At 44.4% G+C, this 112,365-nt stretch carries 114 protein-coding genes and 1 pseudogene (1 of these 115 cut by a window edge); 83 read left to right on the top strand and 32 right to left on the bottom strand.

All coding sequences use genetic code 11. The annotated features are described in order from the left end of the window. Both ACE3K2_RS29195 and ACE3K2_RS29190 read left to right on the top strand, forming a co-directional pair. A partial coding sequence (locus tag ACE3K2_RS29195) for an adenosylcobinamide-GDP ribazoletransferase (RefSeq protein WP_421898472.1) occupies nt 1-557 on the top strand: 557 nt, incomplete at its 5' end. 127 nt (nt 558-684) lie between these two features. Further along, on the top strand, nt 685-2,229 hold the full coding sequence (locus ACE3K2_RS29190; RefSeq protein ID WP_421898525.1) for a cobyric acid synthase: 1,545 nt from the start codon (nt 685-687) through the stop codon (nt 2,227-2,229). Between the two features lie 139 nt (nt 2,230-2,368). Here the strand turns inward: ACE3K2_RS29190 and ACE3K2_RS29185 are convergent, their stop codons facing one another. Then, nucleotides 2,369-4,069 (bottom strand): methyl-accepting chemotaxis protein, encoded by a 1,701-nt coding sequence (locus ACE3K2_RS29185; RefSeq protein ID WP_421898469.1) that lies wholly within the window; start codon nt 4,067-4,069, stop codon nt 2,369-2,371. A gap of 353 nt (nt 4,070-4,422) precedes the next feature. Between ACE3K2_RS29185 and ACE3K2_RS29180 the strand changes: the two genes are divergently transcribed. The 3 genes from ACE3K2_RS29180 (at nt 4,423) to ACE3K2_RS29170 (ending at nt 7,360) form a co-directional block, all read left to right on the top strand. Further along, entirely contained in the window at nt 4,423-5,820 is a 1,398-nt protein-coding gene (locus tag ACE3K2_RS29180) for an L-cystine transporter (RefSeq protein WP_421898466.1), read from the top strand. Between the two features lie 286 nt (nt 5,821-6,106). Continuing rightward, on the top strand, nt 6,107-6,790 hold the full coding sequence (locus tag ACE3K2_RS29175) for a queuosine precursor transporter (protein WP_421898463.1): 684 nt from the start codon (nt 6,107-6,109) through the stop codon (nt 6,788-6,790). A gap of 216 nt (nt 6,791-7,006) precedes the next feature. Next, nucleotides 7,007-7,360, top strand: a complete 354-nt coding sequence (locus ACE3K2_RS29170) for a hypothetical protein (protein ID WP_421898460.1) — start codon at nt 7,007-7,009, stop codon at nt 7,358-7,360. A 247-nt stretch (nt 7,361-7,607) separates the two neighbouring features. On the opposite strand, the gene ACE3K2_RS29165 is transcribed toward ACE3K2_RS29170, so the two are convergent. Further along, nucleotides 7,608-8,696, bottom strand: a complete 1,089-nt coding sequence (locus ACE3K2_RS29165; protein ID WP_421898457.1) for a M24 family metallopeptidase — start codon at nt 8,694-8,696, stop codon at nt 7,608-7,610. A gap of 271 nt (nt 8,697-8,967) precedes the next feature. Here ACE3K2_RS29165 and ACE3K2_RS29160 point away from each other — a divergent pair, with 271 nt between their 5' ends. After that, nucleotides 8,968-10,179, top strand: a complete 1,212-nt coding sequence (locus ACE3K2_RS29160; RefSeq protein WP_421898454.1) for a PQQ-dependent sugar dehydrogenase — start codon at nt 8,968-8,970, stop codon at nt 10,177-10,179. A 324-nt stretch (nt 10,180-10,503) separates the two neighbouring features. Here the strand turns inward: ACE3K2_RS29160 and ACE3K2_RS29155 are convergent, their stop codons facing one another. Both ACE3K2_RS29155 and ACE3K2_RS29150 read right to left on the bottom strand, forming a co-directional pair. Beyond that, a complete protein-coding gene (locus ACE3K2_RS29155; protein ID WP_421898451.1) occupies nt 10,504-11,262 on the bottom strand; it encodes an MBL fold metallo-hydrolase in 759 nt (252 codons plus the stop codon). A 29-nt stretch (nt 11,263-11,291) separates the two neighbouring features. Next, nucleotides 11,292-11,834, bottom strand: a complete 543-nt coding sequence (locus ACE3K2_RS29150) for a hypothetical protein (RefSeq protein ID WP_421898448.1) — start codon at nt 11,832-11,834, stop codon at nt 11,292-11,294. Between the two features lie 104 nt (nt 11,835-11,938). On the opposite strand from ACE3K2_RS29150, the gene ACE3K2_RS29145 reads away from it, so the two are divergent. Continuing rightward, on the top strand, nt 11,939-12,802 hold the full coding sequence (locus ACE3K2_RS29145) for an SDR family oxidoreductase (RefSeq protein ID WP_421898444.1): 864 nt from the start codon (nt 11,939-11,941) through the stop codon (nt 12,800-12,802). A 47-nt stretch (nt 12,803-12,849) separates the two neighbouring features. Here the strand turns inward: ACE3K2_RS29145 and thrS are convergent, their stop codons facing one another. The 3 genes from thrS to ACE3K2_RS29130 all read right to left on the bottom strand — a co-directional run bounded on the left by thrS (nt 12,850) and on the right by ACE3K2_RS29130 (nt 17,841). Continuing rightward, on the bottom strand, nt 12,850-14,850 hold the full coding sequence (gene thrS / locus ACE3K2_RS29140; RefSeq protein WP_421898441.1) for a threonine--tRNA ligase: 2,001 nt from the start codon (nt 14,848-14,850) through the stop codon (nt 12,850-12,852). Between the two features lie 472 nt (nt 14,851-15,322). Next, nucleotides 15,323-17,083 (bottom strand): sensor histidine kinase, encoded by a 1,761-nt coding sequence (locus ACE3K2_RS29135; RefSeq protein WP_421898439.1) that lies wholly within the window; start codon nt 17,081-17,083, stop codon nt 15,323-15,325. Further along, complete coding sequence (locus ACE3K2_RS29130) at nt 17,080-17,841, bottom strand: response regulator transcription factor (RefSeq protein WP_421898436.1); 762 nt, start codon at nt 17,839-17,841, stop codon at nt 17,080-17,082. The genes ACE3K2_RS29135 and ACE3K2_RS29130 overlap by 4 nt, the downstream gene beginning before the upstream one ends. 220 nt (nt 17,842-18,061) lie before the next feature. On the opposite strand from ACE3K2_RS29130, the gene ACE3K2_RS29125 reads away from it, so the two are divergent. Together ACE3K2_RS29125 and ACE3K2_RS29120 are read left to right on the top strand one after the other, a co-directional pair. Beyond that, the gene (locus ACE3K2_RS29125) at nt 18,062-19,162 is read left to right on the top strand and encodes a M23 family metallopeptidase (protein ID WP_421898433.1); all 1,101 of its coding nucleotides are present in this window, start codon (nt 18,062-18,064) and stop codon (nt 19,160-19,162) included. 113 nt (nt 19,163-19,275) lie between these two features. Next, nucleotides 19,276-19,779: a GNAT family N-acetyltransferase gene (locus ACE3K2_RS29120; protein WP_421898430.1), complete on the top strand. Its 504-nt coding sequence runs from the start codon at nt 19,276-19,278 to the stop codon at nt 19,777-19,779. 110 nt (nt 19,780-19,889) lie between these two features. On the opposite strand, the gene ACE3K2_RS29115 is transcribed toward ACE3K2_RS29120, so the two are convergent. Further along, nucleotides 19,890-20,381: a DinB family protein gene (locus ACE3K2_RS29115; protein WP_421898427.1), complete on the bottom strand. Its 492-nt coding sequence runs from the start codon at nt 20,379-20,381 to the stop codon at nt 19,890-19,892. A 287-nt stretch (nt 20,382-20,668) separates the two neighbouring features. Between ACE3K2_RS29115 and ACE3K2_RS29110 the strand changes: the two genes are divergently transcribed. The 6 genes from ACE3K2_RS29110 to ACE3K2_RS29085 all read left to right on the top strand — a co-directional run bounded on the left by ACE3K2_RS29110 (nt 20,669) and on the right by ACE3K2_RS29085 (nt 26,232). Continuing rightward, the gene (locus ACE3K2_RS29110) at nt 20,669-21,088 is read left to right on the top strand and encodes a hypothetical protein (RefSeq protein ID WP_421898424.1); all 420 of its coding nucleotides are present in this window, start codon (nt 20,669-20,671) and stop codon (nt 21,086-21,088) included. After that, nucleotides 21,085-22,374, top strand: coding sequence for an ammonium transporter (locus ACE3K2_RS29105; RefSeq protein WP_421898421.1), 1,290 nt, complete (start codon nt 21,085-21,087; stop codon nt 22,372-22,374). The genes ACE3K2_RS29110 and ACE3K2_RS29105 overlap by 4 nt, the downstream gene beginning before the upstream one ends. A gap of 379 nt (nt 22,375-22,753) precedes the next feature. Next, the gene (locus ACE3K2_RS29100; RefSeq protein ID WP_421898418.1) at nt 22,754-23,695 is read left to right on the top strand and encodes a DUF1963 domain-containing protein; all 942 of its coding nucleotides are present in this window, start codon (nt 22,754-22,756) and stop codon (nt 23,693-23,695) included. Between the two features lie 400 nt (nt 23,696-24,095). Further along, on the top strand, nt 24,096-24,554 hold the full coding sequence (locus ACE3K2_RS29095; protein WP_421898415.1) for a DinB family protein: 459 nt from the start codon (nt 24,096-24,098) through the stop codon (nt 24,552-24,554). Between the two features lie 105 nt (nt 24,555-24,659). Then, the gene (locus tag ACE3K2_RS29090) at nt 24,660-25,616 is read left to right on the top strand and encodes an aminoglycoside phosphotransferase family protein (protein ID WP_421898411.1); all 957 of its coding nucleotides are present in this window, start codon (nt 24,660-24,662) and stop codon (nt 25,614-25,616) included. Between the two features lie 64 nt (nt 25,617-25,680). After that, nucleotides 25,681-26,232 (top strand): DUF2569 domain-containing protein, encoded by a 552-nt coding sequence (locus ACE3K2_RS29085; protein WP_421898408.1) that lies wholly within the window; start codon nt 25,681-25,683, stop codon nt 26,230-26,232. Nucleotides 26,233-26,362: 130 nt separating this feature from the next. Here the strand turns inward: ACE3K2_RS29085 and ACE3K2_RS29080 are convergent, their stop codons facing one another. The 12 genes from ACE3K2_RS29080 to ACE3K2_RS29025 form a co-directional block, all read right to left on the bottom strand. Continuing rightward, the gene (locus tag ACE3K2_RS29080; RefSeq protein WP_074094046.1) at nt 26,363-26,821 is read right to left on the bottom strand and encodes a threonine/serine exporter family protein; all 459 of its coding nucleotides are present in this window, start codon (nt 26,819-26,821) and stop codon (nt 26,363-26,365) included. 18 nt (nt 26,822-26,839) lie between these two features. Continuing rightward, entirely contained in the window at nt 26,840-27,601 is a 762-nt protein-coding gene (locus ACE3K2_RS29075) for a threonine/serine exporter family protein (RefSeq protein ID WP_036611092.1), read from the bottom strand. 235 nt (nt 27,602-27,836) lie between these two features. Then, on the bottom strand, nt 27,837-28,142 hold the full coding sequence (locus tag ACE3K2_RS29070) for a hypothetical protein (RefSeq protein WP_036610673.1): 306 nt from the start codon (nt 28,140-28,142) through the stop codon (nt 27,837-27,839). A 64-nt stretch (nt 28,143-28,206) separates the two neighbouring features. Continuing rightward, nucleotides 28,207-29,250 carry a S66 family peptidase gene (locus ACE3K2_RS29065; protein ID WP_421898404.1) on the bottom strand — a complete coding sequence of 348 codons (1,044 nt, stop codon included), beginning with the start codon at nt 29,248-29,250 and terminating at the stop codon, nt 28,207-28,209. 111 nt (nt 29,251-29,361) lie between these two features. Next, a complete protein-coding gene (locus ACE3K2_RS29060) occupies nt 29,362-30,678 on the bottom strand; it encodes a DUF4179 domain-containing protein (protein WP_421898401.1) in 1,317 nt (438 codons plus the stop codon). Further along, entirely contained in the window at nt 30,675-31,190 is a 516-nt protein-coding gene (locus ACE3K2_RS29055; protein ID WP_421898398.1) for a sigma-70 family RNA polymerase sigma factor, read from the bottom strand. Before ACE3K2_RS29055 ends, ACE3K2_RS29060 begins: the two co-directional genes overlap by 4 nt. A gap of 215 nt (nt 31,191-31,405) precedes the next feature. Continuing rightward, the gene (locus ACE3K2_RS29050; protein WP_421898395.1) at nt 31,406-31,939 is read right to left on the bottom strand and encodes an ankyrin repeat domain-containing protein; all 534 of its coding nucleotides are present in this window, start codon (nt 31,937-31,939) and stop codon (nt 31,406-31,408) included. Nucleotides 31,940-31,972: 33 nt separating this feature from the next. Next, nucleotides 31,973-33,076 carry a GNAT family N-acetyltransferase gene (locus ACE3K2_RS29045; RefSeq protein WP_421898392.1) on the bottom strand — a complete coding sequence of 368 codons (1,104 nt, stop codon included), beginning with the start codon at nt 33,074-33,076 and terminating at the stop codon, nt 31,973-31,975. Between the two features lie 147 nt (nt 33,077-33,223). After that, nucleotides 33,224-33,634: a flagellar basal body rod protein FlgB gene (gene flgB / locus ACE3K2_RS29040; protein WP_036610664.1), complete on the bottom strand. Its 411-nt coding sequence runs from the start codon at nt 33,632-33,634 to the stop codon at nt 33,224-33,226. Nucleotides 33,635-33,821: 187 nt separating this feature from the next. Then, on the bottom strand, nt 33,822-34,637 hold the full coding sequence (gene speD, locus ACE3K2_RS29035) for an adenosylmethionine decarboxylase (RefSeq protein ID WP_124113481.1): 816 nt from the start codon (nt 34,635-34,637) through the stop codon (nt 33,822-33,824). Nucleotides 34,638-34,767: 130 nt separating this feature from the next. Then, the gene (locus tag ACE3K2_RS29030; protein ID WP_421898523.1) at nt 34,768-35,346 is read right to left on the bottom strand and encodes a DUF1273 domain-containing protein; all 579 of its coding nucleotides are present in this window, start codon (nt 35,344-35,346) and stop codon (nt 34,768-34,770) included. Nucleotides 35,347-35,405: 59 nt separating this feature from the next. Then, nucleotides 35,406-36,554 carry an RluA family pseudouridine synthase gene (locus tag ACE3K2_RS29025; protein WP_421898388.1) on the bottom strand — a complete coding sequence of 383 codons (1,149 nt, stop codon included), beginning with the start codon at nt 36,552-36,554 and terminating at the stop codon, nt 35,406-35,408. A gap of 189 nt (nt 36,555-36,743) precedes the next feature. Between ACE3K2_RS29025 and ACE3K2_RS29020 the strand changes: the two genes are divergently transcribed. Continuing rightward, nucleotides 36,744-37,151 (top strand): hypothetical protein, encoded by a 408-nt coding sequence (locus ACE3K2_RS29020; RefSeq protein ID WP_421898385.1) that lies wholly within the window; start codon nt 36,744-36,746, stop codon nt 37,149-37,151. 219 nt (nt 37,152-37,370) lie between these two features. On the opposite strand, the gene ACE3K2_RS29015 is transcribed toward ACE3K2_RS29020, so the two are convergent. Next, nucleotides 37,371-38,081 carry a GT-D fold domain-containing glycosyltransferase gene (locus ACE3K2_RS29015; protein ID WP_421898382.1) on the bottom strand — a complete coding sequence of 237 codons (711 nt, stop codon included), beginning with the start codon at nt 38,079-38,081 and terminating at the stop codon, nt 37,371-37,373. A gap of 311 nt (nt 38,082-38,392) precedes the next feature. Here ACE3K2_RS29015 and ACE3K2_RS29010 point away from each other — a divergent pair, with 311 nt between their 5' ends. The 5 genes from ACE3K2_RS29010 to ACE3K2_RS28990 all read left to right on the top strand — a co-directional run bounded on the left by ACE3K2_RS29010 (nt 38,393) and on the right by ACE3K2_RS28990 (nt 43,644). Beyond that, nucleotides 38,393-39,082: a glycosyltransferase gene (locus ACE3K2_RS29010; RefSeq protein ID WP_421898379.1), complete on the top strand. Its 690-nt coding sequence runs from the start codon at nt 38,393-38,395 to the stop codon at nt 39,080-39,082. Nucleotides 39,083-39,100: 18 nt separating this feature from the next. Next, nucleotides 39,101-40,090 (top strand): SDR family NAD(P)-dependent oxidoreductase, encoded by a 990-nt coding sequence (locus ACE3K2_RS29005; protein WP_421898376.1) that lies wholly within the window; start codon nt 39,101-39,103, stop codon nt 40,088-40,090. Nucleotides 40,091-40,165: 75 nt separating this feature from the next. After that, nucleotides 40,166-41,569, top strand: coding sequence for a nucleotide sugar dehydrogenase (locus tag ACE3K2_RS29000; RefSeq protein ID WP_421898373.1), 1,404 nt, complete (start codon nt 40,166-40,168; stop codon nt 41,567-41,569). Then, nucleotides 41,556-42,302: a class I SAM-dependent methyltransferase gene (locus tag ACE3K2_RS28995; protein ID WP_421898370.1), complete on the top strand. Its 747-nt coding sequence runs from the start codon at nt 41,556-41,558 to the stop codon at nt 42,300-42,302. The genes ACE3K2_RS29000 and ACE3K2_RS28995 overlap by 14 nt, the downstream gene beginning before the upstream one ends. A gap of 103 nt (nt 42,303-42,405) precedes the next feature. Further along, on the top strand, nt 42,406-43,644 hold the full coding sequence (locus ACE3K2_RS28990; protein ID WP_421898367.1) for a glycosyltransferase: 1,239 nt from the start codon (nt 42,406-42,408) through the stop codon (nt 43,642-43,644). Nucleotides 43,645-43,889: 245 nt separating this feature from the next. On the opposite strand, the gene ACE3K2_RS28985 is transcribed toward ACE3K2_RS28990, so the two are convergent. Both ACE3K2_RS28985 and ACE3K2_RS28980 read right to left on the bottom strand, forming a co-directional pair. Beyond that, nucleotides 43,890-44,414, bottom strand: coding sequence for a DUF5412 family protein (locus ACE3K2_RS28985; RefSeq protein WP_421898364.1), 525 nt, complete (start codon nt 44,412-44,414; stop codon nt 43,890-43,892). 17 nt (nt 44,415-44,431) lie between these two features. Next, a complete protein-coding gene (locus ACE3K2_RS28980) occupies nt 44,432-45,325 on the bottom strand; it encodes an AraC family transcriptional regulator (protein ID WP_421898361.1) in 894 nt (297 codons plus the stop codon). Between the two features lie 114 nt (nt 45,326-45,439). On the opposite strand from ACE3K2_RS28980, the gene ACE3K2_RS28975 reads away from it, so the two are divergent. The 13 genes and pseudogenes from ACE3K2_RS28975 to ACE3K2_RS28915 all read left to right on the top strand — a co-directional run bounded on the left by ACE3K2_RS28975 (nt 45,440) and on the right by ACE3K2_RS28915 (nt 61,586). Then, complete coding sequence (locus ACE3K2_RS28975; RefSeq protein WP_421898359.1) at nt 45,440-47,260, top strand: ABC transporter ATP-binding protein; 1,821 nt, start codon at nt 45,440-45,442, stop codon at nt 47,258-47,260. After that, a complete protein-coding gene (locus tag ACE3K2_RS28970) occupies nt 47,253-49,214 on the top strand; it encodes an ABC transporter ATP-binding protein (protein WP_421898356.1) in 1,962 nt (653 codons plus the stop codon). The genes ACE3K2_RS28975 and ACE3K2_RS28970 overlap by 8 nt, the downstream gene beginning before the upstream one ends. Further along, nucleotides 49,211-49,468: pseudogene (locus ACE3K2_RS28965) on the top strand (hypothetical protein); the annotation flags it as partial. The gene ACE3K2_RS28970 and the pseudogene ACE3K2_RS28965, both read left to right, overlap by 4 nt. 345 nt (nt 49,469-49,813) lie before the next feature. Beyond that, complete coding sequence (gene recQ, locus ACE3K2_RS28960) at nt 49,814-51,694, top strand: DNA helicase RecQ (RefSeq protein WP_339303479.1); 1,881 nt, start codon at nt 49,814-49,816, stop codon at nt 51,692-51,694. 646 nt (nt 51,695-52,340) lie between these two features. Next, complete coding sequence (locus ACE3K2_RS28955) at nt 52,341-54,383, top strand: B12-binding domain-containing radical SAM protein (protein WP_421898353.1); 2,043 nt, start codon at nt 52,341-52,343, stop codon at nt 54,381-54,383. Nucleotides 54,384-54,720: 337 nt separating this feature from the next. Further along, a complete protein-coding gene (locus ACE3K2_RS28950) occupies nt 54,721-55,050 on the top strand; it encodes a hypothetical protein (protein ID WP_421898350.1) in 330 nt (109 codons plus the stop codon). Nucleotides 55,051-55,181: 131 nt separating this feature from the next. Continuing rightward, complete coding sequence (locus ACE3K2_RS28945; protein ID WP_421898347.1) at nt 55,182-55,478, top strand: tyrosine-type recombinase/integrase; 297 nt, start codon at nt 55,182-55,184, stop codon at nt 55,476-55,478. 325 nt (nt 55,479-55,803) lie between these two features. Next, nucleotides 55,804-55,944 (top strand): putative holin-like toxin, encoded by a 141-nt coding sequence (locus ACE3K2_RS28940; protein ID WP_421898343.1) that lies wholly within the window; start codon nt 55,804-55,806, stop codon nt 55,942-55,944. A 256-nt stretch (nt 55,945-56,200) separates the two neighbouring features. Continuing rightward, nucleotides 56,201-56,641 carry a hypothetical protein gene (locus ACE3K2_RS28935; protein WP_421898340.1) on the top strand — a complete coding sequence of 147 codons (441 nt, stop codon included), beginning with the start codon at nt 56,201-56,203 and terminating at the stop codon, nt 56,639-56,641. Nucleotides 56,642-56,897: 256 nt separating this feature from the next. Further along, nucleotides 56,898-58,022 (top strand): GntR family transcriptional regulator, encoded by a 1,125-nt coding sequence (locus ACE3K2_RS28930; RefSeq protein ID WP_421898337.1) that lies wholly within the window; start codon nt 56,898-56,900, stop codon nt 58,020-58,022. A gap of 400 nt (nt 58,023-58,422) precedes the next feature. Further along, nucleotides 58,423-59,724, top strand: a complete 1,302-nt coding sequence (locus ACE3K2_RS28925) for an ABC transporter substrate-binding protein (protein WP_421898334.1) — start codon at nt 58,423-58,425, stop codon at nt 59,722-59,724. A 72-nt stretch (nt 59,725-59,796) separates the two neighbouring features. Further along, a complete protein-coding gene (locus ACE3K2_RS28920) occupies nt 59,797-60,732 on the top strand; it encodes a carbohydrate ABC transporter permease (RefSeq protein ID WP_421898331.1) in 936 nt (311 codons plus the stop codon). Between the two features lie 17 nt (nt 60,733-60,749). Then, nucleotides 60,750-61,586: a carbohydrate ABC transporter permease gene (locus tag ACE3K2_RS28915; protein ID WP_421898328.1), complete on the top strand. Its 837-nt coding sequence runs from the start codon at nt 60,750-60,752 to the stop codon at nt 61,584-61,586. 276 nt (nt 61,587-61,862) lie between these two features. On the opposite strand, the gene ACE3K2_RS28910 is transcribed toward ACE3K2_RS28915, so the two are convergent. Then, entirely contained in the window at nt 61,863-62,474 is a 612-nt protein-coding gene (locus ACE3K2_RS28910; RefSeq protein ID WP_421898325.1) for a hypothetical protein, read from the bottom strand. Nucleotides 62,475-62,588: 114 nt separating this feature from the next. On the opposite strand from ACE3K2_RS28910, the gene ACE3K2_RS28905 reads away from it, so the two are divergent. Both ACE3K2_RS28905 and ACE3K2_RS28900 read left to right on the top strand, forming a co-directional pair. Beyond that, nucleotides 62,589-62,726 (top strand): hypothetical protein, encoded by a 138-nt coding sequence (locus ACE3K2_RS28905; RefSeq protein WP_421898528.1) that lies wholly within the window; start codon nt 62,589-62,591, stop codon nt 62,724-62,726. 45 nt (nt 62,727-62,771) lie between these two features. Continuing rightward, a complete protein-coding gene (locus ACE3K2_RS28900) occupies nt 62,772-63,356 on the top strand; it encodes a chloramphenicol phosphotransferase CPT family protein (protein WP_421898322.1) in 585 nt (194 codons plus the stop codon). A 42-nt stretch (nt 63,357-63,398) separates the two neighbouring features. Here the strand turns inward: ACE3K2_RS28900 and ACE3K2_RS28895 are convergent, their stop codons facing one another. Then, complete coding sequence (locus ACE3K2_RS28895) at nt 63,399-63,770, bottom strand: hypothetical protein (protein ID WP_421898319.1); 372 nt, start codon at nt 63,768-63,770, stop codon at nt 63,399-63,401. Nucleotides 63,771-63,931: 161 nt separating this feature from the next. Here ACE3K2_RS28895 and ACE3K2_RS28890 point away from each other — a divergent pair, with 161 nt between their 5' ends. The 22 genes from ACE3K2_RS28890 to ACE3K2_RS28785 all read left to right on the top strand — a co-directional run bounded on the left by ACE3K2_RS28890 (nt 63,932) and on the right by ACE3K2_RS28785 (nt 83,855). Beyond that, complete coding sequence (locus ACE3K2_RS28890; RefSeq protein WP_421898316.1) at nt 63,932-64,225, top strand: hypothetical protein; 294 nt, start codon at nt 63,932-63,934, stop codon at nt 64,223-64,225. 137 nt (nt 64,226-64,362) lie between these two features. Continuing rightward, complete coding sequence (locus ACE3K2_RS28885; RefSeq protein WP_421898313.1) at nt 64,363-65,403, top strand: ABC transporter substrate-binding protein; 1,041 nt, start codon at nt 64,363-64,365, stop codon at nt 65,401-65,403. Between the two features lies 1 nt (nt 65,404). Beyond that, nucleotides 65,405-66,181: a (2Fe-2S)-binding protein gene (locus tag ACE3K2_RS28880; protein ID WP_421898310.1), complete on the top strand. Its 777-nt coding sequence runs from the start codon at nt 65,405-65,407 to the stop codon at nt 66,179-66,181. A 44-nt stretch (nt 66,182-66,225) separates the two neighbouring features. Beyond that, entirely contained in the window at nt 66,226-67,947 is a 1,722-nt protein-coding gene (locus tag ACE3K2_RS28875) for a helix-turn-helix domain-containing protein (RefSeq protein ID WP_421898307.1), read from the top strand. Between the two features lie 433 nt (nt 67,948-68,380). Further along, the gene (locus ACE3K2_RS28870; RefSeq protein ID WP_421898304.1) at nt 68,381-68,986 is read left to right on the top strand and encodes an oxidoreductase; all 606 of its coding nucleotides are present in this window, start codon (nt 68,381-68,383) and stop codon (nt 68,984-68,986) included. Nucleotides 68,987-69,207: 221 nt separating this feature from the next. Further along, on the top strand, nt 69,208-69,624 hold the full coding sequence (locus ACE3K2_RS28865; RefSeq protein WP_253506615.1) for a hypothetical protein: 417 nt from the start codon (nt 69,208-69,210) through the stop codon (nt 69,622-69,624). Between the two features lie 37 nt (nt 69,625-69,661). Next, nucleotides 69,662-70,348 (top strand): hypothetical protein, encoded by a 687-nt coding sequence (locus ACE3K2_RS28860; RefSeq protein WP_338592480.1) that lies wholly within the window; start codon nt 69,662-69,664, stop codon nt 70,346-70,348. Nucleotides 70,349-70,460: 112 nt separating this feature from the next. Further along, complete coding sequence (locus ACE3K2_RS28855) at nt 70,461-70,769, top strand: hypothetical protein (RefSeq protein ID WP_289391619.1); 309 nt, start codon at nt 70,461-70,463, stop codon at nt 70,767-70,769. 26 nt (nt 70,770-70,795) lie between these two features. Further along, nucleotides 70,796-71,185, top strand: coding sequence for a hypothetical protein (locus ACE3K2_RS28850; protein ID WP_289391620.1), 390 nt, complete (start codon nt 70,796-70,798; stop codon nt 71,183-71,185). 533 nt (nt 71,186-71,718) lie between these two features. Beyond that, nucleotides 71,719-72,123, top strand: a complete 405-nt coding sequence (locus ACE3K2_RS28845) for a DUF4279 domain-containing protein (RefSeq protein WP_421898298.1) — start codon at nt 71,719-71,721, stop codon at nt 72,121-72,123. Between the two features lie 216 nt (nt 72,124-72,339). Next, complete coding sequence (locus ACE3K2_RS28840; protein ID WP_421898295.1) at nt 72,340-72,789, top strand: hypothetical protein; 450 nt, start codon at nt 72,340-72,342, stop codon at nt 72,787-72,789. A 97-nt stretch (nt 72,790-72,886) separates the two neighbouring features. Next, complete coding sequence (locus ACE3K2_RS28835) at nt 72,887-73,117, top strand: hypothetical protein (protein WP_421898292.1); 231 nt, start codon at nt 72,887-72,889, stop codon at nt 73,115-73,117. An 86-nt stretch (nt 73,118-73,203) separates the two neighbouring features. Next, the gene (locus ACE3K2_RS28830; RefSeq protein WP_421898289.1) at nt 73,204-73,839 is read left to right on the top strand and encodes an AAA family ATPase; all 636 of its coding nucleotides are present in this window, start codon (nt 73,204-73,206) and stop codon (nt 73,837-73,839) included. 110 nt (nt 73,840-73,949) lie between these two features. Next, the gene (locus tag ACE3K2_RS28825; RefSeq protein WP_421898286.1) at nt 73,950-74,324 is read left to right on the top strand and encodes a hypothetical protein; all 375 of its coding nucleotides are present in this window, start codon (nt 73,950-73,952) and stop codon (nt 74,322-74,324) included. A gap of 110 nt (nt 74,325-74,434) precedes the next feature. After that, the gene (locus ACE3K2_RS28820) at nt 74,435-76,240 is read left to right on the top strand and encodes a serine hydrolase (protein ID WP_421898283.1); all 1,806 of its coding nucleotides are present in this window, start codon (nt 74,435-74,437) and stop codon (nt 76,238-76,240) included. A gap of 566 nt (nt 76,241-76,806) precedes the next feature. Beyond that, the gene (locus ACE3K2_RS28815; RefSeq protein WP_421898280.1) at nt 76,807-77,541 is read left to right on the top strand and encodes a hypothetical protein; all 735 of its coding nucleotides are present in this window, start codon (nt 76,807-76,809) and stop codon (nt 77,539-77,541) included. A 151-nt stretch (nt 77,542-77,692) separates the two neighbouring features. Beyond that, nucleotides 77,693-77,950 carry an ECs_2282 family putative zinc-binding protein gene (locus ACE3K2_RS28810; protein ID WP_421898277.1) on the top strand — a complete coding sequence of 86 codons (258 nt, stop codon included), beginning with the start codon at nt 77,693-77,695 and terminating at the stop codon, nt 77,948-77,950. 8 nt (nt 77,951-77,958) lie between these two features. Next, entirely contained in the window at nt 77,959-78,456 is a 498-nt protein-coding gene (locus tag ACE3K2_RS28805) for a hypothetical protein (RefSeq protein ID WP_421898274.1), read from the top strand. Between the two features lie 175 nt (nt 78,457-78,631). Then, complete coding sequence (locus ACE3K2_RS28800) at nt 78,632-79,261, top strand: hypothetical protein (protein ID WP_421898271.1); 630 nt, start codon at nt 78,632-78,634, stop codon at nt 79,259-79,261. Between the two features lie 74 nt (nt 79,262-79,335). Continuing rightward, the gene (locus ACE3K2_RS28795; protein ID WP_421898268.1) at nt 79,336-79,527 is read left to right on the top strand and encodes a hypothetical protein; all 192 of its coding nucleotides are present in this window, start codon (nt 79,336-79,338) and stop codon (nt 79,525-79,527) included. Continuing rightward, nucleotides 79,505-81,415: a hypothetical protein gene (locus ACE3K2_RS28790; protein WP_421898265.1), complete on the top strand. Its 1,911-nt coding sequence runs from the start codon at nt 79,505-79,507 to the stop codon at nt 81,413-81,415. Before ACE3K2_RS28795 ends, ACE3K2_RS28790 begins: the two co-directional genes overlap by 23 nt. A gap of 664 nt (nt 81,416-82,079) precedes the next feature. Then, nucleotides 82,080-83,855: an ATP-dependent nuclease gene (locus tag ACE3K2_RS28785; protein ID WP_421898262.1), complete on the top strand. Its 1,776-nt coding sequence runs from the start codon at nt 82,080-82,082 to the stop codon at nt 83,853-83,855. 625 nt (nt 83,856-84,480) lie between these two features. Here the strand turns inward: ACE3K2_RS28785 and ACE3K2_RS28780 are convergent. Next, the gene (locus ACE3K2_RS28780) at nt 84,481-84,732 is read right to left on the bottom strand and encodes a helix-turn-helix domain-containing protein (protein WP_421898259.1); all 252 of its coding nucleotides are present in this window, start codon (nt 84,730-84,732) and stop codon (nt 84,481-84,483) included. A gap of 163 nt (nt 84,733-84,895) precedes the next feature. Here ACE3K2_RS28780 and ACE3K2_RS28775 point away from each other — a divergent pair, with 163 nt between their 5' ends. From ACE3K2_RS28775 to ACE3K2_RS28765, 3 genes are all read left to right on the top strand, one after another. Further along, on the top strand, nt 84,896-85,081 hold the full coding sequence (locus ACE3K2_RS28775) for an aspartyl-phosphate phosphatase Spo0E family protein (protein ID WP_421898256.1): 186 nt from the start codon (nt 84,896-84,898) through the stop codon (nt 85,079-85,081). Nucleotides 85,082-85,117: 36 nt separating this feature from the next. Beyond that, nucleotides 85,118-85,420, top strand: a complete 303-nt coding sequence (locus ACE3K2_RS28770; protein ID WP_421898253.1) for a hypothetical protein — start codon at nt 85,118-85,120, stop codon at nt 85,418-85,420. A gap of 191 nt (nt 85,421-85,611) precedes the next feature. Continuing rightward, nucleotides 85,612-86,211, top strand: coding sequence for a hypothetical protein (locus ACE3K2_RS28765; RefSeq protein ID WP_421898250.1), 600 nt, complete (start codon nt 85,612-85,614; stop codon nt 86,209-86,211). Nucleotides 86,212-86,313: 102 nt separating this feature from the next. On the opposite strand, the gene ACE3K2_RS28760 is transcribed toward ACE3K2_RS28765, so the two are convergent. The 3 genes from ACE3K2_RS28760 to ACE3K2_RS28750 form a co-directional block, all read right to left on the bottom strand. Next, nucleotides 86,314-87,993, bottom strand: coding sequence for an ABC transporter substrate-binding protein (locus ACE3K2_RS28760; RefSeq protein WP_379377821.1), 1,680 nt, complete (start codon nt 87,991-87,993; stop codon nt 86,314-86,316). Nucleotides 87,994-88,303: 310 nt separating this feature from the next. After that, nucleotides 88,304-89,914, bottom strand: a complete 1,611-nt coding sequence (locus tag ACE3K2_RS28755) for a response regulator transcription factor (RefSeq protein ID WP_421898247.1) — start codon at nt 89,912-89,914, stop codon at nt 88,304-88,306. Nucleotides 89,915-90,145: 231 nt separating this feature from the next. Continuing rightward, nucleotides 90,146-91,957, bottom strand: coding sequence for a sensor histidine kinase (locus tag ACE3K2_RS28750; RefSeq protein ID WP_421898244.1), 1,812 nt, complete (start codon nt 91,955-91,957; stop codon nt 90,146-90,148). Nucleotides 91,958-92,443: 486 nt separating this feature from the next. On the opposite strand from ACE3K2_RS28750, the gene ACE3K2_RS28745 reads away from it, so the two are divergent. The 4 genes from ACE3K2_RS28745 (at nt 92,444) to ACE3K2_RS28730 (ending at nt 95,944) form a co-directional block, all read left to right on the top strand. Beyond that, nucleotides 92,444-93,301, top strand: a complete 858-nt coding sequence (locus tag ACE3K2_RS28745; RefSeq protein ID WP_179086446.1) for an ABC transporter permease — start codon at nt 92,444-92,446, stop codon at nt 93,299-93,301. A gap of 16 nt (nt 93,302-93,317) precedes the next feature. Beyond that, complete coding sequence (locus ACE3K2_RS28740) at nt 93,318-94,190, top strand: carbohydrate ABC transporter permease (RefSeq protein WP_047842119.1); 873 nt, start codon at nt 93,318-93,320, stop codon at nt 94,188-94,190. A gap of 192 nt (nt 94,191-94,382) precedes the next feature. After that, complete coding sequence (locus ACE3K2_RS28735; RefSeq protein ID WP_421898240.1) at nt 94,383-95,039, top strand: hypothetical protein; 657 nt, start codon at nt 94,383-94,385, stop codon at nt 95,037-95,039. Nucleotides 95,040-95,146: 107 nt separating this feature from the next. Beyond that, a complete protein-coding gene (locus ACE3K2_RS28730; RefSeq protein ID WP_421898237.1) occupies nt 95,147-95,944 on the top strand; it encodes a GNAT family N-acetyltransferase in 798 nt (265 codons plus the stop codon). 143 nt (nt 95,945-96,087) lie between these two features. On the opposite strand, the gene rmuC is transcribed toward ACE3K2_RS28730, so the two are convergent. Further along, entirely contained in the window at nt 96,088-97,389 is a 1,302-nt protein-coding gene (rmuC, locus tag ACE3K2_RS28725) for a DNA recombination protein RmuC (protein ID WP_421898234.1), read from the bottom strand. A 418-nt stretch (nt 97,390-97,807) separates the two neighbouring features. On the opposite strand from rmuC, the gene ACE3K2_RS28720 reads away from it, so the two are divergent. Further along, on the top strand, nt 97,808-98,449 hold the full coding sequence (locus ACE3K2_RS28720) for a FusB/FusC family EF-G-binding protein (protein WP_421898231.1): 642 nt from the start codon (nt 97,808-97,810) through the stop codon (nt 98,447-98,449). A gap of 102 nt (nt 98,450-98,551) precedes the next feature. Here ACE3K2_RS28720 and ACE3K2_RS28715 read toward each other — a convergent pair whose 3' ends face one another. Beyond that, nucleotides 98,552-99,139 carry an NAD(P)H oxidoreductase gene (locus tag ACE3K2_RS28715; protein ID WP_421898228.1) on the bottom strand — a complete coding sequence of 196 codons (588 nt, stop codon included), beginning with the start codon at nt 99,137-99,139 and terminating at the stop codon, nt 98,552-98,554. A gap of 246 nt (nt 99,140-99,385) precedes the next feature. Here ACE3K2_RS28715 and ACE3K2_RS28710 point away from each other — a divergent pair, with 246 nt between their 5' ends. The 14 genes from ACE3K2_RS28710 to ACE3K2_RS28645 all read left to right on the top strand — a co-directional run bounded on the left by ACE3K2_RS28710 (nt 99,386) and on the right by ACE3K2_RS28645 (nt 108,614). Next, entirely contained in the window at nt 99,386-99,784 is a 399-nt protein-coding gene (locus ACE3K2_RS28710) for a winged helix-turn-helix transcriptional regulator (RefSeq protein ID WP_421898225.1), read from the top strand. Beyond that, the gene (locus ACE3K2_RS28705; RefSeq protein WP_421898222.1) at nt 99,781-100,275 is read left to right on the top strand and encodes an NUDIX hydrolase; all 495 of its coding nucleotides are present in this window, start codon (nt 99,781-99,783) and stop codon (nt 100,273-100,275) included. Before ACE3K2_RS28710 ends, ACE3K2_RS28705 begins: the two co-directional genes overlap by 4 nt. A gap of 3 nt (nt 100,276-100,278) precedes the next feature. Continuing rightward, nucleotides 100,279-100,725: a hypothetical protein gene (locus tag ACE3K2_RS28700; protein WP_421898219.1), complete on the top strand. Its 447-nt coding sequence runs from the start codon at nt 100,279-100,281 to the stop codon at nt 100,723-100,725. 59 nt (nt 100,726-100,784) lie between these two features. Then, the gene (locus tag ACE3K2_RS28695; RefSeq protein WP_421898216.1) at nt 100,785-101,300 is read left to right on the top strand and encodes a hypothetical protein; all 516 of its coding nucleotides are present in this window, start codon (nt 100,785-100,787) and stop codon (nt 101,298-101,300) included. 28 nt (nt 101,301-101,328) lie between these two features. Further along, nucleotides 101,329-102,129, top strand: a complete 801-nt coding sequence (locus ACE3K2_RS28690; protein WP_421898213.1) for a DUF4085 family protein — start codon at nt 101,329-101,331, stop codon at nt 102,127-102,129. Nucleotides 102,130-102,148: 19 nt separating this feature from the next. Beyond that, a complete protein-coding gene (locus ACE3K2_RS28685; RefSeq protein ID WP_421898210.1) occupies nt 102,149-102,436 on the top strand; it encodes a hypothetical protein in 288 nt (95 codons plus the stop codon). A 300-nt stretch (nt 102,437-102,736) separates the two neighbouring features. Then, the gene (locus tag ACE3K2_RS28680) at nt 102,737-103,282 is read left to right on the top strand and encodes an HAD-IIIA family hydrolase (RefSeq protein ID WP_421898207.1); all 546 of its coding nucleotides are present in this window, start codon (nt 102,737-102,739) and stop codon (nt 103,280-103,282) included. A gap of 60 nt (nt 103,283-103,342) precedes the next feature. Then, complete coding sequence (locus tag ACE3K2_RS28675) at nt 103,343-104,206, top strand: phosphotransferase (RefSeq protein ID WP_421898204.1); 864 nt, start codon at nt 103,343-103,345, stop codon at nt 104,204-104,206. A gap of 339 nt (nt 104,207-104,545) precedes the next feature. Next, nucleotides 104,546-104,968 (top strand): MerR family transcriptional regulator, encoded by a 423-nt coding sequence (locus tag ACE3K2_RS28670; RefSeq protein WP_421898201.1) that lies wholly within the window; start codon nt 104,546-104,548, stop codon nt 104,966-104,968. A gap of 19 nt (nt 104,969-104,987) precedes the next feature. Next, nucleotides 104,988-105,959 (top strand): aldo/keto reductase, encoded by a 972-nt coding sequence (locus ACE3K2_RS28665; protein WP_421898198.1) that lies wholly within the window; start codon nt 104,988-104,990, stop codon nt 105,957-105,959. A gap of 269 nt (nt 105,960-106,228) precedes the next feature. After that, nucleotides 106,229-106,612 (top strand): hypothetical protein, encoded by a 384-nt coding sequence (locus tag ACE3K2_RS28660; protein WP_421898195.1) that lies wholly within the window; start codon nt 106,229-106,231, stop codon nt 106,610-106,612. A gap of 132 nt (nt 106,613-106,744) precedes the next feature. Next, nucleotides 106,745-107,782, top strand: a complete 1,038-nt coding sequence (locus ACE3K2_RS28655; RefSeq protein ID WP_421898192.1) for a hypothetical protein — start codon at nt 106,745-106,747, stop codon at nt 107,780-107,782. A gap of 37 nt (nt 107,783-107,819) precedes the next feature. Continuing rightward, nucleotides 107,820-108,254 carry a hypothetical protein gene (locus ACE3K2_RS28650; protein ID WP_421898189.1) on the top strand — a complete coding sequence of 145 codons (435 nt, stop codon included), beginning with the start codon at nt 107,820-107,822 and terminating at the stop codon, nt 108,252-108,254. 63 nt (nt 108,255-108,317) lie between these two features. After that, complete coding sequence (locus tag ACE3K2_RS28645) at nt 108,318-108,614, top strand: SHOCT domain-containing protein (RefSeq protein ID WP_421898186.1); 297 nt, start codon at nt 108,318-108,320, stop codon at nt 108,612-108,614. 146 nt (nt 108,615-108,760) lie between these two features. On the opposite strand, the gene ACE3K2_RS28640 is transcribed toward ACE3K2_RS28645, so the two are convergent. Next, nucleotides 108,761-109,744, bottom strand: a complete 984-nt coding sequence (locus ACE3K2_RS28640) for a cation diffusion facilitator family transporter (RefSeq protein WP_421898183.1) — start codon at nt 109,742-109,744, stop codon at nt 108,761-108,763. Between the two features lie 290 nt (nt 109,745-110,034). On the opposite strand from ACE3K2_RS28640, the gene ACE3K2_RS28635 reads away from it, so the two are divergent. The 3 genes from ACE3K2_RS28635 to ACE3K2_RS28625 form a co-directional block, all read left to right on the top strand. Then, entirely contained in the window at nt 110,035-110,712 is a 678-nt protein-coding gene (locus tag ACE3K2_RS28635; RefSeq protein WP_421898180.1) for a response regulator transcription factor, read from the top strand. Beyond that, a complete protein-coding gene (locus ACE3K2_RS28630) occupies nt 110,709-112,085 on the top strand; it encodes a sensor histidine kinase (RefSeq protein WP_421898177.1) in 1,377 nt (458 codons plus the stop codon). The genes ACE3K2_RS28635 and ACE3K2_RS28630 overlap by 4 nt, the downstream gene beginning before the upstream one ends. Nucleotides 112,086-112,152: 67 nt before the next feature. After that, nucleotides 112,153-112,365: the 5' end (the start) of an ABC transporter permease gene (locus tag ACE3K2_RS28625; RefSeq protein WP_421898174.1), read on the top strand. It continues 918 nt past the right edge of the window; 213 of the gene's 1,131 nt are visible here — the first part of the coding sequence; the start codon lies at nt 112,153-112,155; its stop codon lies off the right edge, out of view.

The following is a 112,365-nucleotide window of genomic DNA, read 5'->3' as shown; positions in this document are numbered from 1 at the left end:
AAGACAGCCGTGTGGGCGCCATGGGCGTGATCGCCTGCGTCTTGCTGCTGATGATGAAAGCGGCGCTGATCGCCGATTTTATTGCCCGGGGCCACTGGGTGTACGGTGCGCTGCTGATCCTGCCCATGATCTGGAGTCGCTGGTTCATGGTGTATGCGATGTCGGCCTGGCCGAATGCACGTGGAGACGATGGACTTGCTGTCTTGTTCAAAGGTCTCGGTGAGCGGAAGGAAGTCCAGCGTGCACGCAGCTCAGCCGTGGGCCTGACCTTGATCGCAGGTGCAGTTACGTATGCCGCAGTGTGGCTTTTCAAGCCGGATATGGGGATAGCAGATGCGATGGTGAGTGGTCTGGGAACACTGCCATGGTGGTTATACCCGGTAACGGCAGTCATTATACTGCCTGTGGCGTGTTATTATATCGGCCGATTCGTGGCTGCCCGGATCAGTGAACGGCTGGGCGGTCTAACCGGGGATACGTATGGTGCCATGAATGAGCTGCTGGAGGCGGCTTTGTTGACCGTGCTGAGCGTGCTTCAAGGACTGTTCTGGCTTTAACTTTTGAAATATGAAGCAGTATGGTAAGCGTTGCACATGAGGTAGGGAGCAAGATGATCCGGATAATAACACGGAGACAGGGGGAGAGCGCGTGGAAGATAGGCCATCACAACCAGCGGCGGTACTGATGCTGCAAGGAACGGCTTCCGATGTAGGCAAAAGTGTCATCACAACGGCATTGTGCCGGATTTTTAAACAGGATGGCTTCAAGCCTGCTCCGTTCAAGTCACAGAATATGGCACTGAATTCCTATGTGACGGAAGATGGCAAGGAGATCGGTCGGGCTCAGGGGGCGCAAGCCGAAGCCTGCAGTATTGAGGCGACTACCGACATGAACCCGATCCTGATCAAGCCCGTACGGGACATGCATTCGCAGATCGTGGTACACGGTGTACCTTTTGCCCAGATGAGTGCTTCGGACTACCGTCAGCATTTCCTGCCAGAAGCAAAGCAGACGGTTATGGATGCGTTGAACCGGTTGCGGGATACCTATGATATTGTGCTGATGGAAGGGGCGGGCAGTCCAGCCGAGATCAATCTGAAGGATCGGGATATCGTCAACATGAATCTGGCAGGCTGGGCCGATGCGCCGGTGATTCTGATCTCCGATATTGATCGGGGCGGGGTGTTTGCTTCCATCGTAGGTACGCTGGAACTGCTGGAACCGCATGAAGTGGCTCGTGTCAAAGGCTTCATTATCAACAAGTTCCGCGGTGATCTGTCCCTGTTGCAGCCAGGACTGGATTGGCTCGAAGAACGGACAGGCATTCCAGTATTAGGTGTATTGCCTTACATAAGAGATATTCAGATTGAAGCGGAGGATTCAGTGGTGCTGGACTCCATGCGTCATGGGAAATCCGGCAAAACCGAGCTGGATCTGGCGGTGATCCGATATCCGCGAATTTCCAACTTTACAGACTTTGATGCACTCTCCCGTGAACCGGATGTGAATGTGCGTTACGTGACCTCGCCAGAGGAATTGGGCAGTCCGGATGCCATTCTTCTACCGGGTACGAAGGATACCATAGGTGACCTGGCATTTCTGCGTGAGTCCGGGCTCGAGCAGGCAATTTCCAGCCAGACCGAGCGTGAGCATGTTCAACTCGTAGGCATATGTGGGGGATACCAGATGTTGGGACTTCATTTGAAGGACCCGTTTGCTGTGGAGGCGAATCAGATCCAGGAAGCGAAGGGACTTGGCTGGCTCCCGCTATCAACAACGTTTCTTCAGAACAAACAGACGGTGAGGGCTTCTGGACGGATGCAGCCTAATCATCCCATTCGTCTGTGTGGTGAGCGAGATGTAACAGATGCTTCATTACCTGTTAACGGATATGAGATTCATATGGGCGTTACGGAGTGCCACGATCCTGAACGTGTAACCGCGTTGTTTGAAATCTCACATCCAGGTAGTCAACCTTTCCTGGAGGGCTGGGGCACAACGGATGGCAGGGTATGGGGAACTTATCTGCATGGTTTGTTTGAAAGTGATCAATTCCGACGTTCATGGCTGAATGGTTTGCGTGCAGGAAAAGGACTGGCCCCGCTTCAGGAGACATACAGTGCGCTTGAACGTAAAGAGATGGAGTTCGATCGGGTAGCTGAATCATTGCGCTCGGCATTGGATATGAAGCGCGTATACGAGATTATGGGTGTTCAGGCACCGGAGTGAGCAAGAGAACAGAGTAACAAATACCCCCATGTCCAACAACCCGTTTTCTAGAAACGGAATGTTAGCGGCATGGGGGTATTGTATATCCTATGATTAAATGTGGTTTAAATCTGGTGATGATGGGGTAATGGTTTACCCGTTAGTTTATTTTGAATCTCTTCATAGCAGATTGCAGCTCTACAGCTTGTTCATGCAGATGACGAACCGTATTGGAATGGGAATCCATCTCACTGAGTTGAAGATCTGCTGTCGAAGCGATCTGCAACATGCTCTCACGGGATTTGGACGTAATCTGTGCCGTTTCTTCCACGGACGCACTCACTTCTTCTGCACCAGCGGATACTTGCTCTGTCGAAGCAGAGACGGTCTGAATGGTCAGGTTGACGTTCTGGATCAATTCATTCAGTTGCTGGAAGGCTGAACCTGCTTGTTGAACAACAGTTGTACCTGAACCAATCTCTTGGGTTACACGGTTCATGGCATCAACGGAGCGTTCGGCATCTTCACGAATGGTGCCCAGGTAATCCGAGATTTCCTCTGTGGCTGTCTTGGATTGTTCAGCAAGTTTGCGAACTTCTCCGGCAACAACAGCGAATCCACGGCCATGCTCTCCGGCACGTGCTGCTTCAATGGAGGCGTTAAGGGACAGCATGTTAATCTGTTTGGTAATTTCAAAAATGGAAGCAACAATGGTGCCGATGGCTACCGAACGTTCATTCATGGTTTCCACATAGCGCAGCGATTCACTTGCTGTCTGGCCTACACGTTCCATCTGTTCAACGGCATTCTGAGCCAGTCGGTTACCGTTAACTGCTTCGCTCGCTGCATCACTAATCTGCTCGGATACTTCGGCAGAAGATGAAGCAATATGCATGATGCCCTGTGTGATTTCTTCCATAGCTCTGGCGTTCTCGGATGCGCTGGACGCAATGCTGATGCTTCCTTTTTCTGCATCTTCTGCTGAGCGGCTGGAGTTCCGAACCATACCGGACATCGATTCAACCCGTTGAAGTAAGTCATTAGAGCCTGATACAACTTCATTGGACGTAGACAAGGCACGGCTGATCATTTCTTTCAGGTTATGCGTCATCGTCTGGAAGCTTGCGGCAAGCTGGGCAATTTCATCTTTGCCTTTGATCTGGAGTTCAGCGGTCAGGTCACCTTGAGATATTTGTTTACTATGTTGGACAAGCTTGATGATCGGTTTGGTTACTCTTTTGATCATACTAGTGGAGATAAGCCAGCCGAGCACGAAGACTAGGGCTGTAATCCCAAGACATAGCCAGAAAATCTGGGTAATCTTATCCTGAATGAATTGGGCATCCATGCTTACAGCCATAATCATGTTACTTCCTGCAATTGGAATGAATGCTGCCTTATGTACACCGAAGGAATCGGAATAGACTTCACTGATGACCATTTCTTTGCTCTCGATAGCTGCATTCATTGCTGGGTCTATCTTAATCTCATCCTGGGCCTTCATGCCTGAGGAAGAGTTGGCCACAACAACTTGGGCTGAACCGTCCTGTATAGCAACAACGTATGCGGCATCAAGGTTGTGTTCTTTTGCTTTATCGGCCAGATATGATTCTACGGTCATGGCAGCACCTTCAGAACCGGCTCCGCCACTCTGTACCTGCAGGATTTTGGATGCCGAAGTGTTCTTGTATATATCCTGAATGGACGTGTTTAGGACTTTGTCAAACTGCGGTAACACGTAGCTTTGAATAATATTCATCGATACCGCATAAAAACTAATACTGAACAACAGGGAAGCAACCAGCAGAACGAGGAACAATGTACCTCTGATTTTACCGGCAACGGTTCCATTACGAAACATATGATCATCCTTTCACGTCAAGTTCATTAACATTGTCGCTTTTCCGTATTCACAAGACCTTTCTACCGATGAAGAAAGACCTAAATTATTCATTGAGAGAACTTGGGAATAAGCGGATATACCTATATTACAAAATTAACCGGGGGTTGAATAGAACAATTTTCACGATTGGTGTATTTTTTTCAGAAATAGATGAATTTGTTACATGCATATTACATAATATCAATTAATACCTACCAGAATAGTTTGTTATATGGTATATTGTAAAATGTCTTTGTCGGAAGTACAAAAGATAATAGAAAAAAAATCGGATATGATCCGGTTACACACATACCTGAGGAGGATTTAAAGAAATGGATACGTTTCTAGTCATATTAAATGTAGTGGTTATGCTTGCCTTGCTTGGCATCCTCTACTGGATGCAGAAAAAGCATATCTCCTTTACGAAACGCGTATTTGCGGGTCTGGGACTGGGGGTTGTGTACGGGGTTATTCTTCAATTGGTGTACACATCAGGTTCTGATGTCGTTACGAAATCAGTCGATTGGTTCAATCTGGTCGGTTCAGGATATGTTCGTTTGTTGCAAATGGTCGTGATCCCATTGATCATGGTGTCGATCATCTCTGCGATTATGAATCTGAAGGGCAAGCAAAATCTCGGCAAGATGAGTGTTTCCATTATTGCCATCCTTTTGATCACCACAGCGATTGCCGCAGGGGTCAGCATTGTCACCAGTCTGGGCTTCAATCTGACTTCCATTGAGATTCAAGGAGGAGAACGGGAGAATGCGCAGATTCAGAAAGTGGAGGAACGGCTTGTTGATGTGAAGGATCAGACCATCCCGCAGCAAGTACTGGAATTCATTCCTTCGAATCCATTTGCAGATATGACAGGAGAACGTCGTACATCCACACTGGCGGTGGTTATCTTCTCCGCGTTCATCGGTGTAGCCGTACTTGGACTGGATCGCAAAAAACCTCAGCAGGCGGAGACGTTCCGCGGTATGGTTAATGCGGTATATGCGGTGGTTATGCGGATTGTTACGCTGGTGCTGAGGCTTACGCCTTACGGGATTTTAGCACTGATTACAAAGGTCACGGCGACAACCAATGCGGAAGAGATATTAAAACTCATCAAATTCGTGATTGCGTCTTATGTCGCGCTGGCGATCATGTTTATTATTCACCTGATCATTGTTGCTCTGTCCGGGTTCAACCCGATCACGTATGTGAAAAAGGTGCTGCCAACGCTGGTATTTGCCTTTACGTCCCGTTCAAGTGCAGCGGCGATCCCGCTGAATGTGGAGACACAGACGAAGAAACTTGGCGTATCGGATGGTATTGCGAACCTGTCTGCAAGCTTTGGGGCTACGATTGGGCAAAACGGCTGCGCCGGGATCTATCCGGCCATGCTGGCGGTGATGATTGCTCCTACGGTCGGCATCGACCCGCTGAGCTGGGACTTCATTGTGACTTTAATCCTCGTAGTCATGATCAGTTCGTTTGGTGTGGCTGGCGTTGGCGGCGGGGCAACCTTCGCTTCCCTGATCGTATTGTCCACCATGAATCTGCCTGTGGCTCTGGTTGGACTACTCATTTCCGTGGAGCCGCTGATCGACATGGGTCGTACAGCGCTTAACGTGAACGGGTCGATGACATCAGGACTCGTAACGAGCAAAATTTTGAAGGAAAACGATCGTGACACGTTTAACGATCAGAGCCGTGAGCTGGATTCTGCGGCTCACGTGTAAGCTGGGGCGGGGCCTTGCGCCGCAGCTCTTGCAAGAGATGAGCAGACGCTTAGCTAAGTGAGCGTGTTGCAAGAGATGACGCTGAGCCGTCCTTCGGAGAACTCCGGAGGGCGGCTTTTGCGCATGTCATTACGCCGGAGCGTGCGGCAGGGCACGGGGGCGGGAGTCTTTTTTCAATAGACAAGGGGCAGGAGATGTGATAGAGTATTCATGTTTTGGCCCTGAGCCAAACCGCGGTTCGTAACCATCCCGCGTAATCAAAACTAGGAAGGCAGTGTATGTATTTATGTTTAACTTAGGGTGGGGAGCGATTTTTGTTCTCGTAACTTATGGATTTTTCCTGTTGTGTTACCGCTTGTTCGGTAAAAAAGGTCTCTATGCCTGGATTGGTGTGGCTACGGTTATAGCCAACATTCAGGTGACCAAAACGATAGATATTATGGGTATTGTACTGACGCTTGGCAACACGATGTATGTCAGCATGTACCTGACCAGTGACCTGCTCAATGAGAAATATGGACCAGGTGAGGCACGCAAAGCCGTATGGTTTGGATTCTTCACACTCATCATGACGACGGTTCTGATGCAGATGGTTTTGTTCTTTGAACCGGCACCGACGGACTTTGCACAGGAATCGATGGCGAAGTTGTTCGGTCTGCTGCCACGTCTGGCACTCGGAAGTCTGACCGCCTATTTCATCAGTCAGTTTCTGGATGTACGATTATACTCCTGGCTGCGCAAGGTTGCCCCAGGGCGCAATCAGTTGTGGATACGCACGAACGGTAGTTCGATCATCAGTTCATTTGTGGATACACTGGTGTTCTGCACGATCGCATTTGCGTTCATCTATCCTTGGGATGTTTGGCTGGAAATCTTCCTGACGACGTATATTATCAAATTCGTGTTGACTGCGGTTGGAACACCGTTCCTGTATGCTGCACGCAGCTTTAAGTTTAAGGATGAAGCTTAGACAATATTCAAAGAGGATCATTTAAAATCACCCTTTGCGCAGTCATTTGTAATTCCGACTCTGCAAGGGGATTTTTTATAGAAAACACATTTCCCCGAAACAAGAAAACCCTTTTTACATTATTATGAAAAAGTTATAATATAAACGACCTGTCGTTTATGAGCGTATATCATTTATCATTAGCCAACAATGACTTCAACCAAAGGGGAATCGCACATGTATTCTACACTGCGTTATACACTGGAAAGCAATGGCACAACCTATGAGAATGTTAGTATTAATGCCTCGTTATTGGTTGATTTGATCACCAATCTGGAATTGCAGGACTACGTAGTACTTGTACCTTCGGAGCTGGTGAAGGGAAGTATGTATATGCAGGCGGCTGCGCTTGAGGAACCAGGGCAGATGGTGGCGGAGATTCGTTTGCAGGAAGGTGAGGACGGTTTCCGGCATTACAGCTACAGCACAGCAGATCCGACTGCGATTATTCAATGGTTTCTGGATTATTGGGGGAAGCAACAGCTGCCACAGCTGGAATCTTGGCAGGATATCACACATGAGTTCGACTAAGGGTAAATGAGTGAGCAGGAATAAGATTACGTAGAATGCAGACGGAGTAATTCAGGATATGCTTCGTATTAATTACAATCCCGCAACCCATGATATTTATGGATTTGCGGGATATTTGCGTTTGCGTGTGTACTTTATATTATTGAAGATACAGTTCAGCACAGTTTCGTGCAGTGTAGTTCATGATGCATAATATTGGCTGAGCATTAATGTATATGAGGCTGTTTTTGACATAATCACAATTGGACTAGTCGGTAAGGATGTGCAGTTCTTTCGGAAATGTTGTCAGAACTTCAACACCTGTCTCGGTTACAATGACATCATCCTCAATACGAACGCCGCCTGCTGCGGTATAGATGCCCGGTTCAATTGTGAATACGGTACCTTCATTCAGGATGTCCATATTCTCCCCATGGAGAGAAGGATACTCATGTACGTCAATACCCAGTCCATGGCCTACTCTATGCATAAAGCGCTCTCCGTATCCGGCTTCTTCCGTGACCTGGCGTGCTGCACGATCGACTTCAGCGCAGGTGATGCCTGGTCTCACGATTTGGATAGCGGCTTCGTTTGCTGCGAGCACCGTGTTATAGATGGTTTTGAGTTCAGGTGAGATGTCACCAAAGGCGAATGTACGCGTGATATCCGAGGCATACCCTCCAGCATACACACCCATGTCAAACATCAACAGGTCACCATGTTGCAGTTTCCGTTCACCCGGTGTACCGTGTGGCAGACCTGTTTTGGGTCCCGTAAGCACCATGGTATCAAAAGAAGGGCCATCGGCACCCAGTTTTTTCATCTGATACTCCATCTCGGCAACAAGTTCAATCTCGGTTACGCCTGCACGAACATGAGTGAGGCCTTGACGAAGAGTTTCTTCGATCAGGTGAATGGCATGGCGAATGCGAGCTACTTCATCTGGTGTTTTTTTCACACGTAATGTGCGAAGCAAGGGGCCCACATCTTCAAAGCTGGCAGCACCCAGAGCGGCAGTAAGCTGCTCATAACGTGCAACCGTCACGTATTCTTTTTCGAGACCGACTCGGCCCAAACGCCCTTGATAACGATCAAACAAAGCATACGGATTATCCGTATCCGTGTGAGTCGCAATGTTGGATACCGAGGAAGCGGCTGCGGCAGCTTCAGCGTCCAGTGCGGGTACAATCAACAGGGGCTCTTCGCCGCGTGCGAGAACCAGACCAAGGAAGCGTTCATGCGGATTGCTTGCAAATCCAGTTAAATAGTAGATATGTTTCGGATCTGTGATCAGCATGGCGTCCAATCCTTGCCCGGACAGATCGGCTTCAAGTCGAGATAAAGGGTTTTGATTCATAAGTGTAGTTGTCCACCTTTCCATTCATACTATCTTTCTATTATAAAAGAATATGATGGAATTCCAAACTGCAGTGATTTCATGTCCTCGGAATCCCTTGAATTCTCGGTTTAAGCGGCTGGTGTGAAGGGTAATACAGGGCGAAACCGCTATACATGAATAATAGCATCACAACTATATAGAACAACATTAGAACAGCACATTAACAATACGTTGAAGTTTGGCTTCGTTATTTTATACAAAAGAACGATATGTGAAGGGAGATGTCATCATGAATAATCGAGTAAACGTTCCGCTGTATGCTTCATTATTAAGTGTGGCACTGTTAACAGCGTCATGTACTTCAGGCGAACCCTCTACGGTAGGAACAGAGCAGTCGTCTCAAGGGCAGGGAACGGGTCAAGGACAGACCGCCAACGGAGGAAATAACAGTACAAATGAGAACGACAGTGGAGCGCAGGGTGAGGCGGTTATTCCGTATCAGGCTTCCGTTCTGGTAGAAGGATTGAATGCACCATGGGAGATTGTAAGTGTGCCTGATGGTCGGATGTTTGTAACGGAGCGCCCTGGTGCAATTCGGATTATTGAGGATGGAAAACTGGCCCCTGAACCACTGATTGAATTCTCAGCTCCGTTTAATGAAGAAGGTGAAGGTGGTCTGTTGGGTCTGGCAGCTGATCCTGACTTTGAGGAGAACGGTTACTTGTATGCATACCATTCCTATCTGGAAGGTGACGACATTGCCAATAGGGTGTTACGACTCAAGGTGAATGATGGCAAAGCCGTCATAGACAAAGAACTGCTCGGTAACATTCCGGGCGGAACGAATCATAACGGTGGGCGGATCAAGATTGGTCCGGACCAATTGCTTTATATCACGACAGGTGAGCGGTATGAACCGGAGCTGTCCCAGAATGAAGATAGCCTTGGGGGTAAAATATTGCGGATTGGTCTCGACGGATCGATCCCTGCAGACAACCCATGGCCGAATTCGCCTGTATATAGTATGGGACACCGCAACGCACAGGGACTGGCATGGAATCCGGACAACGGTTATCTCTATGCCACGGAGCATGGTCAGCGGAATCATGATGAGATTAACCGGATTGTAGCTGGTGAGAATTACGGCTGGCCTGAGGTGGAGGGCGACGATGATGACAATGGCGCATATCAGACTCCGCTCGCACATAGTGGGAATGATACATGGGCACCGTCTGGTGTAGCTTTTGTTGAAGAAGGACCATGGGCCGGATCACTGATTGCCGCGAATCTGCGTGGAGAGCAGTTGCTGAAGGTCACTCTTTCGGAAGATGGCACGCAAGTAGAGAAGGTGGAACCGATCTTCGAAGATGAGTGGGGTCGTATTCGCAATGTGAGTGCTGGCGAGGATGGAAAGTTATACGTGCTTACGAACAATCGGGATGGACGAGGATCGCCACGAAATGGGGATGACAAGTTGATTGTACTTACTCCGGAGAGCTGAGTCGGGATTCAGGGGGGAGATACTGTGCACATGCAGTGGTGTAATTTAGTGGTGTAATGTAAGATACTGCGTGCATACCATGCGCATGTCGTGCTCAATAGGAGCTGCCATACGGTCAACCCCAGTGCAGTAGTAGAAGTGCGTAGTAATTAATTTAAGGAGCTGTCCCATCAAGCTCATGGCTTATGGGACAGCTCCTTAATTGTAATGTATGTTTCATTCTAATCTTGAATGAGCTACAACGAACAATGCTGCACGAAGAGAAACAGTGTTAATTAGGATGCTTGTGTCATTCCAAAACACTTACAAGTTCACTTTTTATTCCTACTCTGCGCTCTCAGAAAGTGTGGCAATACGCTGAACCGGATCGTTCGTGTACTCTCCACCGTGATAACAGAGAACCTTATTGAGCGTAAAATCTGTCAGTTTCTTCAGGCTTCGCATTGCTTCGGGCATGTCCGGTGTCGCAGGTGGCGCAGGGCCAACCAGTTCGTCATCAACCACACGAAGTTCATCGGCAGCGAGCAGGAACTGTTGCTCTCCGAAATACAAGCAGATATGACCTGGGGTATGTCCCGGTGTATGAATGACTTGTGTGCCTCCTTGCAGGGGTAACAGGTCTCCGTCTGCAAGCGTTCTGCTGATGTTCACTTCGGGCAGCTGCAAGAGTAGCTGGTCTGCCAATGCCAAAACGGGCGCGGGCAGCAAAGCACGACGTTCAGGAGTGAACTTGATCAAAGGTTTCTCACCTGTTAGATATGGAATCTCATCGGCATGTGCCCAGATTTCCAGATCGGGAATAGCATCCAGAAGAGCGCCCAGATTACCGATATGATCGATGTCCTGATGGGTAATAATCACACGTTTGACGTCCGAGAGCTGTACGCCCTCGTGTTCCAATGCGGATTGAAGTTCAGCAAATTGGCCAATCATGCCTGTATCCACCAAGGTAATGCCATCTTCATCACGAAGCATGACGGGGAAGATGGGGCTGTTCCCGGAAGGTGTGGGAATCTGGAGATTTAGCACAGTGATCGAAGTGGTTGGTTGGCTCATGGTGATCCGGACTGTAGTCCGGTACACCTCCTTTTCTTTTTTAGCGATGATTGTTGTTATTCAGGGCGATTATATTTTAAGTGTTTTCTATATTTTTTTACCGTATGGAGTAATGTTTCGAACGTTTCTTCTTCATTACTGCCATCCTTAACGATGGAGACAAACGAGAAGTTATCATGAACAAGTTTGTTCCTCGTCTGAAACACCTGGATAAGGGCTTCAGCGAAGTGTTCTTTTTCGGATTCCAGAGCAATGAATTCTTTACTCAGTTCGACTTGAATAATCTCCATGTTGGAGCGCGCACGATAGGCAGGAGTTTTCATCAGCTGGGTCGAATTAAACTTTTTCTGATATACGTCTCTGTACAGTTGATGTAACATTTGTTCAATAATGGCGCATAGTTCGATGACCAGTGAAGCATATCTGCGGTTTTTGCGTTTTCGGGTTAGCTCACGTGTTTCTTCTTTGTCCAAAATCCCGTATTTATCATACAGCGTAGAATCAACGTTCTGCAAGATTTCCTGATATTCCTGTTCGAGTAGTGCGATTTCAAGTTTGGCTTGTTTTTTAACTTTTTTAAAATCTTCTTTGGTCAGCATACTTGTCCTCCCATGGAAACCGAGATGTGATCCTGTCATTATCTCATATTGTCCGTCATTGCGCCTCTAATTTCGGAACCTCTGGTTCAGAAGGGAAGTACCTCATGTCCAATCAGACAGCAATTGTAACAGGAGCTAACTCAGGTATGGGGTTGGCAACCACCATTGAACTTGCAAGGCAAGGATATCGCGTAATCATGGCATGCCGCAGTGAGAAACGCGGACAGGAAGCTCTTCAGGAAGCCGTTCGTCAGTCTGGCTCTTCTGCGATTGAATTAATGTTGTGTGACCTGGGTTCACTCGAAAGTATACGCCAGTTTGCCCGCACATTCCGCGAGCGTCATGATCGCCTTGACGTTCTGGTGAATAATGCGGGGGTAGTGATGGTCAAGCGGAAGGAAACCTCAGACGGGTTCGAACAGAGTATCGGTATTAACCATCTGGGGCATTTCCTGCTGACCTTGCTTTTGATAGAACCTCTGAAAGCTGCAAAGCAGGGACGGATTGTGAACGTTTCGTCAGGTGCATACAAGGCTGGCAAAATCCACTTCGAAGATCCACATCTGCACAAAGGTTATAATCCGATCAAAAGCTACGCCCAATCCAAATTGGCTAACGTGTTGTTCACTCGTACACTGGCCCGCAAACTGTCAGGTACATCTGTCACGGTGAACTGTCTACACCCTGGTGCGGTGGGAACGAGCATTGGCGTAGATCGCAATACCGGATTTGGCACACGCATTATGGCGTTTGTGGGCAAGCTGCCGTTTTTTCTGTCCCCTGAAGAAGGAGCGAGAACGGCTGTTTATCTGGCCACAAGTGCTGAAGTTGTCGGCATCACCGGGCGTTACTTCTATCAACAGAAAGAGCAGCAGCTGAAGGCACATGCCGTTGATGATGCTTCAGCTGAGCGGTTCTGGACGTGGAGCGAAGAACAAGTTGGGCTGAAACCTGAGGAGAAGTTGTAATTCAGCACAAGCTGACAAGTGACCAATAGATAGAGTTGTTACTTCTTTTATACTTTTGCCTTCACAGCCTGTTGGATCATTTCAATAACAGCTTCAATACGTTGGATGCCTTGATCTCCCTGACCGTATGCACGGACAGAGGCGGATGAGGCATTTTTCTCATTCTCACCAAGCACGAGGGAATAAGGCACTTTTTCCATCTGGGCCTCACGGATTTTGTAGCCAAGTTTCTCACTGCGCAGATCTGTTTCCACTCGGATGCCCGCAGCCCGGAGCTGGCTCTGTACTTGGAGCGCATAATCTGCGTAATGATCCGACACAGGCAGCAACTTCACTTGTACAGGTGCGAGCCAAAGTGGGAACGCTCCTGCATAGTGTTCAGTCAGAATGCCGATGAAACGATCAATGGAACCGTAGATGGCACGATGAATCACGACCGGACGGTGTTTCAGGCTATCCTCGCCAATGTAAGTGAGGTCGAACTTCTCCGGCATTTGAAAATCCAGCTGGATTGTTCCGCACTGCCAGCTGCGCTTCAGCGCATCGAGGATATGAAAGTCAATTTTCGGTCCATAAAAGGCACCGTCGCCTTCGTTAATGCGGTACTCCACGCCCCGGCGATCAAGTACATTTTGCAATGCACGCTCCGCCTGATCCCACAGTTCTTCCGATCCCATGGAATCTTCCGGTCGAGTGGACAACTCAATCTTATATTCGAATCCAAAGATGTCGTACATCCGTCCGATCAGTGAGATCGCCTGATTAATCTCGTCCTCGATCTGCTCTGGCATGACGTAGAGATGCGCATCATCCTGACAGAATGTCCGCACACGCATCATGCCGTTCAGGGCACCGGAGTATTCATGACGGTGAACCTGACCAAATTCCATCATGCGAATCGGTAATTCGCGGTAGGAATGGCGTGTATTTTTGAAGATCAACATATGCCCGGGACAGTTCATCGGTTTCAGTGCAAAAGTCGAATCGTCCACTTCCGAAAAATACATATTGTCCTTGTAATGCTCCCAGTGGCCGGATTGCTCCCAGAGCCGGTTGTTCATCATGAGCGGAGTCCGAACTTCCTGATAACCTTCCTGTAATTGCAGCTCACGCGAGAATTGCTCCAGTTCAGTACGAACAGTCATGCCTTTAGGCAGATAAAAGGGCATACCGGGCGCTTCTTCGGAGAACATGAACAGTTCAAGCTCTTTGCCAAGTTTACGATGATCCCGTTTTTTCGCTTCTTCGAGCATGTGCAGATGTTCATCCAGTTGGACTTTGTTCGGAAAAGCAGTGCCGTAGATACGTTGCAGCATCTTATTATCCGAGTTGCCCCGCCAGTACGCACCAGCCACATTCAGCAGCTTGAACGCTTTGATTCGACCAGTGGATGGCAGATGGGGACCGCGACACAGATCGAAGAACTCTCCTTGATCATAGATCGAAAGCTCGGCGTCCTCTGGCAAATCCTGAATGAGTTCAAGCTTGTAGGGGTCCTGAATTTCTCCGAAGATCCGGAGGGCTTCATCCCGGTTAACGACCCGCCGACTGATCTTATGATTCTCCTGAATGATTTTGTTCATTTCCCGTTCAATGGCAGCCAGATCACTGATGGACAAGGCATGCTCCAGATCAACATCGTAATAGAACCCATCTTCAATGACTGGGCCGATACCCAGTTTTACTTGTTCTGCACCGTAGATGCGTTTGAGCGCCTGTGCCAGCACATGTGCTGCGCTGTGACGATAACGATACAGACCTTCCGCGCTGTCCAACGTAACGATAACGAGTTCGCAATCTTGCTTGAGCACCCAATCGAGATCGACATTCTGACCATCTACAATACCGCCGATCGCCTGTTTCCCAAGACTTGTGCTAATGGATGAGGCGACTGCACCCACAGTGATGCCTGCTTCGTAAGAACGTATTGCTCCACCTTGCAGACGGACCTCAATGGATTGACTGGATGGTTGCAGATTATTTGCTTGGCTGTTTATTTCGTTACCTGATTTGTTGCTTGCTGAGTTACTGTTTTCTTGTTTACTCATGTGAACCACTCTCCATTTCATCAAATGAAAGCGCAAAAAACACCCGTCCCGGAAAAGGGACGAGTGCGCTTGGCTCGTGGTTCCACCCTAATTTGGTTATGATGCATTCTGCTCTCAGCCAGCCGCTGTGAACAGGAAACATCATAACCCTCATTGGAATCCGTTATCGGGGATCAGGCGGTGAACTCTACTGGCAGCATACCGAACATCCGAAGGATGTCCGAAATGCTGAGGTTCGAGGTCACGGCTGCAGAGGGGTAATTCCGGTCCGTTCGCTGAAGAAGGTTTCACCAATCCCCTCTCTCTCTGGGCAGCACGCAAACGAAATCATGTCTCTGGTCATCGCCAAATATGTTAGATCAACACATTAAATTTATCGTGAAATGTGTTGCATTCAATATCAATATATTGGAACAGGTGTTATTGAGTGTCGATTATATAGACTGAAAATGGAAAGGTCAAGCGGAACATTTTAATTCGTTTCGGACGGCCCATCCCATATTAAGCGAATGATCGTTCCTTCACCAGGCGTGGAATGTACCTCAATACGACCATTCATGGCTTCGATCAACCCTTTGGTTACCGCCATGCCCAGCCCTGATCCAACGTCTGATGTACCTGTATCTGTACCGCGATAGTATCGTTCAAATAACTTCCATACCGTCTCGGGGTCCATACCGCGTCCATTATCGGCAAACTGAATGCTGAATGCATTTGTATGTTCGCCAGGATGCACACTGACAACCAGGATGGATTCTGGCGGATTATGAAGAAGGGCATTGGCGGTCAGATTATCCACAATTCGTTCAAACGACGGAATATGGACAAGGCCATACACAGGCACTTCGGAAGGTTGGAATAGGATGCGACCTTCCCCATATGCCGGGTTCCGTTCAGCGCGCTGGATCAGATCACGAAGTAACGTATTTACGTCAGTCTCTTCCACCACAGGTTGATATCCTCCACTGCGTAATCGATAGGTCATGGCAAGGTCGTTGACAAGCCTATCCATATACATGGACTTATCGAGCATTATGCCTGCGAATTCTCTGACTTCCTCCGCGGTCCAGCTATACTTATCCGCCTCAAGCATATGAGCGTATCCCTGAATGGAGGAGAGGGGGGTCTTCAGATCATGTGTTATGCCAGCAATCCACTCCTCCCGCAGAGAATCGGTCTGTTTCCGAAGTTCTTCATCTTGCTTCAATGTGTGAGACAGAGCCTGCATGGAGCGAAGCACTTCAGCATACACGTTGTATTTTCGCTTCCACTTTCCGTTACGACGCTGACTGCGAGGAACTCCAAAGGCCCCGGTGGGTTCCTCATAATGCCCTCGCTCCAGACGTTGTAACCATTGGAGCATATGCAGCATGGGTGAGCCAAATCGGTTGGCATACCAGAAGGCAAGCAAAATGAGCAGAATGATGATGGACACGATCAATACAACCAATGCCGGTTCCAGAATAAAACGGTATGGATTCTGATTTCCGGTCGCCAGGGGATCGATAGGTATGCTAATCAGCCAGGTGGTTTCATTCTGTTCGTCGTACCACGTAGCAACAGACATGCCTGATCGACTCGGATAGCGAACTTGCAGAACCAGTTCCTGAATGGTGTATTCGCTTGGTACGCCCATGGCCGGTTTGTTGAAGGAAGAGAGTTCTCTTCCTGATGCGTCCAATACTTGAAGATAAGCATTGACGGCACGGAGGGCCTCCTGTTGGTGGCGCTGAAGATCAAGCTTCCCGTTGGTGAAAGCAAGGTCTGAACGAATCTTATTCATTAAGGACTTGGCCGGGTTACTCTCACCATATAACAAGGTGAATTCCTTCCCGTTTTTCTCCCGTATCAGCATGACAATCTGATAAGGAAACGGCTTCTGGAGTTCCCAGTATGCAATCAATTCCCCGGGTTTATAGTGAGTGGGAACATCGTCGGGGGTGTGGTATTCATCAATGACGTAACCTTGTTCGTCCAGGACCTGGAGCCAGCCTTGATTTTTATCCACTTGCTTCAGCAATTCGGGGTCATATCGGATGGTGTTATCCGGCATGATCTCTGCTGTATTAATCAATTGGTCCAGACCATTAACCGCAAAATCATCCACCAGATTCACTTCATTTACCTTTTGCACGACCCAATAGGTGGCTACAGACCCAAGCAGGATGATCAGAATGACGGCACCCGTAAGCATCCCGATAAACCGGGTCATTAATCTGCGACGAATACTCATAGGCGTGACACATGTTCCGGCTGAATGAGCTTGTATCCCAAACCTCGGACGTTTACGAGAAACACCGGATTGGAAGGATCAGCTTCAATGCGCTCCCGAATGCGGTGAATATGAACCATCACGGTATTGTCATCACTAATGGCTTCAGAGCCCCAGACTCGCTCATACAGATCTGATTTGGTGAAAATGCGATTGGGATGCTTGCAGAAAAAGAGCAGCAGTTGAAATACAAGTGCCGGACAGGATACGGATTCTCCTTCAACTCGAAGCTCACCAGCCCACTCCAGTACCTGGAATCGTCCAAAGTCGTACACACCTGCCGGCACGCTGGGAGATGACGTAATTACGTTGGATGGGAGGGGTTCCGAGATCGCTACGGTTCTAGAAGGTAAATAACGCTTCAGCAATGATTTAATTCGAGCAACGACTTCCAGCGGATTAAAGGGTTTGGCCACATAATCGTCGCCACCAACGGCGAATCCCGTTAATTTGTCATAATCGGTTGTTTTGGCTGTCAGAAACAGGATGGGCGCATCGGTGACCTGTCGTAGAAAAGGACAGATTTCCAGTCCGCTTTTGCCGGGAAGCATGATGTCGAGCACGATACAATGGTACGTTTTGTTGTTGCAGGCCTCCATGGCAGCTTCGCCTGTTGTAACGGTATCAATATCGAGAAATTGCTCTTTGAGCAGAACGGTTTTGAGCATATGCAGAATAGCCTGTTCATCATCCACAAGCAGTAATGAGACGTTATCCATAGATTAAAAATGACCTCCTGATCTTTCCGTTGTGTATATTGCTAATCATACCACTCAAGAGGACTGTACAGCGTACAAGCAATCTTAACGGAATCTTAATTATGCATCACTAAGGGGCCAGCCGAGTTTAACTACTCGTAAGTTGGGGTTAGACGAAGGATAAGACTCATTCTGTACACTTAACTGGAAAGGTTAACGATTAGCAGAAGGGATGTTGAGAATGAACAGAGAAGGTCATCTGAAATCAGAGCAAAATACACATTCGAAATTACAAAATAAAAGAAGCTGGAAGGTGCTTGCGATTACCCTTGGAGCTTGCGTGATATTGTCTGCTTGCGGTAACAGTAACTCCATTACTTCCGAACAGGCGGAGCAGCAGTCAGCCGAACAGGCGTCCAATAATGAAGCGAGCGGGAACTCCGATCAGGAGCAGAACTCAAGTTCAGAGGTGAGCGAGGTGATTACACCGGACAATTTTATCGATACGTTGATGAACGGTTCAAAGGATGCAATCCATAATCAGTTTTCTCCGGAATTGAAGGAAACGGTAACGCTTGAACAGTTTAAAACGACCGCGGATTCTTTTCTGGAGGGTGTTGAATCGTGGGAGCAAGTGGTAGACGCTAAAATGAATCAATTATCGGAACATGCCTGGAAGGATCAGACAGGGACGAAAGGCATTCTAGCCTATTTTTCCGAAGATAATCAGATTGAAGGTCTCTCGATCCAACCGCTGGAACCTCATAAGGACACGGATACCAAATTCACCAAAACCGAATTTCAATTGCCGATGAAGGGGGAATGGTACGTATTCTGGGGAGGCAATGATGTGTTGTCAAACTATCATTATGAGCATGAAACGCAGCGCTACGCACTGGATATCGTTCGGACCAAAGAACAATCCAGTTATCAAGGTGATGCAAAGGAAAATGAAAACTACTATGCTTATGGTGAACCGCTCTATGCAGCTGCGGATGGCACTGTCGTTGATATCAAGAACGATATACCGGACAATGTACCGGGTGTCATGAATCCGGAAGAGCCGGCGGGGAACTATGTGGTGATCGACCATGGAAATGGGGAGTACAGCATCACAGGACATATCAAGGAAGGCAGTGTTTCGGTCCAAAAAGGAGATAAGCTCAAGCAGGGAGACCCTATCGGTGAGCTTGGTAATTCGGGGAACTCCAGTGAAGCTCATCTGCATTTCCAGGTATCGGACGGCCCGGATCTGTTCACATCTCGTTCCATTAACATCCGTTGGGCAGACCAGAGTCAGCAGTTAACTCGTGGTAACACAATACAGGGACTCGCAGAGTAATGATATTGATGGAGTAATTCTCTGTCAGAATGTTAGGGATGACGAAGACTTCTATTTTCCATTATAATATCCTCTATGATAATAGAACGATCTGAGATGATGGAGGAATAGCGATGAAACTGGAAGATGTGCAGATTGAATATGCGCGCCTGGAGGACTTGCCGAGGATTGTAGAAATTTATAATTCTACTATAGAGGGCCGTATGGCAACAGCGGATTTGGAACCGGTGACAGTGGAGCAGCGTGAGCCTTGGTTCGAGGAGCATTCACCGGATCATCGTCCGCTTTGGGTGATGAAGCAGGAAGGTAATGTAGTAGCTTGGGCAAGTCTCAGCTCGTTCTATGGACGCCCAGCGTATAATGGCACGGTGGAAGTCAGTGTATATGTGGATCAACAATGCCGCGGAATTGGGGCGGGAGGACGTTTGCTCGAAACGGTATTTGCGGCTTGTCCTGCACTTGGAATTACAACTATTCTTGGATTTGTCTTCGGGCATAACGAACCGAGTTTGGGGTTATTGCGCAAGCATGGTTTTGAACAATGGGGATACTATCCGGAAGTGGCCGTGCTGGATGGTGTGAATAGAGATCTGGCGATATTGGGCAAAAAAATATAAGTGATGTTCTTATTCGTAACATAAGAACACTGGAAACCTCCAACCCAGGTTATAGGATTGGAGGTTTTTTGTCGTGCAAGTATTTCGCTATGTGAAAGTATAGGTTGTGTTTATACGCCAAGCTGATGTTTAATCTCTTGAATCTGTCCCAAATGACGTTCCTCATGATAACTTGCAAAGTCAATCCATTGGGTAAGATCCATCTCACCGAATACGGGATGAGGAAAGGACTTGCTGCGCAGCAGGTCAGGATCATGCTCTAATGCAAAGTTATTTAACGCTTGGTGAGATTCGTCCAGATCATGGCGTACGTGTGCAAGTGCCTCAGGCGCTGCTGGAGGCTGAAGATGGGGTGGTGCCTCGACGGAGCGGCTGCGGTCCAACGATAATTCATATGGTTTTTTGTCCACAGACACTGTCTGTTCTTTCTCCAGTGCAAGGCGGGCTTGTTTTTCAATTACATTTTCCATCAGATTCAGATGGCGTAGCACTTGCATAATACTCCATTGCTCGGGTGAAGGTTTTTGGTTCAATTGTTCTTCTTCGAGTCCCGAGACGGCTTCCCAGATTTGGTTGCGTATATCGTCATTACGAGTAAACATCGTATAATCCTCTCCTTATATATGGTTTTGTGATGCGGGCAGTATGTGTATGTTCATTACCCCAAATGTGGATGCTTATCCTATAAGCATAGAGAATGGAGAGAATGAATGCGAATCATAGGCAAGATTAGCCTTGTTAGATGTAATCTGGGCCCAATAAAAAAAGCCGTTCTCTAATGAACGGTTCATTTCAATCCATCTCAAGTCCAAAAAAAAGATTGACGGACAGAACCCGGCAAACTATAATCGGTACAAGTAACTTGATATGTAAGGAGTCCTGACATGATATGTTAGTAATCGACGAGGTGTATCACCATACAGCATTGCAAATATCATCGTCCGATTTATTGTACCTTATCGAACGGCTGAAGGTCAAAAAAGAAAATGAGATCGAAACGCTCAAACAGAAGATCGAACAGTTCGAACAAAAGCGTCGAGCGGAAGAAGTTGCTTATCAATCGTTGTCGCCTGTACGCAAATGGTTTGCGGGACGCCCCGCATCCCATCATCAGGCGGTGGAATATATGGTTCAGGTGAAGGAACGTTTTCGCAAGATGGAACAGATTCGCAGACGCATACGTGATTTGAATCAGATCGCAGAACGAATTAAGCATCCGGACAGCATTGAGCGGGACGAGATTGAGCTTGCGCCTGATACAATCCGTGAGCTCAGACAGCTTAGTGAAACGGAGGATGTACAAACATGACTTTGGAAACGTTAAGCACCGGGATCGATACGGTCTGGGTTGTACTGAGTGCAGCGATGATTTTATTGATGGAGGGTGGATTCGCCCTGCTCGAAGCTGGCTTTGTGCGTTATAAAAATAGTGTAAACATTATTATGAAGGTATTTGCGGACATTACGATTGGAACGTTACTGTTCTATGCTATCGGTTTTGGACTGATGTATGGTTCTGACGTTGGCGGTTTTGCGGGAGTAACCGGATTTTTCCTGAATGGGGATTTGTCTCATCTGGACATACCGGTATCTCTGGAGACATTCTGGTTGTTCCAGGCTGCCTTTACCATTGCCGTTATTTCCATCGTTTCAGGAGCGGTAGCCGAGCGGATCAACTTCCGTGCCTATCTGTTGTATATCATATTGATGACGGCGATCATCTATCCAATTGGTGGACATTGGGCATGGGGCGGCGGTTGGCTTAGTCAGCTGGGGATGCAGGACTTTGCCGGTTCGGCTGTCATCCATGCGCTTGGCGGATTCTCTGCACTCGCTGCTGCGATTATCATTGGTCCACGTAAAGGGAAATACACGCCGCTTGGCGTAAGTGCCATTGCACTTCCGAGCAATCTGCCACTGGCATCTGTAGGTGCATTTCTGTTATGGTTCGGCTGGTTTGGCTTCAATGCAGGTAGTACACTCAGCGCGACCGATGTAAGAATTGGTCACATTGCCATTGTCACGATGTTATCTGCGGCTTCGGGTGGTGCAGTTACGTTGCTTTATACGTTATTCCGCTTCAATCGTTCAGATGCACCGTCGGTCATTAACGGTTCGCTTGCGGGACTGGTCGGAATTACGGCAGGCTGTGCTTTTGTTGGCGATGCAGCAGCGATATTCATTGGGGCCGTATCCGGCTTATTGATGATGGCTGCCACCAACTGGCTGGACCGTCGGCAGATTGATGATCCAGTTGGTGCTTTCCCGGTGCATGCCGCATCAGGAATGTGGGGCACAATTGCGGTAGGTCTGTTTGCCACGGACGGTGGATTATTCATGGGCGGCGGCTGGAGGTTGCTGGGTGTTCAGGTACTTGGCCTTACAGCCCTGGTCATCTGGGGATTCGCCATGACCTGGATCGGGTTAAAGCTGATTGGCAAAATTGTGCCTGTACGTTCGACAGAAGAAGAGGAAGATCTGGGTCTGGATATCAGCTATCATGGGGTAATGGCAGCCCATCAGGCCCATGAATTCCTGGACGGTGAGGAGCATATGCGTGCTTACCAGGAAAAGTCTTCTGATCCCAATCGTTAAATGGAATATAGAATTAAGGAAGTAGACTGACAAGGAATGTCAGTCTCTTTTTTCTATATAAATTGAACTACACATTTACACGAGAACGTAGAGGACAGAAAGAACCTGAAGAAGCGAAGAGTTCGCCTACAAGCTTTCTGCAAGAAAGCTACATCGGAAGCATACGCTATCCCCGGATTTTTACCTTTGCAAAGGTGAATCTAAAAATTCTGGGGATAACAGCGATCGGAAGGTTGTTCTGTCATCGGAGTGGTAAGTGTAAAATATTCTTAAGTTCAATTTATATAGAAGCAGGGAAAGACGTCCGGGCGGAAGAATATACAGGTGTGAACCTGAATATGTCTCAGCATAGGTGTATTGTCAAAAGGGGAGGATCTATATGATTAAGCCAGAACAATGTGAACGTCTGACCAGAAAAGCCCGTAAAACACTTGAGGAATATGGTTTGGGAGTTGCTGCCGATCTGCTGTTATCCTCAAGCCGTTGGGGAATTCGTCTCGATGTATCCACACTGGACGAATATCGCAGGACAGGAAACTCGCGTGTGGGTGGACATCCGGATTTGCCGAGTCGCATGGAATGGCCTGTAACACAAGAAGGGGTTCCAATGACTTTCCTGGCGCAGTTGAACCTGGTGGATTTGTCGCCGTATACGCCGAATGATGGGCGCGGAACTTTGCCTGAACGTGGAATGTTATACTTTTTCGTTGGCACGGATGAATCTGCTTGTCCCATTGAACATCGTGTGATTTTTGAGCCGAGTTCTCATCATTTAATAAGGCGAGAACCTGAAGGTGATACTGCGCTGGATGGAGCCCCGTTTGTTGCACATTCGGTGACCGTACTGCCTAATCTGGAGTTTCCTACATATGCATATATAGACGCCAACGTGCTGAATGAGCTCTCGCTGCCTCAGCTTGAGATCGATGAGACCGAAGCGGAAGTGAGTCTGTATGACCGATACCTTGATTTTGAGTCAAACTGGAATCATCCGAGTACGCTGAATTGGGGCGGAATGTTTGGATATCCTGACGGGCAGCATCCGGATGCCGAGCATCGGGCCTTGTTACAGATCGCACTGGGAGAAGAGTACAATTATAATGAGCAGGAGTGTGAGAAAAAGCTGACCAAGCATTACGGCGGAGATGAGGATCGGACATGGCAGGAACTATCCGATACGCTGCTGCTGTTGAAGATAGATACACATGATGCCATAGGTTTTCAATGGTGGGATTGCGGGGAACTGCAATTTTTCATTCGTAAGTCTGACTTGGAGGCTGGACGATTCGAGCAAACGTATTGTTCGTTATACTCAAGTTGAGCAATGATTTGAAATCAAATAGGCAACAAAATGTCCTGAATCCCGTCTTTAAGAAGGAGGAAGGACTTTTTTTGTACGTAGATTGTTATATAAATTGAATTAAAGAATAGTTACACTGCACACTCCGATGACAGAACAACCTTCCGATCGCTGTTATCCCCAGATTTTTTTTGATTCCTTTTATAAAGGAGAAATCCGGGGATAGCGTATACTTCCGATGTAGCTTTCTTGCAGAAAACTTGTAGGCGAACGCGTTGCTTCTCCAGGTCCTTTCTGTCTTCTCCGTTTTGTGAAATGTTTTGTTCAATTTATATAGATTAGGGGTATATATTAGGAAGGTTATTTTGGTTGATAACCGATCATATGTTCTTTATAATGGGATAAAAAGGAAGTGTATCTGTTGATTCAATCTGCGTTTAAACATATTGACGTGGCCGTAACATCGTTGATTGATATATGCGATCAGCTGTCGGAAGAAGATTTGGCCTTGACTCCAATTGAAGGTAAACGGCCTGTTGGAGAACTACTAGCCCATCTGTCTGTGATCTGCCGAGCGGATGTTTATATTTCCGAAGGTGCATCGAAGGAAGAGATGGCTCAATTCTATGCAGAGAACCAGGTGCATTCGCTCCGTGAGATCAAGCAGGCTTTGATTGATAACCAGATGTATCTATACCAGCGATACAGGCAATTTAACACGGAAGAGTTACTGCATGTGACGGATTCATACTGGGGAGCATCTTATAGCCGGCTGGAGTGGTTGCTTGAAATTATGGGGCATGTATATCATCACAGGGGACAATTGTATACGATGCTGACCCTGACGGGCAAAGAACCCGAATCAGTACTTTTTAAATAGAAACAGATAGAATACATATAAGCATGTTATAGGTGTCATCATGGGTTAAAGTGGGAATAGACCGACGATACTGCACGTTATACGTGAAATAACGGAGGATTCTGTATGGAACGACATAATACATGGAATGCATCGATGAACAATACGTTGATTGACAGGTTAAAACAGATTCCTGAACTTGATCAGGCTACACGGATTGAACCAGTTATGAAGGGTTATTCAGCGGATGCTAAATTCAAAATGTTTGTCCCTGACCAAGGCCATGTGTTGGTGAGGGTATATGATGTTGCTGAGGAATGGATGAAGCAAAGGGAATATCAATGTTTGAAGAGCATGCAACAATTAGGTGTACTGTGTCCAGCGACGTTGGGCAAAGGCAGATTGGATGAGAAGAACGGATATATGATTTTTAGCTTCATTGAAGGCGAAGATGCTTCCGAGAGACTGCCTCAACTGAATGAACAGCAGCAGTGGGCGGTTGGCTTTGAAGCAGGAGCGCAGCTACAGCTGATTCACCAGTTGCCGATGGAGGAACAGACCGAATCATGGTACATACGCAAGAGCACGAAGCATCAACGATACGTGGAGCGCTATAAACAGTGCCCTATCGTGATGAAAGAGGATCAGGCTATACTAACGTTTATCGCAGACCATCTCGGTTGGATGAAAAATCGTCCGGATGGATTTCAGCATGATGACTTCCACCCGAGCAATCTTGTCGTTAAGCAGGATAAGCTCGCAGGAGTGATTGATTTTAATCGTTATGATCAAGGGGATCCCATTCATGAATTTTTGAAGCTGGGTTTGTTTGCTTCGGAGATCAGTATTCCATATTCCATAGGTCAGATTCAGGGCTATTTCGATGGCAAGGAACCGGATGAGTTATTCTGGAGATTGTATTCACTGTATACGGCTATGGCGCTGGTGTCTTCTGTGGTGTGGATTCAGCAGGTGAAGCCGGAAGAGACACATGAGATGATGACCAAGATCGAACGTGTTCGTGAAGATCACGATGATTTTCGCAGTTTCATCCCTCGGTGGTATACTTTGAACAGAGCATGAATTACGGAAGGGAAAGGAATAATGCTGTGGCACAGCCAGCAACCACTCTAACAAGGAGGATGACATGGACCATAACTACAATAACTCGGATACAGATACGGATATGAACTCGCTGCAACCCAAAACCGGTATCAGACCGGAACGGCCTGGGATCTCCGGCTTGGGCGGATGGCTTATTTTGATCCAGATTAGTCTTTGGCTTGCGCTGGGGTTTCTCATCTCGGATGTATCGCAGGTGAATGTCATCATGGACCCTGCCCGATGGGAAGTCGGCCGTGGTGTTGACCCGCAGATCTACACGGAGACGATTCGTCCACTCCTTTGGTTTGGTTTCATTAGCAGCACCATTCTATTGATGATTGTTATCGTGAATCTTATTCTTTTATATAAACGGAAGAGACTATTTCCACGCATGATGATGGTGATGTACCTGATGAATGTGATCATAAGCATCGTGACGTGGATTCTGATTGCGCGCAATGAAATCCCAAGAGAACAGCATTTGCTTGATGCAACTCCGGCTTTTCAGCTGATCGTACGATCCATTCTGACGTGCTGTATCTTCATTCCATATTTCCTGAGGTCGGTACGTGTGAAGAATACGTTTGTGAAGTAAATAGACTTCTTTGATTGTCTCACTGCACTATAGTGCTCAAAAGGATAGTGACACGTAAGGCCCGTTGGTATACAAGATTTATCCTGTATGCTAACGGGCCTTACGTATGTTGAATATATGAAAAGAATAATCATTTCGACGATGATTTTGTGCGCAGTGAGGCGGGAATTCGGCGTATCATCTGGTTTAATACCTCGGATAACACCAGGCCTACGGCAATAGCGCCGGATAACATGAGTGCCTTGGCGGCCATCTCCATAGCGGCACTGTAGTCATTTTGCACAAAACTTCGCATCGCATTATACGCCAGTCCACCAGGAACCAGAGGAATGATGCCTGCAACGCTGAAGATGATGACGGGTGCACGAAACATGCGAGAGAATATCTGGCTGATGACACCTACGGCTATGGTCGCTGCAAGTGTAGCAGGTACCGCATCCGCTGCATATTCAAGCACGATATAGATAATCCAGCCGATCATGCCCACAAATCCACCATGGAGCAGCATGCGCCGGGGTGCGTTGAAGATGATCCCAAACGCGGCTGAAGCGACAAAACTGGTTAAGGCTTGTTCAATAAAATGGAGCATATCCTGCATTCCTCCGTCTTACATAAAAAGTGAAAATACAACTGCAATACCGGTACCTATGGCAAAGGCAGTCAGAAATGCCTCGGCTCCCTTGGATAATCCGGATACGAGATGTCCGGCCATCAGGTCGCGTACAGCATTGGTAATTAGCAGCCCCGGAACCAGCGGCATAACCGAACCAATAATAATTTTGTCCCGTTCATGACCCACTCCCATATAGATCAGGAGAAAAGCGAGTAAGCCAATAACGAAGGATGCCGTAAGCTCGGCAAAAAATTTGACGCGTACCAACCGGTGAAAGGCAATAACGGCTGCATAACCTATGCCCCCACAGATCAGCGCCGGAAGAAAGTCACTCCATCCTCCGCCAAACATAATGGTAAAACAACCACTGGATAACGCCGCGGCCGTAAGCTGCACAGCCGTTGAATAGGAGGAGGGCTTGCCTTCGATCTGTACCAACAGATCATGGGCTTCCTGAGCAGATAGCTCACCTTGTCCAATGCGGCGGGAGACCGCATTCACCTCGGACACCTTGTCCAGATCCGTCGTACGCTCGGAGATGCGAATCAGCTTGGCGGGTTCGGTTGCATCAACAGAGAAGAAGATGCCTGTCGGGACAACGTAACTGTGCGAATGGGGTAAACCCAGCGCTGCGGCCATGCGTTTCATCGTATCTTCCACACGGTAGGTTTCACCACCGCTTTGCAGCATGATTTTGCCTGCGAGCAGACAGATGGCAATCACGCGGGATTGTTCAGTAGGGTTGCTGCCAATCATACCCGTCTCGACTTGTGATACGGGTGATGAATTATGACGTATGTATTCCAACCGGATCAAGCTCCGTTTCATCTGAGATATGGGGTGGTGCGACACCATTGTATCATATTTCACACGCTTGCAAGGAATCATACCGCACCATCGCCAAGACCATAAAAAAGCTTCGTTCCCAAGACTTGAAGATCTCAGTAGCGAAGCTTCTTGGAACAAGTTTGAATATAGAGGTACAAAACCACTACATTAACAGTGTGATAACCAACAATTCATACAGCACCAGCGGCAAAATCGTTGGTCCAAACAAGGCGCGCGGTTCAGGATATCCATGCATCGGGGTAACCTGGAGATACAAAATCCCCCGGTCTGCACTGATGATGACACCTTCCCACACTTGACCATCGATATTCTGGACTTGTACCTTCTTGCCTATATGCTGCCGGGCTGTATGATGAAGCATATTCCGCACACTTTGCACGGATTGAAGCATCGGTTGATTGGCTTGATACACGACACGCGTGGATGGCGTGGATGTGGATTCAGACATGATGCACAACCCTTCCTCAAAATAAGTTCTTACTTCAAGGTATGCATCTGCCTACAAAAGGTGATTACACAAACGCCATCTCAAGGCTCCCGCGTCCATTTTCATAAGCGACTTTGCCCAATGCTCCATTCACAAAGGTAAGTTGGGGCGGCATATGGCCGAGATCCACATCGTACAGTACAGGAACATCCAGATCCCCAAGTGCAGAGGATAGGGCATCGGTGAAATTGAAATCCGCTGTATCGGAATACCCTGCAGGTCGGCCGAACATGAAACCTTTCACGCCTGCAAACCAGCCAGCCTGTCTCATCTGCCACAGATGACGATAGATATCCCCAGCGTTCATCTCACAGCTCTCCAGATACCAGATGGTTCCTTCGTCTGCACAGTACTGATCCAAATAAGATTGCACGGGTGCATATGGGGTGCCGATTAGACAGGTGATGGTATCCATACAGCCGCCGATCAGCCGACCGGAGAACGCAGCAGCGGTATCTGCATCTTCCGAGTGGCCGAGTTGTTTCCAGCGTGAAGGTGTATCGAGGTTAAATCCAGGCAGTTCCATTTTCCATGCCGACTGATAATGCGTGGAAGACGATTGCGTGATCTGTCCGCCGTAATGGGTCTGTAACACATCAATCCAGCGCGCAGTCACGGGATCGAGGGCACTGGATCTTAGATCCACATAATTGGTACCATGTGCTGATGCTGTTCCTGTGATCAGGGTGTATGCGAATAAAAAGGTGCTGATATCCGAATAACCCATGACCCATTTGGGCGGCAATGTTTTCAAAGCTTCCCAGTCCAGCAGGGGCAGGATATCCATCAGAAACTCTCCACCCCATGGAGGGATAATGGCTTGAATATTAGGATTGCGGAAAAATTCATTCATTTCTTCGGCGCGTTCCTCTTTGGAGGCACTCACACATTTAATGTTGTGGCGGAGCGATGGGCTTTCCAGCACGTCAAAACCAAGGCGCTCCATATTACGTTTGCTCTCCTCAAGATAATGGTGCAGGGATTCGCCAACACCGCTGGAGGGGGCTGCCACACCGATGGTATTTCCCGGAGCGAGTGGTTGCGGATAACGGATCGAATGTTGATTCATTTTGGAAACACCCTTTCTTGTGAATATATCGATTTAATGTAGATGTTTAATATTAACATTATAGTGCATGACTATGTCATGTGACTTACGATTATGGCTGTTACATTATATTTAGGGAGTCACAGGAATTTCAATGGAGAACGGTGCACGAATCTGATCAGGGTAAGAGAATATTTCCATTGTCAGATTTCCTTTGGCTGCGGCTCCATTTTTAATGACAACTTTTGCTTCAAAGACGGAAGGACTCCAGCTTACTTCATTAATGTCGAAAGAGTTTCCTTTACTATCCTCGATATTGGTAAATGATAGTCCTGAAGTAGCATTTTGAGCGTCTGCAATTGAAAACTCCAGGATCAGATTTATGCCCTGGACTGAGCTTTTCAGCAATTTCAAACTCGATGGGCCGCCTTGTACTTCACCTGAAGATGGATCGATGCTGATAACTAGTTCATCCTTATCCACCGCTGAAAGGCCAGACCCTTGGAGCGTTAGCTTTTTCGGAGTGGAGAAGTACATGCTTTCGAAAAAGACAGAACTTCCAGAGCCTCCGATGGAAGATGAATCCGTTCTCCATGCTAGGCCTTGCTCATCTACCAAGTGCAGATCACGAATTCCGAAGATTTTTTTGGTGTTGTTCGGATCATATTTGATATCAAGTACAAGGCGAGTGGGATACAGAACGGCCTGTTTTACATGAATACGCTGCCCGTCCACAGTCATAGTTTGGTTTACGGGAATGGTATTTTTCATGCCTTTTGTTAAGTTGTGATCCACTGGGAAGGTGACCTTCCACATGTTATTCGTTTCCTTACCATGTTCTTTAAATATAACGGTTAGCTCTTGTGGTGGTAAAGATTCTGTGAATGAGACATCGATTTTATCCTCATAAATGCCATTTTCTGAAGCTGGTCTAGGTGAAAAATAACTAAACGCAACAGGAAGATCTTTACCGTTCTCATCAAGCAAATCGATATCATAGTTGAATTTCTCGGGATCTTTCATGCCTTTCATCGTGTAAAAAATAACCATGCGTGACTCGTCTGTGATAATGCCATCAACGGTCAAGGAAGTACCATCATGCTCGTCGGTGACACCGACCTTCTGCAAGAGAGACTGATCGATCGCCATCATTAATCCTTTGTCCTGGCGAATCATGCTCACAATGCCTTCCATGCCAGGCAATTGCTCCACGAAGGAAGCAAAAGCGGGAGAGACACGGATACATCCGGTAAACAGCAGGATGAGGGCCGCTGCCGAGATGGAACTCATATACCAGCGCAGCCGGGACTTGCGCTTACGGGCAGCCCGGCGGATTCCGGACTGTACAGCCTGAAAGGCAGCATCTGGTACAGGCATGGTTTCGTACTCCGTCTTGCGAGCATTCAGCCGTTCTTCCAATGCGTCAAATGATTGTTGTTCATCCGTCATGAGGATGCATCTCCTTTCGTTTCAAGTTGATTACGGAGCTGTCCGAGTGCCCGATGTAAGCGGGATTTTACGGTTCCGATCGGGATGTCGAGAATATCGGCAACTTCAGTTAAAGAGAAACCTTCGAAATAACTCAGAATAATGATTTGTTTGCAATCCCGGTCAAGGGTGGAGACGGCGGCGTCAAGATCGGGGTCCGCAGGACGATCCCAACTGCCGGATTCATGTATCTCGGTGACGGGACTGAATCGACTTATGCGTTTGCGTTCGTCTGCACAGTAGTTGAGCAGAATGCGGATGAGCCAAGTGCCAAAGTAGGAGGGGTCTTTTAATTTTTTGAGTTGACGGAACGCTCTGAAGGTTGATTCCTGGATCGCTTCGAACGCATCACCTTCGTTATGCAGGTAGGCATAGGCGATACGGTATAGTCGACTCTGATGTAAATCCATTAAGGCTGCAAAAGCCTCGGCATCCCCTTTTTGTGCGGCGATGGTGAGCTGAGTAGGGGTCACATGGCTCCTCCTTTCATGGATATGTTGAGTATTAGACCGTGTAAGGGCTCAAACGGTTCTTGTTTTCTGAAAAAAATATGATGTATTGTGATTTCTATAGAAGTTGAACTACATATGTATATGAGAACGTGGAGGACAACACAAATAACCGTCAGACCTTCTCTTTGTACTCCAAAAAGAGTCCTGACGGTTATTCATGTTATTGTCCAAGCTACCTAAACATTATTGTGCTGAGCTGCAACGGCTGCTCGCAGACATGAAGCTGTAGACGTATTACCGCGTTCAAGTGCAATGTCCAATGGGGTCTGACCCGCTGAGTTCAGCGCATGTGGATCTGCACCATACTGGATTAACATCTCGATAAGTTCAGTCTGATCCGTATGAAATGCTGCCGAGTGCAGTGCATATTGTCCATCACTGTCCAAAATGCTCGTGGATGCCCCATGTTGGAGCAAAAGGCCGATTACTTCGGAAGAACGTTCCCCCGCAAGTGCGGCATGCAGTGCAGTATTGGACGGGATAAAGGAAATCTTGGAATGAGAAAGGGCGTTAACATTGGCTCCGTGCTCCAGAAGAACACGAACTGCTCCTGCTTGTCCATAATGAGAGGCATACCCCAGCGGAGTTAACCCATCCTGATTCTCCGTATTGGTGAGTTCCGGTTGGGAAGTGAGAATTGCTGCAATGCTTACCGCATCTCCAGCCTGTGCAGCCTGAAATAGTTGATTTATCTGTTCTGCATGATTCATAAGGAATACCTCCGTCGGATGGAATATTAAAATTTACAGGGATTCATTATATAGCTTCTTCACAGCTTCCAACCCAGGTATGGCAAAGCAGGCGAGTGGAGAGGGCAGATCATGGAGCGGGAACCAACCGATCTCACCAATGGCACCGCCTTCTTCCAGATTACGAGCATGGCCGCCAATCACCTTGGTGGAATAGAGCACGGATATCCAGTGTTCCTTCTGTTGTGGCTGGATCGTCTCCGCCGTGCAGAGCAGACTGTCGATAGCGATATCCAGATCGACTTCCTCTTTGATTTCACGGATGACGGCAGTCTCCAGTGATTCATAGGCATCCACTTTTCCGCCGGGAATACTCCAAGTGTGCTGTTCGGGTTGACGATTCCGCCAAGCGAGAAGCACTTCGCCCCGTTCATTCAGGATGACCGCGCCTACACCAATGCGAGGTGAAATGTCAGATTCAGCTTTTGGATCTGAACTTAATTCCGGCAGGGACAGCGGAGTTTGTTCATCCGCATAACGCTGCGAGAAACTACCTGCGGCGACTCTCCCAGATTCAGGTGCACGGGTAGACTGGAATGACAAGGGAAGCCCAGCCTGCGCGGACCATTCTTCGGCAAGGATACTCATTGAGATCAGGTCATAATGCATGCCATCCCGCAGAACGGCAGAACGCTGGCGCCCCTCTTCCCGGAATCCGGCTTTCAGGTACGCACGTCTCGCGGCTTCATTGTATTCGATGACTTCCAGCGCAATCCGGTTCAGGTTCAATTCATGAAATCCATATCGAAGAATCAGAGCAAGGGCATCACTGCCGTAACCTTTACCCCGATCATTTTCTTCGCCGATGCCAATGGCCAGACGAGCGGAGCGATTGTTCCATTCAATCCGGTAGAGGGCTGTGAATCCAATGAATCGGTTACCCTCCAGTGTACGTAGTGCAAATTCAAATCCGTTGTCTCGGCGGACAGAGGAGGACCCTGTCTCATCCGGCGTTAACGGGATTGCGATATCGGTATCCATGTTGCGCAGATATTCATAATCGTCTGTGAAGCGGGAGAGACGCATGCAATCTTCCGGGCATGGGGCCGCTAATCTGACTTTGGAACCTTGAAAACCATTTAAATGACGTGGAGACATGTTGCACCTCTTTTATCGATATGTAATCAATCGTTTCTCCCCATTATACTACGAACAGGAGAGGATACCGAAAAATGGAACCGATTCGGATATATTCCGGTGAAATCAACAAAAAAAAGCAGCCGTTTTGGGCTGCTTGTACATTCATTATTTCAGATCATTCAACAAATTCTTCATTTTTTTGTAGTGTCCACTGACCCGATCAACCATGTAGTTATACATGAGCTGATTCTCCGAAAGATTCGCCATTTCCTTGTCAATGTCAACGTTATTGTTGTTATTGTTCATGGCTGTTTCGTTGTTCTCGACAATTCGGTACTGTACGATGGAAGAATTGGGATCACTGATAGGAAAGTGTTTGTCATGAGTCCGCTTCATGGCGAGTTGATCTGTTTTGCCATTTTCAACGATACGTCTCAACTCTTCCTGAAATTCTACCGTTTTCTTTTTGTAGTTGGGCGTGTCTGCATTGGCTATGTTGTTGGTAATGGCATTGTGCTGTGCAGTAAGCGCTTGTAACAGTGATTCGTTACGTCTTGTCGTATTCGTTTCGATCACGGGCTCAGTCTCCTTCACTGTAGATTGTACAGTTACTTCTATAATAAGAAATTAAGTTGCACACTGTCAACATAACATAACAAAGAAAAAGACAAGCACATGTCGGAGGTCCCCTGTAAGGAAGAACCAGCCTTCATGAAACCTTGTCTTAGACCTTGCCCTTATGGATCAGCCTGGAATAACCTCTTTAAGAGGGACGATTAATATTTTTGCCATAATAGATCTCGTCCATCTCCAGCTTCAGCCACTCCGTAATCTCCTGTTGTTCCTTCTTGCTCAGCTTATCTTTGGTGTACCCAAACAGATAATTATCCAGATCGAATTCCCTCAGCTTACATTTGGTGTGGAAAATATTCTCCTGATAAACGTTCACGTCAATCATGTCAAAGCTGCTCTTGATCTCGTCCGGAATATAATTCTGAATCGAGCCGATCTCATGGTCAATGAACAACTTGCGTCCACTCGTATCCCGCGTAAAACCACGCACCCGGTAATCCATCGTCATAATATCCGTATCAAAGGAGTGGATCAGATAATTCAGCGCCTTAAGTGGTGAGATCTCACCACAGGTGGAGACATCGATGTCTGCACGGAAGGTACTGATGCCTTCACTAGGATGAAACTCAGGGTAGGTGTGCACAGTGATATGGCTTTTGTCGAGCTGCATGACAACGTTATCGGGCAATGGACCAGGAGATTCATCGAGTGATTCCTCGGGGATCTCCACAATTGGACCTTCCGAGACCAGCATTGTCACACTTGCACCTTGAGGCACATAATCCTGCTGAGCGACATTCAGCACATGGGCTCCGATGATATCAGAGACGTTGTTCAGAATTTTACTCAGCCGGGCGGCGTTATACTGTTCATCAATATATTCAATGTAAGCTTCACGTTCGTCTTTGGTCTTGGTATAACAAATATCGTACATATTAAAGCTCAGCGACTTGGTCAGGTTGTTAAATCCATGCAGTTGAAGGCGCTGCTCTGGCGTAATTGTCATGGTTGCAGTTCCCCTTATCCCATACGACATATCATCGCAGTTATAATACTACTTATACCCAACCTGCCTCGAAAAAAAACATATGTACGTCATTCTGGGTTTCTTGAACCTTGATCACAACCAGGCAAAGTCAGAAGGGAACGTCCTCATCATAACCGATATCGTTCATACGCTCATCCTCAGCTACGGATTGGATATCCTCTGAAGTGACACTGATGATTGTATAGTCTTCGTTCTGCTGTTTTTTCACGGCTTTTTCTTTCACAAAACGGGGACTGCCTTCCCCGGCATCTTCGTCATAGACGAGCAGAAGACCGTCGCTTTTACGCAGCAACAGGTCATCCCGTGCAGTGAACTGCCACGGCCCGATATAAGGTTGATTGCTAATCGCACCGTAATAGTCCACACCCGAGAGGATGGAACGATAATACTCCTGCTTATCTTCTTTCCATTGCTCTTCCGGGTTTTGAAAAGCCGTAATGATCGACAGCTTCAGATGCGGATAGGTTTTTTTCAGATCAATCACCACTTCGCAGGCCCACAAGTCCACACCGTATTGTCCCGGCGTCAGCACCCATTCCAGACCATCCTCGACAAGAGGTGTGAGGCGGGAAGAGATGGCTTTTTTGATAAAAGGAATACCTTCATGCTTCTGTCCAAAAATTTGCAATTCATGTGCGCGGTAACCGGTGATTAACAGGTTTTTCAGTGTCCGTTCCTCCTTTCAGGCATGATCCATGGATCAGCCGATTCTCTATAAAGAAACAGTTATTTCGCAGGTGGAGTATCTGCACGGAACGGATACAGGAATGGCTTCGGAATATCCGTTTCGAATGACATCAACTCATTCGTTGTGGGATGAATAAACGAGAGTATACGTGCATGAAGTCCGAGACGGCCGAGATCTCTTGTACGTGCACCATATTTTCTGTCCCCGGCAATCGGATGTCCGAGATCCTCCATATGCACACGAATCTGATTTTTACGACCTGTCTCCAGACGCACTTCCAGCAAGGAGAACTCACGGTTCGACTTCAGACGTTTGTAATGTGTAATCGCGTGTTGTCCATCATTCGGACGAGAGCTGGAGTACATTTTCAGCGTTTTGGTTTCCTTCAGCCAGGAAGAGATTGTACCTTCTTCCTTGGCTACTGAACCTTCAACAAGGGCAACGTAGACGCGGTCCTGTACATTTTCTTTCCAGTTGTTTTGCAGCTTCTGCTGTACCTCTTCACTTTTGGCAAACATCATCACACCCGACGTATCCCGATCCAGACGATGGACAACAAAGATCCGGTTGAGCGGATTGGTGCGGCGTACATGCTCCGTCAGTTGGCGATAAGCCGTCAGGTCATCCGTCTTGTCAGCGGCAATGGACAACAGTCCGGCTTCCTTGCGGATCACAATGATATCATCGTCTTCATGCAAAATGTTAATACCTGTCAAGGATGGAGCAGCGACTGCACCTTCTTTGCGGATGTAGACAATCTGACCTGGCGTCAGCGCTTCATTAAACTTGGTTACGACCTTCTGATCCACGGACACCTGTCCACGACCCAGAATGGACTTCACCGCGTTCCGTCCTGATTTTAAATGCTGCAACAGGAAGTTTAGCAGTTCGTCCGGTTCGGTTACTTTGTACTGGCGTGGTGGTTCCTGCTTGCGATAATAGGCATTGCCCGGGCGTTTGGCTGCACTGGCGTTTTTGGATTTGTTACCTCCGGCTTTCTTTGGTGCCGCCGCTGATTTGTTAGCTAGTGGTTTTTTATTCTCCTCCGTATTGCGTGATGCGGAAGCGCCTGATGATTTTGCAGATGAGAAGTTAGACTTGCCGGAACGTGCTGTAGATGATCCTGCGTATGTTTTTCCCTTGGCCGAGGCCGATGTTTTGCCTGTTGGACGTTTGCGTTTATTCATGAATAATAATCTCCTTCTGAACAGCCTGTACCGCTTGTGTGCATACGATCCGTTCATTTCGTTATGCAGTTCAATATACCACTAACAGTCGACAAATAAAAATAGGTTCATGGAATCTGCTATACATCCAATCCGAAGAGTTGTGAGATTCATAGGATATGTTATCCCATAGCATTGGAGGTGTTACTCATGGGCGTGTTTCTCGATATGAGAACTTCGATGAACTCGGCAACCGTAGGACAGCCCGGTTTATCTCTAGGTCCATCCCCGGAAGCATTCGGCGCAATTGGTCTTCAAACCCAGGGTGTGGCGAATCCCATTATTACGTTGAACGGGACAGTAGGCGTTACGGGAGAACTGGGAGATACCTTTGTTGTGGAACTGGTACGAGGATTCCTATATGATCCCTTCTATGTGATCTACCGTGCTGAAGGTACGATTGGACAGAATGGCGGTGCCGAATTTCATTCATTCACTGCTCAGGATCTGTCTGCACCACCAGCATTGGAAAGTGTGTATACTTCGTTCATCTCGGGCGTGTCCACAGCAGTAAGAACCGGGCCGGAGATGTTATACGGTATTGCAGCTACCAGCTAGTTGTGAAGGAAGTAAATGTGAATAAGCAGAGTGCTTCATCATCGCTTCTGTTGACGGCAGAGTTCGCTTCTTACCCCAGAAATGCAAGACAATGCAGCGATAGGTCTCGACTAGCGCTCAGCAAGAAACCCCCGGCTCAAGAAGTCGGGGGTTTTTGCCGTACAAGCATCTGCACGTTTCAATACAACTCACGAATCCGAAGTTCGGAGTTGTTCTGGATCAGTTGGCCCGGCCTTTCAGAATGATGTTGTTGGCTTTGCCAAAGTCGATGGCAACTTTGCCTGCGAGTGCAGCGGTTCGCTCCGCAAGGATAACCGCGTTGACGCCACAGGAGAAGAGAGCAACATCGAAGGTATGTTGATTATTCCGAATCCAGTGCAGCGTTTCATCCATCTGATCATAACTGTCGAAGGGCAGGGCAGTCACAATGTTTAGATTGTACGGCTCACGCTCGAGCATGACACGCAGTACCTCAATCTCACGAGTAACGAGTAACACACGCTTGCCTGCAAGCAGCTGCCAGAAACGCGGGTTTTGCGCCAGTTCCCGATTGACACAGGCGTGACAAGTCATTGGAGGAGAGATGCCAAAGTGTGCAAATACCATGTCGGTCAGAGGTCTTTTGAGATAATCCGGAGCATTAATGGTACTGTCACCGCGAGGTAGAATGCCAACGATATCGGCACGTTGCAAGGAAGCGGCGACTTCATCCCGGAGTTTCGGGTTGGGAAGACGAAGTCCCTTTTGCCCTAAGTTGGCTTTCTTGGCCCAACGCTCCTGAAGGACCTGTTCTGTGGGCCACACGGTTTCTTGAGACATGACGATATTCTCGCCATCGCCGACGCGTACAAGAGACAGCGGTCGGTGTTCCAGGAGTGCCGCTTCGAGCTGATCCAGCACACCTTCCATTTCAAGATAGATCGAATTCATTCGATGGGTGGCCTCCTTTGAAAATTGAACTGTTCTATTCTATGTTGCGACTACAGTAACGATATGTACGTTCGACCCGAAGGGCGCCATCTTTGGTTGTATATCAATCTATTTATAGGAAAGTTAGTACATCTGTCGGTACCGCTTCTATCAACGTTTCATACGTTATAGAGTGCTGGTTCACAAGCGAGATGTCGCTTGTAAGCGATCAGATAGATAGAAGGTGGTCTTGGTAGGAAGACGACATCAAAACTATGAAAACAGTCTGTATCCGACAAACGGAACTTGCAACGTACATGAGGAGGAATGTTATGTCCAGGAAAGTTGTGATTGAGATTAACTTTAACAATTACGGGATGGACCCGCAGCGATTGACGCGGGAGTGGCTGGAGCGTCGGATGAGCATCTTCCGCACCTTCACATTGCATTGCCTGAAGGCACAGACGAATCAGGATTTCCTTACGGTGGTGAAGCTGTCCAAGGAATCGGGGGACTTGATGCGGGAGATTCTCGCGGATCAGGAGCCGCTTCCTTCCAATATTCGTTTTGGAACCAACATCGAGAGTGTACGTGCCATTTTGGCGTTTGCCGATGGTTCGGAGCAACTTTATATTGCCCGTCTTGATTCGGATGATTTATATCATAAAACCTTTGTTCAACAGCTCTACGATATTCAACCACAGCCGCAGACGATGGCATTGATTAACCAGAACGGATATCTGTGGGACAGTGTAAATAACGAGATGGCCCCGGCGTTTCACCGTTCTCCACAATTCTATGTCTACTTATACCAGACAGCCGAATACGCAGCAGGATACCGGGTCAAGCTGCCGGGCAGAGGTACACATGGCAATGTCATCGATCTGCCGCACGAGCTTCTTGCTCCGCGTAATTATGTCAACATCGTGCATTCGAACAATACTTCAATCAAAAAGGTACCGCCCAAAGACCGGTTAAGCCGGGATGAGATGGCACAGGTACTACGCGAATTCATGATCTGATCAGGGAGGGATTCATCCATGATTCAAGGACAAACAATTCTGATCACTGGAGGAACAGGCTCCTGGGGTCAAAAGCTGACTGAGGTGCTTCTGGAGCAGAACCCGGCTGAGATTCGCCTCCTGTCACGTAATGAATACGCCCAGATTGCGATGCAGCGAGAGTTCAACCATGATTCGCGTCTGCGATTCATCATTGGGGATATCCGGGATTATCGGGCAGTGGAGGATGCCTGCAGAGGCGTAGATGTGCTCTTCCATCTGGCTGCGCTGAAGCATGTTCCGGTCTGCGAGGACCAGCCGGATGAAGCGTTCAAGACTAATGTGATCGGGACGCAGAATATTATACGGGCTGCGATACGTATGCAGGTTCCCAAAGTCATCGATGTGTCCACCGATAAGGCCGTAGATCCAATTAACGTATACGGCATGACAAAGGCCTTGGGTGAAAAAATGATGATCCGTGCCAACTGGCTAAGTGAAGGTACCCGGTTTGTCTGTATTCGTGGGGGCAATGTGCTTGGAACCAGCGGCAGTGTCGTGCCCCTGTTCCGCCGTCAGATCGATGAAGGCAAAAGCCTGACCATTACGGATAAAGGCATGACCCGTTTTTTCCTGACACGTACCGAAGCTATACATCTACTGCTTAAGGCGGCTGAGGCGGCCGTGGGCGGAGAGACTTTTGTGATGAAAATGAAAGCTTGCAAGATGACGGAACTTGCATCCGTCATGTTGGAACAGGCAGGTCGTCCATCCTTCGATTATAAGGTGACGGGAATACGTCCAGGCGAGAAATTGCATGAAGTCTTGATCTCGCCCTTTGAAGCACCGCGTACGTACCAATACGATGCGCAGTATTATGTGATCCTGCCGGAGCACAAAGACAAAAGCCTGACGGATCAGTACAGCAGTCTGCCTCATGTGAACTTCTCCGAGTATCGCTCGGACGGTGCCATGATGAACAAACCAGCGATTGCCCGGTTTTTGCGTGCAGGTGGCTATATCGATTAGGGTGTGTCTCTGAACTCGTTCGGAGTATTCAGACACGTCCACCGAAGGGAGACGGAGCGTTTGGAGGTGGAAGGCATGAAAGGGAATGTTCAGCACGAGCAGCATGAAGGAAATGAAGAGTTGCAGCAACGCACCTTAACACAACATATTCATGATCGCTCCCTGAAAGCTGTCGTCATCGGTCTTGGCTATGTGGGTTTACCCATGGCCGTGGAGATGGCACAGGCAGGTTATCAGGTCCACGGAATCGATATCGATACTTTCAAGATAGCCAAGCTGCGTTCCGGGCATTCGTATGTCATTGGCATTGAGGATGATGTTGTGCAGTCGCTGATGCGAGCAGGTCTGTTCTCCGCAGGTGACGATTATGCAGCAGTGGCGAAAGCCAATGTCATTGTGATCTGTGTGCCCACCCCACTGACCGCGGAGCATCAACCGGATATCTCGTATATCTCGGCGGCGGTGGATGGCATGACTCCATATTTGCAGGAAGGAAGCCTGGTGATTCTGGAAAGCACAACTTATCCAGGCACAACGGAAGAGCGGGTGAAACAACCGATTGAAGCGGCAAACGGATGGCGAGCCGGAGAACAGTTCTACGTCTGTTATTCTCCAGAGCGGGTAGATCCCGGCAGTGTGCATTATGGTGTGAAAAATACCCCGAAGATTATTGGCGGTTCCACACCTGCCTGTCTGAATTATGGTAAACAGTTCTACGGCTCGTTCCTCAACGAAGTTGTTCCGGTTAGTTCAACAACAGTTGCGGAGACGGCAAAGCTGTTCGAAAATACATTCCGCAGTGTCAATATTGCACTGGTGAATGAGCTGACCCCGGCCTGTGAACAGATGGGTGTAAACATCTGGGAAGTGCTGAATGCGGCGGCAACCAAGCCATTTGGTTACATGCCATTTTATCCCGGTCCCGGCATCGGTGGACATTGTATTCCAATTGATCCGATCTATCTGTCCTGGGCTGCAAATCGTCAGGGATCGGAGCTGCAATTCATTCAGCTGGCGGATGCAATCAATCGGCAGATGCCGGAGCAGGTGGTTCAGCGTGCAACTGCACTGCTGGAGCAGAATGGTGTAGCTGTGCAGGGAGCGCGTGTGGTACTCGCGGGTATGGCTTACAAAAAAGACATTGATGACCTGCGTGAGTCACCAGCGCTGGACGTTTTCCGGCTGCTGAGTGCAGCGGGTGCAGATGTGGTTTTCACCGATCCAATGGTGCCTGTCTTCCGCAAGGATGACGGTACAGTGCTGCACGCTAGTCCGGCGGTGCCGGAATTGTGGACAGGAGCTGATCTGGTGATTATCACCACGGATCATTCGGGATTCGATTATCAGGAGATGGCAGATCATGCAAAGCTAATTTTTGATACACGCAATGCAACGGCTGGATGCCATGGGGGAAATATTGTGGTGCTTGGTCAGCCGATACGCGGAGTGAAAACGGGAGAAATCTATGGCCAATCATGATCGAGTGAGTGAACGTTATTATGGCGAGATTAATTCGGAAGATTCTCATGAAGCGACGAGAACGCGTATCCACTGGATGTGCCGTGAGGCAACAGGCAAACGCATCCTGGATGTCGGGTGCAGTCAGGGCATTACGTCGATTTTGCTGGCACGTGAAGGATTTCGTGTCACTGGTATTGATTTGGAGGAAGAGAGTATCCGGTATGCCCAAGGCGAGCTTGCCAAAGAATCCCGGCCGGTGCGAAACAATGTGGATTTTCGGCTGCTGGATATTACGCAATGGAAAGTAAGAACTACTTTTGACACGGTGCTGCTTGGAGAAGTGCTGGAGCATTTTGCTCATCCGGAGACGTTGTTGATCCAGATTCATCGGCTGTTGCAGGAAGATGGGACGCTGGTTGTAACCGTGCCGTATGGGTATCACCCGTTTTATGACCATAAGCAGACCTTCTATGCAGGAAGTCTGGCGATGACCCTGATGCCGTATTTTGAAGTCTTGAAACTGGAAGTTCATCATAAATATCTATGTTGCGCGGCCCGCAAACGGCGGAATACACAACTGCATATGTCCCCGACTTTGGATCAATTGATGGAGTGGATGGAGCTGGATCATGTCCATTTTGCTGAGGTGGAGCAACAACATCTCCGCGTAATGAAACAGCGCAAGAAGGCACTGGACAGTGCAGTGGAGCAGGTGAAACGGCTTCGCCGTCAGGAGAGTGGGGAAGTGTAGCGGTGTTGTTTAGTGTGACGACAGAGCTAATCCATGTTCTAACGAATCTCAGCGGCGTTATTTCAGCCCAAGCTGTGCTAAACGGCGAATGGATGCCTAAAATGTGAAAATAGCGTTACCTCAGTTCGTTAGTCACAGTGAAAATGAAATGAATTCTGTATTAAACTTTGAGGTTTGTGGGAATGAGAGTGTGAAGGAAGGGGCTCAAAACGTGATCACCATCAGTCTGTGCATGATTGTGAAGAACGAGGAACGCACGCTGGCGCGTTGTCTGGACTCGGTTGCTGGCATTGCGGACGAGATCGTCATTGTGGATACCGGTTCATCGGATCGCACGATGGACATCGCTGCGCAGTATACCGACCAGGTCTACACGTATGAATGGAAGGAAGACTTTGCCGCTGCGCGGAATGAGTCATTTGCCAAGGCGACGCAGGAGTATATCCTGTGGCTGGATGCGGATGATGTGTTGCTTCCCGCGGAACGGGCGAAGCTTGCGGTGTTGAAGCAGCAGTTGCCGTCTGAGGGGGAGACGGAAGCTGTGATCTTGAACTATACGCTGGCCGAGGGGCCGGAGGGAAGTCCGCTTGTGACGGACCGTCGCCTTCGCCTGGTCAAGCGGAATGCCGGGTGCCGCTGGCATGGCCGGCTGCACGAGCAGCTCAGCTTCCCGCGAGGCGAAGTGCTTACGGCAGACATTGCCGTCACGCACCGCCGCGAAGCGGGACATCATTCGGCGCGAAACGTGCGCATTCTGCGCAAATGGATCGCCGAAGAGGGCGTAGCCCAAGGTCGCCTGCTATTTTATTATGCAGGCGAATGTTATGACCGCCAGCATTATGCGGCGGCGGCACGCGGGTACGCAAAGCTGCTGGAACAGCCAAGCGGTTACCGCGAGGATTGCCTGATTGCTTGCGCGAGACTGGCGGAATGTTATGAACGACTGGGTGAGCCGGGCCGTAAGCTCGGTGCATTGCTGCAGTCGTTCCAATACGATCTGCCACATGCCGACTTCTGCTGTGCCATTGCGGCCTGTTTCCATGAGCGGCAGGAACCCGTCCCGGCGATCTACTGGTATATGCAGGCGGTAGACGTGAGCAGCCGCGATCCGGGACTGCGCCCGGTACCCGTGGCCTGTCGTACTTGGCTGCCACATGCACGTTTATCCCTTTGTTATGCCCATCTGGGCAACTGGGAACAGGCATTGATGCATAACACCAAAGCCCGTGAGTATTTGCCCGACGATCCCGGATTGCTTGCCAATCGGCAGAAGCTCGAAGTAGTGGTGCGCAAAGAGATGAAGGAGCGGGAAGAACGTGGTGAAGTATCACCTCGTAAGTAGGAGACGAACTGGGATAGATAATGAACAAGAGCAGCCCCGCTTAACCGAAAGAGTCGGTGAGTGGGGCTTTTTACGCTTCTCGTGCCGCTTGTATCTCCTGCCATGGTGTAATGAAAGGACAGCATTTGGCGAGAATTTCACAAGGCTTACACAGCGTAGAACTTCTGGTGTGCGGTGCAGTGAAGATTACGCATCAAGATGAGAGTTGGGTAATCGGGGCCGTCATTTTTATTTGCTAAGTTGCTTTATTTTTCGGGTGCGATGCAGCGCACATACTGGTCCTTCATCCGTAAGCTTTTGCACGCCCATCTCCGCCCATCATATATTTCCTCATCCATGTTGAGCGTAATGGTCTCATCCGTGTATTCATTCCAGTTTTCAATCCGGATTGTGTTCTCACTTTCCCACTCGAGATGGTTATTCCCGTGGTGCTCGGCTCGATAGATCGTTTTTACCGTGGAGCCTTCAGGTGCATTCGTCTTATTCACATCGACCCAGATCGTAACGCCTCCTGCAGCACCACCGTAAGGTACACCGTAAATCTCGGCAGTATATTCACCGTTCGGCGAAGGTATGGAATAGCTCAATTCTCCTTTCTCAGGACGGTCAAACGTGGAGAAGTATGGACGGAGCCAGAAATACAGGAATACGGAAGTAAACAGTACAAGGATCAATAATGTAATTGTAGTGAGAATCGGGTGTCGACGTATCCAAGGTTTGCGAGAATTTGTATTGGATGAACTTGAATTAGCTTGAGTATTTGAGTCCATAAGCATCTAACCTCCACCTACAGTGAAATTTGCTTTGCAGGAATATAAATGTCCATTTCTCCGTAGTGGTCCTGAGCCAGACTGCCATCAATTCTTTCAAAATAGTATGGATCACTCTTCTCGTACCCCGAATGGCTCTGCCAATATTCATCGATAAATGTCCAGACACTGTCCAAATGATCAATGTTGATCAGACTTGGATGGAAATCACAGACGAATTTGAAAACGGCATACTGGTTGGCCGGGACCTCAATTCCATTCAGGTCTTCAGGGATATGATCCAGAGAGGTCACTTCTACAGACGGCTGATATGTACTGTAATCCTCATTAATTTCATTGGTAAATCCAATATACACGTTAGGCTGCAACACATTAGGAATCGAATGAAAGTGTTTTTCAAAAAAATCGTTGCCTGCTGAATTGGCTTCATAGTGCTCTTCATTATCTGTATACCGAATGTGGGATCGTTGCCCAATGAGTTTCATAGCCGGTTTTCGTACATATGTTGGTGTGAAAATATATCCGTACGGAAGCATAGTGATCATGGACGAAGTCATGCGGGCTGTGAATTCAAGGTCTCCAGCTCCCTGTTTGCGATATTGCAGGGGGGTGATACCAAAGGCTTGTTTGAAAGCACGTATGTAGGATTGTTCATGTTCGAACCCGTAATGTCCGCTGATATCGATGATTTTCCAATTCAGGTTCACCAATTGTTCCAGGCTGCGTGCCAATTTGCGTGAACGAATGTATTCTCCAGGCAATTGTCCGCTTACATGTTTGAACATGCGATGCAGGTGGAACTTCGATATATGAGTTACAGATGCCAGATGATCCAGCGTTAACTTGTCTTGGATATGGTCTTCTATGTAGTCGAACAGCTTATCCAATGTGCCTAGCAAATCGTGTTGCATATCAATCTCCCTACTTCTAATAGTACTTACAGCAATAAATGTTCATTTTTTCCTTATCACCGATGATATCATAACCAAGTACATAATTTAATGACAAGATTGGAGAAACCATCCATGTTTGCTGACAAAAGAACTTATACAACGTTAGGCATGTTAACTCGATTATGGACACTAACGGGCAAGTACCGTATGTTCATCATTCTGTTACTTTTCGCCGCATGTTTGGTCTCCCTGATTGAGGTCGGTTATTTGGAATCGATCCGAAGACTGGTCAAAGGCGCAACAGAAGCACAGTTTTCTTTACTCTACTCAGGTTTGATCATAGGCGTTAGCATTGTCGTATTACGATTGATTGTAACCGCATTCATGACGAGGGTCGAGACGTTATTCCAGCAAAAGACATTATTGTCTGTGCAGTCTCTACTACTCTCATCCTTTAGCAACACAGAGACACGTGATCTGGCACATTATCATACGGGTGATCTAACCTCTAGGGTCTGGACTTCAGCCAAGGAAGCACAGAAGGGAATAAATCAACATGGCATTGAACTCGCAAAAAATATCATTCAGCTGATTCTTGCCTTTGCTTACTTCAGCTGGGTGAACTTGCCGCTGTCGTTGGCTATCATTGCATTCACATTGATCTATCCTCTTGTAACGGTCGGACTGGGTAAAAGTCTACAAAGACGGCATGATCAGTTGAATGCCAGTGCAGCATCAAGAGATGAGATACTGACTGAAATCATCCAAGCCCCGGTTGAGATCCGAAGTTACGGACTCGCGGGTTATGTACACCATCAATTTAAAGGTCGAATGGATCAGGTTTTCAAACATACGATGTCTGTATCAGTGTTACAACGACTTTCGGAAGCAGCCGGACGGTTCTCGACGTATGGTGGCATGATTCTGATTCTCTATCTAGGCGGCATGCAGGTTCTGAATGGACATATGGATGTAGGCGGACTGGCAGCTTTTCTGGTAGCTAGCAGTCAGTTAACTCGTCCGATTGAATCTTTATCTGGGCTGTGGAATGATTTTATTGGTTCGGCTTCTCATGCGTCCAGAATCTTTGAAGTGTTGGATTTGGAGAAAAAGAACACGGTTGCTAATACCAGTACAAATACATATGTACAGTCCGATACGCATTTGGGGCAGCTTGAAAAACAAGCTAAAGCAGCTGGCATCAACGTGCATCATGTGTCTTACAGGTATGCAGAACAAGAAGAAGTGCTAACAGATATTTCTTTTGTAGCCGCGAAAGGAAAGCTCACTGTAATCACGGGGCCAAGTGGATGCGGAAAGACCACGTTATTGAAATTAATAGCCGGATTAGACACACCTGTTACTGGTTCGATTAAGGTCATAGATCAGAAGAATTCACTGAAGGATATGCACGAAGTTCAGACAGCGCAAGTCAATCAGGTGTATGTTCCGCAACAAGCCTTTATTTTCACAGGCACAGTGGAAGAGAATATTGTTTTTGGACAAGAGGGGATATCTTCCGATCAAGTAGAGGTTGCGGCCCACATGGCGCTTGCACATGACTCGATTATGCGTCAATCGCTCGGCTATGGGACAGAGCTTCAGCCGCAAGGCGGAACGATGTCGGGTGGTGAGCTTCAGCGTATTAGTCTAGCCAGAGCAATGCTGAGAAACCCGGATATTCTATTGTTGGATGAACCGACGTCATCTCAAGACCCGTGGCATGAGCAACGATTGAATGATCTCTTTGCCCGAATCACTGCTGACAAAGGCACAACGGTTATTGCCGTTACTCATCGATTATCGCTGATCAAGCGGGCTGATCAGGTCATCTATATTCAGAAGGGACGCGTCGCAGATACGGGGACTCATCGTGAATTGCTGGATCGGCCAAACGGATATCGAAGTTATATTGCGAAGCAGGATACGGAAGTGGAGGAACAGCATGAGTAACAAGATCGAAGATATAGCATATACCGATCACGTTGAAATGAAAAGCAGTCATGAGAAAAGTGGAGCATATGAGATAAATGAAAATAATGAAAATGAAAAGTCTGAAATAGAAGCTCATCATCAGATGAACGAAAGTGATGTTCCAGATGACCCAAAGCAAGTTGTATCATTGGCAACGGTATGGCCCGTTATTTTTCGCTGGATGAAACCTTATGGATTAGCTGTAGCGATCTTGTTCATTTTTATCGCAGCAGATGCGGTCTTTGATTGGGGACTAGCCTTTGTACAGGGATTCTTCGTGGATGCTATTCATGATGGGGGACAGGAACAGCTTAATGCCACCGCAATGATTTTCATCGCCATTCTGGCAGGATTTATTGTATTGCTCGCGATGCATCGTTACGTGCTGGTATGGCTCAAAGAATCGATGCAACGGGATATGTCCATGGATCTGTTGAAACTGTTAAACCGGATGCCTTATTCCTGGGTGCGCAGACAGAAGTCCGGGGATGTGATGCTTCGCATCAAGGAAGACACCAAGCATGGTGCAGAAGTTGTGGAGGCTATTGCAGAGGGTGTTACGGTTGTATTCATCATTGCTCTATCGCTGGGATATTTGTACAGAGCAGATGCATGGGTTGCGGTTATCGCCTTGGTAAGTGCAGGGGCCATCTGGTTCACGGCGAGGTTGTATGATCAGCGAATTGTACATCTGTCCGATGAGGTCGAATCCAGGGAAGGCGAGTCCCAAGAACAGATCCAACAGTATGTTGAAGGGATACCGGTGATTCAGATGTATAATGCTTCACCGTGGTTTCTTGCTCGTTTTCGAACACAACAGCAATCACTGAATCGTGTTCAGGCCAAGTTACAGATGACCCTGAGTATGTCGGATAACGTGGCGATGGCGGTGTTTGGTCTCGCTCAATTGGCAGCACTGTTCCTTATTGCTTTGTCAGCGGCTAGGGGAACTTTATCTCCAGGCATGGTTGTTGCAAGTAGTCTGCTGTTTGAACTGGTGGTGTGGCCAGTACTCGGCTTGTCCAGCCAGTGGAGTCAGATGCAAGCCAGCGTGGGTGCATTTGGACGTATCTCTGCATGGTTGAAGTTGGCGGAGAACAAGAAGACTGACACATCCAATACTAAGCACGAAGAGCTTGCACAGGGAATTTGTAACCAAGATCAAGGGAATACACAAAAAGGGGCACATAAAGAGAACGAAATTGCTATGCTAGGTCTTCAACAGGTTACGGTAATAGATGAAATCAGTGATCGGACGATTTTGGATCAGATTACGCTTAATCTGGTTCCTGGTGAACTGGTTGCGGTCGTTGGCGCCAGCGGTGCTGGCAAATCTACACTGTGCCAAGTGTGTGCAGGGCTGATCGAGCCAACAAACGGAAGCGTAATGCTGGGTGATAAACATGTTGCAGAGTATGTAGAGATGGATGACCAGTCCAGACTCACGTATATGCCGCAGACACCAACTTTTTTTACAGGAACGATCGAAGAAAATATTCGTCTGAGTTCAGACGTTACATTGGACAGAGTGAAGTTTGCGGCAGAGCAGGCAGGTTTGCATGAATATATTGAGGCACAGGAAGGACAATACGCAGCAATGTTGCATGAGAAAGGGGCCAATCTGTCTGGAGGCCAACAACAGCGACTGTCGCTTGCTAGACTCTTTACGAGGTCATCCGATCTGTATATTCTGGACGAACCAACGTCATCTCTGGATATTCAGACAGAACAGAACGTGATGAATCACTTGCTGCACTTTATGCAAGGCAGAATAGGGCTGCTTGTCACACATCGGATGGAGGTTGCTCGTCAGTGCTCTCGCATCCTTGTGATGGAACAAGGCCGAATTGTTGAAGATGGGACGCATGAACAACTGATGCAGAGGAAAGGATTGTATTATCGCATGAATGCAAAAGGCGGTGATACAACATGAATGAATCTGGGGTTAAGAAAATAAGGGATACGCTGGAGTTCTTGAGTCAGGATCGGGAAGCGCGTCGTTTGTATGAAGAACGGCAGAAGTATTTGTATGATGAAGCTTCCATGATTGAATGGGCTACGGAAAAGGGCGAACGTAAAAAAGCTCTTGAAATTGCAAGAAATATGCTCTCACTAGGTATTGAAGTTGCTGTTATTGCCAAGGCTAGTGGCTTGTCGGAGTCTGAGGTAGAGTCGTTAAAAGATTAAAGTGAAATTACAAGGTGTAGTAGGTTCACCGGATGAATTGGTATGTGTATACTAGCAGGATATGAGTGTGGTTCGTAAACAAAAGTTTAAAGCAATCGTTTTGTCCAACTAGGGCAGGACGGTTGTTTTTATTTTAATGAAGCAGGTTCGACGATTTACAGTAAAACGCGGTTGCTCATTCGGGGCTGGGCCGTTAAACTAAAGGGAGCGGCGTTTGCTTGACGGACAAGTCATGAGAACGCCATTTTGTTGTCAAGGATGCGGCATATGAGCCGCTTTCGGATGTCAGAATCGGATCGGACCAAGCTGGTGGAGAAACACCGGTGATAAGTAAGGAGTCTTTACATGAGTGTGCAAACACCTACTATTGAAGAAGCGCAGGGTCTCCTGCAAAAATATTATGGCTACCCCGACTTCCGTGAGGGACAGAAAAAGATTGTAGCCAGCCTGCTCGAACGTGAAGATACGCTCGGCATTATGCCAACCGGGGGCGGTAAGTCGATCTGTTATCAGATCCCCGCTCTGTTATATTCGGGTCTGACACTTGTTGTCTCCCCATTGATCTCATTGATGAAGGACCAGGTCGATGCGTTGACGACCGCCGGAATTGCTGCCGCTTATATTAATAGTACACTGAGCGGCAAAGAAGTGAATGATCGCATCCGCGCAGCGCAGCGCGGTGAGCTGAAGTTGCTCTACGTCGCGCCTGAGCGACTGGAGCTGGATTGGTTCCGCGAAGAGATGGGCTATTTGCCGATCTCATGCGTTGCTGTGGATGAGGCTCACTGTGTGTCACAGTGGGGGCATGATTTTCGGACAAGCTACCTGGCGGTAGCGCCGTTTGTGGACAGTTTGCCGGAGCGGCCGGTCGTTGCGGCCTTTACGGCGACAGCAACGCCCGAGGTCATGGGAGATATTCTGCGGTTGCTGCGTTTGCAGGACCCGCAGACATACGTGACCGGACTTGGGCGGGATAACCTGGCGTTTAGCGTGCTGCGCGGCGAGAGCAAGAAGGACTTTGTCCTGAATTATGCGCGCGAGCATGCCAGCGAGCCGGGGATTGTATACGCCGCGACCCGTAAGGACGTGGACGATCTGCATCAGCGTTTGTTGCAGGCGGGATTGCCTGCGGGACGCTACCATGCCGGAATGACGGATGATGAACGGGCACAGAGCCAGGAAGCTTTTTTGTACGATGATATCCGAGTGATGGTGGCGACGAATGCGTTCGGGATGGGCATTGATAAATCGAACGTACGCTACGTGATTCATAACAGTATGCCGAAGAACATGGAAGCTTACGTGCAGGAAGCCGGGCGTGCGGGCCGGGACGGAGAGCCAAGTCAGTGTATTCTGTTATTCGGGGCACAGGACATTATCACCCAGAAGTTCCTGATTGAGCAGAATCCGATGGAGGGCGACCGCAAACAGAACGATTACCGGAAGCTGCAACAGATGGTGGATTACTGTTACACGACCCGCTGTCTGCGTAGTGCACAGCTGGATTATTTCGGTGAGGTGCATGACGATACGCCTTGCGGTATTTGCAGTTCCTGTACGGACGACCGCGAGCTGGTAGACATGACGATTGATGCGCAGAAAATATTCAGCTGCATTCACCGCATGCGTGAACGGTATGGTGTATCGCTGGTCGCTTCGGTGCTCAAAGGCTCCCGTGCCAAAAAGGTGCTTGATTACGGCTTCAACTCTCTGCCAACCTACGGCGTGATGGGCAATCGGACAGAGCGTGAGATATCGGAGATCATCAACGTGATGGTATCCGAAGGATATCTGATGCTGTCCGAGGGACAGTATCCGGTTGTACGTTTGCAACCATTAGCGGTGGAAGTGCTCAAAGGCCAGCGTGAAGTGATGCAACGTGTCGTCCGCAAGACAGCGGCAACGGCTTCGGGTACGAATTACGGCGGACGTCGTGGACGCGATGCGATGCCATCTGCGGTTAATGAGACGGTATTTGAACAGCTTCGTCTGATCCGTCGTGATCTGGCGGCGAAAGAGCATGTACCATCGTACATTATCTTCAATGATGCAACTTTGCGTGAGATGAGTGTGGTATGTCCACAGACAGAACGTGACATGCTGGATATCAAAGGGGTCGGTGAGGTGAAGTACCGCAAGTACGGGCTACCGTTCCTGGAGTTTTTCCAGAAGCAATCGGGTGAAGAAGTCGATACGGATGACGATGCTTTTTACGAGTATGAGTAGGTATGAGAAGGTATTAGTAAGTATGAGCGAGTTATGATCAATAATGAGCGAGTTTGGCTGGATGGGATGAAGTGAGGATTGTTGTTACATTCGCGCTTTCAGGTCTTTGAAGTTCATGACGCGTAAAGCTTAATTGATTAATAATTTGATATATATGCTTCGTGCAAGTCGATGGTTCGTCCATGATACGGGGGAAGCGTTCGGTAGAGGTTCGAGGCTAAAAGCTAGAGGCTCAAGGCAGTAAAATGTGGATATCTATTGTGGATGGAATGCGAACGAGGTCTTTTACAGGGTGAAGTTGAGTTTGAAGTTGATTTTTGTGTCTCTGGGATGCGGACAAAAGATGGTAAATTGTCTTTCAAAAGGTGAACATTGGCGTTAGAAAGGGCTGATCGTATCACATACAGCATGTAGTTTTATTATGTGTGTTTCATACTGTATGTTGTGGTTTTTGTTTGGCGAGGTGTATATGTCTTTTTGAAAAGAGTGTCCACTCTTTGAAAGACAAAAGTTGGATATGTCCATGAGACATGGAATGGCTAGTTCAAAAGAGGTTTAGATGAACAGCATCCGGGGCAGGATGGCTGTGCAGCTTTCTTTTTACCAAAAAAATATGGTCTGGGTGTCCAGGCAAAGGTTGTGAACCATGAAGGTTATTCTTTCTACATTAAATGCAAAGTACATCCATACCTCCTTGGCCTTGCGTTGTCTGAAGGCGTACAGTGAGAAGGATTTTGATATTGACCTGGCGGAGTATACGATCAAAGATCCCGTCATGAACATTGTGTCTGATCTGTACCAGCGTGGGGCGGACGTGATTGGGTTCTCGTGTTACATCTGGAATATTGAAGAGACAATCAAGGTCATTGATAATCTGAAAAAGGTTATGCCTGACGTGAAAATTTTGCTGGGCGGGCCGGAGGTGTCCTACGACACGGAATATTGGATGAATCGGATTCCCAATGTTGATTTCATCGTGATGGGTGAAGGGGAAGAGACGCTGCATCAGCTGTTGACGGAGCTGGAAGGAAGCAAGAAGTTCCACTTTGTGTATGGACTGGCGTATCGCAAAGGGGAAGAAGTCATTCTCATGCCAGGACGGCCAAAGGCTGATCTGAACGATCTGCCGTCACCGCACCGATTTGAAGAGGATATTCCGGAGCTTGGGAAGCGGGTTGTTTATTTTGAAACCAGTCGGGGTTGTCCGTTTAGTTGTCAGTTCTGTCTATCCAGTATTGAAGTCGGCGTGCGGTATTACGATATTGAGCGGACAAAGTCGGACATTCTGTACCTGATTGAGAAGGGTGCAAAGCTGATCAAGTTTGTGGACCGGACATTCAACATCAAGCGGGATTATGCGCTCGAAATGTTCAAATTCCTGATTGAGAATCATCAGGGGACAGTGTTCCAGTTTGAAATTACGGCGGATATTATGCGTCCTGAAGTACTGGACTATCTGGCAGAGAATGCGCCACCAGGCACGTTCCGGTTTGAGATCGGGGTTCAATCCACGAATGATCCGACAAATGAACTGGTGAAACGCCGCCAGAACTTTACCAAGCTGAGCCGTACGGTCAACAAAGTGAAAGCTAGCGGTAAAATCGACCAGCATCTGGATCTCATCGCCGGACTGCCGGAGGAAGATTACAATACGTTCCGCAAGACGTTTAACGATGTATTTGCACTGGGGCCGGAAGAGCTTCAGCTCGGATTCCTCAAAATGCTGCGTGGTACGGGTCTGCGTCTGGATGCGGAAAAGTACAACTATACGTATATGGATCACGCACCGTATGAGATTCTGGGCAGTGATGTCCTGCCGTTCAGTGACATCGTACGCCTGAAGCGGTTGGAGGATGTACTGGAGAAATACTGGAACGCACACCGGATGGACCACACGTTGAAGTATCTGATGGAGCAGGAGTTCAACTCGCCGTTTGATTTCTTCCAGGCGTTCGGGGATTACTGGGAAGGTCAGGGTTGGCAGAAGATTGGTCACCAGCTGGAGGATCTGTTTACTCGTCTGCACAGCTTCCTGGAGTCGCGGAATACGCCGCATATGGATATCGTACTCGGCCTGATGAAACTGGATTATTTCCTCGGTCACAAATACAAACCACGCAAAATCTGGTGGGAAGATCCACTCCAGAAAGACCAGTGGGCGGGTTATATGAAAACGTTGGCTGAACGTCCGGAAGACGTTCGTCTGCCACGTGTTGCCGGTGCCGCTGGCACGGCATGGCTGGAAAGCAGCGGCACGGGTGCGAGTGTCGCTGCGGCAAGTTCGGCTGCTGCCGAGGAAGACTCTGCCGCGGATGCGGCGGGTGTGATCGGCAGCGAAGCCGGGGGTGCAGCGTCGCTTGCTTCGGGCGACGCAACAGGGTCCGCCGCGGATGGAGCGGCGGACGGGGAAGACGGCAACGCTTCGCGTGCGTTGCCGATGACCTCGGCCATGACCGCACAGACGGTCATGGGTGCCCGTGCTTTCGCCGACCTTGGTCTCGGCGAAAAGGAACTGCAGAAGCACACCGTATTGGATGTGCTTCCGTTCCGGCTTGAGCGTGTGCTAGCTGGCGCCAGCCCGCTTGCCGCGAAAGGCCGGACGCTGCTGGTCGTTGTGTACCAGCAGCATGAAGGGCAGCAGGCCCAGTATTACACGCTACCGCTGGGAGAAGAAGCCGCTGCCATGTAGGTGCAGCGGCCTGAGATAAGTTACATGGCTGATTGATGCCATGTAGCAGGATGAAGCATCGCGGCTTTATGCTCGAGATGCCACAAACATGAGCACCGCGCTAATAAACGCGATGCGTCTGTATGAGGTACTGCACCCGTTGGACGCAGCACCTCACCCTTACGCGGCTTGCCGTTGCATAAGCCGCGCTCAGATTTACCTTTTCAACATCATATTTCCGAAACGAAAGCATCGGAAGATCATCTGATTCCCACACGGGATGAAGAATGATCTTCCTTTTTTTATTTGCCAAATTACATAGAATCACATGTCGAATTCAGTCAAAGGAGAGTTTCTTATGAATGATAAGGCCAGAACCGAAGAGACAATCATTGTAACTAAAGGTTCAGCTGACTCACTTCATGTCCATATTCCCTATAAAACTGTATATATTCAACGCATTCGTCAGATATCGGGTAGACGGTGGGAGCCCAAACAGAAACTGTGGATTATTCCTCACAATATTACATCGATCCAGGAGTTTACGAACCATTTTGATGTAAAGGATACAGTCGGAAAACCATTAAAGCATACTGCAGTCAGATCGAACGATTTCTGGGCAGTCATCCTCAAACAAATACAGAAATTAACACATAAACGTCCAGGCGTATTGTTTGGGTTTGCTTGAGTGAGGAGTTTCCCATTCCAATGTGAATCAGACAATAAGTGCGGTTCGATTCTATTACAAACATGTGCTCCATTATCCTGCTGAAATCCAGTATATACGTCCAAAAAAAGCAGACAAAGCTGCCCAATGTCATGTCCGAAAAAAAAGTTGCCAAATTGCTTAGAGCCGTAACTAATCTCAAGCATAAGACGATTCTGTATCCTACCCATTCAGGTGGGCTACGTGTAGGCGAAGTCGTTCGTCTGCGATATAGCGATCTGGATATTGAGCGTCAGACAATTATCGTAAGACAGGGAAAAGGCCAAAAGGATCGGAGAAACCTATTTTCAATCTTGCTTGGGAGATTGTGCAGAACTACATTGCTGAGTATAGACCCATTGCTGGTTGTTTCCGGAGCACTCTTCGGAACGGCATCTTACCGAGCGTAGCGTGCAGAAATTGTTCGAAGAAGCTAGACAGCGCGCAGGCATTGTGAAAAAAGGTTAGTGTTCATGTCATGAGGCACTCTTTTGTTACGCATTTACTGGAAAACGGAACAGACCTGGGCTGTATTCAGAAACTATAGGATGTGTGGTATTTACGGAGTACATAAATTAGATGTTATATGATAGAAATGATGGGCTGAAAATAGAATAAAGGAAAGAATACAAAAAAGCAGATAAGAACACTTGTACGGAGATGTAAACAAAGGTAAAATATAGCTACAATTGAATCTTGGGTGGGTATGGTTTCCCTTCGAAAGGAGGTGAAACCATGGAAGTGAAAGATGCGATGACTCTAATGCTGTTATTCGGAACATTCATTCTTGCACTTTTAACTACATCAATAACAACAGAGAAAGTAAAAACCCACCCCAAGGTTGAGAGCCAAAGGTGGGTCTTTGTACTAACTTGACTTAAGAAGGGATTAACCATCCAAGCCAATTGTGCTGACCAAGTGTTCGCCGCACTTGGTCTTTATTTAAGAACATGGTAACACATCTGAAAAGATGAATCAAAATAAAAAGAGCAATGAAAAAGATGATTCACTTGTCCAGAAACACATATGTTCCATGAATATTTACTACAATAAGAAGTTAGATGCGTAAGAGTTATTATGAAAGTTCAGTAGACTTGCAAAAAGAAAAGAATTAGAAAAGGGGATAATAAAAATGGATGAAATTTACTTTTTAAGACATTATCTCTCGTCTCTCAAGTATCGATGTTCAAAAGCAATTCTAAATGCTCCAAGCAATTACCCGAATTATGAGCTCGGTAACGGAGTAAGAACTCCAATTGAGATTTTGGCACACATGTCTGACGTCATAAGATATGCCCAATCCGTTTTTGATAACCAAGTACAACCTAAGAAAGAATCAGGAAACTGGAATGACGAAGTACAGACATTTTTTAATGAGCTGCATAACTTAGACAATTTAATGAAATCAAATGGACTACCAAATAAAGAGAGAATTGTCGAAAAACTGATTCAAGGACCACTATCAGATGCAATGACACATGTTGGTCAATTGTCAATGATAAGAAGAGTAGCTGGAGATTCAATACCTGGAGAGAATTTCTTTATTGCTGAAGTAAAGGTTGAAAATGATTAAAACTGTTAAAAGAACAAATACATATTGTCTAATTATAGAGTTAATTCAATTGCAACGTTCTGTTGCTAGAGGGGGAAGTGATCAAGGTGCTAATTTTGATCCTGCTTACATTCGAAAGGAAGCCTGTACAATCATCAAGCCTCTAGGAGGCATTCGACCTTCTTCAAGGAACACCACAATCCCATCCACTAACTTTGCGAATTACTTCTTGTGTAATATACTTAGTATATTAATATTATGATGTCAGGGTGGTTTTGTGGAATTGCATTTATACGAGCAGATATATAGCTATATTGTACAAGAGATTAAAGAAGGTCGTTTAAAAGAAGGTGACCGGGTCTCTTCTGAAAAAGAGTTGGCTGAACAATTTGGCGTCAGTCGTATTACATCTAAAAAGGCTCTGGAGAAATTAGCAGATTCTGGGGTTATTAAACGAATACAAGGAAAAGGTTCATATGTAGCCGATGGTATCATTGGAGGACAAGAACCGAAGCATTATTCAGAGGTAAGAACAACTTTGGTACCTGAGGACGATAAGCGGGTGATCGGGTTTATTATACCGAATTTTTCTGACGAGTTTGGCCTGGAACTTCTTAGATCGATGGAAAAGCGGAGTGCTGAGCATAATTATCAACTCATTATCAAGCGAACTTGCGGGGATCGGGATGAGGAAAAACGTGCGATCGACTTATTTATTGGTTTAGGCATCAAAGGATTAATCGTGACGCCCATTCATGGTCAACACTATAATTCTAAACTGCTTCGACTTGTATTAGATCGGTTTCCAATTGTTTTGGCCGATAGATATCTAAAAGGAATTCCGGTTTGTTCGGTATATACAGACAATAAGAAAGCAGCCATGGATCTTACGCGTCATCTGATTAACAAAGGTCATAAAAAAATTGCCTTTTTATCTCCGCCGGAAGAGAACACTTCAACGTTGGAGGAAAGGCTGCTCGGATATACGTTTGCCTTCACCCAGGAAGGAATGAATTTGAACAAAGATTATGTATTGACGAACTTGAAGGGCACCCTTCCCAAGAACATAAACGGAACAGCGATTGAAAGTGATAAAGAAACAGTAAAGCATTTTTTGAAACAACATCCTGATGTAAAGGCGTTTGTCGCATCGGAATTTCTAGTAGCTACCATGCTGGCTCAAGTCATCCACTCGATGGGGAAATCTCTGGAGGAATACGAGATCGTTTGTTTCGACTCCCTGAACGATCACCTGGGTCAACCCATCTTCACTCATATTAAGCAGGATGAGAAGCAGATGGGTGAATTGGCAGTGGATATGTTAATCTCTCAATTGCATGGAACAGCAGTTCCCGAGCTGAACATTATTAAACATCGTATGGTTGTGAAAAATAACGGGTAAGGTTTATTCAAGTGCAGCTAAACCAAAGCAAGGATATTGTTCAAAGTGTCGAGAAGTCCCGATGGGCTTTTCGGCACTTTTTTTGATATCAGAAATATTAACTTCGAGGCAGGGACCTTCCTGACCTGATATCGCAAGATCTATCTCTAAATCATAGCCATACATCATGAATAGTGATGTCGTAATATTGCAATTGACATGTTTTATGATGTCATATTAATATACTTAGTATAACTAGTGAGCTCCTATAACAAATTCACGGTGTTCATCATTTTCTGATTTTATAGTTCATATCACTAGAGTTGTTAGCGCTTACATAAGTTGTGGATGATCAGAAAATGAAGTGGATCCTATAGGAATCCAAGTTAAACGAATTCATTTAACTTAAGGGGGACTTTGAATGAGGAGATCCAAAAAATCCACATTTCCAATTCTTGTTTGCTTTCTGGTTATGTTACTACTTGTAACGGCTTGTTCAACCAAGGGAGGCTCTAGCGATCAGGCCGGAGAGGGGATTACAACGGTTACGATGTGGCATGGTCTTACCTCAATTGATTTAGATAATATGAATAAAGTTGTGAAGGCATTTGAAGAGAAAAACCCTACGATCAAAATGAATTTGGTTTATACAGAATCCAACGAGGGATCCGATCAGAAGCTGCTGACTGCAGTCGCAGGCGGCAACCCTCCTGACGTTGCACTTTTCGATCGGTTTAAGGTCGGTACTTGGGCTGCACAAGGTTCTCTGACTGACTTATCCTCGATGGCAGCAGAATCCGGAATACGTAAGGAAATGTATTATCCATTTGCATGGGAGGAGTCCAGTTATCAAGGAAAGCTTTATGCAATGCCGATGGATACGGACTCTCGCCTGTTATTTTATAATAAGGATCATTTCAAAGAAGTGGGGCTGGATCCCAACAAACCACCACAAACGATCGCCGAGCTTGAAGCGGCCGCCGATAAGTTAACTATCAAGGAAGGTAAACGTTTCAAGCGGATCGGGTTCATCCCATGGTATTCGCAAGGCTGGCTGTATACTTGGGGATGGGCATTTGGAGGAGAGTTCCAGGATGCTGCCACCGGCAAAATTACCGCAAATGATCCTAAAGTCGTGGAAGCATTACAATGGATGACCGACTTTGGCCAAAAATACAATGTCGAGGATATTGCCGGATTCACAAGTGCAGCGGGTACGGAGGAAATGGATCCGTTCATTTCCGGTCAAGTCAGCATGAAGATAAGTGGAAATTTTACGGTGAAGGGCATCGAAAAATTTAAGCCGGATTTAAACTACGGTGTTGCACCCATACCGACCCCAACAGGTACTGATTTTACGACATGGTCGGGAGGCGGGTCCGCTATTATCCCTAAAGGCGCCAAGAACGTCGCTGCTGCTTGGGAATTCCTCGAATTCTTAGGGAAAGAAGAAGGGCAAACGTTATTAAACGCTGACTCTCAAATTTCCGTTATTGATTCGGTTAACGACAAGTACGGTTACAAGGACGATCCAATTATGAAGGAATTTATTAATATTTTGCCCAATTCACATAACCGCCCAGTTATTCCTGAAGGACAACTGCTGTGGAATGAGTTAGCTTCCGCTACGGAAAAGGCTACCCGCGGTAACGGCACTCCGAAAGAGAACCTGGATAGAGTAACAGAGACGGTTAATAAGGCTCTAGAAAAATACGACAAATAGAGTGCTCGGTAGGCAGGGAGCGAACTTTCTCTCCTTGCCTATTCATGAATGACAATTGGAAGGAGAATGTACATGGCGAAACTGGCCGATCCAGTTCAAGTAAAAGCAATTCCATCGGCAAGGAAACGAGCACTCCACAGAACTAACGTGATTGGGTGGCTGTTTGCTTCACCTTGGGCTATAGGGCTGCTATGCTTTTATGCAATTCCGATGCTAATGTCCATCTACTTCAGCTTCACTACTTACAGCATTCTGCAGCCGGGTGAATTTGTCGGATTGAATAATTATAGAGATCTTTTCCATGATCCTCTGTTTTGGAAATCCATATACAACACGATTTATTTTACCGTATTTTTTGTTCCATTAAGTATATTTTTCGGTGTGGCACTCGCTATGATGTTGAATATGAAGGTCAAGGGTATGGCTGTATTCAGAACGATCTTTTTCTTACCCACTCTCGTGCCACAAGTAGCTCTGGCTGTTCTGTGGATGTGGCTGTTACATCCAAACTTCGGATTGGTGAACGGGATGTTAGCGAATATCGGTATCGATGGGCCCGCTTGGCTTGGTGGTGAGTCGTGGTCCAAGCCCTCTCTCATTCTGATGTCGCTTTGGGGTATTGGGCAAGCTGTCGTTATCTATCTTGCTGGACTAGGAGACATCCCTGAGGAGTACTATGAAGCGGCGCAAATCGATGGAGCTAACTGGTTTCAGAAAACGAGAAAGGTAACCCTGCCTCTGCTCACTCCGGTTATTTTCTACAACCTTGTCATGGGAATGATTGGTGCATTCCAACAGTTTACTCTTCCCTATACATTGACCAAAGGGCAAGGAACTCCTGCAAACTCCATGACTTTCTACGTCATGTATTTATATGAGAACGGATTTAGGTATTTCAAAATGGGTTATGCCTCCGCCATGGCCTGGATCTTATTTATTATCGTTATGGCATTAACCGGAATTATTTTTATTACGTCTAAACGCTGGGTTCATTATCAGGGGAAATAAGGAGGAGGAAGTAAGGGATGAATCCTACCGCTATCAAAAGAATCAATCGTGCGTTAGCCTATGTATGTCTAATTGTTGCTTCTGCATTTTTCATGATTCCGTTCATATGGCTGCTTTCGACTTCTCTTAAGCCACTCACACAAATCTTTACATTCCCACCAGAGTGGATTCCGCGTCCAATTCTGTGGAGTAATTATTCCCGTGCTGTTGAGTATATCCCTTTTTGGACATATCTGAAAAACACGGCGATTATAACTATCGTTAGTACGCTTGGTGTGATCATATCCTGTCCCTTGGTTGCATATAGTTTTGCCAAGTTAGAGTACCGTGGGAGAGGTATACTTTTCTTTGTTACCCTTGCTGTTATGATGATCCCCGGACAGGTGACCATGATTCCTCTATTCCTGTTGTTTACTAAATTAGGTTGGGTGGGAACACCTCTTCCACTGATTGTACCCCAATTTTTTGGAGTGCCCATTTACATTTTTCTATTGCGGCAGTTTTTCATGGGACTGCCTGATGCCCTGCGCGAAGCGGGTCGCTTAGACGGCGCTAGTGAGTTCCGCATATATTTACAGATCATGTTTCCACTAGCCAAATCCGCCGTATTAGCCGTGGCATTGTTTCAATTTATGGGGAGCTGGACTGATTTCATGGGCCCCTTGCTTTATTTAACCAATGAACCATCTTACACGGTTTCGCTCGGATTGCAGCAATTTCAGAGTCAAAAGGGATCCGAATGGGGTCTATTAATGGCCGTCTCCACCTTGATGACATTACCTATTATCGTTTTGTTCTTTTTTCTTCAAAAGACGTTTATTAGCGGCATTACCTTTAGTGGTATAAAAGGTTGAACAATTATACAGGGCGGAATATCAGCGATCAAGCAAGTGTCTGGGGAACTATGGATACGTATGAGTGACAGCGCATATACTCGGTAGATTTCGCGACATGGATCGGCTGTATGGACCCACAGCTCGTTTGGCTTTTCCCATAGGTCGTAAATGATTAGGCATAGCCCCATTATAAATTGTAAAATTATAAGAAACCGTTCCTTGGTAAATGAGTGTGCGAGCAACCATATACCCAAAGAGACGGTTTCTTTGTACATTCAACTAGCTGGTGGTCTGCTATTGAACTTGCTGTATATTATATTTTTCCATTACCAAGCCACGGAATGTCTTGTAATCTGATAACGCTTGTGCGGTGGAGGATTGAGGTACACTATATTGAGTTACGCCTTCAAGGCTGAATTTGCCTAGGTTATCATTGATTAATCCATAATCACCAAAGGTGTTTTTCATCAAGAAAAGCACACTTTTATCACCCTTCTGAAGTTCTACATAGTCATTGGCTGTATACTTGACGTCTCCTTCCAGACTGACGGGTTCAATGATCTTCAATTCGTTCTGATCTGAAGGGAAATCGTCAGGTTTTTTCAGTATCTTATCAATCTTGATGTTTGTATTGGTGTGAAAGGACTGCATGGTCCCATCATCAAATGCAGTAATAACATGCTCTCGATCTCTGAAATCTTCTGTTGCATAACCAATAACGATCAGTTCAGCAAACGCATCCAGCTTATCTATTTCATGAAATATTAAAGAGTTGGCTGAAAGGTTGACGAGGTTATGAATGGGCACGTCCGTTTTCGATTGACCATTTGCGTAAGCGATTGCAACAGCAGAGATAGCCAATACGAATAAAGAGACTAGTACAACCTTCCTTTTGAAAAAAGACATGATCTCATCCTCTCCGTTAGATTTAACTTCTTTTAAAAGCATCTTACTTCATTTCTACTATACATATATTTGAAAATTATTGTAAATTTAATTATACAAACCTGGTTTAATGAAATGAAAGAGGCCAATGGTTACTTTATTGAAACGATGGAACGTGAAGATTTGGCTGATTTTATAGACAAGGCGGCTAGGCAGGCTGGATTAGACATCCAGGAGAATGAAGATATTACGGAAGAATGGAGAAAGTGGTAATTCCGCTGAACAGTGTTTTCAATTTTAATGATAAGGGTGATAGATATGGAACGAGGACTTATTATATTTTTGAACGGAACGTCAAGTTCGGGAAAGACCAGCATTGCGATGGAAATGAAAAAACAAGGAGATATTCCGTTTCATCATCTATCTGTAGATCAATTTTTGCATAATTATGATCAGTTCATCGATAGTACATATCCAGATCTGAAACCAACAAGAGAAGTGGAACACCATGTGATGACCGATATCCTGTTCGACCCGATCAATTCGTTGTACTGTGCAACGATTAAGCTGTTTTCGGAAATGGGTTTGAATGTCATCGTGGATACGGTTATCAGCAATGACAAGTGGTTTAACGATTTTTATAAATTGCTTTCGGATTATTCGATATTGTTTGTAGGTGTGCATTGCTCCAAAGAAGAACTCACCAGAAGAGAGCAGAGCAGGGGAGATCGTGAGATTGGACTTGCCCATTCACAGTTTGACTACATCTACGCCTATGATGAATATGATCTGGAAGTGAATACGGAAGAGCTGAGTTCAGCTGCATGTGCGGAAAAGATATTAAGTTATATACAGTCCGATCAGGAATACTCGGCATTTAAGAAGTTAAGCAGAAGAGACTGAAGCTGTTTGCGTCAGATCATATGATATCCATTCCAATGAAAGTTAGGGATTTGGCCAAATCTTTTTCTTAGCGTTACCAGGACCTAATAAGTAGATTTCATCAACATTCCCATAAGTATTAGAAAATGAAATTGTGAAGTCTTTACTACCACCGATAGGAAGTTTACTGCCTTTAATCTGAATGAAAAGTGAATTGTTATGATGTGAGAGGGAGTAGCCATGATATCTGCTGATACTGTCTGCAAATCCACCTTTTACGGTAATACGCTCAGGAGAAACTTCAGTTCTCGTAACCATTGTCTCGTCAGGATCGACAACCTTGTTCAACATATACAATCCAAAGATAATAGGAACAACGACAATAATAACTGCGCTAATAATAATGCTATATTTGATGTTTGGTCGCATACTCATGATTCACCTCAATAATTAGATGATATGAATCGATGTCTCCATACTCATTGGGCATCGATTTATTGTATTTAATCGGAACAGAATTCTACGTTTTGAAATATTAGGCTCACTTAAATAATATACTAATTTATTTTTTGTAGAGATAGGGTGGGGAGTAATCGATGGAAATTAACGACGTGAATCCAGAAGATCATATTCAGCACATGTTACAGTCAATCATTGCACAAACACAATCCATCATCAACGATAGTTGTAAACAATCTTTTGGATCACTGGAATATTTCCTGGGACATATTTTGGAGTATCGGGATGAACAACAATATACGACAGATGAGTGGCATATCCGCACACCTCGTTGGCTGGGGGAGTATGGGAATACGCCGGAGGAAGAAGAGCTTCTTTCAGACATCTACCGATTGCAAGCGTACATTGCAGAAAAGTTAAAGGGCGGATAAGCGGCTTGCCATGTCGCATTAGTCCGGCTCAAATGTCGCAAAAGTACATGGTAACACGATACGGAGATCGTATATACTCTCTTTATGTTTCGATAATGAAAATCATTATCAGTATTATACATAAGGGGGATTTACAAATGAAACAAGGCACAAAGGGGCAAACGGCTGGTAACAAAGCCTATACTGCTCACAAATCACGATTACTCATGGGCTTGATGATGGCCCTTATTCTAGTCCTGACGGCTTGCGGTGCCGGAGCAGGTACAGATAGCAGTAAGCAATCTGCAGCAACGCCAGCGGAGACACCTGCGAATGCGGAAACGAAGACGGACGGAGCTTTTCCTGTAACGATCAAGGGTATGAAGGGTGACATCACTCTAAACGAAAAACCACAGAAAATTGCAGTGCTGGATGTTAAGTTTCTGGATCAAATGTTAGCCGTTGGTGAGAAGCCAGCAGGTAGTGTTATCGCTGGAGGTAACACCGATTTTCCAGAGTACTTAGGCGATCAACCGAGTGACGTACAGGTTCTGGGTACACGGGACGAGCCTAACCTGGAAGCGATTGTAGCCCTAGATCCAGATCTGATTATCATGACCGACTTTCAAGAAAAACAGTATGAGGGTGTAAGCAAAATTGCTCCCACCCTGGTACTCGATTTCTACGAAGACTGGCGGGATACGTTAGCTACAGTTGCCCAAATTACAGACAAGCAGGACGAGGCAGAGAAAGTGCGCACAGCGTATGAAGAGAAAATCGCCGGGCTGAAAGCACAATTGTCAGAGAAGCTGGGCGATGAAACAGTGGCGATCATTCGTCCACGAAAAGAAGGAATTCGTGTTCACGGGATTGAGCACCGCATTGGCGGTATTATGTACAATGACTTGGGGCTGAAAATGCCTGCTCTGGTACAGGAGATTAATGAAGATGGCTCCGTTGAAATTTCGATGGAAAAAGTGCCTGAGATTGGGGCAGATCGTTATTTTGTGCTGTCGGATGAGCTGTTTGCGGCAGAAGCAGAGGCTATGTTGAGTAATCCCGTTTGGAAGTCCCTCGATGCTGTGAAAAATAACCGCACGTATGACGTAAACTCAACACTGTGGATTGCATACTACGGACCGCTTGCAATTAATCTGATTGTAGATCAGGCATCGGAAGCCCTGCTCGGATCGAACTAATATGAATCGATATCTCTCGACAGACTTATGGAAAGAGACGGTAGAGGATTATTCGATTTTGCTCGGTGAACCGCCTGAACATAGTGTCCGTATCATTGCTTTGAGTGAGTTGCATGACGAAGAGGCGTGTCGAGAGTATATCCGCTGGTTTCAGAATTATATCAATGCGCCTGACATGAAAGTCGCAGCCTCCATGTTAGCCAAGCGGCTTGGCTATCTATGGACGACTCCGCTCGTGACCGCGATGACGTATCATCATCAGCATGTAACCTTTCAGCTGGAGAACAGCTTCCTCTATCATCCGAAGCTCGAAGAACATGAAGAGGGGACACGGTTTCCTTTTCTAGCGGTGAACGGGCTTCAGGCTGAAGAACTGACTGGAGACAGGAACGTATGGCGGGAAAAAGCGGTCAAGGAGATGTTTGCAGTACAGCTGACACCGCTGTTAAAGGCTCTTGCTGCGATTGCACCTCTTTCGATGAGCATTCTCTGGGAGAATATCATGGTACGGATTGGCCGATTATTCGCTCCTGACGAAGGCGAGACGGAGCAGGAACGTAAGATCATTCGAGAGGATTTCTCCTATCTGACGCAGGTGGCATCCGGGCAGGTATTTGGTGAGAGGAAGAATCCATTAACCCGATTCACCGATTGTAAGGACAATGTGCATGTTGCCAAAAGTGAGCGAATCACCTGCTGTTTCTATTACCAGATGTCAGGGGAGTATTGTCTCAAATGTCCGAAAATTGACAATGAGAAAGAATCTCAATTACAATGACAACAGCAATGATTTTACCTATGCGATTGTCAGGAGATGAAGAAATGCCGCTGCAAGAACAGACAAGTGGTTGGAGTGATACAGCGATCAAGATGCTTGACGGGCATAGCGGTACTTTGCAGACAGGCAGTGTTTTACACGAAACAGATGTAACTTCTAATGTGCTGCTGCTGGCATACGGAGGGGAAGGGGAGCTTGCAATGGATGGCGAGGGTTGCCACATTGGAGCTTCTTTTGCCTGTCATGTGGTGAAGGGATCATCCTACACACTGACGGCCAGATCAGAGGACATTCATTATATAGTGATCAAGTACAAGGCTTCTTCCATGGAGGGAGCCTCACTTGTTGTGCCATCGTACCGTAAACACCCGCTGCGCAGATCCTTTGTGCAGAACTCGGCAACCCATGCGGAATGGATAGAGAATGCGGAAAAAATCGTTGCCAAATGGCGCCGCGGCGAAGGACTGGAACGATTCTATGCGAACGCCTTGCTCCAGGGGATGATCTACGAGTTGATCATGGCATATGAACGTGGTCAGGGGGGAGCGGAGTCCGACATGGTGGATGTGGTCGCTTCCTATATTACGTCGCACTATCGTCAGAACCTGGAACTGAAAGAGCTGGCTGCCCTCGCTGGATGCAGCGTAAGGCAGTTGCAGCGACGATTCAAACAAGAGAAGCAGCTCGGGCCGATGGAATACGTCATCCAGCTGCGGATGGAGAATGCCTCGCGGATGTTACTTCATACGGATGCTTCCATTGGGGAAATTGCTGATAAAATGGGCTATCGCGACATGTATTATTTCAGCAGGGCGTTTAAGAAATATTATGGCGTTCCTCCGCTTCGTTATCGACTTGCTGCCGCTTCAGAATTAGATGAAAAGTATGCTCAAGCCTTACTGCGGAATCGCACCGCTTCTTCGTACGAGTCGGCCCAAGGTCCGGTGATCTGCCATATGCGAGGTGAATATCAAGTTACTGAGCCACCACAGCGTATCGCCGTACTGGATGTTCAATATGCTGATCATCTGCTTACGCTGAGTTTGTCTCCGGCAGGAAGTGTCGGACTAGGGAGCAGCGTATTAACGTTCCCTCAAACTCTCCGAACGGGGCTCCAACATACCGAATTACTCGGGACATATGAATATCCTGATCTTCCTGCGGTAGAGAGACTTGCACCGGATCTAATTATTTGCACCGAAGTGCATGAACGATATTTTGAAAGGCTAAGTGGGGTAGCTCCAGTGCTGATGTTCAAGCGCAACGAAAACTGGCAGACCATTCTGAGCCTGCTTGGTGAATTGACAGGCAAGCGAGCAGAAGCCAAGCAGATCATTGCGGACTATCTTCGAAGAACGGCTTTGTTATCTGAGGAATTAGCTGCAGTATTGGCAGGCAAAAGTGTAGCACTGATCCGTCCGCTGGACTCTCTCGTTCGGGTTCACTCTGCCGCTCATCGTACAGGTGCTGTGTTATACCGTGATCTGGGTCTGCCTGTGCCGCTATTTGTATCCGATACCGCCGACACGGCCTATCATATCTCGGTTGATAGACTACCGGCTGTACAAGCCAGCCATTACTTTTTGCTCAGTAATGAACTCATGCAGGATGGGATATCGGCGACGGAGGAGCGGGTTTTGCGGATGCTTGGTGAGGGAGAAGAGCAGCGAGTGCATTCGGTGGATGCGGCGACCTGGATTGGGTGTTATGGGCCGATGGGGATTAATGGGATTGTGGATCAGATTGAACAGGCTTTGTTGGGGTGAGGGGGCTTATTTCATTAGGAATTTGTAAGTAAAAAGATTATAGATAAATTGCCGCTCATAATTATAAAAAGTTTGAACCTTTGACAACTGATAGTCCAGCTCCAACTGGCGCAATTGTTTATGAGATGAAATCTGAAATTTAGGGATTAAAGAGAAGCTGGAGGATAGGTAAACTACATTACAAGATAAATCTGTATAAGAAGGCGTTATTAAAAACTCTAAAAAATTGCTGGGATTCTTTTAGAAGTTGGTAAGTTTATATAACAAAGCATCAACTCTAAGAAACTACTGTTTCTTAGTTATAGAGTGTATAATAATGGAATAATATCAGCCAACAAACGCCCCAGCTTTAGATAAGTGCTATCTAAGTCTGGGGCGTTTTGGGAATACATAACGGTATCAGAAATAAATTGAATGATTATGAGGTGATTCAATGAGAAAAAATATAGCATTAGTCATACTAATGGTTGGATTGATCATAAGCATGTACTTCAACTATCAATTCAAAGCGTACAAAGACAATCAAGAAGTTGATTACGCGGTTAAACTAAATCATGGAACTCAAATTGGTATACAAGAATCCATCTACAATTTAGATAATGTGATAAAAAGCTTAGAGGACGGCTCTTCCAAAGAAACAGTCATACATGCCTTAGGAAATGTGGCGGTATCTTTGAAAGTGGGTGAAGAATCATTCGTCTTTCTGAATTCCGACTTCAGGGAAGATCAGTTATCATCTACCAATTTAATCTATAATGTGTTTAGAGATATGTATACGTATATAAGTGTAGAAATCACAGACGACATTTTATCGAATAAGGTATCGTTAGAAAAAGAGTCGAGAAATCAACTGATTAAGGATCTAGGCGTGCTTAAACAAGATTTGGAGTATATCGATAGTCAATTTAACGAGGATATTCTGAAAGAACAAAGTCCTAATTGGATTGAAAACAAATGGAAAGAGTTAATTGGAGAGATTGTAAATCGAAATACGGATTTTAAGTTATATGAAAGAATGAAAACGAAATACAATCTATAAGTGTTTTGTGGAAGACAATTGACATCTAAATAACAACATATCTACGCTACGTTGCCTCCACTTCTTTGTATACCGAGGGTTTCGAAGAAGTGGAGGTAGCAGGTAACCCTGAACTACCTTATTGAATTGCGACAAGTCGCTGCACTCTTTAAGGTAGTGAGGGTTAGTAGATATAAGAACACTTTATGAAATTCTCGATAATACTTTTTTGGGGAGAACTGATGAAACCATTACAAATTATCAAAATGCCTCCATACTTTAAGATTCTAAATTGTAATATCACCGAGGTTCTAGATGGATTACTAATAGAAGATAATTCTATTTTATTTTTAGACATTTACCATGAAGAAGATCTCGATACCTACTTATCTAAAAATAAAGTATTAAAGTTAGATAATGTGATACAAATAATCGATAACTCAAATAAGATGAGTTTTATACCATATATCAAATCCAAGAAAGATTTATTAGAGCAATATAGGTATCAAGACTGGGACTTTTCTTGTATTGTCTTTGATAAAAATTTAAAGTGTCTTTTCTACATAAGAGGGATAGAGGACGCAGGAGAGAATGGAATTAGAATAAAAGAAATGGAGCCAAATTTATATAATAAATATTTTTTTAATTATCAAGAATAGAAAGTAACTCTTAAGTAGATGAGTAAGGAGGGACATTATGAAGCTTTTTCGTGGAAAAGAAGCCTTAATACAAGGTACTGATCATATAAAACCTTCGATATATACGCCTCTAGGAACAATTGAACTTTCTCTTGCTGTCTCCAGCGAATGTTATCTTCCTACTCACTGTGCTCAGCTCAAACATGGCGGCACACTATACCAGTATTACTACGACTCGTTTGATTGCGAGTTATTGCTCTGTAATCTGAACCATAATCTTTCTTCACCTCAGGAAGTAGACGAATGCTGGGGGGCCGTATTTAGAATCAAACCCAATGCATATCATCAGATAAGCACGTGTAGCTTTTCTGCTTCGTGGAAAGAGGGATACAGCTGGGAAGATCACGGAGCTGACACGGGAGAAAATCTTGAAGCTGTAGAATATGAGAATGAACAATACCGTCTACACATAGGAACTCAAGAAAAACCACTGATAATGCGAAAAAGAAACCAAGGTGATATGATTCCTAAATTTCTTGCTTTAAACTCTGATTTTGAGAAGTATAGTTCTGTCTTACATTCTGATCAAGGCGTTGAAGTACCTATGATACAGATGGATTCCCGCGAGATATGCCAAGTACATTTTTTGATAGCGTGGAAGAGAAAAATAGAAGGGGATATTTCTACTTGGTTAGCTGTAGACCAGCCCACCAAAGAAATCTTAAAGGAAGAAGATATTTGGTAAACGATAAACGAAAATAGTATATAAAGAACAAGAGACACATCCTTGATCAAGTAGTGGGAGAAGTATATATAGGATATTTTTGGTACGTCTAAGGTAGAAGGAGAGAATGGATATGAACAACATAAACTCTCATAATTGTAACCTAAATATAAGATATGACCTGCCTGTTGAGGTATGGGATAAAGTTTCTAAAGTATATGAGAGTATGCCAGGGTGGATTGGTTATAAAAGTGGAATTCCATATTGGTTTGGAACTGAAGAGGATGATGTTTTCATTGAAGCATCCGTTGAGCCTAGTGGATTATCATTTTATGCACAGATGGATAGCGATGTATGGATGTCTTGGATAGAAACATTTAAGTTGGAAGCGACAAAAGTGTTGGGTTTTGATGTTGGTGAACCTGAAGATGGATATGTGTGATGAAAGAAGGAGGATAAAAAGAAAAAGTGATAAATTCTATTAGCATTGATGAACGGAATGGGACCACATTTAATGAAGAGATAGTTATGAACCCTACGTGGGCAGACAGTTTACGTTTTTTGAGAAAACTCGATGGAGATAAATTTACATTAGTTTTTTTTGAGGTATCAGACACAGGTTCAGCATTAGTTGGAGGCGGACCGGAATATTTTGTAGTGTCTATTACAATTGATGAACATATATATACGCTTATGAACGATAAGCAGGGAAATAGTGAATTTTCTCTAGTTATTGGTGGTCAGTTGGGAAATTATTGCGATAACATTTGTATAGAATTAATACCCATGCTTGAAGTACTAAAGTATTTTTATGAAACTGGTAAACTACACGAATCACATCAATGGAAGCAAGAATAATAATTACTGGTCAGTTAGGGTTCTCGGGCTCGTAAACACTAAATGTTATGTGCAATTGTATTAAAAGAGTTGGAGTAGGAGAGTTCAGTGGTGAAGAGGAAATTCAAAAGTCATTTTTTTTATATTGTTCTACTGTCAGTTCCATTTGTAGTATTAGAGATTTTACTTTTACTAAAATATCCTAACACCGGATTAGGCAGGATTATAAGCTTGCCCATGACCTTTTTGGTGAATGGTATGATTATTCTGATCTTATCTAGTTTAGTTTATTATTTGCTTAGATACACCAGATTTAGAGTTGTCGGGCGAGTTATTCTAGGATTAACGATATGTTTAACTCTTATCGTAACAGTATGGTTGTATCCGCAGGATTCATCCAAACATATTTCAAAAACTATAGTAGAAGATATCAAGAGTTTATGGAGTAAATGAGGAATTCGCTTGGTATATATTTTCTGATTAATTATTATTTCTAAAAAATCCATACATCAATTCTTAAAGAGGTGAAACTCCTGAAAGACAAAACCGAAGTGATGGCTTATTTTAGTTTGTTTGGAGATGAATTCGATCCGAATCATGTAACTTCAATACTTAGAATCGAACCTACCAATACGGCTTACAAAGGCGACATAATTAACAAAAAGCATCGAATAAAAGAAACATCATGGACATTAGGTACGGATTATGAAGAATCATTAGATGTGAATCACCAATTAATAAAAGTAGTCGATATGTTAAGAAACAAAGCAAAAGAGATCAATTCGATTCGGATTGAACATCAATTAAGAATAAAATTTTTCATTGTAATAAGAATAGAAGAGGGGAAAACGCCTGCTCTTTATTTCGATTCTGATTTTATTGAATTTGTTAATATGATTCATGCTGAAATTGATGTTGATTTGTATGCAAATCCATATAATGATGAAAAATTGGAATAAGAAATAAAGAAATAATTAATACCTTACCTTCAGCTAAGTATAAAGTAAGAGTATTCATATATTATAAGAGCTTTAAAGAGTACCCAAACGATCAGCATTCTATTGATTTTACGATTCGAAATAGCCCAACTGTTCCACCATATTGTAATTCAGATGACTTGGAACATAATCTATGTGATTTTGTAATAGGAAAATAAATTTAAAGGAGTTCCTGAATTGAAAAATCCAAAGCTTTCGATGATTTTAATATTTCTTTTAACAATACTCGCCCTAAGTGGTTGTAGTTCAAGCGGTGTGAAGACGGATGAAATTGTTGAGGACGGGTTGAACATAAACTCGATATCAATTGGACTTGGAGGGAGCGAGGAAGATGAAGGTATAACAGTCGTAAGATATCATTTTAATCTATGGAATAGAACCAATAAATCAATAATCCTAAAAACAGTTGAACCGATCTTAAGTAAGGATATTCAGGAGCGATTAATTGATAGAGACATTAAATTGGACATAAATGAGAAAGTTGATGGTAATAGCTCGGAAGAACTGACAGGTACTTTTAAATTAGATACTAAAGGGCTTGATAAAGAAGGAATAATCCAGTTAAACATTAATGTTAAAGAATTTAATATAGCAATTGAACAAGTCGTAGGAATAAACGAACCTTAAGGCTCATCAATATCGGATAACAAAGTGTTAATGATATGTGGCAGGTATCCTTTTTGCTGGAAATAGTGGTGTTTTCTTTAAAGGAGGATCTTAAATAATGAGAAAACGACATTCTATTGAAAAAGCGGAGTGGTCAGAAACAAGAGAGACCCATTATCGCAAAGACTGCAAGGATATGGTGTTTTCATTTGGCGATAGACTCATTGAAGTGGATGGCACGGTTTATTTGAAACGAAAAGAAGTCGAGATTAAGGTAATAAAACCTCTTAAACGAAAAACATTCTGGTATGAAACTTGGCTAAAGATCAAAGAAATCTACAGTACATAGTCTAATGAAATTCAACATGATCGCCTAAGAGCCATTGAAGGTTGCTTAATCATTTTATGAGTCATATCAGGAGGTAATATATTTCAATGACGATAATTTGTCTCGAAGGTGCCAGTTCTGTAGGTAAAAGTACGACTTGTCAGCAGTTCGCTACACAATATGATGCATTTATTGTTCCAGAAACAGGGCTTCTTTTTGAATCTCCTCAACTTGACGGTAAGGAACTTATGATGTGGTTGCTGGAGAGACAAATCGAAAGATGGCATATAGCAGCTGAGAAAAATCAACAACATGAGTATGTCATTTTGGATGGCGATGTATTTAAGATTTGGTACAGCTGGATATATGGTTATGAGCACCTATCTTTAAATGAAACAGCGAACTTTTTTAGAGAGAAGTTATTGAAGAATGAAATATCATTACCGGATGCTTATGTACTATTCTGGGCTGAAGAAGATGAGCTGCGCAAGCGAAAGGAGATGGATCAGACAAGATCCAGAAGAAATTTTGATAAACATCTGCGCATGATTGAACCTCAAATGAGATACTTCCATTATCTTAATGAACTGGTACCAGGATATGTAGGAATTCATAAAGCAGAGACTGTAGCAGATAATATATATCATATCGTAAAGCATAGCGAGACATTACCTGACATAAAAAAACGAGAGATCGAAATCTTTGATAGAGTAATTGATTTTTACAAGAGTACTACTCCTTAAAACTGAGTGTGGCTTTTGATATCAGATCTCAAAGCTACTCTAGCTGTGTCTTGGATAACTGAACAAATATTGCATACAGAGAAAAAGAAATATGCGATGCGAGGTGAGTTATGGGCGTAAGAAAAAAATATAAACGTAAAATCGTTCGATCCAATCGATTATTTTATTGGTATGTTGAACCGGATATAGACGATGAAGGGATAATCAAATTACATATCGTTTCTGAGGATAAGAAGTTAATCGTCACTTATGAAGTGGGACAACACAGTATTAAGAACAAGCCCCCATTTATAGTCATCATCGGAGAAGAATTTGAAGGCTGGACAACAGAATATATAGGATACAGAAGAGTACTAACACCGAAATGGAGCGATGAGATCATCACGCCAAAATTAATAGGTGAGATTATTGATTGGTGCATCTTGAAAGACAAAGAGATAACCATCGTGAATTGGAAAGGTGAACTTCTTCGACCTATCTCCTGAATAGAGTGAATTGTAGTTGAAAAAAACTTAGATTCGTGTGGACTCTTTTGAAAACGCATACTCAAAAAAAAGAGATGTAATTAACATTTAATATAAAAGGAGAGAAGCTAATGCAAATGAATCGTGGATATCACACGGTTAACAAAGTAATCGCTTGTGTTCTGTCATTCATATTTATCATTATGGCAATAGCGGTACCTGCCCACGCTGAAGAGAAACAGGTGGAGACTACACCATCCAGAATTCCTTTATCCAAGTTAGAGGAAACGATTGATGCTTATGTTGCCTCGTATGAGAAGTACAACGCTGCCGTTTCGGTTGTGGCTATCAAAGACGGTGAAACCATGGTAAATAAGGCATATGGTTACGCAGATATTGAGAATCAGCGAAAGGCAGATACCTCTACAGTTTTTGAATGGGCTTCCATCTCTAAACTGTTGGTCTATACGAGTGTGATGCAGCTTGTCGAACAAGGAAAGCTTGATTTGGAGACGGATATCCAAGAATATCTGCCAGAGGGATTTTTCAAAAAGCTGCAATACGATGATCCGATTACGTTAATGAATCTGATGCATCACAATGCGGGTTGGGAAGATCAAACAGCGGCCGAGGTGTTTTATTACTCCGAGAATGAAACGTTAGAATTAGGAGAAACATTGCGTAAAAATGAACCGAAACAGATATACAAACCGAATAGCATAGTGGGTTATTCGAACTACGGCGTTGGTCTAGCTGGTTACATCGTGGAAGAGATAAGTGGTCAACCTTTTTATGAATATGTCGATCAACATATTTTCGAACCGCTTCATATGAACGACACTTCAATTCATCCAACGGGGCAAGATCATCCAGACCTAGCACAAAGAAGAAATGAGATTGAAGGGTACACAAAAGATTTAAAACTGATCCCTGAGAACAGAGTATACGTAACGTTTTATCCTACAGGGGCAGCGATTGGGACAGCAGAAGATTTAGGCAAATTCCTTGCAGCGTTGATGCCTGTAGATGATAGGAATGTATTATTTAAGAACAGGGATACGTTGAACGAGATGTTGTCGACAAGTCTCTATTATGATGGGACTTCTACTCCGCGATTTTCACATGGGTTCGTTGAGATGGAATACTGGGTGCCTACACTGATGCACGAGGGGAATTTGAAAGGATTCTCCAGCAAAGTTGTCTTTGATCCAGTATCTAAATTTGGGATGGTCGTCATGACAAACCAGTCTTTTGAAGAGATTTATTATTATGGACTTATTAAAGAAATTTTCGGTGATAACGTCAATTCTAATAGAATTACTTCGGAGGGGGGAGGATATTTTCAATCCGCACGACGGGCAGCATCTAGATTTACTAATTTATTTACAGCCCTTGATATAAAGAAATTCACAAAAGCTGAGTTAAGTAGTTCTTATAACGTTGTCGAGCATAATGGTGTTGTTGATAAAATTTCCTTTACTCCTTACATTGATTACTTGCCTGTATCGAATGTAAAGGTAAACTTGATTAAGATATCTCTTATTCCGGTTGCACTAGCCATCATTTTCAGTTTAATTGCTTTGATCGGCTATTTAATCCTGATGCTTATTAACAAACTACGTAAACGAGGAAATCCTACCACCAATTTTAATAAATATCATCTTGCAATTAACTTTGCAGGTGTGGCACTCCTTCTTAATCTTTTCATCATACAGAAGAAGATTAGTTTTCCAAATTATCCTGGTTATTCTTCGTTACGGATCAATTTAATGTTTAATCTACTTTATGTGGTTCTAGCAGTGGCGTATCTTGGCTTGCTTATTTACAAACTGCGGAAGAGCAGTTACAGCAAAAAGCAAAAGGTTATGTACATCATGTCTGGCATCTCGGCTTTCATATTGGCTGCTTTTATTGTGGGATGGAATTTGTATGTTTAGAAGATTAAACGCTGAATATAGATATTGAAAGCATTGCAATGGCTCGCGGATGACTTCTATATATAAATGATATTAAGTGAGGTAATTAAAAGGAGCAAAAGCAGCAGTTCCTTATCGGGGACTGCTGTCTTTGTGTTAGTGCGCCCTTTTGGCAGCTTGTGCCTCGGCATATTGAAGAGGATCAAGATCATCCTATATTCCCGGGCCATGCCCTGAGACACTCTTTTGTCACTCATTTACTGGAAAACGGGTCAGATCTACGATATATTAAGTAGTTACTCGGTCATACGAGCGCGCGAACAGCTCAGCGATATATGGCATGATAGTACTAAAAATATTCAACGTATCAAAACCCACTGGATTGTATGGACATGTGGGATTGAGCATCTCGATAATTCCCCCTTTTTCACCAAATTTTTCTTCGCAAATATATCCGCATAGGTTATCATATACGTAGTTCAGATATCGTCAGGATGTGTGGTATTTACGAAATACATAGATTAGATGTTATACGAAACTCTAAAATCACATAAGATAACACAATTACAAATTAAAGGATGAGATTAATGGATAAAAAACAAGAAAAACTGCTTCAAAAAATATGGGTTGCTATTCTTTTTTCACCTTTAATCGTTGGATTGATTGTCTCTATAAAGGTAGTAAATATTACGACATCCAATGATTGGATCGGATTTTATGGCACTATTATTGGTGGATTAATAACTTACTTTAGTATTTATATGAGCATGAAAGGTGTTAGAGGTCAATTATCGGCTCAAAAGGAAGCGAATGATCTAACAAAGTCTCAACTTGAAAATGAAAAAATTAAGATAGAAGAAGAGCGAAGACTGAGCATTAGACCTTATATCAATGAATTCGCTGGAGATGCTAAGGGTGCGATTAAGTACTTAGCTGTTATGTTTCATGATTATCAATTAGAAGAGCATACTTATCATGATGATATAATACTAAATATTAAAAATATTGGTCTAGGCCCAATCATTTCTTTAAAAGTTATAGGATTGAAGAGTTTTCAAGCTGAATTGTTAACACCTTTCCATGAAGAAACTAAGTCTTTAGAGAAAGATGGAACAATGGAAATAACAATTAGCTATATGCATAGTGAACCCTTTTTGAGTTACAAACAGCAACTCATTCTAGAGTACTATGATATTTTAGATAATTTGTATACTCAATCTATTACGTTTACAGCCTTAAAAAAGGATGGGAAATTAGAAAAAGCAATTATAGAGAATATTTCAAAACAAAAACTAATTAACGATGAGAACCAGACCAATTGACATACTACAACAAATAGAGCTTCGTATAACATAATATTCACGCTGCGGGCATACGCCCTTGGTCCGACATGCGTCGGACACCCAGCATACGCTGGATCGTGAATACAGGAACGTTACATGAAATCATTGCAAAAGAGGAGAAGATGTATAAATGGACAATTTAGAAAAGAATATTAAAATGATTTGTAGAACTTGCGGAAATGATCAATTCTCAATTCTAAATGAATGTATTTATGATTTACAGAACGCACCAAATGAAACAAAAATAAAATGTTCGGACTGTGGTCTAATCACAACAAAAGAAGATTTCATGGAAGATAATGCTCATGTTATCGCTGCGAATTTTGAAGACTTGAAGAAAGAAGCAATAAAGAAATTAGAGAAGGAATTAAAAAAAAAAATTAAGTGAGGAGAACTATGACTATAACTGTTTTATTGAATCAACTTAAAGACGTCTTTACCGAACTTGTAAAATATGGATTTCCCACGGTAGCGATTATTTTATCTCTACTATCATTCAAAGATTCTAGAAAAGCCAATAAAGTTCGAGATAGACTAAATGAGTTAGAAGAACAGCTAAAGCAATTTGCTTTAGAGGAGAAAGAAAAAGAACGTATGGATGAAACTAAGGCATCAATAGAAGCTCGTATAATAAATATATCTAAAGGAAAATATAAACTAAAAATTTGGAATTCGGGTAAAGCTACAGCGTATAATGTTAATCTTGAATTTCCAGACGAGTCTAAAGGTATAATTTATACAGACAAGGTTCCATTTGAATTTTTAGAAGCTGGTAAAAATTTCGAGGAACAGGTTCTGGTTCATAGTGGTACTCCAAGAAAATTTACAATTAAAACTATCTGGGAAGATAACAAGGGAATAAATCATTCAAAAGAACTCATTCTTACTATATAACTCTAAGTAAATATAAGTTTCCAAAAGAGTTGCGGATAGCTTATAATTCGGGGAAGTAGGAGCGCATATGGATGCACCTACGAAGCTAACTCCTGTCGAACCGGTTGCATTGCGATCTTAAGTCTCTCGGCGTCGTGAATATGTTAGTTACCCGAAAGTCAAATGGAGGGATATAATGAGATCAAGTTTTATTTCTGAACGTAGTGCTGAATACATATTAATACCTCAATTCTCCGAACAGTTGTTACTTCTTAGTAAGAAAATAATTCCTATTTACCATTGGGTTTCTAGAGAAGGTTCGAATCTCTCTAAAGAATCGTTGAAAAATAAACCAATTAAGTTAGTTGCTTTTTTTGCTCGAAGACCCAAAGTAAGCTTTATTGATTCAGAGCAAATTGAGGTGAAATTTAATAGCGAATTATTTGATAAAACTGAATATTTGACTAAGCACGGAATAACGGTTTTTAGTGGGGTGCCGTTAGTTACAAAACTAGACGATGTAAGATTAGGAGCGAATTGTAAATGGTTTAATTTACAATCTACGGCCATTAAGAGTGATGAGTATGTTCTAATAGATAAAAGTGGAAAAGTTCTGGATGAAAGAACAAAAAATATTAGAGAAGTTACTTCTAATGGTATAGTTGAGATCATTAATAACAAATCTGCTCAACTTGCTTGGACCACAGCAGTGGATATTATAAGGAACATGAATCAAAATTTGACTAACAACAAAAGATGGTTCTTTGCTGGAGGATATAAACCGGTATATTTTATAGTAGACTGTTCGGAGCATTGTCGACAATAGGGGTAACAATGTATTCACGCATTTTTCAAGAGGAGTTATTTCCGATATTAAATTGATTTAGGAGAGTAGCATAAATGGATATATTTAATATTGTCGCTGGCATCTGTTCAATTGTTGGATTAGCAGTTTCAATATTTGCTGCAAGCAAATTAGTAATAATTAATCGTAAAATTAGCTCTCAAAAAAATCAAATTCTTAATAATAAAATGAGAGACAATAACATTATTAGTGGAGGAGATATTAATGGAAAGCAACATAAAAAATAATAAGATGAGAGATAACAATATATTAATTAATAACCTAAATATAAGTGTAGTTGAAAATTATAATGATGGCGAAGAAGATGAGGGATTTATTAGTACTAAAATTATGAAATTAAAAGAGAAATTTGTTAATACTACTCAATTTTTTGAGGCGGTGAGAATTCTCACTTTAGAAAAATCAAATCCTATAATCTTGGTAGGGCGTTCAGGAATAGGGAAAACTGATACATCTTATATGATTGCTAATCATCTCAAGGAACATGAACAATACAAGATTCGTGTTATTTCACCTTCCAATAATGATTATGAGAGAGATTTCAAAGCATTGGCTGAGAAAAATAACGAAATAAAAGAAGTATTAATTTTTGATGATTTTTTAGGGAGTACGAAGTTAATTGAATCGACTAAGTATTTCGTGAATTTAGAAAGATTTTTAAAGGATATTGAATACTATTCAAATATAAAAATAATATTCAATAGTAGAAATACAATTTTACAAGATATAAAAGTTCAGAATGTAAGCATTAAAAAAATTATTGATCATAAATGTACTCTAATAGATCTTGAAAAATGGGGAAATAATCAAGAGGAAATTTTGAAAAATAAATTTGCTATGTTTAAAAAATATTGCGTGATAAGTGATATTTTCATTAAAATTACTGACGAATTGAAAAAAAATGATTCAGTGAAGATTCTTCAGATGCTCCTCGAGCATATTAATTTTACACCTCTCATCATTTTGCGTTCTTCTGAAGAATGTAAAGCCGAAGCTCCCTTAGATTATTTAAGTGTATTTATTAAGAATTTGAATAACCCTGAAGATATATGGTACAAGGAATACCAAGCATTAGATGAATATTCCCAAAGATATTTAAAAGTACTTTACTCTTTATCAGATAATTTTGTTAAACAGAAAGAAGTTGACAAGTGTTATGAGAATTATATGAAGAGAAATGGCTTTTGTCTTAAATATTCAGTGGAGGAAATTCAAGAACGTATCGAATATTTAGTGAATTCTGATAACAAATACTTGAATTTTGTACACCCTTCATTAAAAGAATACATATGTAAGAGAATCACACGAGCTGATAAAGATGAACTTGTATCTGGAGCTATATACTTTGAGCAAATTGAGAGAATTGATAACGAAAAAATAAACGATTTTTTGATCTTGAAGGACGATAATACATTACCCGATATTTTTAAACTGGAGGTATTACCGTTTCATTACGATGGGATTTATATGGGTGATATTACTAATAGTAAGGTTATGGAGTATTTGAAAAATGTGTACAAATACAAGATTCAAGATAAAAAGAGTGAACCAATTGTTATCGCAGTCATGCAAGAAGTGTTAAAATATGGGCCTTCTTTATTTTTTCACCGTCCATATGATCTTTTGAATGTCTTATACTTAAATTATGATTTTAATGTCATATTTGAAAATGAAGAATTTGTTAGAGTGATGTATGATTATGCATCAGAAGAAAATTTATGGAGATTATTGGAGCTTACTGTTGAAAAAGATAGTAGAGGCATAAATTTTGTAGATTTAACTGATTTGGTACAAGAAAAAGTTATATCTGCGCTATGTGATGTTGGTAACAATACTTTAGAAATCTGGATAGAAGAAAATGCAGAAAAATACATTGAAGAAATAGTTGAATTCTATGGTTATGATGAATTTGATACGGAAGACATAGCCTGTCAAGTTTTTGATGATTTAGTAGGAGATTATGATAACGAACTATCCAAAGATAGTATTAATGATGTTCTAAAGAAGATTGAATTATACAATATTGATATCGATCAATTCAATGACTTCTACCCTAATGATTATGTGAATGATTTCATAGAAAAAAAAGTTGTTGAACATCTCGACTCTTTGTGATTTTTGTTATTTAGCGTTTTTATTGATCAAAAGAGTAACGTTTTCAGATGTTGATAAGAATGTAGCAATGAAATTCTGCAATGGTTTTTGAGAGAATATTTAGTTAACCATCATAGTGAGTTCAGTTCAGATTGATCACATAGAACGGAGCTAGTATATCGAAATATGGTATTGCGACTCTACATCAGCCTTAGACACTGAATAAACACTTTGGAATATGCTAACGAATTATATTTTCTATTCTGATCTGGAACGTCTGTTATGATTTGAGTTTTTTTATTCTTTCAACATGTATGAAAGAAGCGATCAAACCTTCCTGAAAAGTACTGACAACCAGAGGTAAAGCACAGGAAATCGTTTAGAAAATAAACACTGAGCAAGTTTTGGCTTACTTGCATATACTACGAATGTTTAATCTTAAAAGCTCATTAGGCAGTTCCTATGTTTTTAAACAAAGAGTGTTAGAGTCATACTTAACTTCACATAAAGTATAGTGTGACTAACCTGAGTTTGAAGGCAAACCACACAGTTCAAAAAGTTAGAAAAAACTTATCATACAGACAAGAATTTTTGAGAATAGTAATAGAATCTTCTTGAAAATATAAATTTTATGGTCACGTTTAAAAATATGAAATCAAACTAGAAATAAAGGGGGCATATTAAAATGAAAATAGTATGGGCTCAGATTAAAAACTTTAGATCAATTAAAGATTCCGGAAGAATTTATTTCAATCCGAATCTAACAATTCTTGCTGGGAAAAATGAATCAGGAAAATCCAATATTTTGAAAGCTTTAGACTGTTTCTCGAACAATAAATTTGATAAAGAAAGTGACTATCCAATAGATTACATCAATGAATATCCTGAAGTTATTGTTCGATTTGAATTGGATGAAAGTGAACTTCAGGACGTTTTAGACACGTTCGAAATAAACAAAAACGATAATAATGGTGTAATTGTAACCCGATCTGCGGAATCAGAGGAAATTATTCATATAGAAGTTTTTAACAAAGCTATAGAAGATATAACTGTGGAAATTGGTATAAATTTGGATCAGATTGATATAGAACTCAATACAAATTACAAAGCTAGTATTAATGTGATAACTATTCCAAATATAATAGATGTAATTGAGGAGACAGGATTTTATTTTTCTTCTGTTAAGGATGCCTTAACCAGTGAAACAAATAATAAAGTCGAGAAAATTATTCAAAATATGGAGAATTACATAGACTATCTAAGTGGAATATTTGATTATGCTCATAATGAGAGTTTTAAAGTACTCATCCCCAATTTTGTTTACTTTAGTTCCTTCGAAGATATTATTCCTAACTCAATTTCAAGCAATGATGAAGTAACTCCTATAGTAAATAGGTTTTTTAAAGTAGTAGATCAAGATCCGACAATTTTATTTAATGAATCCAGTCCTCAAAGAAGAAGACTTTTAACTGATAGAATCTCGGCAGGAGTCTCTGGTGACTTTATGGGCTATTATTCTCAGGACAATGTCTCCCTCAAAATTAATTTGGACGGGGAGGAACTAAATTTTTTTGTGTATGGAACAGACACTCAGAAACCTTTTCAGCCAAGACAGAGGAGTCAAGGTTTACAATGGTTTCTATCATTTTATTTAACGTTACAAGCAGAAATGAAAACAAGTAGCATTTTACTAATAGATGAACCAGGATTATATTTGCATGCTGCTGCACAGGAGGATTTATTAAGTATGCTTAATGATCTTTCTGCTAACAGTCCAATTATTATTTCTACGCATAGTCATTGGTTAATGGACCCTAATAGGCTTGAGAGAATTAGATTAGTATTAAAAGATAAAGATCATACTTTTGTAGAGAATAAGATTCATAAAGGTGCTGATAATTACACCATGAAGCCTATACTTTCTGCAATTGGACTGGGGTTAAACAACGACATCAGTAGTTTTGGGAAAAAGGTGGTTCTTGTTGAAGGTTATTCGGATTATTATTACCTTGAGGCGATGCGGTATTACTTTATTGAGATATTGGGAATTAAATTAAACGATTTTAGAATATATCCATGCATAGGATCGGCGCAAATATTAAATGTACTTACTTTTATTATTGATTCTGATACTGAGTATTTTATTCTGTTGGATAATGATAAAGCGGGAAAACAAATCGAAAAAAAATTGGTTATTGACTGTGGTATAGACAATAACAAGATACTATTTACTCCTTCAAAAAATAAGAGCATTTCGACAATCGAAGATATGTTTTCAGAGAAAGATTTTTGCGAAGTTATTCTTGAATCCCTAGAGAAGAGTAAATTTGATAAAGTATTGGTTTCAAAACGATTTAATGAGCGTATACACATGGGTGAAATAAAAGTATTATCTGACGAATCAGTCGAAAATTTCAAGATAATTTTAGATGTTGTTGGCGCTAAGCATATTTATAATTAGATATTGAGTTCATATCAAAGCAATCTTTATAAGAAAAGGGTGGAGGATATCCACCCTACATTTTTATCAATTTATCATTTACAAGATCATAGTAATAATCCACACCAGAGTACTTGGCTAAATGTATCAACCAAAAGTAACCATATGGTCAGGTAAATATTCATATGCCCGAACACATTTCTACCATCGCTTTCTCCAGCCTCTAAAAATGAAGATAGTACTTCTGTGCATCTTTTTTATCTTGTTGTTTACCAAGTTGATTTCTTAAATTACACTAATTGTTACCTTTGGTTATTTCCCAATATAAGATTATCTGTTTAGCGAAACGTCCTTGTTTAAAGCACTACTCATAATAACTTAAAGTAGTATAATAGCCTAGGGACGATTGTAATTATTCCTATATGGTAGTTTGCTGGCAAGTTTACTTCATATCATTCGATGTGTCATTCCCAAAAGAAGGAGACTGGCTACTTGTCGGGGAGTAGTTATTGCGCCACCTTATACATATTTTTTGGATTTACAACTGCTCTGACAGATGTTGAGGGAACTGGTGAATAAAAATGAATTTCAGAAGTATAGAGGAAATGATTAAAGAAATGAAATACGCTGTGATGTAACGTATTTTTTAATCATTTTCTTCCCCAAGCAAATACCCCACAGAAACCTCCAAAGCCTTTGCAATTACCACTACTTCGTAATCCTGAACAAGACGATATTGCCCCTCCAATCGTGAGAGACTCGTTTGACTGATATCCAAGCCCAGTGTTTGTAGTCTGGCGAGGAATTCTCTTTGTTTGATTCCTTTGCTTTTACGGATAGCTACGACTCGGGAGCCGATTATATTTTTGTCTCCAGGTGGTTCTTGTCTATGTTTCATTATGTACACCTCTCATTTCAACCAAATTGTATGAGAAATAATGGTTGTTTTAATGCGGATATCGAATTAAAATAAAATAAACCGATAATCGCATTAAAAAGACTGCTCACGTCTAGCATTAACAAGACATGGCGCAGTTTAGACCCATCAGAGAGGTGGAAGTATGAGCCGGTTGCTTGACTTATTGGAAGAGGAACGGCGCAAGCTTAATCAGCTTGGTGAGGCATCCTTGAAGCAAGCGATTCCGTTATGGGACAATCCGGAGGTTCAGGAACAGAGCCGGAGGGTGGATGAACTGGTGGCACAAGTTAGTGAAATGAAGGCGAGACATAACCGAGTTGTACGATGATGAACGAGGTACATAATGCGTAGGGGAGGAGAAACAATGAATTTTCCACCGTGGTTGCAACGAGCGTTTGAGGCAAGGCTAGATGAGGTATCTGCTCGGATCGAACATGATCCTGAACTGAGTCGAGTACGTGGGGGAATAGACGAAGCGTTTGAAGTTTTGTTCGCAGGTAAAGATGTCGAGCAAACACCTGAATATGCTGAGTGGGAGAATCGTTATATTGTCAGCAAAGGCATAGAAAATGAGCGGTTGTATATGCAGGGACTACGAGATGGCATTCAGCTCACAGTATCCTTGCTGGGTCAGTCGATGCCAGAGGAGACCGATACTGAGGCTTGATCGACTAATGCGAACCCATAAGTCAGGGGAAGCTGCCTAGATCTTAACTTAAAAACTGGAGCGGAAGCGTGAATCTAGCGCTTCCGCTCCAGTTTTAATGCTCCACTTTTCCAAATTCTAAATTAAGGAAAGGAAGGCGTTAATGATGTGTTAAGCTTAAACAAACAAAGGCAGAAGTGAGGTATGGTTATATGAAAAAAAAATCTAAATACTTAATCCTGCTTTTTATGTTTATTTTGATTGTGTTTATTCTGCTTTTTTTGAATACGAACAAAAATGAAGCCAATGAGCCAGTGGTTAATGGCAATATCATTCACGTCAAGAACTTTGATCTGGATGCCAAATCAACGAATTTAAAGACAATGACACAAGGATCGATATTCGTTGAGGGTAATAAGGAGCATACTGATCATATCAAAATAGTAGCACATGTAGAGATTGACCCCGCTGACTGGGGTGGTGTTGCATTTTATATCCCTGATCAATGGAGTGTCTCCAGCATCACCAGCAGTTATCCTGAACATCAATCGAAGTTAAAGCCTGCTGAGCATGTATCCACCTGGATGAATTCTTCTGATGACTCTTCATGGCGCACGATGATTGAAATTGGGAGAGAACGAAATTACATAGCAAATGGCGGAGGTAGTGGAACGATTGTGATCGAATTAAGCCCAGATCAAAAGGGGATGTCTCCCTCTGAGTTATTGAAAATTGGTATTGAGGTCGGATCAGAAGAGAAAGATGGGAAAAGAGTCATGGGTACGGATTCTGTTGAAGTTCCTGTATTTTAAAGTGCTGGGTAACTAGATATAAAAAACAAGCCGAAGCGATGGCAATGCACGCTTCGGCTTGTTTTTATTCTTTTATTTTGATCCGTGTTAATTCATCAATTCTTACTTCGCACTCACAGACTTAAACCAATCATTCACTTCTTGCGTGATCTGATCACCGCCATTGGATTTCCAGTTGGCGACGAATTGGTCAAAGGCATCAATTGGCAGATTGCCGTAGATGATTTTGTTGAAGGTTTCCATCTCGGACTGGCGGAGCAGGTTCCATTTGGATACCATGGTTGGTGTTGCAGCGCCAGTGAAATAGTTTTGTTTACGGACGTCGATCTGGGACATAACGACTTTACCTGCATACCAGTTTTCCGGTTTACGGAATTCGGCCATTTGTTTCTCGTACGGTGTTTCAGGCTTCTCGCCGTTGGCCAGCTTCACGAGTGTTTTCATGTACAGATCCGGGATACGTGCCGGGCCGGTCAGGAAAGGGAATTCGTTGGAGAAGTCTTTGATCTTCTCTTTGTCACTGGTCGGTTGTCCGTCAATGATATCCCAGTCGTAACCTTTGGCGAAGCCGTATTCATACTCACTGCCCGCTTTCGGGTTCGCAAGGTTATCCAGCAGGTAGTTGTAGTACAGGAAGATGGCTTCTGGATGCTTGGCATCCTTGTTGATCATGATACTTGCGTTGACACCAGAGTTCTGCCACTTCGTACCGATCTTGCCGTCTGGGCCAGCTGGAACAGGGTAAGCTTTATATTTAGATCCAGGTACGTTCTTCAGCAGGTCAGGTGCAGGCCAGTCTGGTACCCAGTTTGCGCCAGGCAGAATGCCTGCTTTGCCAGCTGTCCAGCTTTCAGCGGATTTGCCTTCGTCCCACAGAGCGGAGTCAGCGTGGATATAACCTTTATCCATCCATTCAGCCAGCTTGGCAAGGGCTTGTTTGGCACCCGGGTTAACGGAGCCGTACTCGAGATTGCCGTTCGCGTCTTTGTTCCATTGCTCCTCGATTGTGCCGTATGCACCGAACAACCAGTCGAGCTGACCCATCCAGGTGTTGGTGTTATTTTTCAGCGAGATTGCCAGCGGGAATACTTTGTCTGGAGACAGACCGTCCGGGTTCTCGTTTTTGAATTTGTCCATGATGTTCTCAAGGTCTGCGATGGTTTTCGGAGCTTCCAGGTTCAGCTTCTCCATCCAGTCCTCGCGGAGCCAAAGCAGCGTATCGTCGTTATCGGTGTACTCCATGATCGGCATGTTGTATTTCTTGCCGTCCTTGGTGAACGGATACCACAGCTCTGGATGTGCTGCTGCGTGATCTTTCAGGGTCTGACTCGCGTACTTGTCGAACAACTCATCGATGGCGATAAATTGACCGGAGTCAATCAGTTGATTGGTCAGTACCGCATTGGTGGGTACGGTGACGAAATCAGGGAGCTTCTCGCCAGAGGCGATAGCCAGTTGCAGCTTTTGTCTGTATTGATCGTCATTGGCCGGATACCAAGTATCTTTATGCTTCATACCAAGCGTTTCGAGCATCCAGCGATCGTGCACGTTATTTTCTTTGGTATCTCCTTGCACGTATTTCTTCGGCATTAATACCGAACTGAACTCGATGGGTGGGTCATATTTTCCTTTGGCAAAAGCAGCTTCTGCTTCCGCTGAGCCGACAGTTCCCGGCGTATTATCAGTACCATTGTCACTGGCTGTCTCGCCACTGCCGCACGCAGTGATCGTGATGAGCGCGATAACCATGAGCAGTGACGACCATGTTTTGAATTTGATCATTGTTCAATCCCCCTACGGTGTATGATCTTTACAATGTAACTGTACCAATTTGGGCGGGAGGGCATCTATATGAGTTTGTTAGTTTCCATAGGACTCTATTAGTGAATGTTCAAATGAATGTGCAAATGAAGTTCAAAAAATTCGCTTTTCAGTACCGAGAAGATGGGATAAAGCTAGAAATGGAGTAGCGGAGCGTAGGCAAACTACGTGAGCAACGGACATTTCGGCTGAATTCCATATTCGATGCTGATGATGCCGTTAGGCATCCTTCGTAATCAAAAGCGGACTTTTTTGAACAACCTCTAAGATGTTATTTATGCTGGTCTCTGTACTCCTGCGGCGTAACGCCGAATTGACGCTTGAACACTTTGATAAAATAAGCCGGGTCCATATAGCCAATCTCCATGCTGATTTCATATACTTTTTTGGTGGTCGTCACCAGCTTGTGACAGGCCCGATCCATGCGCAGGCGCGAGATATAATCACTGATACCTTCGCCCGTCTCGATCTTATAGATCTTGGACAGGTGGGTGGGGTGCAGGTTCACATGATCTGCAAGCACACGCAAAGATACATCCAGATGCAGGTTCTTATCTGTAAATTCCTGAATCTTCTTCACATACTCGGAACGAATGTCCTTGATCTCGTTGGACGTGCCTTCCTTGAGTTTGCCAAGCACGCTGAGCGACCATTTCCGAAGTTTGCTGATGGTAGCGAAAACCTCCCCACTTTGCAAATCCTCGACATCATTTCCCATTAAAGTGGTCAGAGTCAGCTTGTTCCGATGGGCGATGTTGGTGAACGATGCTGTAATGAGAAAACCTGCCTCCATGCAGTGCTCCCAGGATTCGGACCATTTCTCATCCAGCTCCGCGCAGACCGCGAGGATTTTCTCTTCGGCGGCATCCCACTGTCCGCTTTCCAACAGACTAATGAACGTTGGTGGAGTATACAGCACATCGAGTGGACCTTGCGCCGCAGGTGTCTCCACATCGCTGACACGCATGACAAATTCGCGTTCATCTCCAACAATCTGCCGGAAATAGGCGGAAGCTTGACGGAAACGATCGTAAAGCTGATCCGGAAAGGTGAACCACTCGGTGATAACGATGGAGAGGGAGCCTTTCAGAAATTGTTTTACTTTGGATTGAAGCTGAATCGATAGCTTCTCCAGCATGGTTTCTTTCCCAATATCGCCTTTCCGTTCTTTCAACTGAAGCAAAAACACCAGATATCCGTGCTCCTCCTTGACGCCCCACACTTCCATAAATTCACCCATAATCTCTTCCGCCATGTTGATGATCGCATATTCGATCAGGGTCTGATCATTGCTGTCATAGTGTCCGAATTCTTCTTCCAGCCGTACCAGCATTAACGCGGCATCCCCAGTATGAAAGGGGAGATTGTAATTAGCGAGCTTCCGATCCCATTCCGCAGCGGCGATTCGTTGTCCCTGCAAAGCCCCTAGGAGCAGTCGTCCCCGCAAATGGGGAAGATTCTCTCGCAACGTAAACTGCGTTCGTGTCAGTGAACTGACAAGTTCCCATTCGTTTTTCAATTGATCGATGGCTTTCTGCACGGCACCCATTAATTCATCGTCAGTCGGGGGCTTGAGCAGATAGTCTACAGCTTCGAACTGGATGGCTTTTTTGGCGTAATCAAATTCGGAATATCCGGATAACAGAATACATTTTATTTTTTTGTCCCGTATGCGGATGCGTTCGATCAGTTCAATACCTGTCATTTCAGGCATCTGAATGTCCGAGATCACGATATCGATGGGGTGCGTGTCGATCATTTGTAGTGCTTCGTGTGCTGAGTATGCTTTGTGCACATGTTCAATCCCCAGCGTGTGCCAGGGCTTGGTCATGGACAGGTTATCGACCCAGTGTGCTTCATCGTCTACGATCATCATTTGCATGTTTGTATTGTCTCCTTGGTGGTTGAACGCAGACCTCTGTACACCTGCCACTCCGATGACAGAATAACCTTCCGATCGCTGTTATCCCCAGATTTATTGATTGAATTTTAAAATGTGTAAATCTGGTGATAAAGGCGAACGCTTTGCTTCTTCAGGTTTTTTCTGTCCTCTGCGTTCACGTGTAAATGGTTCGTTCAAAATCAAATAGTCAACTTATCGTTCGGATCTATATCAATTCGTATCGGTATTACCTTTATCGGAATCTGTATCCTCTTTTGGTATCTCCCAGATGATTTCGGTTCGGAATCCGCCTAGTGGGGATGGGCCGAATAGGAGGTAGGAATGGCTTCCGAATGTGTGCATGATTCGTTGATTCGTATTCCAAAGGCCGCAGCCCATTTCTTCTTGTAAAGGTTCTTGCATCTTCAAGTTTAGCGCTTCGTACTGTTCCGAGCTTAGGCCCGGCCCATCGTCGTCGATGTATATTCTGCCAAAACCATTCTTGCGCTCCCCGGTAATTCGAATTTCCCCGGAAGAATAGGACTTCGCCACACCATGTATGACGGAATTCTCAACCATCGGTTGAAGCATTAATCGCGGCACCGATTGGGCAAGCATGTCCTCAGGAATGTCGATATGATATTCAATTCGGCCATTGCGCAGCTTTTGAATATCCAGATAGTTGATGAGCAGCTTGATCTCTTCCTGAAGCGATGATGTCTCCTTTTCCATACGGGTGGTGTAGCGATAATACGCACTTAGGTTATGCGCCATGGAGACCACGGCTTGCTCGTCCTTCATCTGGGCCATGTTGATGATATAGCCTAGACAATTATATAGGAAATGCGGATTGATCTGTGCTTGTAATTGCTTGAGCGTGGCTTCCCTGGCTCTAATCTTCTCATGGAACACATTTTCGATCAGATCCTGAATCTGATGGGACATATCGTTGAATCGGCGGAACAGGAATGAGAACTCATTCTGGTTTTTGCTATGCAGTCGGACAGAATAATCGCCCTGCTCTACACGGCGTAAACCTTTGATCAGCTGTTTGATCGGATATTGCACATTCCGGTACAGCAGGATGGAAGCCGAGATGCCCACCACGAGTAGCAAAATCATACTAGTGTAGAACAGATTCTGACTGAGCGAGATGGGTTTCAAAATCTGATACAGTGGGATCACATCAACCAGATGCCAATCCAGATAGGTTGACTTCACAGAGCTAACCAGATATTTCTTCCCGTTCAGTTCGACCACGTCCTGTGTGGTATCTTCGGGAGAATGCATATCCAGATACTGAATAAGTTCTGCGGATAATTGCTTGTCCGCGCTGCGATTTAGAATGGGCGAATTTCCTTTGTGATATAAGAAAGGATCGCCTTGTCCGCCCGCCTTATACGTATCCAGCATATTCTGAATGTTCTCATAGCTGAAGCTGGCTTCAATCACCAGATTACTTCCGGTGAGCATCCCCGGTTGGGCAAGGGAGTCCGTATAGAACCAATAGAAGGATTTCATCTCATCCTGTGATTCCGCACTTTGATCCCCGTAGGTCCATTGTCCGCTCATATTTTTCTTCAAGTACGCCTCATCATATCCTGTAGTTCGGTTGTAGTTCGCGATGACATCCTTATTCTGCTGTGAATGCACCGCATATCGGGTAGGCCATATATCGGTAACGCCCGTCTGAAGTGTCATCTTCTCCTGAATCACATATCGGGTCTGCATCCGGTCATATCGATCATCCCACATGTTCAGGCCGTTGAAGGCTCTGACATTCGGATCTCGGGAGAGAATCAGGCTGAAATCCATCATCTGATTGATGCGGGAATCGATCTGACTGGACAGAAACGTGAGCTGTTTCGTGTTGGAGATCTGCAGTTCTTTGCTGACGACATCATAGGTGACGTTATTCGAGTAGGTGTACATGATCAGAATGGGGATGAATAAGACCACAATTAACAAGTTTATTTTGGCAAACAGACTGAATCGGGATCGGGTCTTAACTTGAAAAGGCATGAAACGCTTCCATATATGCATAAAAAGTCTCCTTCTAATTCGTGTTCAGATATATAGGTTAAACTGTTCATTTACACAGCAACGGAGAGGACAGAAATAACGTGAAAAAGCGAAGCGTTCGCCTAAAAGCTTTCTGAAAGAAAGCTGCATCGGAAGCATACGCTATCACCGGATTTTCCCCTTAAAAAAGGGATCAGAAAAATCTGGGGATAACAGCGATTGGAAGGTTATTCTGTCATCGGAGTGTCCGTGTGAATCGTCATTAGTTCAACTTATAGATTCCTAACAAAATACTATCAAGCCTAACAATGTTATATAGCAGACCTCAGAATGGCTTGATACTATTTATATCAGAGAACCCCATCACACACAAAAACTTTTTTTGGGAACAGGAGCAGTGCTATGGAGGCTAAATTGGAGGGTAAGCGGGTCCCGCAGGCAAACGTTGGGAACAAGCTGGAACAAAAGAGAAAAAAACGCTATAAACAGCCATGGATTCTGCACTTCATGGTGTTGCCGGCGGCCATTATGGTCTTTATATTTTCATACATTCCGATGTCCGGGATTTTGATGGCATTTCAGGATTATAAACCTGCACTGGGATTTTTCAATTCCGAATGGGTAGGACTGAAGCACTTCAGATACATGTGGGAAAATGATTATTTCCTGCAAATTACGTGGAACACGCTATTTTTTGCCTGTACGAAGATTGTCATGAATCTGATCATTCCGTTTGTCTTTGCCTTATTGCTCAACGAGGTACGGAAGATGGCGCTGAAAAGAACGATTCAAACACTCGTGTATCTACCACACTTTCTGTCTTGGGTAACGTTATCCGGTATCCTAATCGACATTCTGGCTCAGACGGGTATTGTCAATCAGTTCCTGGTTTCGGTATTCGGTATCAAGCCGATCTTCTTCCTGGGGGATGGGAGCTGGTTCCGATTCACGATTATTGCGAGTGATGTCTGGAAAGAGTTTGGTTTCAACACCATCATCTTCCTCGCGGCACTGTCCGGCATTAACCCGGCACTGTATGAAGCGGCTGAAGTGGATGGGGCGGGACGCTGGAAGCAAACGATGTATATTACCATCCCGGCACTTATTCCGATCGGGATCGTCATCGCAACCCTGGCACTGGGGAATGTGCTTAACGCCAACTTTGACCAGATCTTTAACTTATACAGCCCGTTGATTTACCAACAAGGAGATATTATCGATACGTTTGTGTATAGAGAAGGTCTGCTTAGTGGGCAGTTCAGTTTCGCTACCGCTGTGAATCTGTTCAAATCGGTCATCAGTCTGATCCTGATTGTAATCTCGTACCGACTGGCTTACCGATTCGCCGGATACCGAATTTTCTAGAAAGGAGGACGAACGAATGTACCATAAAACGATGCCTTACCGCATATTCAGCATATTCAACAATGTGTTCCTGACCATCCTTTCACTGCTCTGCTTGCTGCCTTTGTATCACTTGCTCATGGTATCCCTTAGCGCATCTGCACCTGCGAATGCTGGTCTCGTCACGTTCTGGCCGATTGGATTTACACTGGAGGCATATGCAAAAACATTTGCCAATACCAACTTCCTCTCCTCCTTATGGGTATCCGTGGAGCGGACAGTACTGGGGACAGGACTTGCGTTAATCGTGAATACGCTCGCAGCCTATGCACTTTCCAAGGAGACGCGAGTGTTCCGCGCACGTAACATCTATCTATGGTATTTTGTCATCACGATGCTGTTCAGCGGTGGCCTCATTCCGGGATATATCCTGATTCTGAAGCTGGGGCTGATGAACACATTGCTGGCCTTGATTTTGCCGGGATTGGTTGCGGTGTTCAACATCATTCTGCTGCTCAATTTTTTCCGTACCGTTCCGAAGGATCTGGAGGAAGCTGCATTTATCGATGGCGCAGGTCACTTGCAGACGTTTATCAAAATCTATCTGCCTGTCTCCGTACCTGTTATTGCAACGGTTTCTCTCTTCATGATGGTGGGGCATTGGAACGCATACTTTGACGGGATTATCTACATCCGTGATGCAGAAAAACTGCCACTCGCGACATTCATGCAGACGATCATTGTGCAGGCCGACATGTCGAAGCTTGATCCAGAAGCGGTGAAGAACCTGTCCCAACGGACGATTCGTGCTTCGCAGATCTTTATCAGCGCACTGCCGATTCTGCTTGTGTATCCGTTCCTGCAACGGTACTTTGTAACCGGGATCGTGGTTGGTGCTGTTAAGGAGTAGTCGAATGTAGGGTTAGAATAGGGTTTGGAAAAGGAGTCACTGAACTGGGGAAGGCCAGGGAGGTGGCTTCTTTTTTTTGTGTGGAAAAGAATGTTGCGTTTATGTAGTGTATTACCTTTATTTGAATTAAATGGTATGATAAAAAGTAAATGCAAGTATATCCTGATTAATTCTATTGAGGAGTTGTACATAGTGAAAAAGATGATGATGTTTACAGTTGTTGTAACGTTATTAAGCTGCTCCATGGCTCATACCGTTTCAAGTGCACCTAAGAAAATCAACGTGATTTTTAATGAAAAGGAACTCCAAACAAAGGCAGGAGCCGAAGCGAAAATGATAGACGGCCGAGTATATATCCCGGCTAATATTCTTCGAGGTGCGAGATTCTCGGTAGAGTATAAAAACTCAACGCTTCATTTGGTTAATAGCTATTTTCTGTACACCAGAAATTTGATGGAGATGCATGTGTTTAATCATGTCTTTACAACTCGATTCAACAAGATTGATCAGGAAATAGTCAATATTTTGGGCAATGTGCTGCTGGAAGAGCCGGTAGATTTCTCGAAATTACACGAGTTCATAGCGGAAGCTGAATCAAATGCGGGAATCCGACCGGAGAACTTTACTCCCGTGCTAGACTATAACTCCTTTGATTTTGGATCTGCGAGACGAAGTGTAGAAGCATACAAAAAAGCAAGTCGAGAGTTACTCGCTTATGTCGATACTGGAGACAAAGAGAGGTTGAAGTCGTTTAACGAAGAAAGAAAACAGGCACTTGAGTACTACGATTCTTACACCAATGTGTATGATCTTATTTTTAAAGCGAGTTTTACGAGTGCAGTGAGATAGGAACAGGGGAGAATTCGAAATAGTCGTTAAAAAGAATAACCTGGGATAATTTATTCATATAGTATAGGTATCGTCTGCGTACATCACGGAGGAGAAGGGGACAAGGTATGAGGGAAATTGCGATGGATCAGTATCACACGGTGTTGCCTTTACTGGATTCAATCCAGAATAAAGCGGTCTACGCACTTTCTGTGATCCAACATATACAGCAGGGTAGTGTATTCGTTAATGAAGGGAAGAGTATCAACTCTGTATTTATTACGAGCAGTGGAGGTTTTTACTGTCTGGCTGGGGATGAAGAGGACGATTTGTTTATTGCAGATGTAGTTGGGTTTATGAATAATGAATCTAATCATCATAATTTTTTTGCTTTAGGTGTCTTCACAGCTGATTGGGAGAAGAAGATTGATGCCTATCTTATCAAGCACTCCCGAAAAATATCCCGTACATATTATTCTTTTCACCAAGAGAGATTTGTGGAATCTTATGTTATGTCAGATAGCATGGTGCAGAAGCCATTTAAGTATTACCCACTCGAGGTTGACATAGCAACAACATACAGAGAAAAGTTTTACCCTTACTATCAACTGGTTTGGCCATCAGCCGAGCGGTTCTGTACATCTGGAATCGGACATTTTATCATGATGGAAGACGAACTTATCAGTGTCTGTACGTCCCCTTATGTGGGCGGAGGTTATGCAGAGATCGTTATTATCACTATTGATGAGTTCAGACGGCAGGGACTAGCGTGTGCTTTGGGTGTGCTTTTTATTAATGACTGCCTAGCCCAAAATCTCATTCCCAACTGGAGTTGTCATACGGACAATGTGGCATGTAACGAGTTGGCTCACAAATTCGGATTTGAAAAGATAGGGGAACATCCGATGTACTGGTATACTACATGACAGTTACTGATGTATCCCTTCCTGCAACAGTACGTTGTTATGGGCATTGTGGCTGTGCTGATTAAGGACTGGAAGTGAGTAGTAAAAAGGCGATGCTATCCCTTATGATGGGAAACATCGCCCTATCTTAATGTTTAAGTACCTTATTCAATGACAGCTTCCAAAAGATTTTGAGAAGACTCTTCGCCAGGAAGTTCTTGAACTTTTCTTAACTTACGTTCAATAGCTCTGGTCCGAACTGAAGCTTGATCAATATGGTTACTTGCCTCTTGTAATTTTTTTTGCGTTTTATCAAGAATGTCGCCAAATTTCCCGAACTCTGTTTTAACACCACTAAGTACCTGCCAGACTTCACTAGAACGTGTTTGGATAGCAAGAGTTTGGAAGCCTAACTGTAGACTGTTCAGAACAGCAGTCAACGTAGTAGGACCTGCAATAACGACTCGGTATTCTCTTTGAATGCTTTCCCAAAGTCCAGGTTTACGTAAAACTTCGGCAAAGAGTCCTTCAATAGGCAAAAACATAATGGCAAAATCAGTCGTGTTCGGTGGATCAATGTATTTATCTCGAATGGACTTGGCTTCATTTTTAATTTTAGTATCCAGAAGTTTGGTGTTTTCGCTGATAGCTTGGCTGTTACCTTCCTCATAAGCATCCAGAAGTCGATGATAATCTTCAAGTGGGAATTTGGAATCGATAGGTAAGTGTATAAAATGATTTTTATTATTCTTGTCAGGAATTTTAACTGCAAACTCTACGCGGTCATTGCTGCCTTTTTTGGTTATTACGTTTTTATTGTATTGTTCTACCGTTAGTGTCTGATCTAATAAATTCTCTAATTGTAGCTCGCCAAGTGTTCCTCGTGTCTTGACATTAGTCAAAACTTTTCTCAAGTCTCCAACTCCATTGGCGAGAGTCTGCATCTCTCCAAGACCTTTATGTACAAGTTCTAATCGTTCACTAACCAGTTTGAAGGAGTCCCCTAATCTTTGTTCTAGAGTTGCATGTAACTTTTCATCGACTGTGGCTCGCATTTGCTCGAGTTTTTGGTTGTTATCTTGCTGCAACTGGACTAACTTCTCTTCAACAGTTCCACGAATACGCTCCAGTTTGGTTTCATTCATTGCGGTCATATCCGACAATCTTCTCGAAAAGCTATCTAGCTGGTTCTTTTGCTGGGAAGCAACTTCTCCAATATTGTTAATTAGTGATTGATTCATGTTTCCTATTGATTTAGCAAGCTCTTCTCGATTCAGTTTAGCTGCTACATTCGCTTCCTGTCGGTTTTGAGTGGCTTGTTCCACAAGCAACCTTCGTATGTCTTCTTTTGTTTTCTCTAACTCCGTTTTAAGTTCGTTTAGGGAATTCCCATTCTGTTTTCTTAAGTAAAGGGCGACTATTCCTAACAAGATGATCACGTTTAAAGCTAAAAGGGCAGCTTGCATACAGTTCTCCTTCTTTCCTTAGATTAACTTGATTGTCTATCCTCCATTATTCTTACATTTTCGTCGATTTTTGTATAAATCCTTCTTTTTTGTTGAAATTAACTCTGAACATAGTGTTTCTGAATTCTAATTATCGAGACATCTAAGAGTGAGTGATAATCACTCTTATTGTAGTCATACACTCAATCCTGTTATAATTCCGATATATCTATCGTATTGGGGGTTATGACGTGGCAATAGGGATAATGCCGGATTGCTCGTTCGCTAGAAAGCCTTACGCAAAGCCTGAATAGGGGCGGACTTTGTGTAGGGCGCGACCAAAATGAGATTGTTGCCCTGGAATCAACATTAACATGGTTCAACCCGCAGGCTTTGCACCTTACTTTATTTTCCTAATAAATATAAGGGGCTGAAAGCCATGCAAACACCATTTATTCACAATCATCAATTCAATTATATTCATAAACAAGCTGATTTCCTGCTCAAAACGCTACGCTCGGTCGTGGATCCCAAAGTATTGGAAACCGTCCGTTATACGGTTGGCACGAATGCGGTAGGCATCTTCACTGAACTGACGCCGGAACAAAAGCAATTGCTGGAGCAGTTATCCACGTATGAGACGACGCATGAGTTGCAGACGTATCTTAACCAGCTGGAAGCATATCTGATTCCGTTTCCACAAGTATCCGCGAAGCAGATTCAGAAGCTGTACCCGAAGGCGAAGAAGCTCAAAATGCCTGATCTCGAATCCATCGATTACGCACGTACAACCTACCTGAGATGGACCGACATTGCAACCAATCGCTTGTTCATTGTTTACCCGCACGAGGGCAAATTCCTCGGTATTGAGGGACGGCTTACAGCCACGAACAAGAAAGGGTACTGCATGTTCTGTCATCGCCATCAGGAGCTCGGATTTTTCAACGTGAAAACCAAGAGTTATACGCCGGACAACATTTCTTCCGTGGCCCAGTACGTATGCATGGATAACACAGCTTGCAACCATAGCATTACCGATACCAGTATGTTGGAGAAGTTCCTTCTCTCGACCGTAAAATAATGCAAGACACACAGACAGGGTCGCTCTTCGGAGCGACCTTTTTGCCGTGTTCAAGCGGAGTTGCGGTGTTAGGCGCCATATTAATGTAGCGCTATAATGCCTTTATAACGTCGAAGGATTGTTGGCATAATTCAGTCCCAAGTGATGTGCATGGTTCAGCAGTACCTCATAATGCTCAGGCTTGGATTCCAACGTTTCATACAAAAACTCGACCCTTGATTGGGACACGCCGCAATAATCGGCAATACCTACATTGAGCAGATTGGCAATTGATTCACCATAGTTACGCTTATGCACCTGTTCTTCCGTCACACCCGAAAGAGCGATCCACAATATCTGCTGATGTGGGAGCTTGTTAGCGCCATACGCAAATCCGTTGTTCATGACACGATCCACATAACCTTTCAACATGGCTGGCAGATGCCACCACCAGAGAGGAAACACAAAAGCGACAGCATCGTGCTTCTTCAATCGCTCCATCTCGGTTTCAACCTCAGGTGAGAACACCTGATTCTCTTGGGTATAGTCTGGTTCATCCATCTCACGAAGAATCGGGTCGAATCCAATTCCATGCAAATCCAATATCTCATAACCGTGACCAGCCTCGGTAAGCCCTTTTGCAAAACGTTCAGCTACCTGGAAGGTCAAGGAATCTTTACGCGGGTGGGATACTACAACGAGTACGTTCATCTTAGCGTTCACTACCTTTCTGGATTACGGTCTTGTAGCCATAAATCAATGGCTGATGCTATTATAAACAGGTATGAAAACATCTGGAAGTACGCACTTTGGCGTTCTATAAGAAGAATAAAGTGCTATAGGAACATTAAAGTACCCTAAATGGCTGCCCCGAAATGGGCTTGAATAATGGAAAAAGAGCAGCAAGAAGATTATGTTTTTACCTTGGATACAGCCTGATTATGGAGGGGTTCAAAAATGACGGAACATGGAGAAACGAGTGCTCCAAAGAAATATAGAGTAGGCGTGGAAGCGGCCTTGGAAGTGATGGGTGGGAAGTGGAAGCCTTTGATTATTTATCACTTGATGACTGGACGTAAACGCACGTCGGAGCTTCGAAGATTGATACCGGACATTACGCAGAAGATGCTGACAACACAGCTCAGAGGTCTGGAAAAAGACGAGATTGTGCAGCGCAAGGTATATTCGGAGGTTCCTCCCAAAGTGGAGTATGAGTTAACGGATTACGGCTGGGGACTCAAGCCTGCCCTGGACCATCTGTGTTACTGGGGAGAAGATCATCTGGACAAAATCCACGGGGATAAGTTTAAAGTGTTGGAGGACTTTGATTCCGAAGAGAAGGGGTCGGGAAGATGAATGGTGCGGAGCACGCGAAACAGGCAGTGCCCTTTCGTTGTGAAGGCGTGGCTGTAGTTCTATTGAAGAAGAGCCACGATCAATACCGCGTACTGATGCTGAAGCGGGCTGGCCGTATGTTGCACAATGAGTGGTGTTATGTGGGTGGCGGGATAGAAAAGGGCGAGAAGGCATGGGAAGCTGCACTCAGAGAAGTTCACGAGGAAACAGGTATTACGAAAGTCCGGTTGTATTCTGCCAATCAATTTGAACAATATTATTCACCGATGGGGGAGTATATCTATACCGCTCCCGTATTCGTAGGGTATGTGGATGAAGGCCAGCCTGTCCTGTTAAATCATGAACATACCGAGTACCAATGGATGACGTTTGACGAAGCCAAGGAAAATGCGGCATTGCCCGGCATTGATGATATTTTGGATTTTGTTGAAAAGCATTTTGCCAAGAAAGCCCCTTCTGAGTGGCTTCGGATACATGGAGAGAATGATTAGGAGGTGGAACTCATTACATACAAGACGATTTATCCAAGAGCATGGTTGAGTCTGCTATGTATGTTGGTCATGGAAGCAATACTCCTCAGGGATGGTATTTACGATGAAAATGGGATTCTGAAGTACCTCCTGCTCGTTATATTGACCTATATTCTCGGTTATATCATTTTTCTGATCTGGCGTTTATTTTTCACTAAACCTACTATTACGCTGGAAAGCGATCATGTGATTTCTACGAGACATCAGCGATATGATGCATCTCAGATTGAGTGTATTTATATGAATTACAGACGGATTGGCATCAAACTCTATGGTAAACGGTTAGTGCCGATCGATCTATGTTTTTATTTTCAACGAGGCCAGGAGTCCGCAGGGGTAGAAGCTGTGCATGAATGGGCGGCGCGAAACGACATAGAAATAAAACACCGATTTTTTCAAACCTTGGCGTAGACCCGTACGTCTGTTGAGTATAAGGAATTGTTAAAGGCTAAAGATTAGGAGGCGAAGTGATGCAAACCATAGAGCAATTTCTAACGAGTGATTGGTATAAACAGGTAACAGCTGAAATCATTCAGCTTAAACCTCAGGTCCAATTTGTCGAGCATGCCAGTTTTGAAGCATCGTTGCTGATGGATTCATTTAAAGAACGTAAATATGTACTGGAGGGTTTGGGCGTCTCTGCTCCAACCGAGGAAGAGTGTATACAGTGGATCATGGAGCAGATGGACGGAGACAAGGACCACATCATTTCCTATGTTCTTGCTCGTTTAACATTCAGTGAACAATTGGAAGATGATCCAGATGGAGAATTTCCTGAAGGTGAGGAGCTTGAGGCAGGAGATCGATCTGAAGTGGTCGAGGTATTAGGTTTTACGAGATCTGTTATCGCTGACACCATCATTGAATATGATATGGTCAAAAACCATCCTAAACAATTAACAGCTTTTTTTAAACGTACACATATTCCAGGTGCAGCTAAATTCTCGTCACAAATTAAAATGCTTTACGCTTCAATCGAAAAGTAAATTCTAAAAATCAGCAGGAGAGATGCCCATGAAATATCGAACGAAAGAATGGTATGAGCTGTGTCAACGAACAGGACTTCAATTTGGGATGAGGGTACATAGCGGAACTTACGAATTAAACGAAGCGCTTTTCCTGCGACGGTATAAAAGAAAAGAAAAAGACTATATAGAGCTTCAGCGTGAGATGTACAATACAGATCCTCGTTTTTTGCTGGAGCAAAATGTTCATGTTTTAATGCCTGCCGAAGAAAGAGAGCGGATCGAGAAATTAATCGCAGATTATGATGTAAGGCCTCCTTTTGACGAGTTGAGCTACAAGCAAGAGTTTAAAAACAATCTGGAATGGGATTGCAAACACCAGAAAGAGCGTTTACCCCAAGAGATCTTTGAACAAATCGCAGATATCCGTGTGTTTACGTTGGGCTACTGTACGAAAGAAGTTATGCTACAGCTGAAGAAACAGAGTGCAGAAAATTGGAGAGAGATGGAGCGTGTATCCAATGAATACAGGGAAGTAATGATTGCACAGGATATCCCCGATGAAATACATAGCCGAGTTCAATTTCATGATTGTACGGTTACGGAATTACTGACAAGAGAGGAAATGGTCATTCGTTTTGATACCCGCGGGGGCTTCACCAATATAAACAAACTAACGCTGGTTGCACCCGAAATTATCAACCAAGACGGTGGGATTGTAGGCACATACTGGCTGTATCAAGAGCTGTACCGGATCGATAACGGATATGAGCTTCATGTTCTATTTGATGGAGAGAATATGCCTGAGCTAATTGTTCGTTGTGCTGACATTCTGGTGGAGGAAGAATGAGAGAGAGCCCAAAAGGAGGATGGAGAGAATAGAGATAGAATGGACCACCAGCACCTTTGGTTATTTATCTACTCCCGTATTTATCGTGGGCGTTGCGTGTTACTTCTTTCCTGATTTTCTATACAAACTATTTGTTCTGATGAGATATCGAGAAATTAAACCGAATCATGAGTTCGAAGATAACCCACCTCATGGTGATATCCCTAAACATATTGAAATAATATTAAAAGTACTAGGCACCATCATGGTGATCCTGGGGTTGATATGGTTTTGGTTTTCAAAAGAGTTTTACAACTTAGTATTTTGACAGCAAGGAGTTGGACACCATTTTCGAATTTATCTGGTTTATAGTGATCTCAATTATAAGTATTATTGTAGTTCTTATCTTTGTGGCAATCATACGGTATGCCGTAGATTCATCCAAAACATCGAAAAAGTTGGATGATGTAATCAAAGAAGTACACTATCTTAAAACTGAAATTAAAAAAACAGCAACACCATAAGCAGCAAGATGATCGCAAACATATTATCGATGAGAAAGTATAGGGAAATAATTTTAGATCAGAGGCGAGAGATACAATAATATGTTCTCAGAAAGGAACAGACCATGATGAAAGCAAATGGGAATGTACAAGCTGTTTTCATAGACAGAGATGGAACCATCGGTGGGACAGGTCATTTTATTCATCCGAGATTATACCCCAATGCTCAAGAAGCCATTATGCGTTTGAAACGAGAAGGGATTATGGTACTGGCTTTTACCAATCAATACCGGATCTCACGTGGAGAGGCAAGTGTTCAGGAGTTTGAAGCGCAATTTCGCGAGTACGGATTCGATCACTCCTATATATGTCCGCATGAGCAAGAATGCAGTTGCCGAAAGCCTAAACCGGGGATGTTATTACAGGCCTCCGAGGAACACGGTCTGGATTTATCCAAATGCATAGTTATTGGAGATGTAGGAGATACAGATATGCTTGCTGCCCATGCCGTAGGAGCGACCAAGATCATGGTGAGAACAGGCTGGGGAGAATCTTCATTAACGAAATTCAGAGACAAATGGACAGAGACCGAACCTGATTATATCGCAGCAGATATTTGGGACGCCGTACAATGGATCATTCATGGAAGGGAATTGAGAAAATATCTTTAGTTCCAATCAAGAAGAGAGAGCTCATTTTGAAAGATAATTCAGCGTGTTGAGGAGAAGCATATGTTAATCAATCCAACGATCGATGAGATCAATGACCTATTCAAGATGCATCATATCAATGAAGAAATATCTGAAATTCAACGTTTGTCAGGTACCACAGCTGGACGTATTTATCGGTTAAGTACGAGTCTGAATAAGCATTATATTCTGAAATCAGATGAACCCGAACAGATTCTCATGACTAAGCAGTTTTTGGACACGTATAAGCATTCTTCGTTATTGCCTGAAGTTTTGTTGACTGATCCAGAGAATTCTTATTTTATTTATACGTATATGGAAGGCACGACCCATTTCAACCGGGGGCAGAAGAAAGACTGGTTAACACGTCTGGTGAAAGAGTTATTCAATACATATGTGCGTTCTACAGATACGAAATCATGGGGTAGAATGGAGTTCCCGCAGAGGACATGGAAAGAATTCAATCAGATTAGCATTCATGAAGCGAAGATGAATATCGGAAGTATGTTAACGACAGATGATTATCATCTGGTTCAATCTAAAGTGGATCGTCTGTTTCTTGAGGAAGAAGAGAAGTTTCTTTTGCATGGCGATACGGGAGTTCATAATTTTGTATACGATCAAAATGAACTCATCGGCGTTATTGATCCCTCTCCAATGGTTGGGCCTATCCTCTATGATTTCTTGTATGCGTTTAGCTCCTCGCCAGATGGCATCAACACCGAAACCTTATTTGCTACAATTGAACTTCTGGAACAAGTGGAAATGGACAAATCCAGATTGATCGAGGAAGTTCTGGTCCATCTGTATTGCCGAATTGGGCTGAGTAACAAGCATCATCCGGCTGATCTGCCTGAGTATTTGAAGGCATGGCAGGAATGGAAACGACTATGTCAGGAAATTTGAACTAGCATCGTTTCTATAGCTATCGCAAATGCCTTGGTTCAGACTAAACAATATCGTATTGGATTAAGGCAAGGTGGCAAGCGCGCCATACGAAGCAGTAGTCAGCATCTCCAGATTCTTTTTCTCCGAATTTCAGCTTTCACCGATCTTTTCAGCAGTTCTCCTCTAATCGTTACTTCCCAGTACTGAAGCGTGTGTGATGTCCTACCTTTGTTAAAAATAGTGATCAGTTAAATTATTTTTAAATTTGTGCTTGCCTTAATGTGAACATGAAGCCTTAGGATGTAAAAGAACCGGCCCAATGCATCCATAAATGAACATAAAGGAGGAGTCAGCAGTATGGCTTTTTCGATAAAAGAAGCTTCCGAGCGGCTGGGTTGTCCTGCACATAAAATTCGTTATTACGAGAAGGAGGGACTGCTCCCTTACATTAAGCGGGATCAACATGGCAATCGGATGTTTGAGGAAGAACATTTGGATTGGATGAGATTGATGTCCTGTTTCCGGGCAACGGGTATGAAGGTATCTACATTGAAACATATGGTTAGTCTGGCGCTGGATGGTGATTCAACGATTCCACAACGGAAAGCGATCCTTTACGAGTACAAAGAGGAGTTACATCGCCGCCAACTTGAAATTGCCGAAGCACTTGCAGCGGTGAATAACAAATTGACGATCTATGAAGACATAGAGTCAGGAAAACTTCCTTCAGAAAGCAAGTTGCTAGACCAAATGGAAAGCATCGGCAAAGACGAATATTAACGAATGGAGAGATGGAGATATGAAGCAAAGAGTACTGGGAAATAGCGATATCGTCGTATCTTCGATTGGATTGGGAATTATGGGCATGTCTCCAGGAATGTACGGGGAAACCAATGATGAGGAGTCAATAAAGACTATCCATCATGCGCTGGGGATTGGCGTTACACTGCTAGATACAGCTGACGTGTACGGTAATGGTCATAATGAAGAACTACTGGGGAAAGCGCTGAAGGGTCGTCGCGATCAAGCTATTATTGCTACAAAATTTGGATATACCCCGAACTATGAGACGTTGAATGGTCATCCAGATTACGTGAAAAAGGCTGTAGAAGCAAGTCTTCGCCGGCTGGACACCGATTATATTGATCTGTACTACCAACACAGGGTAGATCCTCAGATTCCGATTGAGGAAACTGTTGGCGCAATGGCTGAATTGGTTAAAGAGGGGAAAGTTCGCTGCCTTGGGTTGTCGGAAGCATCGGCTTCCACTTTACGCCGGGCACACGCCGTTCATCCGATTGCTGCGTTGCAGAGCGAATATTCCCTGTGGAGCCGGGATATTGAGGACGAGATTCTGCCGACTGCGAGAGAATTGAATATTACACATGTTGCATACAGTCCATTAAGCAGAGGGTTTATCTCAGGTGAAATACGGACATTCGAAGATTTGCATGTTAATGATCTGCGCAGATACATGCCGAGGTTCCAAGGAGAGAATTTTGCCAAAAATATAGAAGTTGTGGATAAAATCAAAGAGATCGCCATGGAGAAGGAGTGTACGCCTGCACAATTGGCTTTAGCTTGGACCATGGCTAATAACGCATTACCGATTCCGGGAACGAAACGAATTAAATATTTGGAGGAAAATGCGAACGCTGCAACGATTGAACTGACACCGGATGACTTAGCTCGCATTGAAAAGGTAAGTCCCCAAAACGAGGTCCATGGAACACGTTATATGAAAGAAATGATGACTCAGCTTAACGGGTAGTTGTTCAGTAAAACATAAATATGGAATACAAAAGAGACTCTCCTTTAGTGAAAGTCTCTTTTTGTATTCATCCCAATCGAGAGACATGAACGGACAGGCTAGGGAGTCGAACAGGAAAAAAAGAAAGTATGATTTAGTGGAATATCCTGTATAATTTAGAGAACTATCATGTTTGCATTTCTGTATAGAATGAAGGATCTACGAGTGGGAATGAAGTATCCCTATTATGAGAGTGATTCTACCGCCACTTTGAATACTGGAGTGTGGTCATGATCTTATTAACGTCAGCAATCGTATTCACTGTTTTGATTCTGATCGTGATTCTCTTTCAGGTTGCTTTGGCGGCAGGTGTGCCGTGGGGCGAGTATGCTATGGGTGGGAAGTTTCCCGGGAAATACCCCATATCCATGCGTTTTGCCTGCATAGTTCAGATCGCGATTTTGGCCTTTATGGGTATCATTGTTCTGAGTAAAGCAGAATTGCTTTGGCCTCAGTGGTCTGTTTTGGCAAGGACAGCGACCTGGTTTATCGTCGCGTATTTAGTAATTGGGACAATACTGAATCTGATCACGAAAAGTGTATGGGAACGAAGAATCTGGGCGCCCGTGACGTTTTTGATGCTGATAACGAGTGTGATTGTTGCCATTTCATAACAACGAAATATACAAAAATAGAGCCCAGACATGTATGCCAAAGGGCTCTATTAATCATTGCCGTTCCTCATTTATACTAATGATAGTTTAACCCTTACATAGAGAAGATCAACGGAGAGGAGCGGTTTTATTATGCCGATCTACTACTACCTTGCAGCAGTTCTATTGGTTGTAACAGCATATTTGATTCGACGTAAGCTCAAGATTTTTCGGCCAGTAGGAAGGCGCAGAAAACAGACGAAAGTTACGTACAGACGAAAAAAAGCACCTTTGAATCTTGGACTTCGAGAAGAAGTCTCTTATCAGCAAACCATTCTTCAATTGGAGAAGAGCTACAATAAGCATTTTGCCAATAAACTCAAAATCCGAATTCAACAGGAATATCCTCATATGAAAACACTGGAGTATCGGTGGAAACTAATAGAGCTTAAGCGATACTTCATTATGGCTTCATTACTTAAGCAGGTGCCTATGTTCAGTGATGAGGTAGATGATTTGTGGCATGAGATGTTGATGTTCACCAAATCTTACGCTGACTTTTGTGCAGAATTAATGGGTTCCACGGTACACCATGAGCCGGCAATCACTCGCCGCGAAACGCCAGGAGCACGTGCATGGTTTGACTGGGTGTACTGTCAATTATTCGAGTTCACTCCCTACAGTGCTGCAATCTGGGGTGATTTTTTCACTTACCCATTATCCAGTGATGTACAGAAGCTGATCGCACACGGAGATCAATCTGAACTGGTAAATGAACTGTTTCATGCAAGACGTATGCAGGAGGATCCTGAAGCTGCTCAGGTGATTACTTACTTGATTGATCAACTACGAAGATCCGCAACTCTAAGTGAAGAAGAGCTATCTTCAGCATCATCCGGAAGTAGCGACGTAGCTCTTGTTATGGCTAGCGCCATGGTATACTACTCCATGCATAACGAGGCGACATATGGGCTACACATGGGCCGGCTGGAGCAGGAAATTCTTCCACAAGAAAAGGCAGCCTATGGTTCCTCGTCAAGCAGTGGTTGCACGAGCAGTTCCAGCTGTTATTCGGATCAATGTACTGACAGTAGTAGTTCCTCAGGAGGATCCGAATCATCGTCGGGATCATCTTCCGACTCTTCTTGCAGCTCATCCAGTTGTTCATCTTGTGGTGGTGGCGGAGATTAATGAAGTTGAGTACTTGGGCTACAGTGAGTCTGCAATCGTGAATGAAATAGTCACTAGACAAATGGAGATTGCCGGAAAGGAACAACACATGCGAAGCAACAAATTCACACCGTATTTAAGTTTTATAGGATTTGTTTTAGTCATTCTGACTTTGAGTGTGAATGTAAGCTTTAAGCTAGGAATTGAGAAAGGTTTGGATGAAGGTTCCCTTATGCTGCTGTCAGTTGCTAATGCAGTGTTACTGGTATATCCATTGGCATGGGGAATATTTGCTATACTTGAGTTCTACATGTTATGGAAAGAAAAACAAAAGATGAAGTCCAAGCTGGAACGCGGAAAAATGAACAAAGAAGATTTCTTGGATCAGATCAAGAAAGTTAAGACCAGTTTGGGAATCAACATCAGTTATATTGTCATCCTGTTATTCCAGCTTGGATACGTCATCATAAACTGGGACGAGGTTAATGTTTAGTCTTCTGACCGACCTTTCCTTAATTCTGAAAAAAACATACATAACATTTAGGAGGAATAATCATTGAAAGCATTATCGATCGTCAGTCTTATTGGGTTCGTACTCAATTTTTTGTTAATGGTCGTTTTTTTAGATGGTTCGCAAGATGGTGCGGAAGTAGCGGCAGGTTTGGGACTTCTCGGTGTCCTATATGGTCTGCTTTTCTCAATTCTAGCCCTAGTCATTTCTAGCAAGAGAAAAAAGGCCCCTGTGAATGTTCATGAGCAGCTGCTACAGTTGGGTGAATTAAAAGAGAAAAATATCATATCAGAGTATGAATTCGATCAAAAGAAAGAGAAGTTACTCTCCAGATACAAGTAGTCCAAAGCCCGCTGCGATAAGGTAAAGGCTATTCATTTTCTACTCATACCAAAAAGCTGAACTTAGGCAAACAAAAACAGGGCGTTCCCTTCACCGGGGAATCTGCCCTGTTTTCATTTAGAAACAACTAATATTTATTACCCATCTCAATGGTGATGATGTGCATGTGCATCGGGTGCGTCGCCTTTGACGGTACATAGTACCGAGGTGTCATGCAGATGTTTCTCGGACTCCACTTGAAGTGTTACATGTTTGATCTCTTTATGCTCCAGCATATGTTCAATCTTCTGAACCAGGATCTCGGATGCATAGACATCGATCGTTCCATCTACGACGATATGTGCCGTCAGCGCATTCAGGTTACTGGTGATGGACCAGACGTGAACATCGTGTACGCCTTTGACGCCATCGACTTGTTTAATGGTCTGCACCAGGTCATTCACATCCACATTGGCCGGCGTGCCTTCCATCAAGATATGCAGAGATGATTTGGTGACATAGAACCCACTACGCAATACCAGTGCTGCGACAATCACACTTGCCAGTGGATCGGCCCAACCCCAGCCAAAGAACATCATGAGCAGTGCAGCCGCAATGGCCCCAATCGATCCCAACATGTCGCTGATGACATGCAGATAAGCACCGCGCATATTCAGATTATTCTCCGTATCACTACCACGCATCATGATCCAAGCCACCAGAATATTGACGAGCAGTCCAATGACGCTGATGATTAACATGCCTACAGTTGCGACTTCTGGCGGGTTGATGAAACGGCCAATGGCTTCGTAGAAAATGTAGAGCGCAATGGCGATTAACGTGACTCCGTTCAACGTAGCGGCCAAAATTTCAAATCTTCTGTAGCCGTACGTTTTACCCGTATTCACTGCTTTTTCACCAAACGTAAACGCCAGTAAAGCAATCCCGAGCGCAATGGAATCGGACAGCATGTGTCCAGCATCCGAGATGAGTGCGAGACTGTTGGTGACAAATCCTCCAATGGCTTCAACGATCATATAGACGGTAATAATGATGAAGGAAAACAGCAGTACTTTCTTGTTATTGGTGGTGTGAGCGTGGTTATGTCCATGATCGTGCCCATGGCTATGATTATGTTGATGTCCTGACATATAAATCCTCTCCTTTGGAGCGAAGCTCCGTTATGTAATATGATTTCTAGTGGGGCTATAAATGAATCTTTAGCAATGGTTATTTGCTAACAAATGAATATATGAGCGTTTGTTCATATGTTATGGTTTTATTATAGTTGCGCTTCATAGTAGTGTCAACCAGATTTAAGGAAATGTAAACATACCAAGGTATCTCCTTGCATGTGCTGGCGAATGAGATTGCTTTTATGCTACCATCTGTGCAGGATCAAAGTGAGATGTACTCGCTACATAGAAGGGCGGACAACCATATGAAACATCTGCTGCTGGCAGACGATGATGCGAATATTCGAGCACTCCTCCGGCATGTCATGAGCAAGGAAGGCTATCGGGTTCATGAAGCGCAGGATGGACTGGAAGCGGTCAAATTGATGCAAGAAACGCCGATCGATCTGGCGATCCTTGATGTCATGATGCCTGGCATGGACGGACTGGAGTTATGTGATTACATTCGGCAGCATTACGACATACCAATTATGTTGCTGACGGCACGAGATCAGCTATCCGACAAGCGAGACGGTTATTTGAAAGGAACGGATGAATATGTCACCAAACCGTTTGAACCGGAGGAATTAGTTTATCGGGTAAAGGCATTATTTCGCCGCTACCATCGCACATCCAGCGATATCATCCGCATGAATCGAATCGTCATTGATCGTAACAACGTGGAGGTTACGGACGGGCAATCCATTCTTTTTTTGCCCATGAAAGAATTTGAATTACTCTCACAGCTTGCCCAGTTTCCAGGGCGTTTGTTCTCTCGGGATGAACTCATTCGACTTGTTTGGGGAGCAGATTACGAAGGGGATGACCGTACTGTTGATGTACATATCAAGCGGCTACGTGATCGGTTCGCCGATTATACGGATGATTTCGTCATCCAAACGGTCCGGGGCATTGGTTACAAGATGGAGGTGAAAGCACCTTGAGGACCTTGTACGTTCGGGTATTCCTCATTACGGTTGCGGTGATTGTGGTCAGCGGCATGCTCGGTTTTCTTTTGTCGAATATCTACTATCATGCTAAGCTCAAGGATTTCAATGATGAGAAGCTGGTGGGCATTGCAACGCAAATGAAGCAATTTGTGGAGCAGCAGCCCGGGACCATGGAGCAGTATTTGAACAATGCCGCCGATCTTGGATACGAAATCTATGTGACGGATGGAAAAGGCAACGACCAATTCTACGGCCGCGAATTTCGAGAGAAAGATCTGGACAAGCAAGCGGTAGATTTGGTGCTGCGGGGTGAGGTATACCATGGTGTCGCCCAGTTTCCAAGCAAACCGTTCATCACTGGGTTCTTCGATAATCAATTAAGCAATACTGTGGGTGTTCACCTACAGTTGGACAATGCGAATTACGCTCTCTTTATGCGTCCGGATGTAATTCTGCAATTCGGTGAGCTGCGAATCTTTTTTGCGCTGATTGGGGCATTTACGGTGGGCATTAGTATTCTCATCTTTCTGATCAGTACCCGCTATCTGGTTCATCCGATTGAACGTCTGTCCGAGGCGACCAAGCGTATTGCACAAGGAAAATATAATCTGAAATTGCCCGCCGCACGGCGTGACGAGATCGGACAATTAGCCCAGCATTTCATGACCATGAGTCGTGAATTGGAGAGGGTCGATCAGGCGCGGCAGCAGTTTGTATCCAACGTATCCCATGAGATTCAATCACCGCTGACCTCGATCCAGGGTTTTGCCCAGTTAGTTGCGGATCGGGATCTGCCTGAACAGGAGCGGGAGCACTATGCATCGATCATTGAGGAGGAGAGCCGTCATCTCTCCTTGCTCAGTAAACAACTGCTGCTCCTGTCCTCCCTTGAACAAGGCAACGAGGATCTGAGCAAAGTAAAGTTCTCTTTGCGAGATCAATTCCGGCAAGCGGTTCAGGTGTTACAATGGCAACTCGAGGAAAAAGAACTGCTGCTTCGGATCTCGGTGCCCGAATCCATTCAGCTCGTCGGCAATGAAGTGCTGCTCATGCAGGTGTGGATGAATCTGCTGGGTAATGCGGTGAATCATCTGCCACAGGGAAGAAGCATTGAGATTCATGCCGAGCAGATAGATAACCAGTGTGTCATTCAGATTCGGGATACAGGAGACGGGATTGCTGCGGAACATTTGCCTTTCCTGTTCGATCGATTTTATCGGGTGGACCGTGCGCGGGAACGTTCTTCCGGACGAACCGGGCTTGGACTTGCCATTGTTCAGAAAATTATTCGAATTCATGACGGTACAATCGAGGTTGCCAGTTCGCCTGAGGGTACGGTCTTCACCGTGACACTTCCGCAGATGTAATCTGTTATTCATTTTCCGTTCATTTTCGCCTCCTATACTTGGGTTATCAAGAGGGAGGTCACACAACATGTACTTGGCTATTCGGGAAATGAGGTATGCCAAAGGGCGGTATGCCTTAATTGCTACAATCATGGTGCTGGTTTCATTTCTGGTACTGTTTGTTACAGGTCTTGCACAGGGGCTGGCGTATGATAACGCAGCTTCGGTCAAAAATATGGCAGCATCCCATTTTGTGCTGGAACAGGATTCGAATCATCGGTTTACCCGGTCACAAGTGGAT

Source organism: Paenibacillus sp. (assembly GCF_048976745.1).
In the GTDB taxonomy this organism is placed as follows: Bacteria; Bacillota; Bacilli; order Paenibacillales; family Paenibacillaceae; genus Paenibacillus.
This window is presented reverse-complemented; position numbering and strand designations above follow the sequence as displayed.

Bases quoted from the DNA above. Each gene is read 5' to 3' on its own strand.
- ACE3K2_RS29120 (WP_421898430.1), top strand. From the start codon at position 19,276: ATGAAACTGGAAGATGTGCAGATTGAATATGCGCGCCTGGAGGACTTG.
- ACE3K2_RS28950 (WP_421898350.1), top strand. From the start codon at position 54,721: ATGAATGATAAGGCCAGAACCGAAGAGACAATCATTGTAACTAAAGGT.
- ACE3K2_RS29025 (WP_421898388.1), bottom strand. From the start codon at position 36,554: ATGAATAAACGCAAACGTCCAACAGGCAAAACATCGGCCTCGGCCAAG.
- ACE3K2_RS29170 (WP_421898460.1), top strand. From the start codon at position 7,007: ATGTATTCTACACTGCGTTATACACTGGAAAGCAATGGCACAACCTAT.
- ACE3K2_RS28835 (WP_421898292.1), top strand. From the start codon at position 72,887: ATGAGAAAACGACATTCTATTGAAAAAGCGGAGTGGTCAGAAACAAGA.
- ACE3K2_RS28920 (WP_421898331.1), top strand. From the start codon at position 59,797: ATGGCGAAACTGGCCGATCCAGTTCAAGTAAAAGCAATTCCATCGGCA.
- ACE3K2_RS29175 (WP_421898463.1), top strand. From the start codon at position 6,107: ATGTTTAACTTAGGGTGGGGAGCGATTTTTGTTCTCGTAACTTATGGA.
- ACE3K2_RS29145 (WP_421898444.1), top strand. From the start codon at position 11,939: ATGTCCAATCAGACAGCAATTGTAACAGGAGCTAACTCAGGTATGGGG.
- ACE3K2_RS29020 (WP_421898385.1), top strand. From the start codon at position 36,744: ATGGGCGTGTTTCTCGATATGAGAACTTCGATGAACTCGGCAACCGTA.
- ACE3K2_RS28755 (WP_421898247.1), bottom strand. From the start codon at position 89,914: ATGCAAATGATGATCGTAGACGATGAAGCACACTGGGTCGATAACCTG.
- ACE3K2_RS28860 (WP_338592480.1), top strand. From the start codon at position 69,662: ATGAAGCTTTTTCGTGGAAAAGAAGCCTTAATACAAGGTACTGATCAT.
- ACE3K2_RS28980 (WP_421898361.1), bottom strand. From the start codon at position 45,325: ATGCAACACGATTTGCTAGGCACATTGGATAAGCTGTTCGACTACATA.
- ACE3K2_RS29045 (WP_421898392.1), bottom strand. From the start codon at position 33,076: ATGTCTCCACGTCATTTAAATGGTTTTCAAGGTTCCAAAGTCAGATTA.
- recQ (WP_339303479.1), top strand. From the start codon at position 49,814: ATGAGTGTGCAAACACCTACTATTGAAGAAGCGCAGGGTCTCCTGCAA.
- ACE3K2_RS28760 (WP_379377821.1), bottom strand. From the start codon at position 87,993: ATGATCAAATTCAAAACATGGTCGTCACTGCTCATGGTTATCGCGCTC.
- ACE3K2_RS28880 (WP_421898310.1), top strand. From the start codon at position 65,405: ATGAATCGATATCTCTCGACAGACTTATGGAAAGAGACGGTAGAGGAT.
- ACE3K2_RS28985 (WP_421898364.1), bottom strand. From the start codon at position 44,414: ATGGACTCAAATACTCAAGCTAATTCAAGTTCATCCAATACAAATTCT.
- ACE3K2_RS28925 (WP_421898334.1), top strand. From the start codon at position 58,423: ATGAGGAGATCCAAAAAATCCACATTTCCAATTCTTGTTTGCTTTCTG.
- ACE3K2_RS28940 (WP_421898343.1), top strand. From the start codon at position 55,804: ATGGAAGTGAAAGATGCGATGACTCTAATGCTGTTATTCGGAACATTC.
- ACE3K2_RS28885 (WP_421898313.1), top strand. From the start codon at position 64,363: ATGAAACAAGGCACAAAGGGGCAAACGGCTGGTAACAAAGCCTATACT.
- ACE3K2_RS28830 (WP_421898289.1), top strand. From the start codon at position 73,204: ATGACGATAATTTGTCTCGAAGGTGCCAGTTCTGTAGGTAAAAGTACG.
- ACE3K2_RS28905 (WP_421898528.1), top strand. From the start codon at position 62,589: ATGAAAGAGGCCAATGGTTACTTTATTGAAACGATGGAACGTGAAGAT.
- ACE3K2_RS29080 (WP_074094046.1), bottom strand. From the start codon at position 26,821: ATGCTCCATTTTATTGAACAAGCCTTAACCAGTTTTGTCGCTTCAGCC.
- ACE3K2_RS28815 (WP_421898280.1), top strand. From the start codon at position 76,807: ATGGATAAAAAACAAGAAAAACTGCTTCAAAAAATATGGGTTGCTATT.
- ACE3K2_RS28935 (WP_421898340.1), top strand. From the start codon at position 56,201: ATGGATGAAATTTACTTTTTAAGACATTATCTCTCGTCTCTCAAGTAT.
- ACE3K2_RS28715 (WP_421898228.1), bottom strand. From the start codon at position 99,139: ATGAACGTACTCGTTGTAGTATCCCACCCGCGTAAAGATTCCTTGACC.
- ACE3K2_RS28750 (WP_421898244.1), bottom strand. From the start codon at position 91,957: ATGCATATATGGAAGCGTTTCATGCCTTTTCAAGTTAAGACCCGATCC.
- ACE3K2_RS28970 (WP_421898356.1), top strand. From the start codon at position 47,253: ATGAGTAACAAGATCGAAGATATAGCATATACCGATCACGTTGAAATG.
- ACE3K2_RS28765 (WP_421898250.1), top strand. From the start codon at position 85,612: ATGAAAAAAAAATCTAAATACTTAATCCTGCTTTTTATGTTTATTTTG.
- ACE3K2_RS28865 (WP_253506615.1), top strand. From the start codon at position 69,208: ATGAAACCATTACAAATTATCAAAATGCCTCCATACTTTAAGATTCTA.
- ACE3K2_RS28795 (WP_421898268.1), top strand. From the start codon at position 79,336: ATGGATATATTTAATATTGTCGCTGGCATCTGTTCAATTGTTGGATTA.
- ACE3K2_RS28810 (WP_421898277.1), top strand. From the start codon at position 77,693: ATGGACAATTTAGAAAAGAATATTAAAATGATTTGTAGAACTTGCGGA.
- ACE3K2_RS28915 (WP_421898328.1), top strand. From the start codon at position 60,750: ATGAATCCTACCGCTATCAAAAGAATCAATCGTGCGTTAGCCTATGTA.
- ACE3K2_RS28770 (WP_421898253.1), top strand. From the start codon at position 85,118: ATGAATTTTCCACCGTGGTTGCAACGAGCGTTTGAGGCAAGGCTAGAT.
- ACE3K2_RS28895 (WP_421898319.1), bottom strand. From the start codon at position 63,770: ATGAGTATGCGACCAAACATCAAATATAGCATTATTATTAGCGCAGTT.
- ACE3K2_RS28775 (WP_421898256.1), top strand. From the start codon at position 84,896: ATGAGCCGGTTGCTTGACTTATTGGAAGAGGAACGGCGCAAGCTTAAT.
- ACE3K2_RS29050 (WP_421898395.1), bottom strand. From the start codon at position 31,939: ATGAATCATGCAGAACAGATAAATCAACTATTTCAGGCTGCACAGGCT.
- ACE3K2_RS29005 (WP_421898376.1), top strand. From the start codon at position 39,101: ATGATTCAAGGACAAACAATTCTGATCACTGGAGGAACAGGCTCCTGG.
- speD (WP_124113481.1), bottom strand. From the start codon at position 34,637: ATGACAATTACGCCAGAGCAGCGCCTTCAACTGCATGGATTTAACAAC.
- ACE3K2_RS28805 (WP_421898274.1), top strand. From the start codon at position 77,959: ATGACTATAACTGTTTTATTGAATCAACTTAAAGACGTCTTTACCGAA.
- ACE3K2_RS29090 (WP_421898411.1), top strand. From the start codon at position 24,660: ATGGAACGACATAATACATGGAATGCATCGATGAACAATACGTTGATT.
- ACE3K2_RS28640 (WP_421898183.1), bottom strand. From the start codon at position 109,744: ATGTCAGGACATCAACATAATCATAGCCATGGGCACGATCATGGACAT.
- ACE3K2_RS29185 (WP_421898469.1), bottom strand. From the start codon at position 4,069: ATGTTTCGTAATGGAACCGTTGCCGGTAAAATCAGAGGTACATTGTTC.
- ACE3K2_RS29060 (WP_421898401.1), bottom strand. From the start codon at position 30,678: ATGACGGATGAACAACAATCATTTGACGCATTGGAAGAACGGCTGAAT.
- ACE3K2_RS29135 (WP_421898439.1), bottom strand. From the start codon at position 17,083: ATGAGTATTCGTCGCAGATTAATGACCCGGTTTATCGGGATGCTTACG.
- ACE3K2_RS29065 (WP_421898404.1), bottom strand. From the start codon at position 29,250: ATGAATCAACATTCGATCCGTTATCCGCAACCACTCGCTCCGGGAAAT.
- ACE3K2_RS28875 (WP_421898307.1), top strand. From the start codon at position 66,226: ATGCCGCTGCAAGAACAGACAAGTGGTTGGAGTGATACAGCGATCAAG.
- ACE3K2_RS28745 (WP_179086446.1), top strand. From the start codon at position 92,444: ATGGTGTTGCCGGCGGCCATTATGGTCTTTATATTTTCATACATTCCG.
- ACE3K2_RS28800 (WP_421898271.1), top strand. From the start codon at position 78,632: ATGAGATCAAGTTTTATTTCTGAACGTAGTGCTGAATACATATTAATA.
- ACE3K2_RS28670 (WP_421898201.1), top strand. From the start codon at position 104,546: ATGGCTTTTTCGATAAAAGAAGCTTCCGAGCGGCTGGGTTGTCCTGCA.
- ACE3K2_RS28820 (WP_421898283.1), top strand. From the start codon at position 74,435: ATGCAAATGAATCGTGGATATCACACGGTTAACAAAGTAATCGCTTGT.
- ACE3K2_RS28675 (WP_421898204.1), top strand. From the start codon at position 103,343: ATGTTAATCAATCCAACGATCGATGAGATCAATGACCTATTCAAGATG.
- ACE3K2_RS28900 (WP_421898322.1), top strand. From the start codon at position 62,772: ATGGAACGAGGACTTATTATATTTTTGAACGGAACGTCAAGTTCGGGA.
- ACE3K2_RS28945 (WP_421898347.1), top strand. From the start codon at position 55,182: ATGTCCGAAAAAAAAGTTGCCAAATTGCTTAGAGCCGTAACTAATCTC.
- ACE3K2_RS28855 (WP_289391619.1), top strand. From the start codon at position 70,461: ATGAACAACATAAACTCTCATAATTGTAACCTAAATATAAGATATGAC.
- ACE3K2_RS28655 (WP_421898192.1), top strand. From the start codon at position 106,745: ATGCCGATCTACTACTACCTTGCAGCAGTTCTATTGGTTGTAACAGCA.
- ACE3K2_RS29105 (WP_421898421.1), top strand. From the start codon at position 21,085: ATGACTTTGGAAACGTTAAGCACCGGGATCGATACGGTCTGGGTTGTA.
- ACE3K2_RS28690 (WP_421898213.1), top strand. From the start codon at position 101,329: ATGAAATATCGAACGAAAGAATGGTATGAGCTGTGTCAACGAACAGGA.
- ACE3K2_RS29150 (WP_421898448.1), bottom strand. From the start codon at position 11,834: ATGCTGACCAAAGAAGATTTTAAAAAAGTTAAAAAACAAGCCAAACTT.
- ACE3K2_RS28680 (WP_421898207.1), top strand. From the start codon at position 102,737: ATGATGAAAGCAAATGGGAATGTACAAGCTGTTTTCATAGACAGAGAT.
- rmuC (WP_421898234.1), bottom strand. From the start codon at position 97,389: ATGCAAGCTGCCCTTTTAGCTTTAAACGTGATCATCTTGTTAGGAATA.
- ACE3K2_RS28660 (WP_421898195.1), top strand. From the start codon at position 106,229: ATGATCTTATTAACGTCAGCAATCGTATTCACTGTTTTGATTCTGATC.
- ACE3K2_RS28730 (WP_421898237.1), top strand. From the start codon at position 95,147: ATGAGGGAAATTGCGATGGATCAGTATCACACGGTGTTGCCTTTACTG.
- ACE3K2_RS28720 (WP_421898231.1), top strand. From the start codon at position 97,808: ATGCAAACACCATTTATTCACAATCATCAATTCAATTATATTCATAAA.
- ACE3K2_RS29015 (WP_421898382.1), bottom strand. From the start codon at position 38,081: ATGAATTCGATCTATCTTGAAATGGAAGGTGTGCTGGATCAGCTCGAA.
- ACE3K2_RS29110 (WP_421898424.1), top strand. From the start codon at position 20,669: ATGTTAGTAATCGACGAGGTGTATCACCATACAGCATTGCAAATATCA.
- thrS (WP_421898441.1), bottom strand. From the start codon at position 14,850: ATGAGTAAACAAGAAAACAGTAACTCAGCAAGCAACAAATCAGGTAAC.
- ACE3K2_RS29000 (WP_421898373.1), top strand. From the start codon at position 40,166: ATGAAAGGGAATGTTCAGCACGAGCAGCATGAAGGAAATGAAGAGTTG.
- ACE3K2_RS28685 (WP_421898210.1), top strand. From the start codon at position 102,149: ATGGAGAGAATAGAGATAGAATGGACCACCAGCACCTTTGGTTATTTA.
- ACE3K2_RS28975 (WP_421898359.1), top strand. From the start codon at position 45,440: ATGTTTGCTGACAAAAGAACTTATACAACGTTAGGCATGTTAACTCGA.
- ACE3K2_RS28870 (WP_421898304.1), top strand. From the start codon at position 68,381: ATGAGAAAAAATATAGCATTAGTCATACTAATGGTTGGATTGATCATA.
- ACE3K2_RS29165 (WP_421898457.1), bottom strand. From the start codon at position 8,696: ATGAATCAAAACCCTTTATCTCGACTTGAAGCCGATCTGTCCGGGCAA.
- ACE3K2_RS28790 (WP_421898265.1), top strand. From the start codon at position 79,505: ATGGAAAGCAACATAAAAAATAATAAGATGAGAGATAACAATATATTA.
- ACE3K2_RS28695 (WP_421898216.1), top strand. From the start codon at position 100,785: ATGCAAACCATAGAGCAATTTCTAACGAGTGATTGGTATAAACAGGTA.
- ACE3K2_RS29100 (WP_421898418.1), top strand. From the start codon at position 22,754: ATGATTAAGCCAGAACAATGTGAACGTCTGACCAGAAAAGCCCGTAAA.
- ACE3K2_RS28740 (WP_047842119.1), top strand. From the start codon at position 93,318: ATGTACCATAAAACGATGCCTTACCGCATATTCAGCATATTCAACAAT.
- ACE3K2_RS28705 (WP_421898222.1), top strand. From the start codon at position 99,781: ATGAATGGTGCGGAGCACGCGAAACAGGCAGTGCCCTTTCGTTGTGAA.
- ACE3K2_RS28890 (WP_421898316.1), top strand. From the start codon at position 63,932: ATGGAAATTAACGACGTGAATCCAGAAGATCATATTCAGCACATGTTA.
- ACE3K2_RS29010 (WP_421898379.1), top strand. From the start codon at position 38,393: ATGTCCAGGAAAGTTGTGATTGAGATTAACTTTAACAATTACGGGATG.
- ACE3K2_RS28635 (WP_421898180.1), top strand. From the start codon at position 110,035: ATGAAACATCTGCTGCTGGCAGACGATGATGCGAATATTCGAGCACTC.
- ACE3K2_RS29085 (WP_421898408.1), top strand. From the start codon at position 25,681: ATGGACCATAACTACAATAACTCGGATACAGATACGGATATGAACTCG.
- ACE3K2_RS29180 (WP_421898466.1), top strand. From the start codon at position 4,423: ATGGATACGTTTCTAGTCATATTAAATGTAGTGGTTATGCTTGCCTTG.
- ACE3K2_RS28955 (WP_421898353.1), top strand. From the start codon at position 52,341: ATGAAGGTTATTCTTTCTACATTAAATGCAAAGTACATCCATACCTCC.
- ACE3K2_RS29070 (WP_036610673.1), bottom strand. From the start codon at position 28,142: ATGTCTGAATCCACATCCACGCCATCCACGCGTGTCGTGTATCAAGCC.
- ACE3K2_RS28995 (WP_421898370.1), top strand. From the start codon at position 41,556: ATGGCCAATCATGATCGAGTGAGTGAACGTTATTATGGCGAGATTAAT.
- ACE3K2_RS28710 (WP_421898225.1), top strand. From the start codon at position 99,386: ATGACGGAACATGGAGAAACGAGTGCTCCAAAGAAATATAGAGTAGGC.
- ACE3K2_RS28845 (WP_421898298.1), top strand. From the start codon at position 71,719: ATGGCTTATTTTAGTTTGTTTGGAGATGAATTCGATCCGAATCATGTA.
- ACE3K2_RS28785 (WP_421898262.1), top strand. From the start codon at position 82,080: ATGAAAATAGTATGGGCTCAGATTAAAAACTTTAGATCAATTAAAGAT.
- ACE3K2_RS28665 (WP_421898198.1), top strand. From the start codon at position 104,988: ATGAAGCAAAGAGTACTGGGAAATAGCGATATCGTCGTATCTTCGATT.
- ACE3K2_RS29125 (WP_421898433.1), top strand. From the start codon at position 18,062: ATGAACAGAGAAGGTCATCTGAAATCAGAGCAAAATACACATTCGAAA.
- ACE3K2_RS29075 (WP_036611092.1), bottom strand. From the start codon at position 27,601: ATGATTGGCAGCAACCCTACTGAACAATCCCGCGTGATTGCCATCTGT.
- ACE3K2_RS29130 (WP_421898436.1), bottom strand. From the start codon at position 17,841: ATGGATAACGTCTCATTACTGCTTGTGGATGATGAACAGGCTATTCTG.
- ACE3K2_RS28910 (WP_421898325.1), bottom strand. From the start codon at position 62,474: ATGTCTTTTTTCAAAAGGAAGGTTGTACTAGTCTCTTTATTCGTATTG.
- ACE3K2_RS29115 (WP_421898427.1), bottom strand. From the start codon at position 20,381: ATGTTTACTCGTAATGACGATATACGCAACCAAATCTGGGAAGCCGTC.
- ACE3K2_RS28825 (WP_421898286.1), top strand. From the start codon at position 73,950: ATGGGCGTAAGAAAAAAATATAAACGTAAAATCGTTCGATCCAATCGA.
- ACE3K2_RS28780 (WP_421898259.1), bottom strand. From the start codon at position 84,732: ATGAAACATAGACAAGAACCACCTGGAGACAAAAATATAATCGGCTCC.
- ACE3K2_RS29190 (WP_421898525.1), top strand. From the start codon at position 685: ATGCTGCAAGGAACGGCTTCCGATGTAGGCAAAAGTGTCATCACAACG.
- ACE3K2_RS29160 (WP_421898454.1), top strand. From the start codon at position 8,968: ATGAATAATCGAGTAAACGTTCCGCTGTATGCTTCATTATTAAGTGTG.